This window comes from Gordoniibacillus kamchatkensis (assembly GCF_000829455.1).
Classification (GTDB): domain Bacteria; phylum Bacillota; class Bacilli; order Paenibacillales; family NBRC-103111; genus Gordoniibacillus; species Gordoniibacillus kamchatkensis.
This window is the reverse complement of record NZ_JXAK01000016.1, coordinates 1-110,555: the sequence shown is the minus strand read 5'-3', so window position 1 is coordinate 110,555 and position 110,555 is coordinate 1. Positions and strand designations below refer to the sequence as shown.

Genomic DNA, 110,555 nt, shown 5'->3' with positions numbered 1-110,555 from the left:
CTCCGGCGACAAAAACTCCCCGCACACTTTGTGGCGCGGGAACGTGTCGCGGTCGGCCGCGAGCACGCGCCACCCGCGCCGGCCAGCGCCGCCGCGAACGCCGCCCCGGGCGACGCCGGCGCCGAGCACGGCCGCGTCATAATCGCATTCCATCGCTATCCGCCCCTTCCTTACGACGCTGCAACGTCACCGCGTACCGGAACAAGGGCCGCCAAGCGTAGCGCAGCGTAACGCAGTCTTGCAGCTGCGCGGCGAGCATGTCCCAGTCGCCGCCGCGAAAGCCGCGCGCACGGACAGCGGACCGTCGTGGCGGATGTAACGGTTAGGCGAAAGCCTGGTGACGAGCCATACGGCAGCGTACGCCAGCCAGTGGCGATGAATGTCGGCCAGCACGACTCCGAGCCGCGAAGCCGCGGCCATTCGCCTCACAGCCGCGGGCAGCTCTTCCCCCATAAAATGATGCGCGAACTGCGAGGCGGTGACGATATCCGCGCTGTCCGCCGCCAGCTCGAACAAGCTCCCTTGCCGCACTTCCACCCGCGGTTCGTCTGCGAAGCTGGCCCGCGCAGCGGCGCATGCTTCGGCCGCTACATCGACCAGCACAAGCCGCAACCCGATTCCGTTCGCATCCGCCCACCGCAGCAAGCGCCGATTTATGCCGCCGGATCCCGCCCCGATGTCAAGCACGGTCAGCTCGCTCGGCCGGCCGCATTCCCTCCATAGCCGGTCGACCCCGTATACCGCCGGACCGGCGGCGGCGAACAGACGGTTAAGCAAATGCAGATGGCGGTGCGCCTGAAGCAGCTCCTCGCCTCCGCGCGCCAAGTCGTCCATCAGCTCCATCGTTTCGTCGCGCCGGCGCAAATCGCGTCGGTCCATCCGGCAACCTCCTCTTATATCGGCATCGCGGCGTCTTGCGCGATATAGCGAAACGCCAGCAGCTCGGCGGTCAAGCCGGGACCGAAGGCAAGGGCGACGCCGCAGCCGCTTGCTTCCCCGCCTCCGCCGCGGCCTTGTCCGCCGCGCTCGGCATCGCTTTCCGCTTCGGCTGCACGGCGCAGCTCGTCCAGCACGAACAAAATTGTCGCCGACGATACGTTGCCGACGTTGCGCAGCGCAGCCCGGCTTGGCGCGAGCTGCCGCTCCGACAAGCCGTAAAGCCGCTGCAGCGCATCCAATATGCCGCGCCCGCCCGGATGAATCGCCCACAGCTCCGGCTCTTGCAGCGGCAGGCCGGCCGTCAGCCTGGCCAATTCCTCCGGCACAAGCTTGACAAGAAGCTCCGGAATGCGGGGCGACAAAAACAGCTCATATCCGTGATCTCCAATATGCCATGTCATCTCCTCGGCCCCCTCCTCCAGCAGCACGGAGCGGTACCGCCCGAGCGCAAACAAGCCGCGTCCGACTCTCGGACCCGCGTACGCAGCCTCATGCGAACCCGCAGCCGCACTCTTCGGCGAACCCGCAGCCACTCCCGGCCTGCCGACGACGCAAGCCGCCGCGCCGTCGCCGAATATTGCCGCAGCCAACATTTCGTTGCGCCCGGTACCGGTCTGCACATGCAGCGTGCACAGCTCCACGCATACGACCAGCACTTTCGCTCCAAGCTCCTGTTCAGCTATACCGGAAGCGATGCCAACCGCTTTGAGCCCGGCGGCGCAGCCGGCGAAACTGAGCGGCAGCCGCTGCACGTCGCGCCGCAAGCCGAGATGGCGCACCAGCTCGGCGTCAAGTCCGGGCAAATATAAGCCTGTGCAGCTGACCGCGAACAAATGCGTAATGTGTTCCGCCTTGGCGCCGGCCTCTTGCAGCGCCCGACTGGCCGCCGCTAACGCCAGCGGCAAAGCATGCTCCCGGTATGCCGCTCCCCGCTCCCCGGTCGAAGGCGACGAGCGGGCGGAGCCGGCCAAATACCGGCTTCCCTCTGGCGCCGTTTCGAGCTCCGCTCGCACGTGTAGCGCGTCTCGACGCCGCACTGCCGGAACACGCGGCGCGCAGTTTGGCCGCTTCCGCCGTTGTCCGGACAAGGCGTGGGCAAAGCGCTCCGCCGCATCCTCTTGGCGGATACGATGAGGCGGGAGTGCCGTTCCGATACCTAGAATTGCGCTGCTGCCGCCATATCCGTACGTCATGCCGTTCCTCCTTCGTCCAAAGACGCTAATTGTGGCGTTGATGTTCCTTTCATATGTATGAGCAAAACAGACAAGCTAGTACGCGCATAACTGCCGGTTGGCTTTGCCGCCGGCGGCATTTGCCAAACGAAAAAAGATCGTCCGGCTACAGTTCCTGTTGCCGGACGATCCATTTTACCTAAAGCTACTCGTGCGCAAAAGCAAAATAGTACTTGAAGCCTGCCGCATCCGACCAATAAAATTCCAGGTTTCCGTATTTGTCAAATGTGGCCTCTCCGCCGTTCCAGGCTTCGAGCGCTCCCGTGAACATGATCGAGTTGCCCGAAATCGTGTAAGGGTAAGTTTCGCCCTTGTCTGTTGTATATGTGCCGTCCGCGTTGACCGTGAAGGAGCTCGCCACGTTCGTGCCGTACCACTTGCCGAGGAAACGCGAGTCCCCGCTTTTCGCCGGCTGCGAATCGGCGGGTTGCGGTTGCGGTTGCTGCTGCGACGGCTGAGCGCCTTGATCGGGTTGAGAACCGGTTGCGGACGAGCCCCCTTGCCCTTTTACCGTAATCGATCGCGTTGCGTTGTCATACGACACTTCCTGATTCAGGTTTTCGCTTACAAAGCGCACCGGGACAAGCGTATTTCCGTCAATAATCGTCGCGGGAACGAGCATCTGGACCGTCTGTCCGTTAACACTCGCCGTTACTTTATCGATCCACAAATAAACGACGCTGCCGTGCAGCGTTAACGATATTTTCCGCTCGCTGTTATTCCACTCCACGCTTGCCCCCAAAGCTTCCGCTATAAATCGCAGCGGCACCATCGTGCTCCCGTTCAACAAAGTGGGGGCCACTTCCAGGTTGCGGACTTGCCCGTTGACCTTGGCAGTCTTATTATCCAGCTGCATGACAATTTCCGCGGCAGGAGCGGCCGGCTGCGATGCGGGCTTCTGCTGTTGTTCCGGCTTTTGCTCCTGCGGCTGCGGCGATGGCGTCTGCTGCGACGGCGCCGGGGCAGTCGTTGTCCCCGTCGCTGTCCCTTTCGCTTTTCCATATTTCCAAATGAAGCTGTCCCAGATGATGATGTCGCCGTTTTCCGGTTTATCCGATTTGCCGACCTTAAACTCTTTTCCCGTTTGGCTGTCTTTCATGATGATCGGATAGTCGGTTGCCCCGGTTTTCTTCCAAATGCCCCTGCCTTCATCGATGCTTCCGGTATACTCGTAAGTCCCGTCCGCATTCAGCTTCAGCGTGCCGGCCGATGCGCCGGCAGAGGTGGTTATGGTTGTCGTATTGGCAGCCAAATTATCCGTCGTATAAGACGTGCCCGGAACGTACATGTCAAAAGTATTTATAAACAAACCGATCTCGGAGTCCGCTCTCGTTTGCTGAGCCGGCTGCGGCTGTACGGGCGTTTGCTGCTCTGGCGGCTGCTCTGGCGGCTGCTGTGTTGGCTGCTGCGTTGGCTGCTGTGTTGGCTGCTGCTGCACGGGCGTTTGCTGCTGCGGCGAGTTCGCATTTTCCAGCACGTAAGAGAAAAACACTTTGCTCGGCGTAAAACGGTCAATGCGGATTTTCGCAAATTTTCCGTCGTGCAGCACGATTAAATAAACGTTATTGTTCTTGATCTTCGCCTCTGTGTCGCTCCCCATCAAAGCGTCGGTATCCGTAGCGCTTTCCAGCGCTTCGTCCAGCTGATAAACCATCCTGGCCCCGAAATCGCCGTACTGCGTAATAACAAAATCGACATCGGGGTCCTTCTTCTTTGCACTCAGCTTCATGTCCGAAAGAATGAAGCCGCCTTGGCTCAATTCATTTTTGTACATAAGAATCTCGTCAAGCGGAGGATCGTAAACTCCGGTTTTCACTGCGCTCCAATTGACGATGCTGGCGGCATATGACGGCAAACTGACGATAGTGGACATGAGTCCGGCCAACAGGAACAAACTGATCGCTTTCTTTAACATAGTGGCATTCCTCCGCGTCTTTTTTTACTGCGTCAGGAGTGGACGGCGTAAGCCGTTTATCCTAACTTGATAACGCTCATGATCCGCACGAACGGCCCGCCATTGTCAGAACGGTACAAAAATCATCCCGCATCCCTCCGTACGCTGCATGATCCGACCATGCGGTTGACTACATTATAGTAAAGGCATCTTACAAACGACTTACAGTTCGCAGACAAAAAAAACAGACCTGACGAAATCGTTCGTTCAGGTCTGCAAGCTTTAAGATGAAGCCAGCGATTCGATGCGCTGCCGGATCGCGTATTCGTCCGGGTAAATCATCATGTACTCCGTCAGGCCTACCATCAGAAACAGCTTCTGGTAATGCGGCGTTAGCCCGTAGGCGAAAGTCTGGTAACCGGCCTTGGCCGTCGACCGGACAAGCCGGATCAGCAGCGCGATTCCGAGACTGTTGATATAAGGGACGTTCGTAAAATTGTAGATGAGGTAGCCTTTCCCCGGCTGCGGCGGTTCTTCCCACGAACGCAAACAGAACATCGGGTCCTGTGCTTCCTTGGATAAATCGCCGAACATATCGATCACGATTGCGTTGCCGGCATCCCGGACTTCAGCGCGAAACTGGCTTTCCATTAGCTTCGGCTCCCCTCTGCTTGCTAAATTCGATTTCGATATAAAACTTGCCTTCGCTCCGGCCGCACGCCCACCGGTCCGCCAAAGCGCCGATCAAAAACAGCCCCCAGCCCCTCGCGACTTCCCGGCCGGTTACCCGTTCCGCCGGCTGCAAATGACCGGGACATGCCGCAAATCCTTCCCCTTCATCGAAAATTTGAAACAAATATTTGCGCTCGTCAGCCGTCATGCGAACTTGAACGGTGAGGCTTTCTTCGAGCCGGTTTCCGTGTTCGAACGCATTCAGGCACGCTTCAGCCACCGCGGTCAGCATGTTGTCCGAGCGTTCGAAAGCCGGGTCTGCCCGCTTGACGTAGGCTTCGATTTCCGCCAAAACCTTCTTTTCGCATCCGTACTCGCTAGGCAGCACCCATTCGGCTGAGAACGGAAAACCGGCTTCCATGGCACAGTCCACCTTTTACCAAGTTTTTACATTATCCACATTATACCGATCCCCACTTACAGTTTCCTTACAAACCGCTTCCTCTCTGCCGTGAAAGCGAACACATACAACGGTTCGGTCATCGCCGGAAGAATCCGCATGCATCTCAGGCAGCCGGTCGGTCAATATCCGGAGCTGCCGCTCAAGCGGCACCGTCCCGTCCAGCCCGCGAAGCAGTTGTTCCCACCGTTCGAAACCAAACATCCGGTCTTGCTCGTCCCAGGCTTCGATGATGCCATCCGTGTACAGGACCCATGCATCTCCGGGCTGTAAAGCGTATGCCGTTCCGCGATACTGCCGGTCCGGATCCATACCGAGCGGCAGCGAAGATACCGGCAGCGCTTGAAGCTCCCCTTCCCTAAGCAAATACGGAGCCATATGTCCGGCGCTCGCATAGTCCACCGTACGCTCCTTCATGTCGAACACGGCCAGTCCCATCGTAACGAAGAGCTCGCCTTGCAGCGTCTCGTAGAGCGATCGGTTCACGCGCGTCATCACTTCTTCGCTGCTGCCGCCCTTCAGCATTTCCGTTCTCCATAAAACCATGACGGCGGACATGAGCAAGGCGGCCGGCATCCCCTTGCCGGTCACATCGCCGATCGCGATCGCGAGCCGGCTGCTTCCAAACGCCAGGCAATCGTAAAAATCGCCCCCGACCTCGCGGCATTGCCGGCACATGGAGGCGACTTCCAGCCCTTCGACCGCCGGCTCCTTTTGCGGCAATAGCTTTTGCTGAATGTTATACGCCAGTCTCATTCGCTTATCAAGCTCGTCATATTCGCGGTAAACGGACGCCTGCAGCTCGTTGAACGCCCCTGTCAGCTGCCCGAGCTCATCCCTCGACGTTACCGGAATCGTTTCATGCATCCGGCTGCGGTCAGCCTGCAGCAAGGAGCCGATGCTGCCGGTCAATACGTTCAGATCGCGCCGGAACTGCCATAGCGGCATACAAAAAATAACGATAACGAATGCGCAGTACGTTCCCGACAAACCGAGAAACGCGCCCGGAGCGAGCGGCCATTCCCGATCACCGAGCTTATGCCGTATTGCGTTATTTGCGCGGCGGCAATGAAGAAGCAGCTGACGAATGTAAGGATCAGTGCGGACAAGATGGACGACGTTCCGCCGGATTCTGGTTCCGCTATTTGCAGCTGGAGGCAGTACGGCCGGAGCACGCCGCGTATGGCGCTAAAGAGCATGATGGCGAGCGTCGCCGCGATTCCCATCTCGGACAGCAGCTGCCCCCCGACTGCAAGCAGCACGTCCAATTCCTTAATCGCTGTTTCGTCATGCCAGAGAGCAAGCGCATGATACAGGATCGATAACAGAAATGCGAGAACAAGCATGCCTCCGAATATTTCGAACGGAAATTTTTGCATTCGTGCAAACGCATCCCGGCTGGAGACGGCACGATCACCGCGAAAATAGCGGAGAGCAACGTTCATCCGCCGGTAAGTTACGCCAAGCAGCAGCAAGAGGAAGACCAGGTCGCCCGCCAAAACGGCCTTCAAATGGAATGCCCACAAACCGCCGAGATCCCATTGATACTGGACCAGATTGTTTATGGTCAGAAGCAAAGTGCCTATTAACAAAGCAAGGCTGTAAACGGCGGCAAAACGGAGCATGACGGTTCCGGGACGCTTATGCACTTCGCTCTTCCCTCCAGTGGGCCGACAAAAACGCCATGTCCGGGTTATCGCCGCCACGCCCGCCGACTTCCAAAGCGATGAGCCTCTGCCATTGATGGAACGGCCTGTCCGCATGTGCCGCCATCCTGGCGGCCAAATCCGGAACATGGCGATAATCCGGGGGGAGGGAGCAGAGCAGCAACCGGCAGCCTTTTGCCAATGGAGCGATACTTTCCGTGTACTCGGCGTCGGGAACTTCGGATAGCGGAGGACCGCCGGCCGAACGAAGGCTTTGCCGGAGCCCGCCATGCACAACAACCGCCTGGACTGCGCCTGCTGAGGCGAATGCCAGAGCGTTCTCCCGGGTATTGATGAGACCGATGCCCATGCACACTTTGGGATCGTCTTTGCCAAGCATTTCGGACAGCTTGCGGTTTAACGAAGTTAACAGCCGGGCCGGCTCGGCGCTCTCGCGGGCATGCGCCCGAAACAGCGTCAAAACGGCGGACATCACCAAAGCGGCCGGCATCCCGTTTCCGTTCACGGTTCCCGCCATCACCAGCAAGTTTCCTTGCTCCGTCCGGGCAATATCGAACAGCCCGCCTCCGACTTCCGCGCTCAAGGCGCGCGCCGCCGAAATTTGCCACGCCCCGTCCTCAAGCGTATCGGTGTTCAGCAGCTTTTGTTGCACGCTGAGGGCCAGCTTCAAATCTTTATTCCACTGCTCGTACTCTTTTTCATAGCGCCCTTGCAGCGCGTTGAATACGGAAACCAGCTCCCCGGTTTCGTACCTGGAGACGATCGGGATGCGGACGAACTCGGCGTTTCGTTTCCGGTTCGCCAGTGTGCGGAATCTCCCGATTATCCGCTGCAGGTCCAGCAAATAGAAGCGGGATAACAAAGTAAACACGGTCAACCCTGCAGCGAACGAAACGATAGCGATGGCAAAAACGACGGTCATGTGCAAAGAACGGCCGCCCAAAATGCTGTTCAGCACGTACCAGAGCGACCTTAACGCCGCGTATCCGAGCGTGATGACGAACGTAAGGGCCATCGGCTTGGCAATGGAAGTAAACCGGTATCCTTCGGCTCGGGTAATGCCGAGCTGCCGCACCGGTTTGCGCAGCAGCAGCGTATGACGCTGTAATGGATAAAAGCGATAGCCGCGAAGCTCGTTGTCGCGAATACGGTTCGTTTGACGTGCCCCAGCATTTGCAGGACGCTGAACGCAAACGGTTCGACCGTCGCGTACATAATGACGTAAAAAACTTGCGTCGCTGCCGTTCCGAAAATAAAAACGCACCAAAACACCACGGAAGGAAAATCCATCAGGCGCATCCACAGTTTCAACCGCAGCTCCGCCGACCTCTTCTGTTCATTCGCTGCCGGTTGCGCAAACCAATTGCGGGTAATCAGCTGCAAGACGGCAATCAGGATCGAGTAACCGGCCAGAACTCCCGCGAAGCTCCACCATACTTCGTTCCACGCATATCTGCTGATGAAAATGTTGGACAGCAGCATGCCGACAGACGTAAGAAGACCCAGACCAACATAGATGCCGAACAGCCGAAGCTTCAGACGGGATGGCAATCCCGATTCCAAGGCAATCACCCCGATAAAATCGTTCTTGTTTCTTCCGAAGGGACGGTGCCAAGCTCCTGCAGGCACAGCTCCGTCAGCTTGCCGTACCAGCGTTCCGCCTCCTTTTTCCGACCCGACCGCATCAGCAGCTTCATCATCGCCTGATAAGCCTCTTCCTGATAAGGTCTCAGCTCGATCCATTCGCGGTAATGCCGCTCCGCCTGATCGGTTGCCCCCGACATTTCTGCCGCTTTTCCCAATTTGCCGAGAAGGACCGTTTGTTTTTCAAGCAAAACTTCGCGCTGCTCCTCAAGCCAATCCAAGTAAGGCAGCTCCGGCAACAGTTCGCCGTACAAGCCGCCCGCTTGCGCATACAGTTCGACGGAGAGGTCCTGATCCTGCATCCACAGCTGTTCGGCAACCCGATTCAAGGCGACATATTGCTCCACATCGACGTATTCGATCATCGCATCGTTAAGCCGCACCTGATCGTCCTTGATCATGACGGCGTTTTCCGCATGCAGGGCGCTTTGCAGCGTTTTTTTCAGCTGATGCACGATGACATACAGATGATTGGCTGCCCGTTCCGGCTCATCGCCTGGCAGCATGAGCTCGATTATCCGTTCTTTGCTCGCGGCATAGTTAGGCTGCAAAAGCAAAAAGAGGAACAGCTCCTTCGCTTTCCTTCGTCCCCATGGAATCCCCTCCGCCTGCACGCCTTTGCCGACCAGCCGCAAGCCTCCAAAACAATGAACTCTCCATGGTCCGCGGGCATTCGCGGCCGGAGCGCCCAAATCTTGCGGCGCCGGGACCGCGGCTTCTGTCCGCTCGTTCCGCGCAGCAGGCTGCATGTAAGCGAATTGCAGCAGGCTGCCGATCGCCGCCGCTTCCTGCAATGCCTCTCTCTTTTCCGCTTCTTTCCCCTTTAACGAGGTGTACCCTTCGGATAACGCCATCCGTATGTCATACTGCAGCTCCCAATCGGAAGGAAACTGCTCCTGAAGCCGGTACAGGCGGTGTCTTTCCTCAAACTCCGGATCCACGGCGGAAAGACGCAAAGCCCGAACGAGCGCCAGCTCCGCTTCGGCGCGAAGCCGATAAGGCAGCTGAAGGGCAGGCAGCTCCAGCAGCAGCGAAGCGGCTTCCCCCCAGGCTTCCCTCTGCTCCAGCTTGAGCGCTTCAGCCAGCTGCACATAAGGGATAAGCTTGCGCTCGGCGGCGGACGTTTGCCGCAGATGCATCTCCACCATTAGCTTGAAAGCGGAATCGCTGTCCTTCTGCTTCCTTTCGTACAGGAGCAGCTCGATCGCCAAATCGGCGCTTTGTTCGAGCCGTCCGTCCCTGATATAAGCGTCGAACGCCGCTCGCAATAGCGCTTTCGCTTCGGCTGACCCGTGAAGAAGCCAAGCGGCTCTGCCCAATGCGTAAGGAACCTCTCCTTCCACCGGCTCTTGCTCGGTTCTGGCGTACTCCTCCCGGAGAAATCGGAGCAGCGTTTCCGCAGGCTGCAGCTCCCCCGTCCTGAGCAAAATATCGACCCACAACGCCATAGAGGAAAGCAAGGGGCGGCGAAACGTTTGTGCGGTAAATTGCTTGACCGCCTTCGCCAAGGCTGACTTTGCTTCAATGAGACGCCCTTGCCGGAAGCAGCGCTCTCCATAAGCGCGGAGCAGAAGCGGCGACTCCTGAAGCGACGGCATCACCAGGCCGAGAAGCTCCTCCTCCGGCGTACGTCCCTGCAGCATCTCGTTTTCAAGCCACATGACAGCCTGGTTCATCCGCCCCGTTCGAATCCATTCCTGGAGCTGCCCGTACAACCTTGCTCACCGTCCCCGAGCCGACATTTTTCATTACATTGTATTTCTCCATTAGTCATATATTCCCTCCACCTTAGGCCATAAGTTGCAGAAAAAATTGCACCTTGTCCCCACTCGCTCCGCGCAGCAAAAAAAAGCTGTCGCCCCGGCATGGGTGACAGCTTGTATTTGCTCAACCAGTGGCGATTAGCCGCCGCCAAACCGGCGCACATGCAGACCGGTCGGCAGCACCGCTAACGTTTCACATAACGAACACGAGCGGAGCGCAAGAAGCGATGCGCTCCGGCGGCATAGCCGGATTCGCGGCGCAAATGATGACGCAACCGGCGCCGGTGAGCCCCTGACTCAGGCCGTTCGTCACGTGGCTCCTTCCGCATTTTTGAACTGATTCATGAACATGCGCGCATATTTGCCTTCGCCGGCGATAAGCTCCTCGTGGCTGCCCCGCTCCGCGACCGTGCCGCGCTCGATGACCATAATCGTATCCGCGTCGCGGATCGTATTGAGCCGGTGGGCGATGACGAAGGTGGTGCGGCCTTGCATGATGAGCTTCAGCGCATCCTGAATGTGCAGCTCCGTGCGCGTGTCGATGCTGCTAGTCGCTTCGTCGAGAATGAGAATGGCCGGCTTCGCCAGAATGACTCTGGCGATGGCGAGCAGCTGGCGGTGGCCTTGGCTCAAATTGCCGCCGTTTTCCGCCAGCTCCGTGTCGTACTGCTGCGGCAAGCGGCGGATGAACGCGTCGGCGTTGGCCATTTTCGCCGCTTCGACCACTTCCTCGTCGCTGGCGTCCGGCTTGCCGTACTTGATATTGTCTTTAACCGTGCCGGAGAACAAATACGTATCCTGCAGCACGATGCCGAAGCAGCGTCGCAAGCTGTCCCGCGTATAGTCGCGGATGTCGCGGCCGTCGATCAGAATGCGGCCTTCGGTCACGTCGTAAAACCGCGTCAGCAAGTTCACGATCGTTGTCTTGCCCGCTCCGGTCGGGCCGACGAGAGCCGTGCTGCTGCCCGGTTCGGCGGCGAAGCTGAGCCTTTCACGATCGGCACGTCGGGCCTGTAGCCGAAGCTGACGTTTTCGAAGACGACGCGCCCTCGCGGCTCGCGCAGCGGTACGGCTTGCGGCGGATCGGCGGGCTCCTCCGCTTCGTCCAGCACTTCGAACACCCGCTCTGCGCCGGCAACCCCCGATTGGAATATGTTAAAAATGTTCGCCAGCTCGTTCAGCGGCCGCACGAACTGCCGCGAGTAGCTGAGAAAGCTGGCGATGACGCCGACGGTGATCGTTCCTTTGACCGCCAGCACGCCGCCGACGATCGCCACCGCAGCGAAGCCCACATTGTTAATGACGGCCAGCAGCGGCATCATGAAGCCTGACCAGATTTGCGCTTTCACCCCGACCTCGTACAGCTGCTCGTTCGCTTCCTCGAACTCGCTGGTCGCCTTGTCCTCGTGGTTGAACGCCTTCACGATCTCGATGCCGGAAATCGTCTCTTCGATGTGCCCGTTCAGCTTGCCGAGCTGGGCTTGCTGGTTTTTGAACAGGACGCTCGTCTTTCTCGTAATCGTGCGCGCCAGCCCGTAGACGAGCGGCACCGTAATGAGGCTGGCCAGCGTCAGCAGCGGGCTGAGGACGATCATCATGACGAGCGAGCCGGCGATGGCGACAAAGCCGGACATGAGCTGCGTCGTCGACTGCGAAATCGTGGTGCTGACATTATCGATGTCGTTCGAGAGGCGGCTCATAATTTCGCCGTGCCGGCGCGTATCGAAAAAGGCGACAGGCAGCTTCTGCAGCTTGGCGAACAAAGCTCTGCGCAGAACCAGCACGACGCGCTGCGCCACTCCGGCCATAAGCCATGCCTGCAAAAAAGTCAGGAAGCCATCCGATACGTAAGCGGCGAGCAGCGCGATCACGGACAGCCGCAGCGCTTGCCAATCGACGGAACCGCCCGCCCCGGACATGGCGTCTACGGCGACACCGATCAAATACGGACCGGCGAGCGTGATGCCGGCATCGAGCAAAATCAAGATGAAGATGATGGAGAGCAGGCGGCGCTCTTTGCCCAAGTACCGCCACAGCCGCAGCACCGTGCCCGCAAAATCGGCCGGCTTCACTACCGGCGCGCCGCGGCCGCGCATGCCGCCGAAGCCGCCGGGGCGCATCGCGTTCATCAGCGCAGCCGCTTCCTGCGGCGAACCCGCCGCTCCCGGCCGTTCAGACCGTTCTCGGGACGGAGACATGAGCCTGCACCTCCTTGCCGATTTGCGAGCGGTATATTTCCTGGTACACCCGGCAGCTGTGCAGCAGCGATTCATGCGTGCCGGAGCCGACGAGCTCCCCTTGGTCGAGTACGAGTATATGATCTGCATCCATAACCGACGTAATGCGCTGAGCGATGAGCAGGCAAGTGAGATGCTGTGCGTATGTGCGCAGCGACTCCTTGATGCGCGCTTCCGTGGCGACGTCCACGGCGCTGGTGCAGTCGTCGAGAATGAGAATTTGCGGTTTGCGGACCAGAGCCCTCGCAATCGACAGGCGCTGCTTCTGGCCGCCGGACAAATTGACCCCGCCTTGGCCGAGCTGCGTATCATAGCCTTCCGGGAGCGCCGATACGAAATCGTGCGCTGCTGCCAGCTTCGCCGCCCATTCGATCTCTTCCTGTGTCGCATCCTCCTTGCCCCAGCGAATGTTGTCTCCCACCGTGCCGGAAAACAATACGCTTCGCTGCGGCACATAGGCGATCAGCTCGCGCAGCTCCTTTACGTCGTAGCGGCCGACGTCGACTCCTCCAACCTTGATCGTGCCGCTGTCCGCCTCGTAAAAACGGGGGATGAGGCTGACGAGCGTGCTTTTCCCCGCGCCCGTCGAGCCGATGATGCCGACGGTTTGGCCGGGCGCGCAGCGGAAGCTGATGCCGCGCAGCACAGGCGGCCCGGCCGTCCCCGCATAAGCGAACGCGACACCTTCGAATTCGACGCTGCAGCCTTCCTGTCCGCGGCCGGCACCGTGGGCGGCGCCCGGCTCGGAGCCCCGGGCCGGCAACGCGGGCGCGTCCGACCCATTGCCGCTTGGCGCAGCTACCGGTACGCTCCCCGGGCTGACGAAGCTTCCGGAGCTTCCGGAGCTTGGCGCGGCGAACACTTCGCCGATGCGCGCCGCCGATGCGCGAGCCCGGATAAACATGTTGAACACCATCGAAATCGTCATAAACGCGAACAAAATTTGCGTCATGTAGTTGACGAAGGCGATGATGTGGCCGACCTGCATGGAGCCGCTGCCGACGCGCAGCCCGCCGAACCAGACGACCGCAACGACGCCGAGATTGACCGTCAGCATCATGCCGGGATTGAATACGGCGATCCTGCGCGCGGCAACCGTCGCTCTGTGGCGGTATTCCCGGTTCACGGCGTCGAATTTGTCCGCTTCGTAGTCGAACCGGTTGAACGCCTTCACGACCCGGACGCCGGACAAATATTCGCGGATAACCCCGTTCACCCGGTCGAGCGCCCGCTGCACCTTGGTGAAAAACGGGATGCCGATGCGAATGTTGAACGCGATCAGCAAGGCGACGACCGGCACGACGACGGTAAACACGACGGACAGCTGCGGATCGAGGCGGACCGCCATAATCAAGCTGCCGATTCACAGCAGCGGCGCCTTGACGAACACGCGCATCATGCCGTTGGCGAAGTTTTGCACCTGCGTCACGTCGTTGGTGATGCGAATGACGAGCGACGCTTTATCGAACCGGTCGAGCGTCGTAAAGTCGAACGACTGTATGTGGCGGAACAGATCGTTTCTGAGCTCGGTGCCGAACCGCTGCGACACGCGGCTTGCCACAATGTTTCTGCCTGCGGCGCCGATTGCCCCGAAGCCCGTAACGAGCAGCATGACGCCTCCCATGCGGAGCACATAATCGAGCTTTCCGGCAGCAACGCCGACGCGATGATTTTGGCCATTACCGCAGGCTGCGTCAAATCGGCGATCGCCTCCACCGTCAAAAAGGCGAGCGCGAGCAGGAACATTTTCCAATACGTTCGCACGTATTTGCGAAAATAGCGCATGGCGCTTCCCTCCGTTTCGCTATCGTACTGACCAATATGTTACTCCCGTGCGAAGCAAAAGTCACTCTATTTATTTAGCGAATCAAACTATTAGGCGCTTGAAGCCGGCCGGCATCATGAAATAGGCGTTAAGCAGGAGGTGTAACGGTGAGCGTTATGCCGGGTGTCTCACAGCCAGCTTAACGCCTAGGCATTCGCACAGGCAAAAGCCGCCCAGCCGAATACGATACTAACAAATCGCATAGGCAGGTGTCGATACAGTGAGCATTTCGAAAGACGACTTCGTCTCCGGGTTCGTGCCCGGCCATAATCACGGCTCCGTAGATTATACGTCCATCTCGCACGGTCATATTCACCAGTGCCTGGACATTACGTCCCCCCCGATCATGACCCCCGACGGCGGCCATATTCATTATACGGAAGGTTACGTCATGTTCGAGGACGGCCACCATCACCATTACAAAGCGTATTCGAGCCCGGCGATCCCGGTCGGCAACGGCATGCACGTCCATTATTACGATTTTGAAACGACGACGGACGCCGGGCACAGCCACCATGTCAAAGGCGTCGATATGCCGGCGCCGGGAACGAAATAACGCCATGCCCGCTGCCCGCTCCCGCTTCGGGGCGATTCGGCCGCAATCGCTGCCGGAAACCGTATCGTGTATAATAAAGGAAAAACGATTCGCGGAGGGATTCCGGCATGAAATACGATTTTGACGAGTACGTGGACCGCTCGGGCGGAGACGGCATCAAGTGGGAGCGTGCAGACGCCGTTTTTGGCGGCGACGATTTGATTCCGCTGTGGGTCGCGGACATGGACTTCCGCGGCCCGCAGCCGGTCGTCGACGCCTTGAAGCGGCGGGCGGAGCAAGGCATTTACGGCTACACGTGGCGGCCGGATTCGCTGTTCGAGGCGATATGCGGCTGGCTGGAGCGCCGCCACCGGTGGAAGATCGACAAAGAATGGATATGCTGGTCGCCCGGCGTCATACCGGCGTTGATCGCATGCGTCGAGACGTTTACGCAGCCGGGGGACCGGATCCTCATTCAGCCGCCGGTATATCCCCCGTTCTTCAAAGTCGTCAAGGAGCACGGGCGCGAGCTCGTGCAAAGCCCGCTGCGCTACGCAAACGGACGGTACGAAATCGATTTCGACGATTTTGCGGACAAGCTGAAACAGTCCGGCGCCAAACTGTTCATCCTGTGCAATCCGCACAACCCGGTCGGACGGGTGTGGACGCGCAGCGAGCTGGAGCGGCTGGAAGCGATATGCGCCGAGCACGGCACGATTATCGTCTCCGACGAAATTCACGCCGATCTCGTGTATGAGCCGAACCGGCATATCCCGTTCGCAGCGCTGTCGGAGCGGGCGGCAAGCCGGACCGTCGTCTGCCTGGCGCCGAGCAAGACGTTCAATATGGCCGGCTTGCAAGCAGCTTATATCGTCATTCCGGATAAAGCGCTGCGGGAAAGCTTCAACAAAGCGATTGTAGATGCCCATCATTCGTCCAGCAACGTGTTTGCCGTAACCGCCTCGCGCAGCGCTTACTCGGAAGGGGACGAATGGCTCGACCAGTGTTTGGCCTATATTCGCGCCAATATCGACTATGCAAGGAGCTTTTTGGCGGAGCATGTGCCGGAGATCATGCCCGCCGACCCGGAAGGCACGTACTTGCTATGGCTAGACTGCCGGGGGCTCGGCTTGGGTGCGGAGGAACTGAAGAAGTTCATGATTCGGGAGGCGAAGGTGGCTCTTAACGAGGGGATCAGCTTCGGCGAGGAAGGCACCGGATTCATGCGCATGAACACCGCGTGCCGGAGAGCGACACTGGAAGAGGCGCTGCGGCGCATTGCCGGCGCGGTTCGGGCGCGGCGGGCGTAGGCCGCCGCTTGTGAGGTGTCACGGCTGTGGCGGAGCAGCGTCCGCGTGGGCCACACCGCGCGTGATGGCGGACAGCGCGCGCTGCCCGCGGCTTCTGCGACGGGCTGCGGCGGCAACGTCCGCTGACGCCGCGTCGCACGCGAGGCGCCGCCCCGCATCCCGCGGCGACTGCAGCCCGCTTCATGGCGGCGGAACAAAACCGGACTGCATGTTTAATCGCTCGCCTGCCATGACTCATAACGGGTGAACGATGCCATTTTGGCAATAAGGCCCAAGTTTTCCCCGAATTCGTACCGCCATCCCGAACAAGCGTTGCCGACTGCTGTAATAAAGACCATATTCGCAAAATAGAGACTTCACGGGCGTTGATTTTGAGCCAAAATGGAAAAATCGGCCGTCAGCGACCCAAAGGTCGTTCCATGCGAATTTTCGTCGCAAATCATGGAACAACCGGTCTTTGTGGGTTCATTCCGTCAAATCGGCGGCTAATAGCGCCTCGAGTGACGTTGTATAGCGAACCGAATACTCAAAAACATGGGTACGTACTTCAAGTTGACAGGTTTCGTTCATTTCAGCGTTCCAGTTCTTTCAACAGAACAACTCTGTCTGTCGCAAGTAAAGTTTCTAACGGAACCAATTCGATGAGGAGCGACCCTCAAGTTTTGCGCTGCAGCAACACTCGCTTCGTAAGCCGGGAAGCTTTTCATGGCTGGTCAGAAAGCATTTTATCTCACTTTAGCGCTTTAACGAATTTAAACACTCGGAAGACGCAGTTTCATTTCGTTGCAGCTAGAGAGTCGCCTCCGATTCATCGCAGTTCAATGAAAGCACAGGCAAACCGGGGTTGGCTGCTTCATTATAATTGCTTGATTTGAGAGTAGCATCCGATTCATCGCAGTTTCAAGCAAAGCACAAGCAGACCAGTGGTGGCTGCATCGTTAAAATTGCTTGATAAGAGTGTCTCCTCCGATTCATCGCAGTGCAAGCAAAGCACAGGCTAACCGATGATGGCTGCACGGTAAAAATCCTGATTAGAGAGTCGCATCCGATTCATCGCAGTGCAAGCAAGGACGTAGGCTGACCGGTGATGGCTGCATCGTAATAACTGTTTTGGCGGTCGCAGCGGCATCTGTCCCATGGGAGCCTGCTCCAGTTGTACAGATCTTGACATCCGGCTTGTTACGCCGGACTGACATGCCAAGAAGCTCTCCCACCGACCGGAAGAGCTTGTTGCGAGAAATATAACGAACCGTAACTTGTTAGCCCCGTAAAGATTTTAATGCGGTAGACCAGCTAATCACTTGATTCAGCATATCGTTCACATGCGAAGTGTGTAATGTGGCAGGCTTAAAAGTCGTATAATTCTCAAAGTCTGTAAATATTCAACGTCCTTCGTCCAATCGTGTTGGGGAGCAACGACTGCAACATCAGTCGAATCACGATATAACCGCATCCCCTTCCTCCCGACCATGGCAACTTTCCTTGCCAGCAAGGGCATAAGGTCAAAAAACTTCAGGTTATTTAAGATAGGGCTCAGCGGCTGTATTAAAACGGCAAGTTTTCCAGCAATAGGGCATCCAAATTGGATGCCCTATGAACATGTTCTACCGCAATCAACCTCGTTGATGAGAAATCGACTCTTTCAAGACCTCTAACGGTTTGCCAAATATTCTTCGAGCTGATCGAAGGTTCCTCCAAAGCCCTCCTGCATTGATTCGAACATACCTTCAAAAAAGCTTCTCTCTTCCTCAGTTGCGTTGATCGGTCCGCTGCGCAATGTCATTGTGGTAATACCGTTATTTTCGCTAAAGGTTACCGCATTGCGTATTTCCAGCGGGATCAAATCGCTAAATGGAGCCCGGACAATGTTGCCCGCCTCATCTGAAAAGCTGTTGACCCAGACAATCTTTTCGAAAGCTTCGATTTCCAGATACACAAATTTACCCCACATTTGATTACCATCGGGAGATTGCATGTTGTAGTGGAAAAATCCGCCCGGACGGAAATCCAATTGCGCGACACTTATTTCAAATCCTTTCGGTCCCCACCATCGCTTCAGATGTTCGACCTCGGACCATGCTTTGAATACAAGCTCGCGCGACGCATGGAGTACACGTGTTATGACTAACTCCTTGCCTTCCGATTTCACTGTCAAATCCATCCCTCCATATCTCAATTTAAACCTCTGATTTAAATATACTTCAATTGGAATATTCCCGTCAAGGAATGTTATAGCGGAACGCAACGGTTATTTAAACCGCCTCTTCCGCATTGGCGGCGAAAATTGTTCACGTGAACATTTTATCGTTGTAATTGCCCCGGCTTCGGAGTAACATTAGAGCTGGAAGGTCAATGTTCACGTGAACAATTCTTCAAGCAAAGGTGGAATGCCCCGCATGAAGCGCTTTATGGACGACAATTTTTTGCTCAAGAACGATACGGCCGTCAAGCTGTACCACGATTACGCCAAGCAAATGCCGATCATCGATTACCACTGCCACTTGAGCCCGCAAGAAATTTACGACAACATCCGCTTTCCGAATTTGACTGCGGCGTGGCTGTACGGCGATCACTACAAATGGAGGGTGATGCGCGCTGCCGGCTGCAAGGAGGAGCTCGTTACCGGCGGTGAAAGCGTTACCGACTACGACCGCTTCCTGGCCTACGCGAAAACGGTGCCGCAAACGATCGGTAATCCGCTGTACCACTGGTCGCACCTCGAGCTGCAACGTTTTTTCGGCGTGGACCTCCTGATCAACGAGAAAAACGCTCCAGTTATCTGGGAGAACGTGAACGCGCAACTGAACGGGCCTGGCTTCGCCGCCCGCGACCTGATCACGAAATCGAACGTGCGCGTCGTGTGCACGACGGACGATCCGACGGACTCTTTGGAATATCATATCAAAATCAAGCAATTGCTGGACTTCGACTGCGACGTGCTGCCGTCGTTCCGCCCGGACAAAGGGCTCGAAATTAACCGCGCCACGTTCCTGCCGTGGATCGCGAAGCTGGGCGAAGTGTTCGGCCGGCCGATCGCTACATACGACGACCTGCTCGCTGCGCTCGAAACGCGCGTCGACTTTTTCCATTCCGTCGGCGGCCGCGTATCCGACCATGCGCTCGACTATGTCGCCTACGCCGATACGACGAAGGACGAGGCGGCGGCGATTTTCGCCAAGGCTTTGCAAGGCGGCGGCATCAGCCTGGAGGAAGAGAAGAAGTACAAAACGTACACGCTCGTCTTCCTCGGCAAGCTGTACGCCGCACGCGGCTGGGCGATGCAGTTCCATATCAACGCGCACCGCAACAACAACAGCCGCATGTTCGCGAAGATCGGCCCGGACACCGGCTTCGACTCGATGAACGACACCCTCGTCGCCCAGCCGCTCGTGCGCCTGCTGGACGCTCTGGACCGCGAAGACACGCTCGCCAAAACGATTTTGTACTCGCTCAACCCGCGCGACAACGACGTCATCGCCACGATCATCGGCAGCTTCCAGGGCGGAGGCGTACCGGGCAAAATCCAGTTCGGCTCGGCATGGTGGTTCAACGATACGAAAGACGGCATGATCGATCAGATGAAAAAACTGGCCAATATCGGCCTGCTCAGCCGCTTCGTCGGCATGCTGACGGACTCCCGCAGCTTCCTCTCCTACACGCGCCACGAATATTTCCGCCGCATTCTCTGCAACATGATCGGCGAATGGGTGGAGGACGGCGAAGCGCCGAACGATATGGAGCTGCTCGGCGGCATCGTGCAGGACATTTCGTTCAATAACGCGAACGTATACTTCGGCTTCGGAAAATGAACACTGCCGCTTGGCAAAAAGCGCAGCATATGAAGCCGCGAATGCATCAAAGAATAAAGGAACTCTGTTCCGCTATCCAGGCATACGAGGGCGAATTTTACACGTTAGAGGAACACAGTTCCGCTATCGGCGGCAATTTGTTTGCTCATACCCGATTTCACGCTGTTTTGCGGGCAAATAACGGAATCGCGTTCCGCTAAAATTGGGAAATAACGGGAAATGACGTGGTTAACGGAACATAGTTCCGTTAACCGTTTTTTGCAGCCATGCGCGCGGCTCAAATGCCGTGCCGAGCGGCTGCTGGGCGACTGCAGGGCGACTGCCATGCGCCTAATACACCGGCAGCCAGCCTGTTCTGCCATGCAGCCAATTGCCGCGCCGCGGTTCCAGCCGCCGCCAATAGAAACGGCTCCATCCGCAAGCAAATCTTGCGGATGGAGCCGTTTTGCTCCTTCATGAAAGTATCCGTTACGGTAGATGGCCGGCGTAAGCCGGTTATCCTTGGGCAAACGTTGGCGTCTGCAGCTTCAGCCACAGCGTCTTGTTGCGGAACTCCTCCTCCGCGCCGAGCTCGCGCCCGAACCAGGCAGGCGGCTGAAACGCCCGGGCCGCATCCTCGTCCGTAAATTCGACCTCGACGACGGCGAGCTGTACCTGCTTGTACTCGTCGATTTCGCAGCGCAGGCCGCCCGACTCAACCGTCGTCCGCACTTTTTCCAGCGGCACGGCGTTCAGGCGCCGCAGCAGCTGCTCGTAAATGTCTTCCGAAATCGCGTATTCGATCTCTTCGCGCGACATGCCGTGCCCGGCCTTGAACGTGTGCGTAAAACGCACAGCGCCGTCCGGGGCGACGATTTTGCGGATGCGCAGTTCCTGATCCCCGGCATAGGCGAGATAGGTTTGATACATATATTCGCGGCTGACGAACGTGACGTCCTGCCTCTTCAGCACGTCGTCCGCTGCGGCGGAAAGCAAATATTTGCGCTCGATTTCCCTGCTCACGACGGACCGTCCCTCCTTACTTGCGTATCGCACATTCAGCTTACCACGGATCGGACAAGGAGGCCAGCGGAAACGCCAGCGGCAACCCGGGCAAAATTCGCTATAGACCTCCGTCCGCCACCCGTTGTATGATGATCTCGGCATATAGCAAGTACGCGGAAAAGAGGCGCAACTTAGATGATATCGAAAGACATCAAACGGCTTCTGCTCATGAACGCTTCCTGCAACATCATATTCAACTATATCGGCATTTTCGTCAATTTGTACTTATGGGAAAAAAACAAAAGCATTTTCGATGTGACGCTGTTCAATCTCGTGCTGTTTCTTTCCTGGTCGTGCTGTTTTATCGCCGGGGCGCGCCTCATCTCCCTGTTTTCCAACCGGATGCTGATCCGGTCGGTAGCCGTATGCGGTGCGCTGACCTTCGCCCTGCTGTCGTTTTTGCAGCTCGACAACCGGGCGCTGTGGATCGCGATTATCGCGATACCGGTAGGAGCGATGTGGGGCTTCTATGCATCGACGCAAAATTTAACGCTGTGCCTGATCGGCAAAGGCCGCGATTTCGAAGGCTACTTCTCGTACTCGAGCATCATCGGCCAAGTCGTTTCGATCGTCAATCCGATCGTGTTCGCGCTCGTCATTCAATGGATCGGCTACGGCGGCTCGTTTCTGCTCATGTTCGTGTTCGTCGCCATTTTGCTGACCGTTTCGTTCTTCATCCCGCGCATTTCGTTCGAAGGGGTGCCGGAGCCGATGTTTGAGCGCATGTCGTTCCGCGAAGTGTTCGTTACCCCGGCGCTGCGCTGGATGGTGCCTTCTTGCCTGGCGGCCGGCGTTTTCTTGCAGTTTCAAGGCTTGTTCGCCCTGCTGTTCACGTTCTCCGTGTCGCAGGAGAAGCTTGTGATCGCCTTGCTGAACGTGCTGTACGCCTTGTCCTCCATCGCCGCGATGGCAATTTACCGCCGGCTTACGCTCCGTCCGGCGTCTGGCTCAGCCTCGGTATGGCTTCGATCGCGGTCGGCTTTCTGATCGCTTTGCTGCGCCTGGCACCGTTCCTCGTCTTGTCCAACATCTTGACGACCGTCGGCATGTTCTATTTCGGCACGGTATGGAACACGCGGCAATTCGCCATCATCAGCAGCTTCTCCGCCATCCGGCAAGCACGCATATTCGTCTGGCGGGAATGCCTCCTCAACGTATCCAGAATAACGCTACTCGTGCTCGTGCTGCCGCTGAAGGAACTGAGCGGAGGCTGGTTCGTGACGCTTCTCGTCCTCGCTCTCGCATGCTCAGCCACGATTCCGTATTTTTCGGCGCGAGGCACGGCATCGTTCGAACGAAACATATCGGCTTAAAAAAACGAGGAGTCCCGAGCGGCGGCGCGGGGCTCCTCGTTTTTGCGACATCAGGCGAAAACGCGGTACACGTTCTCGCACTCTTTTGCCGTCGGCTGATAGAAGCAATGCTTCTTGTAGCGTCCTACGTGCGGCTGGTTGTACCAGACGGGCGGACAGGCACCCGGCGGCCGGAAATACCACAGGCTGAATCGGGCCGGCCAATGCCACTCCCCGTTAATCGCGCGCCGGGCGAGCCGCCTCTCCTTTTCGCGCGCCTTTTGATAAAAGTAGCCGTGAATCAACGCCTCGAACGCATGCGGCTGATGCACCATTTGCGGGATTGTGCGGATGCCTTTAAAATCCGAGCAGTTCGCGCGGATGCGGTTAATGCCCACGTTGCCGACAAGCAGCATGCCGAGCTCCCCTTCTCCCTCCGCCTCCGCCCGCAGCAGCCTGGCCAGCAAATCGACGTCGGAACTCCTTGCCTTTACTACAGCCAATGCCGTCACCTCGCCTTCGTGATACATTAGCATATTGGCGATGCCGGCAAAAGATGAATGCCCGGATAAGCAGGCCAGCACAATTATGTATGCGGCAGTTCACACCCAGGCGAAGCCGGGCGGTTCGCCCTTTTGACGCAGCAGGCGTCAAGTTCCGGCGGTTTTGCACCGTCCTTTTTTTGCAAATCCTGAGCTGTAACGGACGTTTCGGTCACTACTGCTGCCGCGGCAAAACCCGATGCAGCTGCAATGACCACAGACCGTTCCCGCCAACCGAGGCGCTGACGCTTCTGCAGCTGCACCGAGCAAATTGCCGTCTAACGCTCATCCGATTTTCACGCCGGCGGCGTTCGGGCGCAGCAACTCGGCCAGACGGAGCAGGCTGTCCAGCGTGCGCTCCACCCGCTGCCGGACAGCGGCGTCCGCCGGCGAGCCGTCGGCGGCAAAATGCCGCGCGTCGCCGCCGAGCGACAGCCACTCGGGGCTATTGACGCCGTGCAAATTGCGCACGATCGCTTGCAAGTGGGTCAGCGAGCTGACCCCGACGGCGCCGCCGGACGAGCTGACGGACAGCACCGGCTTGCCGGAAAATTCGGCCGAGCCCATATAATCGAGCGCATTTTTGAGCACGCCGGATATCGAGCCGTGATATTCCGGCGTCGCCAGCACGATCGCATCCGCCTCGCCGACGGTGCGGACCATCGCCTCGGTATTCGCGTCCGTCTCCTCCGCATCTGGCGAATACAAAGGCACCGGCGTCTCGTACAAATCGATCAGCTTCACGTTCGCCCCCCGCTTGCGCAGCGCTTCTCCCATATAGCGCAGCAGCTTGGTGCTGGTGGCGTTGCGGCGGTTGCTTCCGGCGATTAAAACGATGTTCAGCTTCGTGTTCATTTTCGGGTCATCCTTTCAGGCGTTTCGTCGTGATCTCGTTTACAATTTCAGTTTACCTGTGATTAACCGTCTCCGCTTCGGTACAAGGGCGGCCCAGCGCCTCGGCAATTTGCCCCTGCCATGCCGGACCTGGAGTCGTACGACTTTGGTCGTAGACCGGAGCCGCGGCAGCTCAGGCAAACCCGTGCTTGACCGCGTACAGCGCCGCCTGCGTGCGGTCGGCCAAGCCGAGCTTGGCCAATACGCTGCTGACATGCGTCTTCACTGTCTTTTCCGTGATGCCGAGCGCAGCGGCGATTTCTTTATTGGAGCAGCCTTGCGCGATCAGTCCGAGCACTTCTTTCTCCCGCTCGGTCAGCCGCTCCGGCGCGCTGCTGTCCGGCTTGGCGGGCGCAGCCAAATGCGACATGAGCTGGCCGGCAACGGCCGGGTCAAGCTGCGGCAACCCTCTGTGCGCTTGCCGAATCGCCTCCGCGATGCGCTCCGGATCGGCATCCTTCAGCAAATAACCGGCAGCGCCGGCCTTAATGGCCGCCAGCACATAGTCTTTATCGGAGAACGTCGTCAAGACGAGCACCTTCATGTCCGGGAAAAGCTCCCTGAGCACGCCCGTCGCCTCGATGCCGTTCATATTCGGCATGATCAAATCCATCAGCACGACGTCGGGCTGCAGCTGCTTCGCCAGCTCAACCGCCTCTTGCCCGTTGGCAGCCTCGCCGACAACTTGCAAATCGGGCTGCGTATTCAAATAATAGCGCAATCCTTGCCTTACGATGGCGTGATCGTCCACCAGCAGCAGTGTCAGCTTGTTAAGCGGTTCCAACCGTTCCATTCCCCCACTCCTCCTCTCGCCTCGTCACAGCGGCAGGCGGACCGTCACCTGCGTCCCTTTTCCCGCCTTGCTTGTCACCGTCAGCGTGCCTCCCAGCGCCTCGGCCCGCTCCCGCATCGTGGTCATGCCGTAGCCTGCCGTTTTCGCCGCCTTGCGCTTTGGCAGTCCGACTCCGTCGTCGGATACCGTCATGCACGCTTCCCACTGCGTAAACGACAGCTTGATTTGCGCCATGTCGCTGTGCGCATGCTTGCGGACGTTGTTCAAAGCTTCCTGTCCGATACGCCACAGCGCATCTTCGAGCCTTTCCGGAAGCTGCCGCAAATCCGCCGCGGCATACGAGACGCGGAGGCCTATACCTTCGCCGTAGCGCTGCAGACCGGTCAGCAAACCTTCCTCGAGCCCGACCGGACGCAGCTGGCGAATCATCGCCCGCATCTCTCCAGCGGCCGTTTGCGACAGCCGCTGCACTTCGCACAGCGCCTGCTTCGCCGCTTCCGGCACGTCCGGCAGCGAATGGGCGAGTCCTTTCGCATGGAGGCTCATCGAGAACAGCATTTGCGAGACGGAATCGTGCAAATCGCGGGCAATCCGGTTGCGCTCTTCCCAGCGCGCGAGCTCGCGCTGCTTCTCGTGCAAGTAAACGTTGTCGTACGTAAGCGCGACGTGGGCGGCGAGCGCTTCCAGCACTTCGGCATCGATCGCGTCCAGCCCCGATGGCCCGGCGCCGCCGACCGCCAGCACGCCGAACGGCTCGCCCTGCAGCACGAGGGGCGCCGCGACCCCGCTCCACCATTTCCCGCCGGGCGCGCCGAGCTCCTGTTCGTGACCGTACCATTGCACCGTGCGTTCTTCCGCCAGCGCCGCCGCCAGCATGCCTCCGCGTTTTTCGGCAACAGGTACAATATGTTCGTCCAGCTGCCCGCGTTGATACAGCGCCCGTCGGGATAAGCCTTGCGCCTCCTTCACGAACAACGCGACGCCCGGCCAGCCCATCCGTTCCCCGGCGCTGCCGACGATGCCTGCCGCCAGGCTGCGGCTGTCCAGCAGCGTGCCGATATGCCGGGTCACCTGCCCGAGCCGTTCGAACAGGGTAGCCCGCTTCTGCTCGGTCTGATATAGCCGGATCCGATGCGCGGCAGTTCCGATCTGATACGCGATCGATTGCAGCACAGCCAGCTCTTCGCCGCTGAAATGCGTTTTCCCCGGAGACGCGACGTTGAGGATGCCGAACAGCTCGGTCCCGGCGCGCAGCGGTATGGAAGCGTGATGGCTGATTCCTTGCGTATCTCCCCACCGGTACTTGATAGCGTCCTCAATGCGCTTGCAATTCAAAATGTTCACGGCGTGGCGGAGCCGCCCGTCCCAGAACCGGTCCAGACACCAGCAGCTCCCTTCCCGCATCGGCCGTTTGCCGTCGATCTCAAGCGCCGGCGGCAGCCGGCAATCGGCCGCACAGCTGAAATTGCAAGAGCCCGGCTTGGTCAAAAACACCCAGCCGGCCTGCAGTCCCGTCAGCTGCAGCAGCTTTTGCAGCACGGCGTCCAGCATCGGTTCCATCTCATAAGCGCCGTTGATCGTTTCGGCGATTTCCCGCAGCAGCTCGAGCCGCCGGATCGGCGTAAGCGGCGATTGTTCCAGTTCCATGCGTCCGACCTCGTTTCCCTCATATCCCTGGTATTCCAAGCGTAACCCATTCTCCGCGGGCGTGCAAAATGTCGGCATTACCGCGCATAAGCTTCCGGATTGACGACATGCCGCGGCCGCTGCCCGGCCAGCGCCTGCAGCACGCCTTCCGCAGCCAGAAGCGCCATCTGCGTGCGCGTCCGCACGCTCGCACTGCCGATATGCGGCAGCGTGACGACGTTCGGCAGCGTCAGCAGCGGATGGCTGGCCGGCACGGGCTCCGTCTCGAACACGTCGAGCCCGGCAGCCCATAGCGAACCGCTCCGCAGCGCATCGTACAAATCCGCTTCGTCGACGATGCCGCCGCGGGCGATGTTGATCAGCACGGCGGTCGGCTTCATGAGCTGCAGCTGCTCTTTGCGGATGAGCCCCGCCGTCTGCGGCGTATACGGCGTCAGGACGACGACGAAATCCGATTCGGAAAGCAGCCGCGGCAGCTCCGCATACGTCAAGCCAAGCCGCTCTTCCGCTTCCGGCTTGCGGCTGCGGTTATGGTACAGAACGTTCATGCCGAACCCTTGCGCGCGCCGCGCCACCGCCTCGCCGATGCGCCCCATGCCGATAATGCCGAGCGTCGCCCCGAACACGTCCATGCCCGTGAGCTGCAGTGGAGACCATGTCGTCCACTGGCCCCGCCGCAAATAATCGGACGCTTCGACGAGCCGTCTCGCCGTAGCCATCAGCAGCGCAAAAGCCAAATCGGCGGTCGTCTCGGTCAGCACGTCCGGGGTGTTCGTGACGAGCACGCCCCGCTCCGTCGCCGCTTTCACATCGATATGGTTGTAGCCGACAGACATCGTCCCGACCGCCTTCAGGCGCGGCGCGCGGGCAAGCAGCGCTGCGTCGATGCGCTCGGTCAGCAGACAGACGACACCGTCCGCATCGCCGATGTGCTCCTCCAGAAACGAACGGCTCGCGGGCTGTTCCGCGTGCGGCCATTCGACCGTATCCGCATGCGCCCGCAGCAGCGCCATCGCTTCTTGGGGCAGCTGCCTGGTAATGACGATTTTCATCCGGATTGCCTCCCTCGCAATAAGTTTCTCTGCTTCCATGTTAGCCGTTTCCCGCACTTTTTGCATCCAAATTTGCAGCTACAGCGGACTATTGCTTTCTGCTCCATTTTGTTCTAAATTTTGTTTACAGCGCATAAAAAATAAAATAAAATAAAACCAATAAACTTACTAGGTTTTTGAAAGGGGGCCATTAGCGCATGGACCTCAGCCTCGGAATCGCCGCTATGGGCTTAGTCGTAGGTTTTTTGGTCGGCCTGACCGGAGTCGGCGCGGCCTCACTGCTTACTCCCTTGCTCGTCATGATCGGCATCAATCCGTCCGTTGCCGTCGGTACCGACCTTGTGTACAACTCCGTGACGAAGCTGTTCGGCGTCATTCAGCACTGGCGGCAAAAAACGATCGATTTTCGCCTGGTGCGGTATTTGGCGGCCGGCAGCTTGCCGGCGGTCGTCGTCTCCGTCGCCGTACTGCGGTATTTTGCCGAATCTTATCATAACGAAGAAGCCATCATTAAGCATGCCTTAGGAATCGTATTAATTCTCGCCGCAGCGGCGACGATCTTCCGACTGCTCTTCGACGGCAAGCTGAAACCGAACCGTTGGCAGGCGAAGCCGATTGAGCAAAAGAAAGCGGTGCTCATCACCGTTGGCGCCGTTCTCGGCTTTATCGTCGGACTGACCTCGATCGGCTCCGGCTCGCTGTACGCTATCGCCTTAATGTATTTGTGCAGCATGAGCGCAGCCAAATTGGTCGGCACCGATATCGCCCATGCCTTTTTGCTGGCGACGCTGGCGGGCCTCCTTCATGCCGGCCTCGGCAACGTCAACTACGGCATGGCCCTCAACTTGCTGCTCGGCTCGATTCCCGGCGTGCTGCTCGGGAGCAGGCTGTCGGCCAAAGCGCCGACGAAGGTGACGCGCTCCGTCATCGCCGGCCTGATTTTGATCAGCGGCTTGAAACTGATTTGAATGAATTGCCGCAAGGAAAAACGGGCGGGCGCCGGCAATGGCGCCTGCCCGTTTTGCGCCAGGTGGGGCTATTAAGCCATTGAGTCCCCGGCGGCATTACAGCGGCATTTTCAGTCGTGCGCACCTTTGACCGCTGCTGCAAATGCTTTCGCTGCAACTGCAGCTGACAGTGTGCTCAAAATGCCGCTGTAAGTGCGCTTTGCGCAACTGCAGCGGCGTTTTTCATAAGCGGGCGGCGCCCCGGAGCCGGGAACGCCGGTCGCAGGCGTCACAACCGGGACCGCTGCAAATCCCTCAAGTCAGACCAGCGGATCATGCGGATTTGCTCAGCAGCGATGACGTTTCGAATGTCGGGATCGCGGAAGATGTCAAACTCCATGCCCCGCTTCTTCCAGTGCGGATTAATGGCCTTCAGCTCGTCGGTAACCAGGGAAGGATGGATGATGATTTCGGAAACTCCCGGCTGCAGCGACCGCAGCAGCGCTGCCATGCTATTCTTGAACATGTCGTACGTTTCGCCTTCGCCGAGCTCGAAGGGCAGCGACAGGAGCGCATCGAGAATGACGACGCCTTTCGCGTCGGCCATCGCTGCCCGCTGCTCGGCCAGCCGGGCCAGTTCGGGGCGCAAGCCACCCCCCGGGCTTATGCGTCTCGGCAGCCGGAACGGCAGCCCGTATGCGGCGCAAAGGTCAAATACGATGTCCAGAAAGTCCCGGCCTGTCTGCAAGCCGTACAAGCTCCCCATATGGTTATCGAGATGGGTTGGCGATAAGCCCATCCGCAGCGCCAATTCGATTTGGCTGACGAGCTCTTTGCGGACTTGTTCCGGATCCGCGTTCCGCTCGACGGTCAAGCTGTCCGGCGGAAAATACCCTTCATCGGTCGTAAGCGTGGAGACGCCGCCGCTGCGGGTGACGGGCCCCCATTTGTAGAAACGCCATTCGCTTGTGAGCGTCAAATGAACGCCAACATTATACTCCGGGTGCGCTGCCGCCCAACTTACCGCCTCTTTCGCCCACGAGCAGGGCATCATCACCGTAGCCGAGGAAATCGCGCCTTCGGCGAGCAGCTGCCGAATCCCCTCGTTCGTGGCGTGACACATGCCGAAGTCGTCGCCGTTCACGATGAGCAGACGGTCGTTTGCGCCATATCCTAGCGCTTTGGCAAGACTCATCAACTATGCCTCCTTTACGATTTTTCAAGGCAACGTGGAAAAAAGTGCTGCGCTGCGGGTCGGAAATCAACCTCCGGCCTCCGTTAAAGCCGCGTTCCTTTCATCATCCTTAGCGGGTGGAACGCGGCTTTAAAAGTCGTCTCTACGGTTGCTTTCCACCCTCCGCTCCGCATTTTTCCTTTCAATTCATAATCAATAAAGTATACGCAGTCCTCTTCAGCAGCTTGCCTAATACCTCATCGCCGCAGGCTGATCATATTGCCCGACGCGTAGCGGCGAAGCCCGCTGTAGAACAGCCGGACACCGCCTAAGCAAAGCAGGACGGTCACCGCCACGGCTCCGAGCAGAAACGGAACGTCAACTTGGCGCAGCAGCCCGATCGGCAAATAGCTGATGAAGCCCGCCGGAATAACGGTAAACAGCACCAGCTTCCCCAAGCCGCGGAAAATGCCCGTCGGATACGTCGTGAACGTCAGCAGCGCATTGAACAGCTGAAAACTGAGTCCTTCCGTATTGCCCAGCCAAAAGGCAAGGCAGCCGGAAATGACGGTGAAGAAAATAAAGATGAGCGTCGAAAGCGCCATGGCGAGCGCAAACTTGACGATTCCCGCTACTGATTTGTCTCCGAACGCGGCATAAATCATCAGCGCGAACAAGACGTCCCCGATCGCGCTCACCGACATTCTGCTGATGAGCACGTGCAGCAGCACCGGCTTCGGCTGCGACAAATACACGTCCAGCTGTCCGGTGGCGACAAGATTGGCGATGCGGGGCGCATTGCCGAACAGCGTCGCCATCACTCCGAAGCCGCCGGCCGCCACTGCCCACAGCATCATGACATCCCGCAGCTCCCAGCCGTTCAGCACCGGGAAGCGGCGGAAGTACAACCCCCAGAACACGATCCATACGACATTGTTGATGACCATCATGCCCGCCGTGAGCAGGAAGCTGAGGCGAAACTCCATCGCACCCGCGAGGTTCAGCTTCCAGCACTGCCAGACGAAAAGAAGGAGGCGCCGCAGCTGTCCCGGCCGCCCGTATTCGCTGATAGATGCCAGTCTGCCTTTATCCGCCGTTAACATTGAGCCTCTTCACTCCTTTCCGGTACACGAACACGGCGATGAGACCGAATACGGCAATCCAAAATGCCTGGGTCGCCAGCATCGCCGGCAGCCGGGTCCAATCGAACGCCACCGCCGTTTTCGCCGGGATATAAACGATTGCCTGCAGCGGCAGCCAGTGCCCGATACGCTGCAGCGCTTCCGGGAACAGCTCGAGGGGCATCAGCATGCCGCCGATCGTAAACAGGAATTTGTGATAGACGAATTCGAGGCCGCGCGTCTCCTCCACCCAGAAAGCGCTCAGCGCCAGCGTCATGTTGACCGTAAAATTGACCGTGAAGCCACCGAAGGCGGCGACCGGCAGCCACAGCAGCCCTGCGCCGAATGCGGGCGGCCCGATGACGAGCAGACCGAGCGCCCCGCCGAGCACCGCATTGACGGCGAAACGGATGGCGGCTTCGCTCATGTACTCGACGTAATGAAAAGCGATGAAGCTGATCGGGCGCACGAGCTTGAACGCCACATCGCCGCTTTTCACCTCTTCCTCGATCCGGGTGCACAGACTCGGGCAAGCGAGCGTCATCGCCTCCGTAACGACCAAGTACCACATAATCTGCTTGAAGCTGTAGCCGGCGATCAGCTCCGTGCCTTCGCCCTGAAACGTCGTCCGCCACAGCTGCAGGAAAATGTACAAAATGAGCAGAAGAAAGAGCGAGCGAACGAGGAAATCGGCGACGTACGCGAGCTGATTGCGCAGCGTAATTTTGCCGATAAATACATATTTGACGGACTTGCCGAGAGCGGTCATGTTGCCAGCTCCTCCTTTCCGCTGTAGCCGTACATGTGCGTAATGATGCTCTCCATCGGCGGATCCTCGACCGTAACGTCGACGATCCGGTGCCGCGCCATAATGCGCGACAGCGCCGCCTCGATCGTCGTCAGCTCCGTATCGACGGAGAGCGCCAGCCGAACGCCGCTCTGCTCCAGCACGCTCACCCCGGCGAGCTCCACCCTTTCCGGCTCCTCCTCCAGCACAAGCCGAATCGTCTTATGCGTCAAAAACCGCCGCTTCATCAGCTCGACGCGGTCATCGAACACGATGCGTCCGTAATTGATCACGATCGCCCGCTCGCACAGCCGTTCGATATCGCCGGCATCATGCGATGTCAGGAAAATCGTCGTTCCCTCCTCGCGGTTCAGCTCGCGAATGAGCTCGCGGATGCGCTGCTTGACGACGACGTCGAGCCCGATCGTCGGCTCGTCGAGAAACAGCACTTGCGGGCGGTGCAGCAGCGCGGCGGCAATTTCGCAGCGCATCCGTTCGCCGAGCGACAGCTTGCGCACGGCCGTATGCAAGTAAGGCCCGAGCTCGAACCGTTCGATCAGCTGGTCGCGCCGCTGCAAGTAATCGCCGCGGCGCAGTTCGTAAATGCGGCTCATCAGCTCGAACGTGTCGATCGGCGGCAGATGGTACCACAGCTGCGATTTTTGCCCGAACACGGAACCGATCCCGTACGACAGCTTCGTCCGCTCTTTCCACGGGCAGCAGCCGAGCACCTCCGCGTAGCCCGCGGTCGGGTGAAGAATGCCCGTCAGCATTTTGATCGTCGTCGATTTGCCGGCGCCGTTCGGCCCGAGAAACGCCAACGTCTCCCCTTGCTCGACCTTGAATGAAATGCTCCCGACTGCGGTCTTGTCTTCATAATCGGGCCTAACGAGCGCCTTCAGGCTGCCCGCGAAGCCTTCCCGTTTTTTCTTGGTGCGAAACGATTTGCCCAGCTGCTGTACAACAATCGACGCCATCCCGGCCAGCCTCCTCCTTTGATTCGCTAAAGCAAAAAAGACCCCCGGTCCGTTTCGCCTTAGCAGGCGGAACTTTCCGAAGGTCTTTTATCCCTTACGGTGTAGCCCGGCCGCCAAGGCCGGGGCCGGCTTCGCTCGGTTCGCCTCCCTCGCGGGGTCGGATCCCTAGAAGCCCTTCCGTTTATTTCCCATATATTAACACACCATGTTACGTACAGACAACAACAAAATGGATGACCGGCCGCCGAGCTTCTTGCAGGCAACAGTGCCGCATCATGTCAGTCCTTTGACTATCAAATTGCCGATTAAGGTGACAAGCCCCAAACCAATATTGAACCATCCCAAAAAGCGGGCTGCCTTTTTTTCCTTATTCATGCCCGCCGCTTCGTATGCTTTGACATCGATACGCAATATGGCGGTTCCGGCCAACAGAAACAACATGACGGTGAAGTTCACGTAGCCGATCGTTAGCCCCGCTCCCACTGCCGCCGCCTCCTTTACGCCGCTTTCATGCCGACACGCCGGATATGCAGCTTCACGCTGACATCAACGGCAAGGTCTTTATACATCTGCTGCCAGTTTTCTTTCGTCTTGATCTCCCGGTCCCAATATATCGGCTGCAACGCTCTGACATGCTCGCCGAAACCGAAAATATCAGACTGCTTTTCCTGCGTTTTTTGAATCAAATCCCGATACGCTTTTTCACCCTGCTTGGACAACTGCTGCTCGATTTGCTTGATCACGTCCTCGGTAATCGTTACTTGTTCGCTCGATTTCTCCAGTAAATTGCCTTCAATATCGATCTTGACGCGAATTACCGGTTTGCCGTTTACGATTTCGGTCCTGGTCGACGTTTTGCGGTTTCTGCCGCCGAACAAGACGTAGTCCGACGTTCCCGGGACTTTGACGAAAACTTCTCCTCCCGCCGGATTAAACCGGTGACTCCCATATAGAGCGGAACCTCCAGCGGCTTGGTCGTTCCGACCATCCGGTCACCGACGAACATCGCCAGCCCGTTTATCTGCATCATTCCTTGCTGCTTCAGCACCACATAGGGAAGAAACCCCTCCCTTCCTTTGGCCGAAGCGGCGCTCCAAAACAAGCCGAGAAAATCGTTCGGAAATTTGCCCATCCGCACCGATTGGTCCATCGTATCCATCAAGTAAAACGTCGGCACACGCTCGAGCTGCGGCGAAGCCTCATCACCTCCGCCGCTTTCCCGCGGCTGACGACCATCCACGTCATTCTGCGGATTTCCGGATTGCGGCGCAAAAAGTCGTTCAAGTTTTGGATTCCTTTTTTCGCGACCGCCTCGGAGATGACGATGACGCGCAGATGGCCGTAAAACAACGGCAACGCTACGCTCTGCTGCATATTGTTCAGCGCATCGTTAATCGTTTGCCCGAATCCGTCCACGACCCATACCGTATTTTGCCCGCCGGCGCCGCCCCCGCCTCCGCCGCTGCCGCTCACGCCGGGGCCGAGCGGAATGCGCCCGGGCACGGCAATCTGCATCGTCACGCGAATATTTCCTGTTTCCGGCTCCGGAAAGGAGCCGCGCAAATGGGACACTTCCCCTTCGTTTTTGTTCACGGTTTGCTCGGAAGCCACATCGATGCCAACGCCAAGCACGACAGCGCGCTGCTCGATTTCCTGGCGGTCCCAGCATCCGGACAGCAGCGGCACGGCAAGGACGAAAACCAGGAGCAGCCTAGCTTGCGTTCTCCGCGTCCTTTCCATTGCCCGCGTCCCCCCTTTTTTTGCGAATGACCGCGACGAGGAGCACTATAAGCGGATAAACGATCGTAATCAGCAATCCGAGGCGCCCGGCTATCGCAATAATATCGTACATCTGCACCACGTTTTGCGGGACCATCGCAAGCGCGAACAGAAACGGCAAAATGAACGGCGCCAGCAGCTTGTGATCGCGCAGACGAAAAAATCGGCTCATCGCATGAATCGTAAAATAGTAAGTGGAAAACAGCGTGGTAAATACAGCCGTTACCCAGACGGCGAGAAACGCCGCGTCGAGCCGTTCCAGGATGTTGCCGGGAAGCGACGTCGCTTTGGCGAGCTCCAGCGTGGGCCACAGCAAGTTGTTCGTTTCCGCAGGCCCGAAGACGCCGACCGCTGCGATGACTGTGGAGACGTACAGCCCTCCAGCGATGAATACGCCCCAGAAGCCGGCGACCATAGCTCTGTCCGGCCTTCGCATGGCTGGAATCACCATCGTATAGACGAAGCTGCCTTGAAACAAAGCGGCAATCGTCAGAACGCCCCTCCACATATCGGTTGGCGAAGGTTCGTTTCCCCACACCGGCAGCAAATTGATGAACTGGGCGTTTTTTAACGACAGCGCCAAAATCAGGACGATCGGAAATACGATCAGCGGCAAATAAAAATGATGAATATAGGCAAACGTCGTCATATCGTTGCGGGACGACAGCGAAGCCATCAGCAGCATGACGATGACGGTCACTTCGAGCGGCGTCCTTTTCAATACCGACGTGATGACGACTTCCCCGAACTCCCTCGCTGCAAGAGCAGTAAGAAACGCGAAAAAGCCGATGATCAGCACGTTCCCTATCCAAGCAGTCCATTTGCCCAAAACGGCTTCACTGTAAAGAATGATCGACTGCCGCGGAAAACGGATGCCCAGCTTCGTGATGATCCATATGCCGATATATGCAATAATGCCTCCCAGCAGCGTCAGCAAAGGAGCGCCGGAGTTGCCGTCGCGGACGGCGAAAAGGGGCAGCGGCAGCACGCCTACCCCGATGATGGTGCTAATGAGAATCGCTGCCGCCTGTATCGCCGTTATTTGACGAGGATATTCCAATCTTCATCTCCTCCTTGTGGTTGCCGACCTTGAGCGGATCGAGCGTGTTGTGCGGCGGCTCTTTGAGCTCGTCCATCACGCTGCCGCCGACACGGTCGTCGTTAGGCGTATGCAGCATGGCCGGCCGCTTCTTCATAGACCATAGCGGCGCGCGCGCAACCGTGTCCTTCATGCTGTCGAAATTGCCCGGCACGACGGGGCTTAAATATGGGACGCCGAACGACCGCAGGGAAAGCAAATGATTGGCGATCAATATCAAACCGACCATCACCCCGTACAGCCCGAACATGGCCGCCAATATGACGAGCGGAAAGCGCAGCAGCCGCAGCGCCAAAGCCGCGTTGTACGCCGGCGTGGCAAATGAGCCGATCGTCGTTAAAGCGATCACGACGACGGTGATCGGACTGACGAAGCCGGCGGAAACCGCCGCCTGGCCGACGACAAGAACGCCGACGATCGACAGCGCTCCCCCGATTTGCTGCGGCAGCCGGAGCGTCGCTTCGCGCAGCACCTCCATCGACGCTTCCATCATGAGCACTTCGACGACGGACGGGAAAGGAATGCCCGCGCGTCCGCCGGATACGGCTACGGCGAACTTCGTCGGAATAAGCTCGGGGTTGAACGCGATGATCGCTACGTACAGCGATGGGGTGATGAGCGAGAATGCGAGAGCGAGCAGCCTGGCCAGACGGATGAAGCTGACCATGACGAACCGCTCCGAGTAGTCCTCGGTCGTCTGGTAGAACTGGTTGAACACCGTTGGCACGATAAGGGCGAACGGAGAACCGTCCACCAAAATGACGACTCTCCCTTCCAGCAAATTCGCCACCGCTTTATCCGTGCGCTCCGTGTTTTGCACTTGCGGAAAAGGCGAGAAATTGTTGTCTTCGATAAACTGCTCAAGATAACCGACGTCCAGTACGCCGTCAATGTCGATCACCGACAGCCGGTTCTCCACCTCTTGCACGAGAGCGTCGCTCACGATACCCTTCAAATAACAGACGGCGACTCGGGATTTGGTAACGCGGCCCAGCTTCATGGACTTGATTTTCAAATCGGTTGTCGGCAGCCTGTAGCGCAGAAGCGAAAGGTTCGTCCCGAGCTGCTCGATAAATCCTTCGCGCGGACCGCGGATGACCTGCTCGGTTTCCGGCTGGTCGATCGCACGCTTCTCTACCTTGGTCGTTTCGACCATGATCGCTTCGTCCATGCCGTCCACGACGATGACTGTCCCGCCGCGCAGCAGCGATTCGACGATCATGGCAAATCTATCGTCCGACGACGCTTTGCCATGATACAGCGTATCGCGCAAAATGACGTCCTTCAGTTCATGAACGTCGAACTGGATTCCCGTCAAATGAGCGGGCACGTGCATGAGCGGCTTCAAAATGTCTGTATTCACGAGAGCCGTATCGGACATATTCGAGAAAGAGAACATGACCGCCGGAAATGCGCCGAACACGTCGAACCGGCGCTGCATAAAGTCGCCGTTATCCCCGAGCAAGCCGTTCACGAACGCAATGGTTTGCTCCAGATCGCCCGTGATCCGCTTGTCGCCGTGCTGCTCCGTAAATTGATCGGGCACCCGATTGATCTCGATCTGAGGGGCTCTCTTCTTTTTGCCGCTGCGCAATTTACTCCATTCCCATTTCGTCATGGGGCACCTCTCGCTGAATCCGGGATTCGTTTTCCATATCTTTCATATCGTTGCCCGGAATTGAAAAATTATGTATATAAAAACGAACAGACCGCAGAGGGGACGGTCTGTTCGTTTTGATGTACGTTCGTATTCAGGTTACCGTGTACGCGCTTCGCACGGATTCGATGCCGCGCCTCGCAACGTCCAGGGCGGAGCTGCCATGGAAGTCCTGGATAAACAGCTCCAGAGACAAATAACCGCTATAGCCGGCTTCATGAAGCAGTTTGGCGAAGCGGCCTGAGGGAAAAATCCCTTCTCCCGGGAACACCCGGTCCCGGTCAGCGATCGTTTCGCGGGGCGGCGATGCGGGATAGTCGTTGACGTGCACGATTCCGATCCGTTCGCCGTTCACGTACGAAAGCGCCTCGATAGAGCTGCCGCCCGTGTACATGTGGAACGGGTCTAGCAGCAGTTTCGCGTCGGCCACGCCGCTTTCTATAGCGACATATACCGCCTCGCCAAGACGGGACAGGCGCCCCGCGCGCCCCCAAAATTCGAGCAACGGCTCCACGCCAAAGCCGCGCGCAAGTTCCGCCAGCTCGGCGAAGTGGCCGGCCATCTGCTCCAGCGGAACGTTCTCGACCCGGCCGAACGGCGGCGCGGCAGCGGCCGGGCAGCCGAGCTCGGCGAGCAGCTCCAGCTCTCGGCGCGCCAGCTCGAACCCCCGTGCGCGCTCCGCCGCGTCTTCATCGGACCACGCCCAGAAGGCGATGGCGTTCACAATCTGAATGCCGCAGCTTTCGGCCGAGCTGCGCAGCCCGCCGATCTTGCCGCCTCCGGCGGCATAAGCTTCCAGATCGCGGACCCATATTTCGATGCCCTCGTAGCCGGCTTCAGCCGCTACGCGGATCTGCTCCTCGATTCCGAGTTTGTAAGGAATCAGCGTGGATGTGTTAAGCGAAAGCTTGAACGGAAACATGGCGACGCTCCTTTTTAAGTACGAGATAGTTTGGGTTGCCCGAGAAAGTAGCTGCGCTGCGGACCTAAGAATGTGGGTCTCCGGCTTCGCCAACAATCGTGTTCGAATGAATTCGAAAATAGGGTTGCAACACGATTTCAAAGGCGCACGCTTCGCTCATAGCCTACATTCCCATCCTCCGCTCCGCCTTTCCCCGGCAGCCTTACTACGGCTCCACGAGCCCTAGTTTCAAGAGGTTGCCGTAGCTGATCTTGAGGCTTTCGAACGGATCGCGGCGGCACAAGTCCTGCTCGACGACGAGCCACTGCACGCCGATCTGCTCCGCTACGCCGGCCACCTCGGCAAAATCGATGATTCCTTCGCCGATTTCCGCAAAAAAACGTTCGTCTCCGGCTTCCATGTCTTTGACGTGCAGCAGCGGAGCGCGCCCCTTCAGCTTGCTTAAGTAGGCCGCCGGATCTTCGCCGCCTTTCTTGATCCAATACGTGTCGAGCTCGGTCTGCACAAGCTCGGGATCGGTCTCGCGCAGCAAAATGTCCAGAATATACTCGCCGTCAAACTTCGCGAATTCCCAATCGTGGTTATGATACAGAAACGTAATGCCGCGCCTCCTGAACTTCTCGCCGATGCCGTTCATTTTCCTCGCCTGCTCAATCACGTCTTGCCTGGAGCCGAAGCGGAGGGAAATCGTCACGAACTTGCCTCCGTCCGTCTCTTCCAAATAATCGGCAATTTCGTCGGGATCGAAGTCCAGCGTATCGAAACCGGCGTGCGTGCCGATGACCCGCAGACCAAGCCGGTCAAGCAGCGCCTTCTGCGCGGATACGGTCATCCCTTCCGGCGGGGGGCCTAATTCGATGCCTTTATAGCCGATGGCGGCGACCCGCTCCAGCGAGCCCGCATAGTCTTGCGCCAGCGCTTCGCGAATGGTGTACGGCTGAACGGCGACCGGAAATCGTTTCAATGCCCTCATCCTTTCGGTTCGGATCTGAACTGCCGGTTCTTTTACAGGTCGAGCCTGTTGTATTTCAGACCGAGCGGCAGCGACGCGGGGCGCTCGGCCGTCGTACGGAGATGGACGTGGCTCTCCGTTTGCGACGATTCGAAGATGGCGAGCGAAATGTCGAGTACGTGCCGGGCCAACTGACCGCTCGCGCGGTGCTGCCTGCCGGACCGAACGGCGTATGCCATGTCGGCGATTCCAATGCCGCGGCCCTCTTCCTTATACGGGTGCGTATGGGGAATTTCCTTCGTCTCCCCGTTCGGGAACTTGATATGTACGGCGCCGCCGAAAAAGTTCGGGTCCGGTACGGACAGGTTGCCCTCCGTGCCGAACACCTCCAGCCGCGGCGAATAGCCGAAGCTTTCTTTGGCCGCCTGCAGCGTAGCGATGGCGCCGTTATGGAAATCGAGAACGGCCGCTGCGTTCGTCGGCGCCTCCACCGGAACCGTCATCCCGTAAGCGGGCGATTTCGGATTCATGACCTTCACTTCGCGGTGCAGCTGCTGCGCCGAGCCGGTTACGCGCCGCACCGGGCCGAGCATGGCGATGAGCGCCGTCAAATAGTACGGGCCCATGTCCATAATCGGGTCGCCGCCAAGCTTCAGGAAATTTTGGAAGTTCGGATGCGTACCGGCGGCTGCGCTGCCCATCATGATCGTACCGCTCGCGGCGTAAGGCCAGCCGATCCAGCCGTCGTCGATGAGCTTGATGCACGTTTGCAGCCCCGCGCCGAGAAACGTATCGGGCGCGCAGCCGACGAGCAGCCTTTTCGCTTCCGCCAGCGCCAGCACTTCGTCGGCGTCATCGCGCGACAGGGCGAACGGCTTCTCCGTATACACGTGCTTGCCCGCCTGCAGCGCCCGCAAGTTGAGCGGAGCGTGGGCGGCAGGAGCCGTTAAATTGACAACGATTTCAATTTCGGGATCAGCCAGCAGCTGGTCGACCGAATAAACGTTCGCGATGCCGAACTCTTCCGCCCGTCGGCCGGCAAGCTCCGGCACCAGATCGGCGACTGCTTTCACCTCCACAATGTCGCTGAACATATCCGTGCAATTTTTCAAATAAATGCCGCTGATCATCCCGGCGCCGATGACGCCGATCTTCACTTTGCGCACCGCTCATCCCTCCTGTCCGTCATGGGCGTAGCTTGTTGAACTTATTATAGCAGTTTTCCGCACGCGTCCTTCCATATATTTACTGATAAAGTTCGGCAACTTTCGCAACCCGGCCCGAACAGGCAGTGCTGAATGGCGGAAATTAAGCCCATGTTCGCTAATCAGCGACTTCGTTGACGCCGATTATCAGCTAATATGGGAGAATCAGCGCCCGTTACTAGTTGCGAATCGGCCAAGTACAGGCACAGCTTATACTTTCCGACATAGCAAAAAGCCTGAATAAAGCGGCTTTCGCAGCTTTATTCAGGCTTTTGTTCAGGCTAAAGTTCGCCCCGTGTCCGATTTGGCCTACCGCTCAGGCCAGCGCTCTATTGATCGCTTCCAGCACCCTTTCGGCCTGGAAAGGCTTGACGACAAAATCTTTGGCCCCCGCTTGAATCGCCTGGACGACCATTCCTTGCTGTCCCATCGCCGAGCACATGATCACTTTCGCTTTCGGGTCTTCGCTCTTGATCCGTTTTAACGCCTCGATGCCTTCCATCTCCGGCATCGTAATGTCCAACGTCACCAGATCGGGCTTTAATTTCCCGTATTGATCGATCGCTTCCAGACCGTTGCCGGCCTCTCCGACGACCTGATGGCCCCTTTGATCAAATATCTTTCAGCATCATGCGCATGAACGCCGCATCATCGACTACCAAAATATTCGCCATCTGTTACCCCGCCTTGTCTGTATGTATTAATAAAACGATGTTGAGTTGTCCGATTTGCTCGATCCCGATCGGCACGGAGAAGCCCGCTACGAACGGGAACAGCTTCATATCCCCCATAAGAATGGTCGGAGGCGTAATATCGAGCTTTCGCTCTTTAAGCGACATATAGGTGCACAAGTTTCCCGCCATCATGTTGGCGATTTCGCCGACAAAGCTGTGCAGCATTTCCCCCTCCAGCGCCATGCCGAACATCGCCCCGCCGAGGCCGCTGAACGCCTGCGTGCCGCCGTCGATGATCAGCTGCCCTTCCATATCGCCGGTAAACCCTATCAATACGCACATTTCGCTATGCAGGGCGCTCTTCGTAAACGGCTCCGGCTCTCCCATCGCAATGGGGACGTGCAGCACCTGTTTGGCGGAGGCCATCGCACCTTCCAATAGATCGTTCGCTCTTTCGTTTAATGACAACAAAGAAGCTTCCTCCTCAGCTTGTGCACTATCAGCCCGGCTAGGTACGCTTGCCGCCGAGCTTGCTGATGATGCCCGATACTTCCAGGATCAAGGCGACTTTGCCGTCGCCCAATATCGTAGCGCCGGCGATGCAATCCACTTTGCCAATATAGGAGCCGAGCGATTTGATGACGATCTCCTGGTTCCCGATCAGCTCGTCCACCGCCAGCGCCAGCCGTTTCTCGGCCGAGCCCACGATAACGAGCGGAATGTGCCGTCTTCCTTTATCCGCCTTCGGAATGTGGAAATGTTCGTGGATCCAGGCGACCGGAATTACTTGATTGCGCAGCAAAATGACCGATTGCCCGCGAATGCTTTGAATATCGTCATAGGTTACGCGCACAATCTCGGCGATGTTGCTCATCGGAATAATGTACGTCTGATCGTGCAGCTTCACCAGCAGCCCGATAATGATGGCCAGCGTGAGCGGCAGCCTGATTTTGAAGCTCGTCCCTTGCCCTAATTTCGTATCGATATCGATGAGGCCGTTCAATTTCTCGATATGGCTTCTGACGATGTCCATGCCTACGCCGCGTCCGGAAATGTCGCTGACGGCGGCGGCCGTCGAGAAGCCCGGGCGGAAAATGAGCTCGATCGCTTCCCGGTCGCTTAGCCGCTCCGCTTCTTCCGCGGAAATAATGCCTTTGTTCAGAGCCGACCCCTTCATCTTCGCCGGATCGATGCCGGCGCCGTCGTCTTCCACATAGATAACGACCTGGTTGTCTTCGTGCGCAGCTCTGATCGTCAGCGTCCCTTTGCGGCTCTTGCCCGCGAGCTCCCGTTTCTCCGGCGATTCGATGCCGTGGTCGACGGCATTGCCGATCAAATGAATGAGCGGATCGGCGATTTCTTCGATCAAGGTCCGGTCCAGCTCCGTATCTTTCCCTTCGATCGCAAGCTCGATGTCTTTGCCCAAGTCGCGGGAAAGATCCCGGATCATGCGCGGGAACCGGTTGAACAGCTGCTCGATCGGCAGCATTCTCGCCTTCATGACGCTCTCCTGCAAGTCGCCGATAATGCGCGACAAATGGTCGGAAATTTGCCCCAGCTCAGCGACGGTCTCGTCGGAAAACCGCCTGCTTTGCGTCCGTTCCACTTGATGGATCCGGGTCTGGTCGATGACGAGCTCGCCGACGAGATTCATCAGGTGCTCCAGACGCTCTACGCTGACGCGAATCGTTTGCGATTTGGCTTTCCCAGGCGATGCTTGCTCGCCTTCGGCTTGTTTGTCCGGGACGAAGGTTGCCGGAGCGGCAGCGGCGGCAGTGTCGGCGACGGCCGCGCCCGGATTCAGCAGCTCGCTCTCTTGCGAGTCGATTTCTTCAACGGTAACTGCGGCGACGTCCGTCAAATTGGCGACTTGCGCTTTCAGCTCTTCGAAGCTTTGGCTGCCGGCATAGAGGAATACGGCATCCAGCGGAGCGCTGCCCTGCTCGTCAATCGCTTCGAGCTCCGGGGCGGTCAAGAGCACGTCTCCCCATTCGCTCATATTGGAATGAATGACGTACGCCCGCGCCCCTTTTATGACGCAATCGGCGGAAATTTGCACATGAATCCAGCACACCCGCAGTCCGCGCTCTTGCGCTTCCTGAACCTTGAGACGGGTATCCAGATTGAGAACCGGCTTGGAAACGGCAGGTGTCGCCGTGCTGAATGACACGACCGTATGCGCCCCGGAGAACGATTGCAGCTCGCGGATGCGGCCGGAGACGTCCACGGAGGGGGCATCGCCGCGCACGATATTTTCTTTCAACTGCTTGAGGCAGTCCATCGACTTGAACAGCAGATCGATCAGCGCCCCGGATACCGTTAATTCCTTGTTCCTCACCAGATCGAGCAGATGCTCCATTTCGTGAGTCACCTGCTTCATTTCTTCGAAGCCCATCGCTGCAGACGAGCCCTTCAATGTGTGAGCGGCGCGGAACAGGCTTTGGATGACCCGCTCGGATTCCCCGGCTTGCTCCAGCTTCAATATTTCATCGTCCATCAGCTGCAGCTGCTCGTCCAATTCTTCCAGAAACAGCTCTTTGTAATCGGACATCATCGCGCCGTCACTCCTATTCATGCAGCAGGACCGTGTCCAGCTTCAAAATGCCGACAAGTCCGCCGCCCGTCAGGCCGATGCCGACGAAGAAGTTGCCGTCGATCCCCCCGACTCGGTCCGGCGGAAGCTGAATATCGGAGAAAGTCGTTACTTTATTGACGCGGTCGACGATAATGCCGACGGTATCTTCCTGATGATTAACGACCACAATTCTCGTATTTTTGGAATCCGTCTCCTGGTCGAGGCCGAACAAATGGCGAAGACTGATGACCGGCACGATTTTTCCCCGCAAATTAATGACCCCTTTCACATAGGGCATAACGTTGGGGATGTGCGTAATATCCTGCATCTTGATGATTTCGTGGATATCCTGGATACGAATGGCGTATCGTTCGTTGCCGATGCCAAATTCGATATACTGCTCCTGCTCGGTCACCTGCATATTGCCTTCCTCCTCGGTTCGAATTGGCCCCCGCCGGCATTGTGACGGAGTAAGAAAAGCTTCTTTCGAAGCCTTCTCGACGATGAGCGGCCGCGTTTAGCGGAAGCTTTCCATGCCGTAAAGAATGTTCTTCTGTTCGCTTTATCGCTTCACAGAACTTAAACATTCTGTAACGGTAAAAAAACTGCCCCCGCTTGGCAGGGGCAGCTTCTTCTCATTCCCCCATGGTAACCCGGCTATCTTGGCATCCGCTTTAGACCCGTGGTTTTGCGTCCTTATCTTTCGATAAGTTTGCCTTTATCAATGGATTGCGACTTTCGATTCATTTTTTTCGACATTTTTTGATATTTCTCTACTCAATATTACATGACAAATTGTCGAACATCAAGCTATATTTGGTAATTTTCAGTCTTTTTTGATCATGCATCCCCTCACTTTCGCCACGACGCCCGCTTTAACCGCAACGCATTGGAAACGACCGAAACCGAACTGAACGCCATCGCCGTACCCGCAACCCAAGGCGCGAACCAGCCCATGAAAGCTAAAGGAATCGCCAGCACGTTATAGACAAGGGCAAAGGCCAGGTTTTGCCGAATATTTCGCATCGTTTTCCGGCTGATCACAATCGCATCTGCCACTCGATTCACATCGCTATGAAGCAAATTGATGTCCGCCGCGTCTTTGGCGATTTCCGTCCCCGTTCCGATGGCAATGCCAATGTCGGCCGCCGCCAAAGCGGGTGCATCGTTGATTCCGTCCCCGACCATGGCTACGCGCTCCCCTCTTTGCTGCAGCCTTCGAACCAGCTTTACCTTGTCGTCCGGCAGCATTTCGCTATGCACTTCAGCAATTCCGGCTTTCGACGCGATCACATCCGCTGTACGCCGGTTATCCCCTGTGACCATGATGACTCTGATCCCCATCCTCTTTAGCCTTCTTACGGCTTGGGGGGCTGCCGCTTTGACCGTATCCGCTAAGGCGACGATTCCGGCAAAATTCCCATCAACAGCTGTGAAGAGGACGGTCCTCCCCTCCGCTTCCAGCCGAAGCGCCTGCTCCACGTTCGCTTCGATCGGGACCCCGCACCGATTCAATAGCTTTTTGGAGCCGATGACAATCTCATGGCCGTCTGCCAAAGCCCTCACTCCTTGCCCGGATAACGGCTCGTACTCGTCCGGACTCGGGATTTGGATCCCTCTCTTTTGCGCTTCCTTGACGACTGCTTTCGCGTACGGGTGCTCCGACAAAGCTTCGGCTGCTGCCAATAAACGCAGAAGCTGGCGGTCGCTGCGCCCATGGCCGATCAACTCCGTGACCCGAGGGGTTCCGGTTGTCAATGTGCCTGTCTTATCGAAAAGCACGGCTCCTACCCGCTGAAGCTGTTCCATATGTTTCCCTTCTTTAAACAGGATTCCGGCTTCCGCAGCGCGGCCTGTGCCCACAAGGACGGACGTAGGAGTTGCCAGGCCGAGCGCACAGGGGCAAGCGATCACCAGTACCGCCATCGCCTTGAACAGAGCTCCGCCAACATGGCCCGGCTCCAGCCAGAACATCCATAGGCAAAATGTCGAAACGGCCAAAACAAGCACCACGGGAACAAAAACAGCCGCCATCCGATCCGCGAGCCGTTGAATGTCGGCCTTCGACAGCTGCGCTTCCTCCATCAGGCGTATCATTTTGCCAAGCGCTGTCTGATCGCCCACCGCCGTAGCTTTCACCACCAGCCTTCCGGTTACGTTGCGAATTCCTGCCGCCACCTTGTCGCCGGGGCTTTTCTCGGAAGGCACAGCCTCCCCCGTAAGCAGGGATTCGTCAAGCGCGGAACTTCCTGCGACGACTTGTCCGTCCACCGGAACGGAATCGCCGGGATCTATGACGATGTGATCGCCAATCCGGACGGCATCTGGCGGGACAGAAGTCTCTTTCCCTTCGCGGAGCACCTTGACCGTGCCAACCTGCATCGATCGCAGCCTGCTTATGGCTTGCAGCGTCCTTCGTTTGGCCGATGCCTCCAGCCATTTGCCCAGCAGCACGACCGTAATGATCATGGCGCTTGTCTCGAAATAAACCGCGTGAGGGTTAACAAAGGCGGAGCGAAGGGACCGGATGGCCACAAAATGGCTGTAAAAATAAGCGGCGGTAGTACTTATGGCGACGAGCACATCCATATTGGCCGTTCTGTTTTTCAGAGCTTGCCAGGCGCGAAAATAAAAGTCGCGGCCCAGCACAAATTGGACGGGAGTCGCCAAGAGCCATTGAAACCACGGCTTCAGAAATATTTCAGGCACCCATAGGCCTGAAGTAAACGAATAATGCCGGACCATTGCCCACAATAGGGGGAAGGTTAAAATTGCAGACCAAATGAGCTTCGTTGGCGTTGCCGTTCCGGCCTCAGCATCATTATTCCGTTCCTCCTTTAGTTTGGCGCCATATCCGAGCTGCTCGATCCTCCCGACGATATGCTCTTTCTGTATGGCCGACGGTTCAATAACGATAGCGGCGCTTCCCGTCGCCAAGTTAACGGAAATTTGTTTGACGCCGTGAAGTTTGCCGACGACTTTCTCAATCCGGGCCGAACAAGCGGCACAAGTCATTCCCGTAATATGCAAATTGAGCTGCTCCGTCTCCTCTCCCGAGCTCATCGCGATCACCTCCATACCATGTTTCCGCGTTACTTGAAACTATATGGGACATGGCCCGGGAACATGACCGATCCGCGCTGAAGGAGACGCAAATAGCTCTTTCGGGCCATAGGAGGGCAACGCAGCCAAAAAAACGCACGGGCAGCAACCGTTCGCTGCGCATGCGTTTTTTTGCTGACTCGCCTCAATATTTCGCGCCGCCGTCGGCCAGTCCGCCGATGACGAAGCTTTGCGCGCCGAGGTACAGGATTAAAGCCGGGATGGAGGCAATGACCGACGAGCTCATGAGCAGCCCCCAAATGAACGAATCGGAAAACTTGAAGCTGGCGATGCCGATCATCGCTGTTTGTTGGCTCGGGCTCGTCGTCACGACGAGCGCGTACAGAAACTCGTTCCACGACATCGTGAAGGCGAACGTCGCTACGACGGCGATGCCCGGCGCCGCAATGGGCAGAACGATTTTGCGCAGCGTTTGCAGCCGGGTGCAGCCGTCGATGAGCGCCGCTTCTTCCAGCGCCCGCGGGATCGCTTTGAAGTAGCTCAGCAGCATGTAGCAGCAATACGGCACGATAAAGGTCGGGTAGATGATGAGCAGGCCGAACTTGTTGTCGGCGAAGCCGAGCTTGCTGACGAGCACGTACATCGGGATGAACAGCACCGACGCCGGCATCAGGTAACAAACGATAATGCTTCTCGTCACGAACTTGCGCCCGTGAAACTTGAGCCGCGTCAAGCTGTAGGAACCGAAAATGCTGATCGTCAGCGACAGCAGCGTCGCCAGCGAAGATACCGTCAAGCTGTTTTTGATATTCGTCATAAATTTCGTTTGCGTAAACAGATCGCTGTAATGCTTCGTCGTCACTTGCGCCGGAATGAGGCTGGGCTTCGTATCGTACATTTTGTCGTTGGGGGTGAACGACGTTTTCACCATCCAGTAGAGGGGAACAGCGTCCAGATCAAGCCGACGACGACGATCGCGTAAATCAGCGCATGTTTGCGCACGGCGCGCAAGCGCCTGGCGGATGCCCTCATCTCGAGCCACCACCTCCCTCAGTCGTCTTTTGCCAGCTTGCGCGTCATGATATACATGAGCACGAGCAGGATCGGGATAATCGAGCCGGCGACGCTGAGCGATTTGCCCATATTGTTTTGGAGAAACGCCGTCTCGTACGTGTAGACGGAGATGACCGCCGAATTGTACAAAGGCCCTCCGCCGGTAATGAGAAAAATGTTTTCAAAATCGTTGAACGTCCATATCGACGACAGCATCGTCGTAATGACGATGACCGAGCTGATGGAAGGAATCGTGACCGAGAAAAACTGGCGGATCGGGCCCGCCCCGTCGATTTTCGCCGCTTCGTACAGCTGCCGGTCGATCGTCTGCAGGCCGCCGAGAATGCTGAACAGAAAAAACGGTATGCCGCGCCAAATGTTGACGATAATGACCGATACCAAGGCGATGTTTGGCCCGCTAAGCCAGGCGATCGGCGTCTGAATGAGGCCGATGTCGAGCAGCAGCTGATTGAAGATGCCGTACGTGTCGTTGTACATCCATTTCCATGTCAGCGCCGCGACCAGACCGGATATGGCCCACGGCACGAGGAACAGCACCCGCACGACGGACCTGCCGAAAAAAGGCTGGTTCAATGTCAAGGCGAAAATCATCCCGAAAATGAGCTTGAACACGACGTCAGTAATAAAATAAACGAACGTGTTTTTCAGCACTTTCCAGTAAATCGGATCGGAGAAAATTTCCTTATAGTTGGCGAACCCGATAAAATGGGCGTCGGCGCCTACCGTTTTGTCGGTCAGGCTCAAGTAGAGCGCGCTGACGAAAGGAATGCCGATCACCACGAAAATGACGATGATGATCGGCATGACCGACGCATACCCGAGCGCGAGTTCGCTTCTTCGATTGGATTGCAGCACGTTACCACCAGCCCCAGCGGAACATACGCCTGCTCCGGTTATTTTTTCTCGTACACCTTCTTATAGCCTTGTTCGATCGCGTCCAGCGCCTTTTGCGGATCTACCTTATTCACGACGATGCTTTGCACCGCTTTCGACAAAACGTTCTCACTCACAACCTGCGAAGCGCGCGCGTCCGGAGGGCCGGGGTCGCCGAGCGGAACGATGTTTTTCGACGCCTCGAACCAGCCTTTGTTTTCCGGCCGCTGCCAAAACTCCGTGTTCTCGTAGCCGTTCAGCACCGGCACGGCGAGGCCGTTCAGCTTCTCGATCAGCTTCCCGTAAAAATCTTTGTTGAAGAAATAATCGATATATTTTTTGGCGTTGTCGAGATTTTTGCCTTTGCTGAACATGACGAATACGGTGCCCCCGCCGGAGCCGAACTGCCGCTTCGGCCCGGCCGGCCAAGGAAGGATCAGCGTTTTTTGCAACAGGTCCGGCTTATCGTTGCGCATCGCCGCATAGATGCTGCTGGAGTTGAAGACGATGCCGACTGTGCCCGCCAAGTAAGCGGTGTTGTTCCAGGAATCGTCGCCGGTTACGGCGCTCGCCGGAACGAGCTTTTCCGTGAAAAAGCTGGCGTCCATCTTGATCGCTTCGAGCGCTTCCGGTGTGTTCACCGTCACTTTGCCGTCTTTATCGACGAGATCGGTGCCGTACGTGCGGATGAGGTCGCTGATCCGGCCTTCCGAATCGCCGCCGCCGCCGAGCTGGAAGCCGAGGCCATAGAAATTGTTTTTCGGGTCGTTGATCGCTTGCGCCACTTTTTTGATGTCGTCCCACGTTTTCGGCGGATCCAGCTTCTTCTCTTCCAGCTTGTCTTTGCGCACGTACATGACGTTCGGGTTGTGATAAACCGGAATCTCGTACCAGCCCTCCAAGGCGTAGGCGTACTTCTTGGAGTCTTCGCGGAAGTCGTATTTCTTCAAAATGTCCGATATTTCCACCAGCTGCTTGTTGCCGACGAACTGCTTGGCGACAAAATCGTCGGCGAGCAGCAAATCCGGCGGATTGCCCGCCTCGATGGCGGCGAGCAGCTTCGTCTTCAGGTCCGCCGGCGGGATCGCGACGTATTCCACGTCGACATTGAATTCCTTGGAAAACTGCGCGACTCTCTCCTTCTGCAGCTCGTTGTATTCCTTCACATACTCCGACTTATCCCAGAACACCAGCTTCGTCTTGGCCGCAGCGGCGCCCGAAGCGCCCGCTTTGCCGGCATCGGTCGATGCGGCGGGCGCGCTCGTGGTCGAGCCGGCCGAGCCCGAGGCAGGCGCGTTCGCAGTGCTGCCCCCGCCGGAGCTGCAGCCGGCGGCGGCGAGCGTTAGCGCTGCAATGACCGGAAGCGACAATGCTTTTTTGAACATGGTATCCCTCCATTCGGTTTCGGTTGAACCTGGGGATGTCAAGCTTGAAATGTGCGCAGCGCCTGCCGAATATAAGCCACGCTTGCGTCCAATTGCCCGGTCTCGTACGCCATGATCGACTCCGCCGGCTCGCCCCGCTCGTAAGGGGTGCGCCAGTCGCCGGGCGGCTTCGCATTCGTTTGCACGAACCGCCACAGGCGGGCGAATTGCGCCGCCGAGCGGGGCGGATAGTCCGGCCAATAGTCGTCTGCAAGCGCCCGCACGTGCCTCGCCTCCAGCGCCCCGATTTCCAGCGACATCGTGACGTCCGGACACCGCTCCGCAAACAGCGCTAACAGCGCCGGAATATCGACCGCTCCTTGCCCGAGCGGGCAGCGGACCAAGCGGTAGCCCTCTTCGCTGATATAGAGCGAGTAGTCCTTCAAATGAACGTGCTTGATATAGCCGGCGATTGCCCTGGCGTAATCGCCCGGCTCTTCGGCGGTGGCGAGCGCGCTGCCCGTGTCGAAAACGGCGCCGAAGTACGGAGAATCAATCGTTTCGCACAGCCAGGACAGTTCCTCGGAAGCGAGGTCCTGATGGTTTTCCACGGCGAGGTTGACCCTCATCTGCTCGGCGGCTGCCGCCGCTTCGCTCAGCCCGCGGAGAGCGCTTTCCAAAAACGGCTGCCACTTCCCGGCCAAAGACCGCCTGTCTCCGCCAAGCTTTGCGCCGCCTACGATCGTGCGCAGCGTCGGGACGCCCATTCGCGCCGCCAAATGCAGCGCCTCCGCCAAATGCCCGGGATCGAAGCCCGTCGTCTCCAGGCCGATAAACATGTCGCGCTCGCGCGCGTAACGGGCTACGCCCGCGGCGTCTTCGTCCCGAAGCAGGGAGATCGGGAACTCCACGCCTTCCAGACCGAGAGAGGCCGCCTGGTCGATCAGCTCCTTCGGCTTGATTGCGGAGCGTCCCGACGCCGGGTCGATGCCCATGCTGAAAGTCGTGCCATACACGGAAAGCCCGAGCCGCATCTTGGCATCTCCTTTCCCGCGAATCGCGAATTACTGGCTAGATTAAAGCGGCCGGTACGGGCGGCCGATGCGGGGAAACAGTTTTGTTCATGGCACATGCCCATTCCTCGTCATTCCGCATCCTGTATCGTGTCGTCGGCCATCTTCTCCTCTGCTTGTTTGCGCTGCTCAAGGTACGTTCGTCCGGCGTTCAGCACCTCGATGATCCGGTCCACATCGTAGACGCTGCCGCGCCACGTGCCGCCGCTCGCCGCTTGCAGCGCCGCCCATAACCGGGTATCGTCGGGCAGCTGCGGGTCCGGCGCGAGGTCCGGATGAGGCGCGCGCGAAGCGAGAATGTCCGCTCCCTCCTGCGGGCTGAACCGCTCTTCCCCTTGCCCGATAAAATGGACGCTTCCTTCCAGCCGGTTCAGGTCGATCGTCACCTCGAGCAGGTCGCCGCTGCGCAGCTTGCCGATCGGGCCGCCGGCGAGCGCTTCCGGTCCGACATGGCCGATGCACGCCCCCGTCGATACGCCGGAAAAGCGGGCGTCGGTAATCAGAGTGACGAATTTGCCGAACGGCAAATGCTTGAGTGCCGAAGTGAGCTGATACGTTTCCTCCATGCCCGTGCCGGACGGGCCTCTGCCGATCAGCACCATGATGTCGCCGGCGGCGATCCGTCCGTCTTTGATCGCCTGGATGGCCGATTTTTCCGTCGTGAACACTTTCGCCCGGCCGGTGTGGCGGTACACGCCGTCCGCCCCGACGACGTCCGGATCGATCGCCGTCGATTTGATGACCGAGCCTTCCGGGGCGATGTTGCCTGTCGGGAACGTAACCGTGGACGCTAGCCCCCGGCTCTTCGCCTTGGCCGGACTCATAATGACGTCGTCCGGATCGACGCCGTCCGCTTCCAGCAAATGTTTGCGGATCGCATGCCGGCGCTCCGACGACTCCCACCAGTCGAGAACGGCGGACAGCTTCTCGCCCGCGACCGTTCGCACCGACAAGTCGAGCAGCCCGAGCTTGCGCAGATGGAGCATCACCTCCGGCACGCCGCCGGCCATAAAGACGCGCACCGTCGGATGGTATTCCGGGCCGTTCGGCAGCACGCTGACGAGGCGGGGGACGCTTTTGTTGATTCTGATCCAATCGCCGACGTCGGGGATGCGGCACCCGGCCGCGTGCGCCATCGCCGGAATGTGAAGCAGCAAGTTGGTCGAGCCGCCGAACGCGGCGTGCACCGCCATCGCATTTTCAACGGCCGCGTCCGTCAAAATGTCTCCCATCCGGATGCCGCCGGCTATCATGGAATACATCGCGCGCGCCGACTGGCGGGCGATATTCCGCCACAGCGCCTGCCCTGACGGCGCCAGTGCGGCATGCGGCAGCGACATGCCGAGCGCCTCTGCCACAACCTGGGCAGTCGCCGCCGTGCCTAGAAACTGGCAGCCGCCGCCCGGCGTCGCGCAGGCGCGGCAGCCCAAATCGGCCGCTTCCTGCAGCGATATTTGCCCTTGCGCGTAGCGGGCTCCGATCGTCTGGATTTTGCCGGCATCCTCGCCGTGCGTCGGCGGCAGCGTCACGCCTCCGGGCACGACGATGCACGGCAAGTCGCGCATCGCCGCCAGCGCGATCATCGTCGCCGGCAGCCCCTTGTCGCACGTCGCGATGCCGATGACGCCGCTGCGCGTCGGCAAAGAGCGGATCAGCCGCCGATACACCATCGCCGCGTCGTTGCGGTACGGCAGCGAATCGAACATGCCCGTCGTTCCTTGCGACCGCCCGTCGCAAGGATCGCTCACGTAGCCGGCGAACGGGATGCCGCCCAGCTCGCTAATTTCCAGCGCCGCCTCTTTCGTCAGCAGCCCGACTTCCCAATGGCCGGTATGGTAGCCGAGGGCGACCGGCGTGCCGTCTTCGGCCCGCAGCCCGCCTTGCGTGCTGAGGATCAGCACCTGCTTCCCCGTCAGCCGCTCCGGCTTCCAGCCCATGCCGACGTTTTGGCTGAGGCCGAACAAATCGCCGCTCGGCGCGTGCAGCAGCATGTCGCTTGTGAGCGGGAGCGAACCTCCCGGACCCGCCGCATGTGTTTGCAGGCGATACGTCGCCGGATCTTCCCGCCCTAAAATATAGTTCAGCGCTTCGCTCATCGTTCACCTCGCGCAGTCATTTCCAGCAGACGATCGTCTCGCCGGACAGCGCGTCGGACTGCGGGCCGCACAGGAACAAGACGATGTTCGACATGTCTTCCGGCTGGGCGACTTTTTGCAGGCGCGACCGGTTGTCCTCGCCTTGCACCGTGCGCGTCGCCAGGAAGCGGGCGGTGTACGTCGGCGCCGGGGAAATGCAGTTGACGTTGACGTCGAACGGCCGCAGCTGCTCGGCCAGGCAGCGCGTGTAATGCGAAATGCCTGTTTTCGCCGCCGCGTAAATGATGCCTTCGCGCACCGGGACATGGCCGGCGACCGAGCCGACGTTGACGATTTTGCCGGAGCGGCGTTCGTGCATATGCAACCCGGCATATTTGCAGGCGTACATCGTCCCGAGCAAGTTGCGGTCCACGACGGCGCGAATGTCTTCCACGGCGATATCCAGCGCGTCGTTCGGATTCGGGCGCGGCGTCCGGAAGCCGATATCCCCGCCGGCGTTGTTCACAAGGATGTCGAGCGAACCGAACGTTTCGACCGCTCGTTCGATGAGCGCCTTTACCTGCTCCGGATCGGCCATATCGGCGGCGATAAAAGCCGACTTCACGCCCAGATCCGCGATTTGCGCCGCCACGGCGCTGCCCGACTCCGCTTCGCCGAACTGCGCCGCCGCCTCCTCGCTCACGTCGTGTATAATCACGTTTGCTCCGGCGCGGGCCAAATCCGTCGCATACTGCTTGCCGAGCCCCCGGCTGGAACCGGTCACAAGCGCGTTCTTCCCGCGCAAATCAATCGCTGTCATGCTCATCACCCCATCAAATTATTGGTACAGCTTCGTCAAATGCGACAAATACGCCAAACCGGCATGCAGCTCTTCCATTTCATAAGCGGCGATTTCGTCCGGGGGCGCGCCTTTTTCGAACGGCGTCCGCCAGTCGCCCTTCGTCCTGGCGTGATCGTCCACGAAGCGCAGCAAGCGGGTGAGCTGCCGCGCGGACCGCTGCGGATATTCCGTCCAGAAGTCTTCCTGCAGCACCCTCACATGTCTCGCTTCCAACGCGCCGTGCTCCACCGACATCGTGACGTCCGGATTCGCCTCGCGGAAAATGCGCAGCAGCTCCGGAAACGGAATGACCCCTTGCCCGAGCGGCTTGCGCACGAGCCGGTACCCTTCCTCCGACCAGTAGATCGCGTATTCTTTCAGATGGACGTTTTTCACGAACGGGGCAACCCGCCGGAAAAAATCGACAGGTTCCTCCGCCGTGGCGAGCGGATTGCCGGTGTCGAGCGTAATGCCGAACTTGGCCGAGCCGATGCTCTCGCACAGCCACAGCAGCTCTTCGGACGCCAAATCCTGATGGTTCTCCACGGCGAGATTCGGCCCGTTCGGATCAGCCGCCTCCATCACCTCCCGCAGTGACTCTAGTATCGATTGCAAAAACGGCTGCCAGCTGCCGGCCATATGCCGCCGGTCGCCGCCGAATTTGGCTCCGCCGACGACCGTCCGCACCGTCAGCGCCCCGACTTTGCCCGCCAGCCGCATCGCTTCTTTCAAGTTCGCCGGCTCGAAGCCGCCTGCGGCGATGTTGACGAACAGCCCTCTCTGCCGCGCAAACTCCGCCACTTCGCCCGGATCGGCGCTTTTGGCGATATCGTAAGGGATTTCCGCTCCTTGCAAACCGTACGACTCGGCCATAGCGAGCAGCCCCGTCGCCGTAATGCGCTCCCGGTTCGCCGCTGGATGGATGCCCATCGCATAGACGGTTCCGTACGCGGTAAGTCCGAATTTCATCGTGACGCACCTCCTGTAAAACGTCGTTTAATCCGCCGTCCAGCCGCCGTCGATAACGATGGCCGACCCGGTCATGAAGCTGGAAAGGTCGGACGCCAAATATACAATCAGGCCGGACAGTTCTTCCGGCTTGCCCCAGCGCCCCACTGGCAAATGGTCGAGGAAAAATCGATTCGCCTCCGGATTATTCATCACGACTTGATTCAGCTCGGTGGCGAACGGGCCCGGACATACGGCGTTGACCGTAATGCCCTGCTGCGCCCATTCGAGCGCCATCACCTTCGTCAGCTGAATGAGCCCGCCCTTGCTGGAGCAATACGCCGCCCGCTCCGGCAGCGCGATCGTGCCTAGCATCGAGGCGATGTTAATAATTCGGCCGAACTGCTGCTTGATCATGTGCGGCACGACCGCTTTGGCGCACAGGAACGGCGCTTTCAGGTTGGTTGTCTGCACCAGGTCCCAGCTCTCTTCATCGTAATCTAAAATCGGCTTGCGGATGTTGATGCCGGCGTTGTTGATCAGAATGTCCAGCCGCCCGAAAGTGCCGACGACGCTTTCCGCCATCGCCTGAATTTGCCCGTAGTCCGTCACGTCGGCGGCGACGCCGAGCGCGCCGCTCCCCGTTTCCGCACGGATCGTTTCCGCCGCCCTCTGCGCTTTGCCCTCGTCGCGGCTCGTTACCGCTACGGCGGCTCCCGCTTTGGCGAGCGCACGCGCGAATTCGAGCCCGAGCCCCTGGCAGCCGCCGGTAATTAACGCTGCTTTCCCGTCCAATCGAAAATCGCTCATAAGCCCAACCCTCCGTTAATGTGCAGCTCCGTACCCGTTACTTGACTCGCTTCGTCGGACAGCAAAACACGGTGCCGTAAGCCATATCCTCCGGCGTCTGCATGCGGCCGCTCGGAATGTGCGATTCGGCCAGCTCCTTCAATTTGTCGGGGCTGAGCCCCCTGCTCTGGTGCAGTTCGATCTCGCCCTCGGAAGCGACCCAGCCCACCGTCACCCAGTTGGAGCGGATATGGTCCCTGGCATAGTGGGCCGCGATATGCCGGTTCAGCGTCAGCATCGCCCCTTTCGAGCACGAGTAGGCAGCGAGATCCTTGCCGCCCTTGTAGCCGTTCGTCGAGCCCATATGTACGATGGAGCCGCCGCCGGTTTTCAGCATCGATTGAATGGCATACATCGCGCAGAAGAAAGCTCCTTTGATGTTCACCGCAAAAATCGAATCGAACAGCTCCTCCGACGTGTCCGTCATCGTCCCTCTCGGGAAAATGCCGGCATTGTTCACGAGGCCGTCAACCCTTCCGAACCGGTTCACGGTTTGTTCGATGAGCTGCTTGCAAGCCGCCTCCCGGCTAATATCTCCTTGCACAAACAGCGCTTCCGTGCCGTAAGCTTCCTCAATGTCCCGGACAACCATCAGGCCGTCCCGCTCGTTTCGCCCGCCGACGACGACGCTCGCCCCTTCGCTGGCGCACATCAGGGCGATCCCTTTGCCGATTCCTTTCGTAGCTCCCGTCACGACGACGACTTTTCCCGCCAGTCTGTTTCCCATGACTCGCACTGCCCTCCTGCAAAGGATTTCATAAATCTCCAAGTAAAGCATCATTACTGAAACAAGCCGTATCGCTTCATTTATATGAAACAATACTGCCCTCTCAGAATGAGAAGATCAGTTCTTTTGCTGTCAAAAAATGTTTCGGCGGCGTTCGCATTCGGCGAGCGAATGACGGCTTGTCTGCATTGAATCTGTTCGAGAAGTTGTAAGATAGCGGAAAGGTATTGGTGCCGGAATACTGAGGGTTGAACGGATGTGCGTTCTGAGAGGCGATCATGTAGAGGTTTGTTGCGGCGAAGATGTGTAATCGTTTTCACAACGATCGTAATTTCATTATAGGACAACGGCATGGCGATGAAAAGGACTCTTTTTGAGCCAGTCCCCGCTGCCGTTCTGCACCGACGGCAAAATGTTCCTCCGCAGTGCGAGGCGCACGCGAGAGGAATATTTTTTAAAGCAATAGTACGTCAGCTGCTTCTGATCCAGACCGTCATTTCGCCCGGCGTCCGGTTGCTCCGGCGAAATAGGGTATGACCTTGACCGCTTCAGTCTCCCGGGCCGGCGGCTGCGGGGCAACCGGCGCTCTGAGGGCTACTCTAATTGCCTTTCAGGCAACTACAACGGAGTTCTGCGCCAAACCGTCTTCGTAGTTGCACCAATAGCAACTAAAGTTGCATTTTTGCTATCTACCGGCCTCGGAGGCTGCTCCCATTGCTTTTCGGGCAACTACAACGTCGGTACATGGGAAAACCGACTCTCTAATTGCTCCAAAAGCAATTGCGCAACCATGTCTCGGCCCATATTTCGGGGCAGCGCATCACCCCCTCCACACTTAATGATTTGAAATTTCCGACCTCAATGCCGTCCATTATGACAAAGGCCCTTACTTGACGAATTCAGCTAATACAATATTTCAATGTACCCTTCTGTTCCATGCACGCGAATTCGTTGCCCGTCCTTGATCAGTTTGGTGGCATTTTCCACCCCGACAACTGCTGGTAAGCCATATTCACGTGCGATAACTGCTCCATGGGTCATCAGTCCACCGACTTCGGTGACCAGGCCTTTTATGGATACAAACAATGGTGTCCAGCTAGGGTCGGTATAGGAAGTGACTAATATATCTCCATCTTCCAGATCGGCATCTTCCATGTTTAAGATGACGCGCGCTCGCCCCTCTATAACTCCGGAAGAAACGGGCAGACCTACAATAGCTTCGGCCGGGAGATTTTCCCGTTTGTACTCACCTGAAATGATTTCACCATCAGACGTGATAACGCGTGGGGGAGTTAGTTTTTCATATAATTTGTACTCGACTATTCGTTTGCTGATGATCTGGTAATCCAGTTTATTTGTGCGTACGACTTCGTGAAGTTCTTCAAAAGTGAGATAGAATATATCTTCTATTTCATGAATTACGCCAGCTTTTACGAGTTGTTCGGCTTCTTTCAGCAAAGCCTGCTTATAAACGAAGTAGCGATTGACCATGCCGTATTTCGGATATTCCCGATAACCGATGAAATTCCGGAGCAGGCTGATCATTCGTTTTGTCTCGTTGGCTTTTTGTTCGCCGTCCGGTAATTGCTTCAATCGATCTAATAACTCTTGTTCTTTTTTCAAAGCCTCCTGTCGCCCTTGCTCAAATTTCCGACTGCTGGCGTTAGGCTCAAAGTTTTTGATGTTACCCAGAATCATGGGGACAAGAGTAATTGGTTTTTCGCTCCATCGAGTTCTAGTAATATCGATTTCTCCGGCACATCGCATTCCGTATTTGTTGAGATAAGCATAGATAGCGTCTTGGGTTTCCTGTCCACCATCAAACTTAACCAGGTCATCCAAAAAGTTATCATCTTTTACGTGTTGTAAATATTCAATTACTTCCGGATAAGGGCGAATCGCATCCGCGACATCCAATAGCGCTAGACCCATTTCCGAAGTAATATTGTTAGGTACTGATTGAGAAAGCGTATCGGCTACGTTCTTTTCACCTAACCACATCTCCATTTTTTCATTGATCCACGCTGAAGCGTTTATGGCAGCCATAAACACAGTTGAACTTTGCGGATCAAATAAAATCTTCTTTAGTTCCTGCAGATCTTCCAGAATAAAGTCAAATAAATCGGATCCTGATTTCGTTTGGATGTTTTGTTTTAACTCTTCTATCGATGTTTGACTACGCTGAATCAAATCGGAAACGATTGACGGGTCGTTGTCAATTTGTGCCGGCATATCCGTATTGCTTCTGCCGGGACTCGGTGCTTTTATATCATTTGGTAACGATTTTATAAAATCTCCTCGCTCTATGATGGTCATCAGTGCGTCTTTCATGAGCGGATCGTGTTGTCCCATGGCATTTAATAAAATTTCTCTGCTGTCAGGCGAAGCCAGACGATGGGTGACATCAACAAACAACCTTCCACCGGCTTTACGCATGGGTGCAGGAGTAATTAACAGAAAAAAAGACAATCCCAGCGGTTTCATGGGATCAGTCATCATTTGTTGATGACCGACAGATACATAGACGCGATTTTCTTGATCGTTCGCTTCAGGGATCGGGTATAAAGTAGTGATTGGCCGACTCTGGACAATATAAAAAGTATCGTCGGCCAAACACCATTCGATATCTTGTGGCTGGCCGAAATAAGCTTCGATCTGTCTTCCGATGCGCGCCAGTTGTAAAATTTTCTCGTCCGTAAGCGTTTGAGTCTTTTGCCGTTCAGGATCGATCAGCTGTGTCTCTGTTCCGCTTCCTTTTCGTCCATAGATAGCCAATTTTTTGGTTGCTATCCGCTTATCGACGATTTGCCCATCGCGAACTTTATAACAATCGGCAGATACCAAGCCGGAAACCAGTGCTTCGCCAAGTCCAAAACCGGCATCGATGGATAGCAACTTTCGGTTAGAGGTAATAGGATCGGCGGTAAATAAAATCCCCGAAGCCTGCGGGAAAACCATCCTTTGAACGATAACGGCTAAATAAACTTGTCTGTGGTCAAATCCATTTTGCATACGGTAGATTACCGCACGATCCGTAAATAGGGAAGCCCAACATTTGCTGATATGCTGCAAGATCGCTTCTTTACCGATGATATTTAAATAGGTGTCTTGTTGACCGGCAAAAGAGGCATGTGGTAAATCTTCGGCAGTAGCACTGGAACGCACTGCATAAGCATGTTCCTCGCCAAACCGGGAGAGATAGTGAGTTACTGCTTTCACGACATCGGAAGGAATTTCTACATCCATAATGGTTTTTCGAATCTTCCTGCTGATTTCACCAATTTGATCTCGATCTTCTACTTTTAGCATGGACAGTTGATCCAACAAAGCATGATACGATTCGTTATGTTCGATGGCTTTTTGATATCCCGCTGTTGTCACGCAAAATCCTTCCGGCACTTGTATTCCTTGAATTTTTGATAATTCCCCTAAATGTAACCCTTTTCCGCCAACGAGCAAAAGCTGCGTTTTTTCCATTTCCTGTAAATCGAGAACCAAAGAACTCATCAATATCTCTCCTCACCAATCAATTTAGAAAAAACATTTGACAAGAGCTTACCGGAATGGTACACTTAAAGTGTAAGATGAGATAACTATGACATTTCGACAATATGCAGTCGTAATCCGATTATATCATCGTGTCTGTTTATGTGCAATATTAAAGAACCTGGTAAAACTGTCCAGGTTCTTTTTTGATTTCCCGCTACCATTAGTCACATCAAAAAACATGGTTCGAGCCGACCCCGTCACTGCATAGCCACCTGGTTACCTGATCTTAAACTCCTTCGCGATCTCCGCTGGGTACGTTCTCCTTGTTAGTGATCCAGGTCGAAATGGCTGCGGATCAAAACAGGCGTGGTTATGGACTGAAATCAGCTTGCGTTTTTAAGCGAAGCTCATAAAAGCGATGGTCGCATGATTTTACCTTTACAAGCTCGCCAGTCGGTGCTCCGTCGATGCGTTGATAATAATTAAGATCTGCGTATCCTTCGCAAAACGGTGATACCCAGAGAGATGTTCCAGAACTGTAAAAGGAACACAAGTATCCCGAAGATCAAGAAACCAGGGATAAAATCGTCGATGAGATACTGTGCGATACATAAGACAAAAGTCAAAATACCTACAATCAAACCTGCCCAAGTCAGCCACCCGGGGTATTCATCATGCCTGATTGCCCACGCCAACAAAACAACCGAAAGAGCCCAAACCATGCTGATCGAGACAAGCGCAGGACCATGAAGGGCAATGAAAATGGTACCTGCGGAATGCTCTATCACAGACTGATCCGCAAAGGAGGCATGCTCCCAACTGTGGGCAAGTGTCTCACCGGCGTGACCGTCGATGGAGAATTCCACGATGTGCACGGCTGCCCCCAAAACGATAATAGCGACACTCAACCATCCAATGATTTTGGCGTTCCGATTCTGAAGCGTGCTTGAGAACGAGACGAAACCGATTACAGTAATCATGACGCCGACTACATCGCCCATGTGTACTCCTTTATAAAACGAATGTCCTGAAATGAACTGCATGGCGGCATGTGCATCTCCAGCCGGGAGGTCGCCGTGCAGGCCCCTAAAAATCAGGACAAACAGGCTTCCGAGCATTAAACAAAAAGCGGCCATGCGATGAAATTTCCAGTCTTGTCTTTGTTGATGAACGGAATTTTTCATTGGTATTCCTCCTTTAATTTGCTTTCGATCTTTATCATAAATCCCGCTTCTAAACCTTCTCTAAATCAAATCTAAAAAAAGAGTAAATTGTAATATCAAAAAAGAAAAACCCTGAAAAATCAAGATTATCTTGAATTTCAGGGTTTTACTGTTACGCATTAAGCCGGTATCCGACGCCCCGGATACTTTTGCACTCCGTTTATTACGATCATCACATCGGATTTCAATTCGATTTGCTTATAACTCATTTATAGCAAAGTTTGTGATAGCTTCTACTGCTTCCAGCTTGCACTGTGGCTTGAGAAGGCTCGTGCACCATAAACAAATTTCCGTTCCGATCGGTAAACCGGTAAAACCGAGATATTATTCTCTTCCCATTTGCTTTTTTCGTTATTTAACAAATCTGCCCGAAGCGGAACGGTCCTGCAGCAATGAAAATCAGCGATGGATCGGTTCCAGCGCCGCGCTATCGTCTTTCGATAGTTGAATTCCCGGTGCAAATCAAAGTGGCAATACGGTGATTAACTCGTCTCCAATGAATTCGCCGTTATCGCGGAATCCGAAGCTTTCATAAAGCTTTTTGGCGGGCAAGTTATCTGCTTTATAAGAAATCCAGCAGTAATGTGCAGGCCCGGCCGGAAAAGTGCGGATAAATTCCAAGATTTTTTTCATGGCTTCCCGACCGTAGCCCCGGTTCTGGTGGTGCTTGTCAATCATCAGCCGCACGATGCAATAGCTGTCGTGTGCGATTGACGGGAGGTCGTATCCGGTGATTCCATAAGTCAACATAACTAAACCGACCGGCTGCCCATCCGAGTAAATGGCAAACGGATAAGGATGTCCTCCATTGGTTGCAAGGACATAGCACGAAGCCACGCTTGACAGATTGGACGCAACGAAGCGCCGTTGTTCTTCCGATACTTCCAAGTTAAATATGGCGCGTCGGTTTTCCAGCGTTATTTTTTCTGAGCGTGATTATGCAGGTCATCTCCCTTCATCCCTTATCGATTTGCGCCGCGGTCGCATAAATAACATACAATTTATTCAAAAAAAGGAATAGACTTATGTTCAATTTTTTTATAGACTATTATGTATCCATGACTTTTTTAGGGGTATCATTTTTTTGCACCGGCACTTAATTGTGCCGGTTTTATATTTTCGTTAGCGTAATCAGCACTAAAGCATAACGCGGCTGTCGGTTTTTGCCGGCGGCCGCGTTTTAGTTGATTATCGAGCTAATCGTTATAAATCTTTAAAGACAGCATTCTCATCATCATCGGGGAGCGTTCGCGTAAGCCATTTTGAATTCGCTCGTGATCTCATTTCCGCCGGCATCCCGCCATGCGGCGACTTCTTTCTGAAAACCGGCCAAATCGACGCGTCCGAGCATATAGTTGTAAGTGGCGTTCGTAATGATCGGGGCCAGAGCGGCCCCTTTCGCATCGAAGGTGAGGGACGATAGCCCTACGGTCGGGTCGCGGATCAGCATCGTTTCGTTGTCCGCAATCAGCTTGTCGGCCAGCGTCACGATGCGGTCTTGCTCCTTGTCGCTCAGCTTCAGCAAATTCGGATTGCTCAGATTGGCGATAAGAAGCGAGTACAAAGGAAGAACGTCTTTGTTGCGCGAGTCGCTCACGCCGGATTCAGCACGACTTTGCCGTCCCGCAGCGTATAGTTTTTGTCCGGGACGCCGAACTTCAGAAAATTGCTCGCATCCGCCTCCAGCGTCCGATCGAAATATTGCAAAATGGTCCGCAAGTCGCACTCGGATTTGACCGCTTTTTTGGAAAACAGGAACACCGAGCTGTAGTCGGGAATCGACCATATGCCGTACCCTTTCGGCCCTCTTATCCGATTGGCGAGCGTCAGCTCGGCATTCGCGTTGATTTTCTTCATTTCATCCTGCAGCCGCGTCACGTCGTCCATCGCCCCGACCATCGCTGTATTTGTTTGCTGGTGAGGGGAAAGTCGGAATTGACAAGCCCTTCGTCCAACAGCTTTTTCATAAAATTCATCGTGTCGACGTATTCCGGCGTCATAAATTCGGGCGTCAGCTTGCCGTTTTCCAGGCGCCAATTGTTGGGCGTTCCGAAGTACGAGCTGAACGTTTTGAACGCGCCGAAAGTAAGGTCGTTGCGGTCGGCGAGTCCGATCGTATCGTGCTTGCCGTTGCCGTCCGGATCGTTTTTCGTGAGCTCGTCGTCATGCAGGAAACAGGCATTCCGCTCAGCCGCGTGCAGCCGGACGCGGCTCCCTGTACGAGGAACTGCACGCGATCCAGATCGCCGCCGAAATCGAGGAATGGTTCTGGAGCCGGCTGCTGCTGCCGCTCATCGGCATTTTCCGCGACCGCCACAATTCCCAGTACCGCAACATATCCGAGCAGGTCGTCGACATGATTCACAAATATTACGATACCGATCTGACGATCGAGGCTTGCGCGGCCGCGCTGCACTATAACTCCAATTATGTCAGCGGCGTGTTCCGAAAAGAAACGAATACGACGTTCAGCGACTACTTGCTCGCATACCGGCTTCATATCGCCAAAAAATGGTTGGCGGAAACCGATATGACGATCAAAGATATGTCCGAGCGGCTGCGGTATATGAATCCGCAAAATTTTATCCGCTCGTTCCGCAAGCAGGAAGGAATGACGCCCGGCCAATACCGGGAAGCCCGCCGCAAGTCGTTGAGAATTGCAGCTTCAAGGGCTTCCAGGTTGAGTTACATCAAGTATCTTCCCGTGATCGACTGCTCCGCATGGATGATCTGCGAAGGCAGGCCCTCGAACACCACCTGGCCGCCCTTGCTCCCTCCGTCCGGTCCCATATCGATGATCCAATCCGCCTGGCTGATCACGTCGAGGTTGTGTTCGATGACGATCACCGTATTGCCGGCATCCACAAGGCGGTTCATAATCCCCAGAAGGTGACCGATATCAGACATATGCAGGCCGGTTGTCGGCTCGTCCATCACGTAGATGCTGCCTTTCTTATGCAGCTCGCTTGCCAGCTTGATGCGCTGGCATTCCCCGCCCGAGAGCGTGCTGAGCGGCTGGCCGAGTGTAATATAGTTCAGCCCCACATCGCTCATCGCCTGGAGCTTGCGCACAACCTCTTTTAGCTCAAAAAAATCCAACGCCTGCTCCACAGTCATCTCCAGCACTTCAGCAATTGACTTGCCGTTCAGCTTGTACGCGAGCACCTCTTCCTTGAACCGTCTGCCTCCGCATACTTCGCATGGCAGCTTTACGCTGTCGAGGTATGCAAGGTCTGCATACACGACGCCCAGCCCTTGGCAGTTCTCGCAAGCTCCCTTGGAGTTGAAAGTGAACAAGCTTGGTTCACCTTGTTTGCGGAAGCAAACGCCTTGCGCACATCGTCCATAATGCCCGTGTAGGTCGCGGGATTCGAGCGTGTTGACGCGCCTACCGCCGATTGGTCGATGACGATCGCATCCGGATGCTGGCTGAGGAATACTTCGTTAATCAGCGTACTCTTGCCCGAGCCGGCGACACCAGTAACTACGGTCAGCACTCCGGTTGGAATATCTACATTCACGTTCCGCAGGTTATGCAATGTGGCATCCTTGATGGATAGCTTGCCGGACGGCTGCCTGCAATCGTGCTTCAGCCGGAGCGGCCGCTTCATATGGGTGCCTGTCAGCGTACCTGACTCCAGCAGGCCTTGGAAGCTTCCTTCATACACGATGGTACCGCCGCGGCTGCCGGCGTGAGGCCCGACGTCGACGATATGATCCGCCACCTTGATCACGTCGGGATCGTGCTCGACGACAATCACGGTATTGCCCTTGTCGCGCAGCTTCTGAAGCAGCCCGTTTAACCGGTGTACATCACGGGGATGCAGGCCGACGCTGGGCTCATCGAAGATGTAAGTGACATCCACCAAACTGCCGCTCAGGTGCTTCACCATCTTGACACGCTGCGACTCTCCGCCGGACAACGTATCCGTCTCACGGTCCAGCGTCAAGTAGTCAAGTCCGATATCCACCAGATGCTGCAAGCGCTCCGTCAGCGCCCCCACGACCGGCGCCGCGACAGGGTCGTCAATCTCCCGAATGACGCGGATGAGCTGTCCGACCTCCATGGAGGACATCTCCGCAATGTTGAGTCCATTGATCCTGCAGCTGAGCGCGGCCTGACTGAGTCTCGCGCCGTGGCAGCTGGAGCAGGGACCCTCGGAGATGTACGGCGCAACAGCTCGTTGTGTGCGCTCAGACATCGTTTTCAAATCCCGCTTGATGTACTTGCCCGTGAACTTCTCAATGACGCCTTCCACTGTAATATTCACTGCCTTGCCGGCGAAATTCATCTCCACTTTCCTCGCCTTGGCGTACAGCAGCTTCTCCAGCTCCTCATCCGAATAATCGCTCAGCTTCTTATCGAGATCGAAGGACCCCGACTGCACGATCATGTTCCATTCCCAGCCGTTCACCGCATAGTCCGGCAGCAGGATTGCCCCTTCATTCAACGACTTTGACATGTCCAGCGCTTTGCTCATGTCGACGCACAGACTGCGGCCGATCCCGTTGCACTCGGGACACATGCCCTTCGGATCGTTAAACGAGAACATGAACGCCGGTCCGACATAGGGCTGTCCCACTCTGGAAAAAAGAAGACGGAGAATGGGAGAAATATCGGTAATCGTGCCCATCGTGGAATGGGAACCGCCGCCCAGCCGCTTCTGATCCACAACAACCGCCATGCTGAGATTTTCGATCGCGTCCGCATCCGGCTGCGGAAAACGCGGCAGAAAGTTGCGGACGAACGTGCTGAAGTTTTCGTTCAGCAGACGCTGGGACTCGGTGGCAATCGTATCGAAAACGATCGACGATTTGCCGGATCCGGATACACCGGTGAAGATCGTGATCTTCCGCTTGGGAATGCGCAAGGATACGTTCTTGAGATTGTTTTCCCTCGCACCCGAGATTACGATATACTCCTGATTAGAGTCGCTCATGATTAACACCCTTCCAATTGTGTTCATTTCTGCTCATTTTCACATTGTACCATTCATCGTGCCTGAAAAGCCGGGCAGCCCGAACTTGCATATGTTATTGTTCTAACGAGGGAAGTGGTGCGATACATATTTTCGAATATTCAGGGTGTATCACATTGTCCGAATCAACATAAACCGGCTGCAAACTGCAAGCAGCCGGCTTATGTTGATTCGGGTCAAGCAGGGTTCAACTTCCGTACCCAATCATTTAGCGTCGGGGAAGGAGATATTTGTGTACCGAATGCGGTTATTGTTCCAACATCTTTCCAAGCTCGCCGCACATTGCACTCCAGCCATACTTGGCTCCACCCAGTGCTTGTTCATTGGAAATTCCGGTTTGTTCGAGATGAAGGTTAACCTTTCCGTCCCCTAAATCCTGCAGCGTCCAAGTGACCGTGTTCTCCTGCCCTGCGCTGACCCAAGTATAGGACAACCGTCTTGGTTCGTCCACGATAAGCACTTCGCCGTCAATAATTCCATTCCACCCTCCGACCGGCTGAGTGCGAAAATGAAAACGGTGTCCTACGACAGGCTTAAAATCATTTTCCATGGTCCACTTGGCAAGCTTGCTTGAATCGGTTAAGGCGGACCAAAGCTTCTCGATCGATGTCTTGTACTGAAAATCCAAGGTTAATGTTAAACTCATTCTTCTTCCTCCTCTAATAGCTGGTTCAAACGCAACATATTCGTACTCCAGAACTTGCTGTAGAAAGCCACCCAATCTTGAATTTCTCTGAGCGGAGAGGCGTTTAGCCTGAATCGCGTTTCTCTGCCGACTTTTCGGTCAAGTACCAGTCCGGCTTCTTTCAGGATTGCCAAATGCTTGGATACCGCTGTCCGGCCCATTTGAAAATGTGCCGTTAATTCATGAAGCGGTATCTCCCCTGCCTCCGCTATCAGACGAATCAGCCGGCGTCTAGTTGGATCTGCAATCGCGTCAAATACATCCCGCAACTGGTTGTTCTCGCTCACAACACCCTCTCCAAAATACTATTTGAAATCTATTGGCGGTACGAAGGGAAAGCCGTTAATTCGCCACCTCCTCATCATTGTTTCAAACTTTCCAAATGACTAACCCTAATTGGACACCGTTTAGTGACACTTTGATTATAGGACACCGTTTGGTGTCGTGTCAACAACATGAATATTCCGATTGAGCCCGCTCCGGATCCCCCGGATAATTGCCGGAGCCTGGCAACGTAAAAACCAGCGCTCGGGCTACACGCCGCCCGCAACGCCTCGGCAATAAAAATTCCAACCTGTATTGAAAGCGCTGCACAGTTGTAGTATGATTACAGCAAACGTTACCGGAAACGTTTCCGGTAACGTTTGTGGAAAAGATTCAGACGGAGGTGTGAAGTTGGCCAACATCAAGGATATCGCCAAACATCTCGGTGTTTCCGTTTCGACCGTTTCCCGCGCGATGAACGGTCATCCCGACGTATCGGAAGAAACGAAGAAACAAGTTTTGGAGGCGGTCCGGGCTTTGAACTACCGGCCCAACGCTATTGCCAAAGGGCTCATTCAGAAAAAAACGTTTACGATCGGGCTCATGATACCCGACATCTCGGATCCGTTCTTCTCCAGCATGGCGAACGGCGTCGAGGAGACGCTGTCCGAACGCGGGTACCAGGTCGTTTACGGCAATACGAACCGCAATCCGAACAAGGAAAAGCAATTTATCGCCAACGCGATCCAGCGGCAGTTCGACGGGCTGATTATTACGCCCGATTTTTGGGACGAGGAGTTCGCTGGCCTGCTCGCCGAGCTGGAAATGCCGGTCGTGCTGCTGCGGCGGAGAACGCCGCAAGGCTTGTCGATGCCTTACGTCGACGTCGATCACTACCGCGCCGCAACCGAGGCGGTCAATTACTTGATCGGCTTGGGGCACCGAAATATCGGGTTTATCGGCATGCCCGCGACTTCGTTTAGCGGCAGCGAAAGGCTGCGCGGTTATATGGACACGATGCGGGAGCACGGCCTGCTGCCGGCCGAGCCCGATGTCGTCGCCGGAGGCCGGACGATCGCATTCGGTCGCGAAGCGATGGAGATGCTGCATGAAGGCAATCCGCAGCTGACCGCCGTATTCGCCGCCAACGACTTGCTCGGAATCGGCGCTCTCGAATGGGCCGCCATCCGCGGCATACCGGTCCCCGACCAGCTCTCCGTCATCGGGTACGACAATTTGGAATATGCCGATCTGCATTGGATTCAATTGACGACGATGGCGCAGCCGCGCCGGGAAATGGGAAGCAAGGCGGCTCACATGCTGCTGCAAATGATTGCGGATAAAGAAACGCTGCCCGGCTCCGAGCTGCTGGAGGCGAACCTGATCATTCGACGTTCATGCAAAGAGAGGCCGACAACTTGAAGAAAACGTTGATCGTCACGGATATGGACGGAACTTTGCTGGACCGTTTCCAATCCGTCAGCTTGGAAAACTTGGCCGCCATCAGGCGTTTCAAGGCGGATGGAGGGCTGTTCACGCTGGCGACAGGCCGCATGGAAGCTGCGGTCCTGCCCTATATCAGCCAATTGGAAATCGATCTGCCGGTCATTTTGTACAACGGAGCCAAAATTTATTCGCCTGTTACGGGCACGGTCATTTACGAGAAACATGTGACCGTCCCGCAGCCGCTTTGGAAGCGTTTCACCGGCTGGCTATCCGGCGATACCGCTCTTCTTGTATACCGTCAAGGCGGCGTATACGCCCCGCTCCGCAACGGAGTGCTGGAGCTGCACGAACGGAAAGAAGGCGTGCGCTGCGGGCAAATGCGGGACGAGTGGATCGACGAGCCGATTACGAAAATTTTATTTATCGGCCCCCGGCAGCAGCTGGAGAGCGTCGAAGCGATCATTGCGGACAGCGGGCTCCGCTGCGAAACCGTGTATTCGGACGCCGACTACCTCGAGCTGCTGCCCGCAGGAGCGAGCAAAGGGGCCGCCCTTCGGGAGCTGCAGCGCCTGCTGCAAATAGACGGCTTGTACACCGTTGCGCTCGGCGATAACATGAATGACGTTTCGATGCTGCAGGAAGCGGACCTCGGCATCGCCGTGGAGAACGCCGCCGAGCGGCTCAAGGAAGTTGCCGACGCTGTTACGGTTCATCACGAGAAGCACGCCTTGGCCGCGGTTATCCGCGAAATCGCAGGGCGGCAATCGGCAGACGGACGATAAGCAATACGCACTATTTTTCTACATAAGGGAGGATTCGAACATGAAAAAAAGTTTCGCATTTTTTCGACTTGCACTTGTGCTGCTCCTGACTGTCGGCCTCGCCGCGTGCGGCGCCGGGAGCCCGGGCGGCGGCGCAGCCGAGCCGAAAGCCGGCGAAAGCGCCAAACCCGCCGAAGCCCCGAAAGCGGCAGGCAAAGAGTCGAAGCAGCTGACGATGTATACCGCTTATCCGGAAGAGGAAGTCGTCAATTACGCCGCCGAATTCGAAAAGGCGACCGGAATCAAAGTGAAGTATGTCCGTCTGTCGGCAGGCGAAGCGTTCGCCCGTTTGCAGGCGGAGAAAAACAACCCGCAAGCGAGCGTATGGTACGGCGGACCGTCCGATACGTTCGTCGCAGCGGCGAAAGAAGGACTTTTGGAGAAATATACGCCGCAAGGCGTCGATAAGCTGCCGAAGGAATATTTGGACAAAGACGGTTATTGGACGCCGCTCTACGTCGGCGCGCTCGCTTTTGCCGTCAATACCGACTGGCTCAAGAAAAACAACGTCAAAGCGCCCGAATCGTGGGAAGATTTGCTGAAGCCCGAATTCAAGAAAAACATTTCCATTGCGCATCCGGGCGCCTCGGGCACGGCGTATACCGTGCTGGCTTCGCTCGTGCAAATGAACGGCGAAGACAAAGCTTTCGACTACTTGAAAAAGCTGGACGCCAACGTGCTCCAGTATACGAAGGCCGGTGCGGCGCCGGCGAAGCAAGCGGGACTCGGGGAGGCGGCGGTCGGCATTTCGTTCGCCCACGACATTTTGAAGCCGAAGTCGGAGGGCTATCCGCTCACGGTCGTGTTCCCGAAAGAAGGAACCGGCTACGAAGTCGGAGCCGTCGCCTTAATTAAAGGCGCGCCGGCAGCGGAAGCGGACAACGCCAAGAAGTTCATCGACTGGGCGATCAGCAAAAATGCGCAGGAGCTGTACGACAAATATAAATCGTTCCGCCTTCCGGTCAATACCGAAGCGAAAGTGTCCGACGGCCTGACCAAAATCAGCGATCTCAAAACGATCAAGTACGACGCCGTCTGGGCCGGAGAGAAACGCAAAGAGCTCGTGAACAAATTCAACGAGAAGATCAAAGGGCAGGATGCGGCGAAATAACGGGGAGGCGCCATAGCCTCCCTGCATGAAAGGAGCAGAAGCATTTTGAGCAACCACGATACCGCCGCAAGCTTGAAACCGAATTCGCTGGCCTCGGCGCAGGGCTCGCAGCTGAAACGGCTGTGGAAGGAGCCTTGGCTGCTCGCACTTATCGCTGTCATTTTCATCTCATTGCTATTGTTTACCGTATATCCCATTTATCAGGTGTTGAAAGTGACTTTGCTCGGCGACGCGGGGCTCGATTTGTCCGCCATCGCCAGTACCGTAGGAAGCCGTTCGTTTCTTCACGCGTTCTGGAACAGCATTCGGTTAGGTGTCATCGCCGCGCTGTGCAGCACGCTGATCGGCTTCGTATTCGCTTACGCCAACACTCGCACGAGCATGAAAGGAAAATCGTGCTTTCATCTCGTTGCGCTGCTGCCGATCATCTCTCCCCCGTTCGTGATGGCGCTGTCCGTCATTCTCCTGTTCGGGCGCAACGGACTCATCACGCACGGCCTGTTCGGGTGGCAAGGTTCGAACGTTTACGGATTAACCAGTCTGGTCGTCATCCAGACGCTGTCGTTTTTCCCTATCGCTTACATGAATTTAAAAGGGGTCCTCGAGTCGATCGACACATCGGTGGAAAATGCCGCGCTCAACCTGGGGGCGTCCCGCTGGAAAGTGTTCAGCACGATTACGCTGCCTTTGGCCGTTCCCGGCATTTTCAGCTCGCTCCTCCTTGTATTCATTAAATCGATTGAGGATTTCGGCAACCCGACGGTCATCGCCGGCGATTACTCCACTTTGGCTGTAAACGCTTACTTGCAAATAACCGGCATGTACGATTTGCGCGGGGGCGCCATTATGGCGGTAGCCATCCTGTTCCCGGCGATGACGACGTATTTGCTGCAAAAATATTGGATCAGCAAAAAATCGTACGTCACCGTTACCGGCAAACCGTCCCAGCGCGAAATGCCGATTCGGGAACGGTACATCGTGGTGCCGCTGTTCGCTTTTTGCACGCTCGTAACCGGCGCGATCGTGCTGTTTTACGGAACCGTCGTCTGGGGCGCGTTCGTCAAAGTGTGGGGCGTCAATAACTCGCTGACCTTAAACAATTTTGCCTATATTGTCAGCCGGGGCTTCGATTCGATCGTCAATTCGCTGACGCTGTCGGTCATCTCGACGCCGATCACCGCTATGCTCGGCATGATTATCGCCTATCTGATCATCCGCAAAAAGTTTATCGGCAAAAAGTGGATGGAGCTCAGCTCCATGCTCACGTTCGCGGTGCCCGGCACGGTCGTCGGCATCGGCTACATTCTCGCCTTCAACGAGAAGCCGCTGCTGCTGACGGGAACCGCCGCCATCATCGTCATCTGCCTGACGTTCCGCAACATGCCGGTCGGCATTGATTGCGGCACGAACAGCTTGCGCCAAGTCGATCCGGCGATCGAAGAAGCGTCGGCCGTACTCGGAGCGAGCGGCTACACGACGTTCCGCAAAATTTCGCTGCCGCTCATGCGTCCGGCTCTATTTTCGGCGCTCGTCTATTCGTTCGTCAAATCGATGACGTCGATCAGCGCGATCATCTTCCTCGTCTCCGTCAATTGGAATTTGATGACGGTTACGATTCTTTCGCAGGTGGAAGGCAGCCGGCTCGGCGTGGCAGCGGCGTATTGCACGATCCTGATCGCGATCGTGCTGGCCGCTCTGGGTATTTTGCAGCTGCTGATGGGCGGACTCGCACGGAAAACAGGAGGACAGCTTAACTATGAGCGTAAACTTGGAAACGGCACAATCGTCGAAAGTCACATTCGCCGATATCGTCAAACAATTCCCGGGCCATTCCGGCGAGGAACCGGTATATGCCGTCAACCGTGTGACGCTGGACATCGAACCGGGCGAAATGGTGACGCTGCTCGGTCCGTCCGGCTGCGGCAAAACGACGACGCTCCGCATGCTGGCCGGGTTTGAAACGCCTACCTCGGGAGCGATTTACATCAATGGGCAAGACATCAACCATTTGCCGCCGAACAAACGCGATATCGGGATGGTGTTCCAAAGCTACGCCTTGTTCCCCCATATGACCGTGTACGAGAACGTCGCTTACGGCTTGCGCGTCAAAAACGTCCCCAAAGCCGAGCTCGCGCAGCGGGTCAACCGGGTGCTGGAGCTCATGCATCTGGACAAAATGAAAGACCGCCTCCCTTCCCTGCTCTCGGGCGGACAACAGCAGCGCGTGGCGCTGGCGCGGGCGGTCGTCACCGAGCCGAAGGTGCTGCTGTTCGACGAGCCCCTGTCCAACCTCGACGCCAAGCTGCGCGAATACATGCGCGACGAGCTGCACAAAATTCAGCGCCGGCTCGGCATTACGAGCCTGTACGTGACCCACGACCAGGCGGAAGCGATGGCGATTTCGGACAAAGTGGTCATTATGAACAAAGGGGAAATTCAGCAGATCGGCTCCCCCAGGCAAATTTATATGAGACCCCGCAATCAATTCGTCGCCAATTTCATGGGCAAAGCGAATTTCGTCGAGGCGGTCGTCGAGCGTGCGGATTCGGCTCACATCGCGCTCTGCCTGCTCGGGCAAAGCTTGGTTATTCCGCAAGACGCAGGCTTCGCCGTGAAGCCGCACGACCGGGTCGATTGCGTCATCCGCCCGGAGTTTTGGCGCATCGACGCCGAGGGCAAGTTCGAAGGCACTATTTCCAGAGCGATTTATCTCGGGTACTGTGTCGAATACGAAATCGATCTGGGCGGGCAAAAGGTCGTTGCCGTCGACTATCATCATCATTTGCACGAGCCGAAGCAAGCGGGAGACCGGGTACGGCTCGGGCTCGCGCGAGTCGATTACGATTTTGCAAGAGCCCGCACGTTGAATCAGCCATTCTTGCGTACCAGTTTGTTGAGTATGTCTGCCCAATAGCTTAATGGAGCTGCCGGTTTTGTTCACGCGGCAGCTCCTAGGTGTAAATGTATTGCAGCTCATTGTACCCGTTAGCCAACCATGCCCCGCTTCGCGGCACCACAGACAATGAAAATGGGTCCTCTCTTCTGCCGATATCATCGTTACGGCTGGCGGTCCCGCTCGCCGGTTATGCCGACAATAACGCAGCCCCCATCCGGTTCCGGATGGGGGCTGCGTTTTTGCTGCGGGTCAGTCGTTATCGTTGACGTTCATGACGCCGCCGGCGACATCCTGCGTCGCGTCCACAGCGTTCTGCATCGCATCGCCGGTCGCGTTCGTGGCGTTTTGTACGGCATCGCCGGTCGCATCCGCGGCGTTCTGCACGAAGTCGGTTGTCGCCTGCGCTGCGTTCGTTACGGCTTCCGCCGTTCTTTCAAGCCATGATTCCTGGGCCATAATGAGCACTCCTTCAACTGTTATTGGCAGAGCCAACACTTAAGGTTTCCAATATTTGTACAATTATGCATCGTAAAAACGAAACGTTTAAACAGCTCAATGCCGGAGCGCATCCGTCAATTGCCGGACATTGCGGCTAAGCCGTTCTTGCAAAGCTTCGGCCACTTCGTATTCGCCGTTTTCTTTGGCCGTTACATCGGTATCGACGGCATATACGCCGCTCACGATGTGGCGGGCGCCAAGCGCCGCAAGCACGGGCTTCAGCGCGTATTCGTTGACGAGCAGGTGCGCGAGCGTGCCGCCGATGGCGACGGGCAGCAGCACCTTGCCGGCAAGCGCGTTTTGCGGCAGCAGGTCCAAATAGCTTTTGAGCACCCCGGTGTAAGCCGCTTTATATACCGGCGTCGCGACGATGACGCCGTCCGCGCGCTCCACCTCCGCGTTCGCTTGCGCGATGCGCTCGCTTTCAAAGCGGGCATAGATCAAATCGTCGGGCGGCAAATCGCGGACCTGGATCCGGCTTGCCGTATGCCCCTCGCTCTCCAATTCGCGCTCGATGAAGCCGAGCAGTCCGTTCAGGCGCGTCTGCTGCGACGGACTGCCGGCGATAATCGCGATATGAGCCATATGGAATTCCCCTTCCTCTTACTTGTTTTCTTTAAGCTCCTTCAGCGCTTGCTCGACATACTTGCTGTCCAGCACTTTGGAGACGTCCAGCTTTTTATTGATAGCGTGCACCCCGTACAAGAAATCCGCCTGCTCTTGGTGGGCTTTGGCAAAATCCGGCGTAATCGGCGACAAAATAGGGGCCGATTTTTTCAGCACCTCGCTGACGATTTGGCGGTCGAGCTTTTGCGTCGCGACGAACTGGTCCGTCACTTCGTCCAGGTGGGAGGCGTAATACGCCCGGGCCTGTTCGTACGTTTTCAGGAAAAGCACGGTCAGGTCGGGATGCTCCTGCGTAAATTTGGTGCGGGCGACGAGAAAGCTGGGAGCGTTGATGTTCAAATCCGCTCCGGTCACCAGTATTTTCGCGCCGGTTTGGAATACCGCCGTCGTCGCGTAGGGCTCCCATATCGACCACGCGTCGATCGCCCCGGAATCGAGCGCCGGCCGCGCCTCGTCCGGCTGCAGCTGAATGACGTTTACGTCTTCGCCTTTCAGACCGGCCCGATTGATGGCCATGTAAAGAAAATTGTAGGCGCTGCTGCCTTTGGCGACACCGACTTTCTTCCCCTTCAAATCTTTCAAACTGGCGATCGGGCTGTTTTTCGGAACGACGATCATATTGCCTCGTTTTCCGTCGTCGGTGACCGCAATCGCTTTGAAATCAACGCCTCCCACCTGCCCCGAGATGACCGGCGTGCCGCCGACCGAGCCGAAGTCGATGCGGCCCGAGGCGATCGCCTCGAAATGCGGCGGACCGCTTTGGAACTCACTCCAGACGACGTCCGCACCCGCTTTGGCAAACGCCGTTTCGAACAGCTTTTTGTCTCTGGCATAGTTCAAAATGCCCGTCTTCCCTTGAATGCCGATAGTGACGACCGTCGCCGCCTTCCCCGCCGATTTCGCCGTCCCCTCTTGCCGCTGCTGCGGCGCGCCGGCCGCTTTGGCGCAAGCGGCCAGCACCGCTGCCGACAATACGGCGATGGCGACGGAGTACAATGCCCGTTTATTCATCATGCCACTCTCCCGTTAACAACCTGTTCCGCCTGTTTGTTTACAACTAGCCGCTGAAGCTTTCGCGCCATCTGAGCAGCTTCTTTTCCAAATGCCGCACGAGCGAATCGGTCGCCTTGCCGACGACGGCGAATATGGCGATGCCGACAAAGACGGTGGCGGTTTGCGCAAACTGCCTGGCATCCATAATCAAGTAGCCGATCCCCTCGCTTGACCCCATCAATTCCGCAACGACGAGGCCGAGCCAGGCGACCCCGAGCGACAGCCGCAGCCCCAGCAAAATGTGGGGAAGCGCCGCCGGCAGCACCAGCTTCGTCACCTGCTTGCTCCGGCTGAATTCCAGCACCCGCGCCACATCGAACAGCTTCGCGTCGACGCTGCGGATTCCTTGGAACGTCTGGATGTACAAGGGGAAAAACGCTCCGAGTGCAATCAGTAAAATTTTGGAAAATTCACCGAAGCCGAACCACAAAATAAACAGCGGCGTAATCGCCAGATGCGGCACCGTGCGCAGCATCTGAATAGAAGGATCGACGGTCTGCTCCAGCCTCCGGAACAGGCCGACGCCGAGGCCCATAAGCAGCCCGGCGGCCCCGCCCAAAACGAAGCCCAGCGCCGCGCGCCCCATGCTGACGCCCAAATGCCGGAACAGATCGCCGCTTATCAATAACTCATAGAAAGTTTTCGCGATATCCGCCGGCGTCGGCAGCAACGTTGCGGAAATGAGCCCGAACGAGCCGCACAGCTGCCAGACGGCCAAGAGGACGAGCGGGAACAGCGCGCCTCGTAGCGCGGCTTTCCCCTTCCCGTTTTCCCGCAGTTCCGAACGGTAAGCCTTCTTATGCGCTGCGGATGTGGCGGCGTCCTTCTTCGCTTCGCCAATCAGCGCATCGCCCGGCGCCTGAATGATGTCAGCCTGATTCATAACTTCTCCTCGCTTTCCTGCCGTAACGCTTCATATGCCGGAGCTGTCCACAAGCTCCAGCTCTTCGACCCGTTCGAATTCGCGCAGGACGATCGTTCTCAGCTCCTGGAACGAGGACGACGCTTTTTTGCGCGGATACGGCAGGTCGATGGGAATCGTTTTGCGGATCGTGCCGGGTCTCGCATCCATAATGACGACGCGGCCGGCCAAATAAATTGCCTCATCGATGTCATGCGTGACGAGGATCATCGTCGTGCGGTTGTTGTCCCATATATCGAGCGTAACTTCTTGCAGATGGGAGCGTGTGAAAGCGTCCAAAGCGCCGAACGGCTCGTCGAGCAGCAGCACCTTCGGGCTGCGCAGCAGCGCGCGGGCGATGGCGACGCGCTGCGACATCCCGCCGGACAGCTGGCGCGGATACGCTTTTTCGAAGCCTTGCAGCTTGACGAGCTCCACCAGCTCGCTCACCCTGCGGCGCACTTCGGGCTGCCGCAAAGACAGGTCGGCGGCGATGTTTTTCTCCACGCTCAGCCACGGAAACAGCCGATGCTCCTGGAAAACGAAGCCCAGATCGATGCCCGGCTTCGTTACCGGCTTCCCTTCCAGCAGCACTTCCCCGTCATGCTCCGTATCGAGGCCGGCCATAATTTTCAGCAAGGTGCTTTTGCCGCAACCGCTTGGCCCGATAAGCGTAATGAACTCGCCGCGCCGAACGCGCAGATCGATATTGTGCAAAGCTGTGACGGACTCCCCTTGCGGCGTCCGGAACGTTTTGTGCGGCAGACGCACGTTAAGCAGCTGTTCGCTCATAGCTGCGCTCCTTTCGCTCGGCCGCTTAGACGCTCGGCTCGAGGCTTCTCGCCGCCAGCTTTTCCTTCACGGCGGGCAGCAGCAATTCGCCGGTGTAGCGCGCTTCCTCCAGATTCGGATACCCGGACAGGATGAACGAGGAAATGCCCAGCTCGACGTATTCCAGCAGACGGTTTGCCACTTGCTCGGGCGTTCCGACGAGCAGCATCGCCCCGCCGCCGCGCACGATCGATAGTCCTGCCCACAAGTTCGGCGCCAGCACATAGTCGTTCTCCTTCGATTGTTCCCGCAGCTCGTTTTGCCGCTTCTGATTCGTGGCGTCCGTCTCGGCGAACCGTTTGGCCGAGCTATCCAGCGCATCGCGGTCCACTTTGCTGATAATGTCCCGCGCTTCGCGCCATGCCTCCTCTTCCGTTTCCCTGACGAGCACTTGCGCGCGCAGTCCGTAACGAATCGTCCGGTCGATGCCGCTTTCGGCCTTCAGCTCGGCGCGCAGCCGCTCCATCTCGTCGATTTGCTCCTTGATCATCGGCAGCGGCTCGGCCCACATCAAGTATACGTCCGCGGTTTGCACCGCCGTTTTCTTCCCGGCCGGCGAGCTCCCGCCGAAATAGAGCGGCGGATGGGGCTGCTGTACGGGAGCCGGAAAGCTCGCTCCGCCGTCGATAGTGTAATGCTTTCCTTGAAAATGGAGGCGTTCCGCGCTCTGGTAAGGCTGCTCGCCGGCCAGTCTGCCGTGCTTTTGCCCGGCCGAATTGACCCATACGCCTTTCACGATTTGCAAAAATTCGAGCGTGCGCTCATACCGTTCGTCGTGCGCATGCGCAAGCGGATCGCCTGTCGCCAGCAAATCGCCCGGACTGCCGCCGGTGACGACGTTGATCAAAGCGCGCCCGCCGGACACGTAATCGAGCGTTGCCGCCATGCGCGCGGCCAGCACCGGGGCGATAAGGCCCGGCCGCATCGCGACGAGCGGCTTGAGGACGCGGGTATGGGTGGCGATCGCCGCGCCGACGATCCAGGCATCGAGACAGCTTCCGCCCGTCGGGATGAGCGCAAACGTGAAGCCCGCCCGCTCCGCCGTCTGCGCCACCTCGATCATATAGTCCGCTGTCGATTCCCGTTCCGGCTCGGTCCCGACATACTTGCCGTCCCCCGTCGTCGGAATGAACCATCCGAATTCGACATCTTGCCCTTTGCTTTTGCCGCTCATGCTCAACACTCCTTTGGTTTGGAAAATGAAACGGAGACACGGCCTGTAGCGGCGTGTCTCCGTTTGTACGGTCAACAACTGTTCGATTTGCATCCCGTAATTCCAACTGGATCAGTCGGGATATTTCGTATGCTACCACCCGGATCAAATTCGTGTCAACCGTCCTGCCACTTTTTGCCGGGAAGATTTTATGTTTGCGGATCGCGGCGATAAGGGTTGCCGTTGAGGACGAGGAAATAGTGTTCAAAGCATGGGCTGTGCTGCTATAATTGGCAAGGAAAGGATCACCAATTTTGTTAATCGAAAGGAGACTTTAGCGATGACCGTTCAGCAACTGCCCCGCAGCACGCCCGAGCTGCAAGGAATGGCGTCCGGCGCGGTAGCGAGTTTTTTGAAAGCGGTTCAAGACCGCGGCCTGGAGCTCCACAGCTTTATGCTGGTGCGCCACGGCCACGTAGTCGCCGAAGGCTGGTGGCGTCCGTATGCGCCGGAGCGGCCGCACATGCTGTTTTCGTTGAGCAAAAGCTTCACTTCATCGGCTATCGGGCTGCTTGTGGAAGAGGGGAGGCTCTCTTTGGACGATCGGGTCGTCTCCTTTTTCCCCGAGGAAGCTCCAGCGGAGCCGCCGCCGCATTTGGCTGCGATGACGGTTCGCCATTTGCTTATGATGGGCACGGGCCATGCCGAAGATACGACGGCGCGGATGACGGAATCAGGCAACTGGGTGCATGGCTTCCTCCAGCTTCCCGTCGAGCATGAGCCCGGCACTCGCTTCGTCTACAACAGCGGCGCGACGTATATGCTTTCCGCCATTTTGCAAAAAGTGACGGGAACGACGCTGCTCGCTTACTTGCAGCCGCGGCTACTGGAGCCGCTCGGGATCGAAGGCGCGACGTGGGAAAGCTGTCCGCGCGGCATTCACGTCGGCGGCTGGGGCATGAAAATCAGGACGGAGGACATCGCCAAATTCGGTCAGCTCTATTTGCAAAAAGGGCTCTGGAACGGCCGCCGCCTGCTGAGCGAAGCCTGGGTGGAAGAAGCGACATCCAAGCACATTTCCAACGAGCCGAACAAAAACATCGACTGGGCGCAAGGGTACGGCTATCAATTTTGGCGCTGCCGGCACGGGGCTTACCGCGGAGACGGCGCGTTCGGCCAATACTGCGTCGTCATGCCGGAGCAGGACGCCGTCATCGCCATCACCTCCGGTCTCGGCGACATGCAGCCGGTCCTCGATGAAATTTGGGAGCGGCTGCTTCCGGGCATGAAATCCGAACCGCTGCCGCAGGATGAAGCTGCGTGCGCGGCGCTCGGCGAAGCGCTCGAGCGGCTCAGCCTGGAGCCGCCGCGCCACGAGCCGGCCGCGGAGCTGGAGCAGGCCGTTTCGGGCACGGTGTATGAGCTGGAGCAGCCGAATTCGGCGCAGCTGCTTACGATTGCCGTGCAGTTTCTGGAGGATCGGGCTGTTGTCCGATTCCGGAACGAACAGGGGGAGCATGCGGTCGATTTCGGCAGGAACGAATGGCTCGAAGGAACGTCCGCCTTATGGATGAGAGACGATCAGCCGCTTCACGCCTCCATGACTTGGCGCGATGCGACTACGCTTGTCCTGACGGTGAGATATGTGGAAACTCCGTTCTGCCTGACGGCGGAATGCGCGTTTGGCGACGGGAGCGTGCTGCTGACCGCCCGGCGGAACGTCGGAAACCGGGAAGCCGAGCCGATTCAAGGCAAGGCGCCCGGATGAATGTATTTCTCCATTCTGGATTGCAGCTCTGAGCCGGTGAACACGACGGAGCCCAAATCGACGCGCCGGTGGTTTCGGTAACGAAAAAACAGCTGGCCTTTTATTTTCTTCAAATCGGCGTCTACGTCCCGGACGGCCTTCTCCAAATCGGGGTTGTAAATCGCCAGAGCTGCGAGATTTTGGTGCACTTTGGACAGCAGCATGTATTCTTTGATCAGCTTGTGTTCATTCATCGCCGAGAACGGATGCTCCATCGCGCCAACCTTCTTTGTTAGAGATGTAACACATATATCGGAACCTGTATCCAAAATGTTGATATGCCTATGAAGACGGCGCCGGCTTGCGGCGCCGTTTTTGTCCTTGCATCCGCCTGACCGTGACACGAAACGACACCGGCTTTCGCGAGACTTTGCCATGTTCATCCGTTAACCTATGAAAAAAGCGATTTTCATAGGAGGATGAATGCCTGTGCAATCAAACTCGATTCCATATGCTGTCGTCGCTTCGCTGATCATCGGCACGATGCTTGCTCTGTTCATCAGCTCGGCAAGGAGAAATATAGCCATTAGCCGGATAGCAGCCAAGGAACCGCCGCCCGCCGCGGGTGGAGCTGAGCAGGCGGATGATGCTGTGCGCGGTGAGAATGACCCGGTTTACCCGTTCTATGTCGATTGCAGCCGCACTCTCGAACGTGCAGCTCCTCCACAGGCGCGGTGGTAATTCTGATGACGCATATCCATCCATATTTTGGATAATCTAATTCAAATGCAGGGCAATAGCAGCAAGAAAGGTTGGCGTCTTATGAATCGAATTCAGCTGCGCGGCACGATTATTTACGAACCGTCCGAAGATCGCTGGCGAGGATCGGGTACAGACTGGTGGATTGAACATACGATGGCTGCTACGGCAAAAATTACGTTCGAAGAGCCGATTACGTTCGATCCGTTCGACCCCATGCAAACGAAAAGCTACAGCCTCACGGTCAGCAACATTCAAGGAAACGGCGATGCAGTAACGTACAATGTCGACGAGACGGGCTTCGTTGTCACCTGGAAGCATTATAAGCCGTCCGTGTGCATGGCTTCTTTCGTCGTTTCGGGGGTTAGAGCTTCTTACGTTCCAAACGACCGCACGCTCAGCAATGAGGACAGCGTTGCGGACGTATACGCGGCGGGAATTTTATTCGATTATGAAGCCAAGTACGGCGTCATTACTGTGATGGGCTCAGCGAGCATTTCCTCGAAATCGGCCGTTAAGTCTAAGCGGCAAATCGTCGGCGAGCATGCGAGCGGATGTAAGCAGCGTATGGAAGGAGAAACGGATGCCTTCAGCAAACAGCTGCTGGAGAAGCGTCTGGCCAAAATCGAGCACCGGCTCGCCCGCCACCAAAACATTGAAGACAGAAGCACGGCTTATTGGAATTCCGCCAAAAAGTTCGGCGAGCTATGGGGTTATTACTCCGCACATGAGCAAAAGGAAGCGCTCGGCGGCTGCTACGTTCCTTTGTGCACCGGCGGCGGGCCTGGCATCATGCAGGCGGCGGCGGAAGGAGCGCGCAGCCAGCATGCCCATGTGATCGGGATCGATTGCCAATTCGGGCTTGACGATTTGTTCGACCTGCGGGACAGCTATTCCGTCTATTCCAATCAGCGTCTGCGGCTGAACAATTTCTCTATTCGCGAAGGGGTGCTCATCAACTATTCCCATGTCGTGTTGTTTTGGCCCGGAGGATACGGCACCGCTTGGGAAGTGTTCGAGCTGCTGTCGAAAATTTCCACCGGCCATTTGCGCAGGCGCCGGACGAAAGCGATTTTCGTGCATCGCGAATTTTGGCAGCCGCTGTTCGCCTTCGTCGACCATATGCGCCTGCACGGAACGGTGAACAGCTACGGGGACCGGATTAAAATACCCGGCGTCGACGATCAGTTCCCGGACGACGCTTATATTGCGGAAGTCGTGGATACGCCTGAAGAAGCATTTGCCGTAACGCGCGCCTTCGTCGAGGAGCTGTATCGCAAAAATCAGTTGACGCTTCGGGAATAATTGGGTCGCACTTCCGGCAACCTTTTTTCCGGCCGGGGTGTCTAAGAGAAAAGGAGGAATGCTTATGTTTCATTTACATCGAAAAGCATGTGCCCTGCTCTTGGCCGTGCTGCTCATTCCCGCAGGCTGTCAAAGCGCGGTGAGCAACGCAAAAACGGGAGAGGCCGGCAATGCATCTGCCCCCTCGGCCGCAGCGGGAACGCCGCCATCTTCATCGGATGGCTCGGCATCGCAGTCTGCCGCAGATTCCGCGGCAAGTTCCGGCGACGGCAAAACCGGCGGCACGGCCGCGACATCCGGCAGTGCAGCTCCGGCGGGCGGGAAGGCGGCATCCGGCGGTGCCGAGGCAGCCGGCGGCATCAGCGGCACGATCACGGCCGTCCGGATAGCGAGCGCGCAGGTCGGCTGGGTCGGCGGCAACGGATGGATCGCCCGCACCGACGACGGCGGCAAGCATTGGCACAATCAGTACGTTGGCGGCGGCACCATTCGCGAGCTGTTCGCCCTGAACGCCAAGGAGGCTTGGGCTGTTACCGAGAAGGCGGGCCTGCTCGCCACGACGGACGGCGGCAAGCATTGGACTGCAGCGGGGACGGCGCCGGTCGGGTTCCTGCATTTCGTATCGAAGAACGAGGCTTTCAGCGCGGGTGCCATAACGGTGGACGGAGGCAAAAGTTGGCGCGATTTGCCCGTTCCGGAACATATCGTCGGCGAAGCGTATTTCCACGACAAATCAGTGGGCTGGGCGGTCGTGCAAAATGGCGGCGAAGGCATCGTCGAGCGGACGACGGACGGCGGCAAATCGTGGCACCCCATCATGAGCCGCAAGCTCGTGTCGCATCTTAACGGCGCGGTCATTCGCTCGGCCGGCACGGACGACGCCTGGGTGGAATGGATCGGAGACTCCGGCATGACGCAAACGTCCTACTCGCTGTTTCACACATCCGACGGCGGCAAAAGCTGGCAGACGGTATTGGCCAAATCGACGGCCGGCGGCGGCCCGGCGCCCGGGTTCCCTCTCGGATACAGCGGCGGACCGAACAACGCTGGCTCCAAACCGGGACCGCTCTACGTCGTCGACCGCAAAACCGCGTATATGGGCGGAGAATGCCCGGCCTGCGACAAGCCGAACACGGTCGGCCATACGACGGACGGCGGCAAAACGTGGGTGAACGGCAAATCCGAGCTCCCCGGCAACGCCGGCGCCCTGCTGGCGATGGCCGACGCCACCCACGGCTGGTGGATTATCAACGACAACACGCAGCCGTCGGTGCTGTACACGACATCGGACGGCACCCATTGGAGCAAGACGTTCACGTTTCCCGCCAGCAAAAAGCCCGGCCGCTTAGTGCGGTCGGCTTTTTTTTGCGGAGCGGCTGCTCGTTTTTTTGAAATCAGCTGAACTCGAGCCATCAATCGGTGATATTGCTGGTGTAGTACTCAATGATGTCTTTGCGACGGATAATTCCGATAAAGATTTGCTTGTCTCTACGACGGGAACAAAGTTCTGGTCGGCCGCCAAGTGAAGCATATCGTCCAGATCGGCTTTTACCGAGACGCATTCGTTATGGATACGGCGTTTAATTTCATAAACTTTGACGGTGTCCAAGTTTTGGAAAGTCAATCCGGAAGTATGCTTCATTTTCCAAAATAAATCGCCTTCGGACAGCGTCCCGACGTATTTCCCCTCCTCGTCAATGACAGGTATTGCCGTATATTGGCTTTTCTCCAACATGTCCATGGCCTCCTGCATAGTAGCAGAAGAGACGATATAGGCCACTTTGTTTTTGGGGAACAAAAAATCGGATATTTGCATGTTCCGTCAAAACTCCCTTCTTCCGAATCTGAACAGGCGTTTTGTTTATTATGACATAAATTAGATGAAGTTACCCTATTTTTAAAATAATGGCTATATTAAAACTTATTGTTGATATTTGATGATGGCGAACAAATATTCTATAATGAGGGTAATATCATTGTTCGGAGATGATTTACCTAAGGTCGAAGACGATCACTTTTGATTGAGGGGGATAGTGAAGTATGTCAGAGGACAACATTCGATACGATCAAGTGAAAATTATTTGTGCAGAAGATTGTGGAAACGCGCCAAAAAAAGAATTACTTAGAGCGTTTAATGTTGCCTTTGTTTGCAACGATATCGGCTTTATTACGGAGACCATTATAGAAGATATCCAATGGAATTTTATCGGCAGCAACGTATTACAGGGTAAGGCTCAAGTTTTCAGAATGCTTGAAAAACTGATTGACAAAAAGCCAACGGAGTTAGTTATTAGCAATATAATAACGCACGGATATTCCGGTTCTTTAAACGGCATCCTAAAACTCGAAAGCAATATTAGCTACGCTTTCTGTAATATATATCGTTTCAATAGCAGTTTAAACAAAACAAAAATTAAGGAAATTACTTCTTTTATAATTGACATTTCAAAATAATAAACGATAACTGATAGCTAAATCAGCCGCCTTTCCATTAGGCGGTTTCTTTTTTATCGAAAATCAACAGATTGATTAACATAGCCAAAATAATAAGGGGCGTCCGCTACTGGGGCGCCCCTTATGTCAATTTTTCCTAGTCCGGCTAATGGCGATCCGCGTCTTCTCCAGAATCGGGATCACTTGCTCGTTTTGCCTGCTCGCATAAGCCGTATAGACGATATCGATGACGTTCAGCTGCGCGATCCGCGACGCCGTCGCCCCGCTGCGGATGTTTTGCTCGGCGGAATTCGTAAACAGGCGAATATCCGCCAGCTCGGCGACCGGCGACAAGCCGTATTTGGTCAAGGTGATGACGGTTGCTCCCTGTTTTTTCGCTTCGGTTAGCGCCTCGATGATTTCAATCGTTTTGCCGGAGTACGAAATGCCGAACGCGACATCGCCCGGCTGCATCGTGACGGCGGACGTGAGCTGGCCGTGAAAATCCGGATACGCTTCGCACCAGCGTCCGACCCGCACCAGTTTATGCTGCAAGTCCGCCGCGATCAGAAACGAGGCGCCGTGCCCCATAATGTTGATTCGCCTCGCGGCGGATAGCGCATCGACCGCCTTGTTCACTTCGTCGATCGACAGCACGGCGATCGTGTCGTCGATCGACTGCTTGTTGTTGTTGCTTACGGCTTGCACGATGTTGTCGACCGATTCCCCCATCCGGATTTCCTCATAGCCGCCGGACGACGTTTGCGCCGAAGAAAGATCGACGGCAATGCGCATCTTCAGCTCCTGAAAGCCTTTCATGTTCAGCTTCTGGCACAGCCGCGTGACGGTCGCCTCCGATACGCCGCTTAGCTCCGCCAGCCTTTGAATCGAACATTGCACCACATCGCGCGGATTGTCCAGGATGAACTCCGCCGTTTTTCGCTCAGAGGGATGGAGTTGATCCAGTATCGCCCTGATGCTGATGAGTCCTCCATTTAACACGCAATCACCTCTTGTCGACTAGATGGCACGAAACGTAATGCCCCTCCGCCTTCTCCTCCAGCCTGGGCGCCGCCATGCGGCACGCGTCGGTCGCATACGCGCAGCGCGGATGAAACGTGCAGCCGGCAGGGGGATTCGACGGGCTGGGCAAATCTCCCTTCAGCACGATCCGTTCTTTGCGCAGCTTCGGATTCGGCAATGGCACGGCGGACAGCAGCGCCTTCGTGTACGGATGCTGCGGCTCCCGGTACAGCGTCCCCTTGTCGGCGATCTCCACGATTTTGCCCAAATACATGACCGCGACCCGGTCGGAAATGTGTTTGACGACGCTTAAATCGTGGGAAATGAATATATACGTCAGCTTGAATTCCTGCTGAAGATCCTGGAGCAAATTCAAAATTTGCGCCTGTATCGACACGTCCAAAGCCGACACCGGTTCGTCCGCGACAATAAGCTTCGGCTGCAAAATCAAGGCGCGGGCGATGCCGATCCGCTGGCGCTGTCCGCCCGAAAACTCGTGCGGATAACGGTCCAAGTAATCGGCCGACAGCCCTACCTTCTCAATGACCCAGTTCACCCGGTCTTTCCGCTCTCCAGCGTTCCCGACGCGGTGCACGACGAGCGGATCGAGCAAAATTTGGCGAATCGTCTTGCGCGGATTGAGCGAAGCGAACGGATCCTGGAACACAAGCTGCATATCCCGCCGTTTGCGCCGCATCGCTTCAGCCGACAAGCCGGTCAAATCTTGCCCGTCGAACACGAGCTGGCCGGACGTCGGCTCGATCAGCCTAAGCATGCAGCGGCCGGTCGTCGACTTGCCGCAGCCCGATTCGCCGACGATGCTGAGCGTCTCCCCTTCATATACGGTAAGATCGATGCCGTCGACGGCTTTCAGCGAAGCTTTCTTCTTGCCGAATCCTGCCTGCAGGGGGAAATGCTTCGTCAGCCCCTTGACTTCGAGTAAGGCTTTCATTGCCGCTCCCCCTTATCCGCATATAACCAGCATTTGCACTCATGGCTTCCTGACGCGACCATCGGCGGCTCCTGCTTGCAGATGTCCATCGCCTTGCTGCAGCGGGGCGCGAAGCGGCAGCCCGCGGGCATGCTGCGAACCGAAGGGACGTTGCCCTGAATCGGATTCAACCGTTCCTGGTCGGCGGCCATATCGGGTATCGACTGCAGCAATCCGGCCGTGTAAGGATGGCGGGGGTCGGCGAATACCGATCTACTTCGCGATGCTCGACAATTTGTCCTGCATACATGACGATGACCCGGTCGCACATCTCCGCCACGACGCCGAGATCGTGCGTAATAAACAAGAAGGAAGTTTGCCGCTCGCGGCTAATTTTTCTCATCAGCTCGAGAATTTGCGCCTGAATGGTGACGTCCAAAGCAGTTGTAGGCTCGTCGGCGATAATGAGCTCCGGCTCGCACGCCAGAGCGATGGCGATCATGACCCGCTGCCGCATCCCGCCGGACAACTGATGCGGATAGTCGTAATAAATTTCCTCCGCACGAGGAATGCCTACCTCGTTCAGCAGCTCGATGACGCGGCGTTTGACTTCGGCATTGGGCAGCTTGTGGTGCCGCTTCAGCGGCTCGGCGATTTGCTTGCCAATCGTATGCAAAGGGTTCAGCGAAGTCATCGGCTCCTGGAAAATCATCGAGATCCCGTTGCCGCGCAGCTTGCGCATCTCCTTCTCGGAAGCGCGCAGCAGATCGGCTCCGCGAAACAGCACTTCGCCTTCCACCTTCGCGTTTTTGCCCAAGAGGCGCAGGATGGACATGCTGGTGACGCTTTTGCCGCAGCCGGACTCGCCGACGATGCCGACAATTTCCCCGGGACTTACGTGGAAGCTGATGTCGCGGACGACCGTCACCCTATCGTTCTTATCTCCAAACTGCACGTGCAAATTACGGATGTCCAATAACGGTTCCATGAACATGCCCCTTATACTAAGAAGTAAAGGAAGAAAGCAAGCTCTCCCTGAGTTGCCCGCGCCACTGCTGGATGCCAGTTCTGGCCGCGGGATGAACGCGATTCGTCAGCGCAATGCAAGTGAGCCGGTACTCCGTGTGATGCCATAGGGAGGTGCCGGTGAATCCGGTATGCCCGAATACGTGCTCCCCGTAGCACTCCCACCCGAGCCCGCGCGAGCTCGTATCGGACGACTCGCGCGGCCGGATTGCGGCGCTTCTCAGCTGTTCGGAGATGAACTCCCCGGAGCCGGAGCGCCATATATCCATATACCGGAACAAGTCGTCAATGTCGGAAAATAGCCCGGCATGGCCGCTTACCCCGTTCAGGCCGTAGAAGGCGTTGCAATCGTGAACGGTGCCGCAAATCGTTTCTTCGCGCCAGCCGAACGATTCGACGTCGGCTTTGCCGATAGCGAACGCCCCTGCGGGAAGCTCGCCGTTTTGCAGCTTTTCGATATAGTCGTAAGCCATATTTTTCTCGAAGGCGTTGCCCTTCTCGGTCGGAGCGATGTGCCGCCCCGCGCGGCCGGGCTTATAGCCGGTGCTGCTTAATCCGAGCGGCTTGATGATATGCGACGATATCACTTGCTCCAGCTCGGCGTCCCAAATGCGCTCCAATATAAATCCGAGCAGCATGAACCCGGGGTCGCTGTAAACGATTTGCGCACCGGGTGCGCCGATGAGCGGTTCGCGGCAAATGGCCGCTGCGTACTCGCCCCGTCCGTTCAATTTGACGAAGAAAGGCCGCCACGCCGGAAGCCCCGAAGTATGCGTCAGCAAATGGTACAACGTTACATGCTCACGCCGGGCATCGTCCCGGGAAGCGAATTCCGGCAGCCAGCGGATCACGGGATCGTGCAAACCGGCTTTGCCCGCTTGAATGGCGAGCAGAACGGCGGGCAGCGTGGCCACTACTTTGGTCAAAGAAGCCACGTCGAAAAGCGCAGATCGTTCCACACCCGCCGAGCATACGACCGGCTGCTCGTCGCCTATGCGAATGCCGGACACTCCGCTCGGAAACACGTCCAAGCGGGTTCCCTCAAGCAAACTGCGTTCCACATGCTGCGCCAGCTTCGTACGCAGGTCCATCGCTTCTCACCTCGTATGATTGAATGGCGATATGGCCGGCCGCTTTAACGCGACCGGTTTCTGGGATCGAGCAAATCGCGCAAAGCGTCGCCGAACAGGTTGAACGCAAGAATCGTCAGCGTCATGGCCAGACACGGCCATACGATCATGCCCGGCGCCAGCTCCATGTACCGTCTCGACTCGGAAATCATGCCGCCCCAGGACGGGTTCGGAGGCTGCACGCCAAGCCCAAGGAAGCTTAACGCCGACTCCGTCAAAATCGCGCCCGAGATCGCGATCGAAGCTTGCACCAGCAGCGGCGCCTGAATGTTCGGCAAAATTTCCTTGAACATAATGCGCCCCGTCGTCGCGCCGATCGCCCGCGCGCTCTCCACATACTCCAAATTTTTGACCGACAGCACCGCGCCGCGCACCGTGCGCGTAAACACCGGAATGTTCACGATGCCGATGGCGAGTATCGTTTTGGAAGTGCCGGGCCCGAGAGCGGCGACGATCGCCAGCGCCAACAAAATTTCCGGAAAGGCGAACAGCACGTCCATCACCCGCATGATGACGGTATCGACCCAGCGGCCGAAGTACCCGGCAAGCAGTCCGAGAACGGCGCCGCAAACGGTGCTGATGGCGACGGAAGCGATGCCTACCGTGAGCGATACTTTGGCGCCGTACACGACTCTGCTCCAGATGTCGCGCCCGAACTGGTCGGTGCCGAGCGCATAATGGGCGCTGCCTGTCGGCGCCAGGCGGCTCGCGTTGTCCATCGCCGTCGGGTCCTTCGTCGCGATGACCGGCGCCAGCGCCGCGCAAACGAAGATGAGCAAGAGAATCAGGCCGCATACGACGGCCGTTTTATTTTTCCAAAATCGTTGTCCGAACGTCATCGTGGTGGCTCCCCCTTCTAGTACTTAATCCTCGGATCAATGAGGGAATATACGATATCCACCGCCAAATTGATCAACACGAATACGAGTGCGACAAACAATACGCCGCCCTGGACGACCGGGTAATCGCGCTGATGGATGCCGTCCAGAATATATTGGCCGAGGCCGGGAATGGAAAACAGCTGTTCGACGATTACCGAACCGCCCAGCAAATAGCCGAACTGCATGCCGGCGATCGTGACGATCGGGATGGCCGAATTGCGGAACGCGTGGGCGAACAAAATTTTCCACTCGGAAGCGCCTTTCGCCCGCGCCGTGCGGATAAAATCTTTGCTGAGCGTTTCCAGAAACGTTGAGCGCGTCATCCGCATGACGCCCGCAGCCATCACGATGCCCATCGTCACCGCGGGCAAAATAAGCTTTTGCAACGCCGCCGCCGGATCGTCCCACACATTGACGAAATCCATCGGCGGAAACCAGCCGATATACAGCGAAAAGACGAGCAGGAGCAGCGTCCCTACGGCAAAATTCGGCACCGAGATGCCGAGCAAGGCCGCCACGCGCCCCGTTACGTCGGTGACAGATCCGGATTTGACCGCCGAGACCATCCCGACCGGGATGGCGACGATCCATCCGATCAGCGAAGCGAGCACGGTGAGCTGCAGCGTAACGCCGAAGCGCTGGACGATTTCCGGCAAAATGGCGTTGCCCGTATGGACGGAGGTGCCGAAATCGCCTTGCAGCAAATGGAAGATCCATTTTCCGTACTGCACCGCGAGCGGCTGGTTCAGCCCGAGCTGCTCCCGCAGCACCCGCACCGATTCGTCGGTGGCGTTCGTGCCGAGCATGATCAGGACCGGATCCCCGGGAACGAGATGAAGGATGAGGAAGACGAGGACGGAAATGCCGAACAAAATCGGCACTAATCCGGCGAGCCGTTTAAGTATGAAGCGAGTCATGATAGCACCCCCGGAAATCTAGGAAGGCGGTACTTGTACCGCCTTCCCATTTCAACCATTTACTTTTTAAGCGACGTTTTCATGATGGCGTACGCTTCGCTTGCCGCGTTCGGAGCGAAGCCGTCGACGCGGTCGCTCACGGCGTAAAAATATTTCGGCGACGCCAGGAACAAGTTCGGCGAATCGCTGAGCAGCATGTTTTGCGCATCGTTATACAGCTTTTTGCGCTGCTCGAGATCGTTCGTCTCCAGCGCCTTCTGCACAATGGCGTCGAAATCTTTGTTGGAATAGTTCCACACGTTCGCGCCGCCTGTCGTGGAGAAGAAGAAGCGGAGCGAGCGGTCCGGGTCCGTGCCGGCGGTGTTGCGCCCGACGAGCAGCGTAGCGTCCTTGGACTTCCACGTCTCGATGTATTTCGCCCATTCCAGCTGCTCGATCTTTGCGTTGATGCCGATCGCCTTCAGCTGCTGCTGAATCACTTGCGCCGACTCGATCATGTCCGGGTACGTCGAAGCCGTCTGGATGACGGTGTCGAAGCCGTTCTCGTAGCCCGCTTCTTTCAGCAGCTGCTTCGCTTTGTCGATATCTTTTTTGTACAGCGGCGAGTCGCCGACGTTTACGGCATAAGCCTTTTGCGCGGAAGAGATCGGTCCGGTAATTTGGCCTTGGCCTTTCCATACCGTGCTCACGATTTCGTTCCGGTCTACCGCATAGCTGAGCGCCTGGCGGACGCGTGCGTCGTCGAAAGGCTTTTTCTTCACGTTGATGCCGAGGTAGCCGTATTCCATCGACTGGTAGCTTTTCACGGAAACGCCCTTGGCGTTCTCGAGAAGCTTGGCGGAATCGGCGGACACGGTCGTCAGGTCGATCTTGCCGGTGCGGACGGCGGCGAGCCGCTCGGCTTCGTCTTTCATGATGCGGAACTTGATCGAATCGACCTTCGGCATATCTTTGACGAAATAGTCCGGGTTTTTTACCAGCGTCACCGACTGGCCCGCTTCGACGGAGCCCATTTTGAACGGGCCCGTGCCGACCATCTCTTTGTTCAGATCGGTCACTTCTTTCGGCACGATCGCCGTATATACGCTCGCCACGTTGGCAATCAAGGCGGAGTCGACGTTTTTCAGTTTAAACACGACCTGGTACGGGTCCGGCGTTTCGATCGACGCTACGCTCGTAAAGTACGACTTGGCGAGCGCCCCCGTATTCGGATCGAGAATGCGGTCGAAGCTGTATTTCACGTCGGCGGAAGTCATTTCGCGGCCGTTGTGGAATTTGACGCCTTTCTGCAAGTCGAACGTGACCGTTTTGCCGTCGGGAGCTACCGTCCACTTCGTCGCCAGGCTCGGAATAATGTTCAGATCGGCGTCCAGACGAGTCAATGTGTCATAGACGAGGCTATAGATTTTCACGCTGGATGCGGCGGGCACTTTGTGCGGATCGAAGCCGACCGGATCTTGATCGGTCGCGATCACAAGCTCGCTCGGTTGGGCGGATTTGGCGGGAGCCGTCTGGGCGGCGCCGGAAGCGTTATCCTTCGGCGCGGCTTTGGAACAGCCGGTAACGGCGAGACCGATAGTAATTAGACAAGCGAGCAGAAGACGTTTTGTTTTCAAGCTCAATTCCCCCTTGGATGGATCTGGATGATGGCGAAACGCTTGCTTTGCCCGGCAGCGATGAGGAAGCCCTTCAAAGCATGAGCCCAGCTTCGGCAAATCTTGCAGTCTGCCTCCATGTCGACTGCGTAGCATGCTTAAAACGTTCGCGAGAATCCGCTTACATAAAGCAATTGCGCGGAAAAGCAGCTCGCCGGCGGCCCGACTGCAGGCAACAGCCGAAGCAAAAACCGATGACGAAACTGCCTCCCCCCTTCTAGCAACTGTCGCTGTTAGGATCATCATAAGTAATAATATTTCCCTTGTCAATAACTGTCGACGAAATATTATTTCGCGATAAAGCTGTAAAAAAACGCGAATTGCCGCAGGCATCTTCCCGTTTGCCATCTAAGCTTATTGTGCCGATCCGCTGCCGTGCCGGCTTACTGCTTGTAATACTTAATAATCAGCTCGTCGATCAGACAGCTGACCCGCAGCACCTCCGGATGGAGAACTCCACCGTATTTCGTGGATAATTTTGTCAATTCATCCTTTAATCTTTCAATTGCGTCTTCCAATGACTCGGCGTAATTCACCATATCCTATGTCTTCCTTTCAAAAAATGACGCTAACCAGCCATAAGTATAATCGCAGCGGCGCAAATAATCTGTTGAAATATGTCATTCACAAAATTTTCACAAATGGGGATCATACGCCAACTTTCCGCACTCGGAGGGCTTAAGACGGTCAGCTTTAAAAAGAGCTGGGCGGGGCGGGACAGTATTCGGCAGCTCCTGCCGCTCCGCCGCAAAGATGCAAGTATGCCGGCGGGATACGGGCGAAAAGCCGGGTTTGTCCGCATATGGGCCGCGCCTGTCATTTTCGTCATTGTCCGCAATGAAATCCGCCTTTGCCGGGTGCCTTTACATAGCCAGCGTCCGGCTCGATACCAGCAGCTCCTGAATCTGGCGCAGCACGTTATCTGCATCCTCGCCATTGACGATTACCGCGACAGACTCTCCTTCCCGCAAAGTCAGCATGAAGGAGACGACGCCCAAAATCCCTTTTCCGCTTACTTGCTTCTCGCCTTTGCTCAGCATAATGTCACATTTGCTCGCATTGCACAGCTGCACAAATTGCATCATTTTCTCGAGGGTCAATGCCGGCAACGCAATAATTTGCTTGTCGCTCCCCATTGGCGACCATCCTCCTATCCAGCTTGAAACTAAAATTCAGTTCTTGCAGCCCATATGCAATGTCATGTATTAGTCATAATATATGACTTTATTTACGATAATTATACAGACGATTCGCCTTTTGTCAACATTTGTGTTATGTTATATGTCATTAATATGACATTTATCTGCTTAAAGGATTATTCGTCTGTTCGTTGAATAATTGATATACTATTGTGAAATTCCATTACAGGAGGAATGATATCGATGGCCGATGTGCCGAAATCGATTCCCCGCCCGCTCGTCAGAACGAATCAATGGTTTATTGTGCTTTCCGTAGTGCTCTCGTGGCTGACGGGCATGTACTGGCTGCTCTTGCTGCCGCTCGTCGCCGGCCTGATGGGCATACTGCTGAATTTCAACCCTGTCGTCCAACTGGCCAGACCGTTCCTCAAAAAAGATCCGTCCCTCTACGTTCCGGAAGACGCGGCCCAGCAAAAATTCAATCAAACGATCGCATGCACGCTTCTTTTCCTCGGTTTCATCAGCTTCATTCTGCATTGGACGGCAGCGGGCTACATCTTCACCGCGATGGTGGCTTTGGCGGCTTTCGTTGCCATTCTCGGCTTCTGTATCGGGTGTTTTATCCACTACCAATGGAGCCAATATAAATATCGCCGCTCGCAAAAAACGTAAGTTTTCGCGCAAGCAAAAAGCCGCCCGATCCTCGAGATCGGGCGGCTTTTTCACTGCGTTGCGTCGTTCCTTTTCCTTCGCATAAAACTCTGCCGCCTTTTGCCGGTTCCCGCATCGATCGATGCTGCACCAGCGCCTCCGCTCAGCGGCGACGTCATGCTTTCACTGCTCCGGCAGCAATATCGGAAATGAACTGCCGGCTGACGAACAAAAATACGACGATGAGCGGGAAGGTGGCAAAAAACGTACCCGCCATGACCATGGCATAGTCCGTATTGTAAATGCCGTTCAGCTGCGACAGCGCGATTTGCAGCGTATATTTTTTGGAGTCATTTATGATGATAAGCGGCCATAAATAATCGTTCCACGTGCCGATGAAGGTAAAGATGCCGAGAAACGCGAGCGCCGGCCGCAGCACGGGCAAAGCTACGTTCCAGTACAGGCGGAAATCGCCGCAGCCGTCGATTTTGCCGGCGTTCAGCAGCTCCTCGTGAATCGCCTCCTTGGCGTACTGCCTCATCCAAAAAATGCCGAAAGCGCTCGCCATCCCCGGTATGATCAAAGCCTTGAAGGAACCGATCCAGCCCAGCTTCTGCATAATAAGGAAAGACGGTATGAGCGAGAGCTGGCCGGGAACCATCATCGACACAAGCAGGATGTTAAAGAGCACTTTGTTGCCCGGGAATTGGTATTTGGCGAAAGCGAAGCCGGCCAGCGAACAGAAGAGCAGCACAAGCACTGTATGGCAAGAAGCGATAAACACCGTATTCAAAAAGGCGCCGAAAAAGTCCATATTTTGGAACACATGCTTCATATTCGTGAGCAGCTCGGTGCCGAATGTCACTTTGGGCGGAAACCGGAACACGTCGCTCGTTTTGCGGGTGGACATGACGATGATCCAGTAGAACGGAAACATGGATATAATGGCGCCGAGCAAGAGAGGAATTTGATACAACAAGCTTTTGGGGTGAAACCTGCCATTCATCGAGGCTCCTCCTCTCCTTTATTTTCTCTCCGTCAACTGCACGATTTTCCAGTTGATGAGCGAGAAGACGGCGATGATCACGAACATTCCCCACGCCACCGCGGAGCCGTAGCCGAACATATGGTTGAGGAACGATTGCTGGTACAAGTAGAGCACGATCGTCATGCCGCCGTGTTCGGGTCCGCCCGAATTGTTGGTCAGCACTTGCGGCTCGGTGAAAATTTGCATGCCGCCGATCGTCGACGTGATCAAAGTAAACAAAATGATCGGGCGAATTATCGGAATCGTAATCCGGAAAAACGTTTGCATCAAATTGGCCCCGTCGATGCGCGCGGCTTCGTAAAGCTCGTTCGAAATGCTTTGCAGTCCGGCCAAATAAATGATCGAATTGTACCCGGTCCAGCGCCAAATGACCATGACGGCGATCGCCACTTTAAGCATGACGGGCGAGCTGAGCCATTTGACGGGCTGCAGCCCCAACGTCTTCAGCAGGAAGTTCAAAAAGCCGTAGTTATCCCCGAAAATCGTGCCGAATACGATCGCAACGGCCACGATGGAAGTGACGTTCGGTAAAAAATAAATGACGCGGTACACGTTGCGGAAGCGCACAAATGTGGAATTGAGCAGGAAAGCGATCAGCAGGGCGAAAAACAGCATCGGGATCGTGGAAATAATCCAGATCTCCAGCGTGTTCAAGATCGATTTCCAGAAATCCGCGTCATGCAGCAAATAGTTATATTGCCCAAGCCCCAAATATTTCATTTCGCCGATGCCGTCCCATTTGTGCAGCGACAAATAGAGCGAAAACAGAATCGGGAACAGGCCGAACACCGCAAACAAAATAAAGAACGGCGAGATGAACAAATAGATGACTCTATGCTTGTAAATCTCGCGCCACAGCTGGCTTCCGCCGCGCTTTGAAGCCCCTGCCGCGAGACTGACGTTCGTATCGCTCATCGATAATCACCCCTTCGGAAACAGCTGCTCAGATGGAACCGGGATTCGCGGCATCCGAATCCCGGTTCGTTTGGTTAGTGGGTCGCTTGCTCCAGCTGCTTCTTCGCATTGGCGAGAGCATCCGCATAAGCTTTCTCCGGATCTTTATTTTGCTGCTCCACGTTCGTCAGCTCGTCGCCGAACGCTTTGCTCGGAATGTTGGCGTAAGCGCCGAAGTAGGCGGGTTTGACGTGATTGGCCGATTCCGCAAACGTTTCGTTGACCTTTTCTCCGCCGAAAAATTCGGCCGGCTGGTTCATCTTGGCGTCTTTCAGCACGGAAGGCGCCGACGGATACAGCGACATCGTAGTGAACGCCTGCAGTTGGTTTTCCGGGCTCTGCAGCCATTTGATCACTTCGAACGCTTCGTTCGGATGCTTGGATTGCTTCGGAATCGCCAGGAACGATCCGCCGTTGTTGCCGTCGCCGCCCGGAGCGCGGGCGATCCGCCATTTGCCTTTCGTGTCGGGCGCCGCCTCCGCGAGAATTTGCATCATCCACGCGGCGCCGATGAAGGAGGCGATTTTGCCGTTGTTCATGGCGGCGTTCCAGTCGTTCGTCCCGCCTCCGATTTTGGCCGAAAGCCCTTCCTTGCTTATGCTGACTGCTCGGTCCCAAGCCGCTTTGATGTGAGGCTGGTCGCCGATAAATTTATCGGTTGTATCGAAATACACTTTGTCGCCTTGGGCGAGAGACTGCATGTAGATCGTCGAGATGTTGTCGAACATGAACACTTGGCCGTTCGTCGCCGCTTTCATTTTTCTGGCGGCATCGATGTAGGCGTTCCAATCTTTCAGCTGTGCCGTCACTTGCGCCGGGTCGGACGGAAGCCCTGCCTTCTCGAACAGATCGGCGCGGTAAAACAGGGCGGTAGGGCCGGTATCCATCGGATAGCCGAGCATAAATTTGCCGTCGCCGGTAACGCCTTGCTTCCACTTCCACTCCAAATAATTGCCCGCTTCCTTCTGCGCCCCAAGGTCGAACAAATTGACAAATTTATCTTTGCTCGGGAAGTAGGTGGCGATATCGGAGTTCATTCCGGTAATATCGGGCGCCCCCGTCCCCGCTGTAATCGTCGTAATGAGCTTGGCGCGGAAATCTCCGCCGATCTTTTCCGCTTTCAGCTCGATGTTCGGAAACTGTTTGTTCACTTGCGCCAGCAAGTTGTCGTCGATCGAGCGGTTCCAGTACCACAGTGTGAGCTGCACCTTCTCCTTGGAGCCGGACGACGGTTTGGCCGTGTCGCCTCCGGCGTTTGTCGAGCTGCTGCAGCCGGCGGCGGCTGCGGCGAGCAGTGCGGCCAGACTGATGGTGAGCCCCTTTTTCATGTTCATACGTTCATCTCCCATTCTGTAGTTATGAAAACGAATGCAATGAATTACAATTAATTATAGGGAAATCCATAAAATATGAAATATGGATATTATCGGATTATATATAACAAAACTATGTAACGGCGAGCTGGTGCGCTTCACGGCTGCGGTATTTTTCAGGCGTCCATCCGGTGCTTTTGCGGAAGCTGGCTATGTAATGGCACACGTCCCGGAAGCCGACCATCGCCGCGATTTTTTTCACGGTATAGTCGGTGCAAAGCAGCAGCTCCTTCGATTTGTCGAGGCGCAGATGGAGCAAATAGGAATAAGGACTGACGCCCGTATACTTTTTAAACATCGCGTGCAGATGCTGCGGACTGACCCCCATCACCTTGGCCATCGTTTCGATGCCGAGCTCCGGATCGGCGTATTCGTTCTGCAAATGGCACAGCAGCTTCTCGAACTGCGGCGCCCGCTTCGCCGCGGCAACGGGACTGCGCCAGCCGGCGCACTGTTTGAGCAGCACGAGGAACGTGTAAAGCAAATTCGAGCCTTCCAGATCGGTGTAGTCCTTATTATCCAGCGACGCTTCCCACGAATTGCGCAAAAACGCGGACAGCACCGATTTTTCGTCCCAGCCGTACAAGCCGGGCGCCAATTGAAAAGAGGAAAGAAGAGACAGGGCCAGCGTTCCCCCGAACGTGACGGCCCTAAAAATAGCATCTCTGGAATGGATCCTCTGAACGCGATTGTCCGCGGCGTACAGCAAAACTCCTTCACCGCTCGCAAGCTGAATCCGCTCGTCTTCGATTTGCAAAGTTCCTTGCGGCGACAGCGGCTGAATCCAGACAAAAGAAGATTTGCTCCCGCCGCTGCCGCCCGGCACGTGCAGCTTGCCTGTCTGCACGCTTTTTAAATAAAGCGGAAGAGTAGAGGCAGGTTCATAGTGTTGCGTCAGCTCTTGCATCGGACGAATCCCTCCCCAGATATGATAGCGCTTTCATCACGTGCGACAACGATGAAGCGCAATTGCAAACAAATGGTCTCAAGGAATTGCACCGCCAGAGTATATAACATTCAGAATGTCCTACTTCCATATTTACCCGATTTGAACGTAAAATGAAATATAAGATTATCTACTTTCCATATAAAAAAATGAAAGCCGGTGAGTACATGCCTAGCAGCGAATACCGCAGACATTTCATGATTACGGAAGTAGACCAGCAGCTCCCCTTGCACATTGAGTCCGTCGGCTACCAGGCGCAACAGCCAAGCATCATGCGGGAATCCGGATACCCGTATTATCACTGGCTGCATACGATCGACGGCTGCGGCGAGATGATCGTAGGCGGCGGCGCCCCGTTCCGGCTGCCCCCCTGCCACGGCATTTTACTGAATCCGCATACGCCTCACAGCTACTGCCCCGTCTCGGGCCACTGGGGGGCATGGTATTTGACATTCGAAGGCTCGCTGGCGTTTTCGCTCGTAACCGCCATCGACGTTCCGCTGATGACCGTGATCAACTGGGATGCCGACAGCCCCTTGGCGAACATTCACAACGTGTTCGAGCAAAAGTGCCAGTACAGCTTCTACGTTACCGGGATCAACGGCTCGCTGGAAGTATACTCGTTTCTGGCGCTTCTCAAAACGTACGGCCGCTCCAGCGGCCAATCGTCCTTATCCAAAGACCACGAGAAGCTGAAGCCCCTCCTCGTCAAAATCGAAAAAGAGTTCGGCAATTCGGACATCGGCCTCGGCTGGATGGCGGACATTGCGAACATCAGCCCGCAGCATATCAACACGTTGTTCCGCAAAGTGTTCGGCATTAGCGCCTACCAGTATTTGCTGCAGTTCCGCATCCAAAAGGCGAAAGAATTTCTGCTTTCCGACCCCGGCCTTACGATCAAATATATCGCCCTTTCGACCGGCTTCAATGATTCCAGCCACTTCGTCTCCTATTTCCGCAAAAGCACCGGCTTCACCCCGGAGCAATTCCGCAAACGGAACCTGCATGCGTGAACGGACGCAGCCGAACGCAAAAAAGCCGCCCCCGCGGTCGGTGCAAATCACCGCGGGAACGGCTTTCGTTACGCCGTTGAATTCTTTTTACATTCCCGTTACGCCCGTCTCAGCTCGAGACGTCTGCTCACGATGGACAAGGCGAAATTGACGATCAGGTAAAGCATGGTTGCCAGCAGGAAGGCCGGCAGCGTGTAATTTACGTTCTGGCTCTTCACAATGCTCATATTGTGCACGAGCTCCGGCAGCGCGATGGCCGTCGCCAGCGACGTATCCTTCAGCAGCGAAATGAACTGGCTCACCGTCGGCGGCACCATGCTGCGGAGCGCTTGCGGCAGGACGATATGCCACAGCGTCTGCACATAGGTCAGCCCCGACGACCGCGCGGCTTCGATCTGGCCCTTCTCGATGGAACGGAGCCCGCCGCGGACGATCTCGGCAAGCATCGCCGATTCGAACACGGTCAATGCCACCACCGTCGAGACAAACGGATCGAGCTTGATCCCGATGTCCGGCAGCGCGATATACGTAAACATAATGAGCAGCAGGAGCGGCAAGTTTCGGATAATTTCCACCCATGTTGCTACAATATGCGACAGCACCGGAATTTTGGCGTATTGGACGATAGCGAGGATACAGCCGATAACGAAGCTCAGGACGATCGAAATGAGCGCAACTTCGAGCGTGACGAGCAGTCCTTTCAGTATAAATACGACGTTATCCCATGCAAACGCGCCTGCGAAATCCAAATTTCATCCCCCCTTTACCGAGCCTTGGAAAATTTGCGCTCCAAATATTTAACGCCGAAGCTGATCGGAATCGTCAATACGAGATAAAGCAGCGCGACGAATAAATAAGGACTAAAGTATTGGAACGTATCGCTCGAAATTTTGTCCGCATAGTACATCAGATCGAAGCCTGCGATGACCCCGAGGATGGCGGAGTTTTTCACGATGTTCAGGAACTGGTTGCCGATCGGCGGGATGACGATCCGAATCGCCTGCGGCAGCACGATGTAGCGCATCGTTTGGATATACGTCAGCCCGGACGCTCTGGCCGCTTCCGTCTGGCCTTTCGGCACCGCCAATATGCCGGCGCGCACCGCTTCCGCAATGTAGGACGCCGTATAGACGATCAGCCCGAGCGTCCCCGACTTGAAGCCGTCGACGGCCGACATGCCGAACACCGGCGGCAGCAAGTAAAAGCCGTACACGACCATCAGCAGCGGAATGTTGCGGATGACCTCCACGTACAACGCGCCTATTGCATTCAGCCACCGCATCGGGGCGATCCGGAACACGGCGATGATCGTACCGAGAACGAAGCTGCCCGCCATGGCGATCAAACACGCTTCAATGACGTTCCCGAGCCCCTTCATATAAAAATCGCTATATTTCGTCAAGATGGAAAAATCGATCACGGCACTTCCTCCTTCCCCTGAAAATGGAGCGGGACGAGCAGCCGCTTACGGCCGCTCATCCCTCGGCAGTCCATTACTTGCTCGGCTTTTCACCGATCCATTTTTCATACATTTTGTCGTAAGAGCCGTCTTGCTTCATTTCCTTCAGCAGATCGTTGATCGTCTTTTGCAGGTCCGTGTTGCCTTTCTTCACCGCGATGCCGTAAGGCTCATCCGTGAAGATGCCGCCGACGACTTGATAGTTCGGATCTTGCTTCGCCATGCCGTACAGGATCGCGTTGTCCGTCGTAAGCGCGTCGCCTTGACCCGCTTTGAGCGCCGCGAAAGCGTCCTGGTAGTTGTTGAACTCGAGAATCGTGGCGTCCGGAGCTTTCTGAGCGATGTTCTTCACCGAAGTGGAGCCTTTCGCGCCGAGCACCTTCACGCCTTTCTTGATGTCCGCAATCGACTTGATCGGGCTGCCCTTCTTCACCAGCAGCGCTTGGCCTGCTTTGAAATAAACGTCGGTGAAGTCAACTTGCTGCTTGCGCTCGTCGGTAATCGTCATCGTGGCGATGATCGCGTCGATGTCGCCTTTTTGCAGCATCGGAATGCGGGTGTTGGACGTTACTTCCTTCAGTTCAAGCTTGGACTCGTCGCCGAAAATTTTCTTCGCGATCGCTTTCGCCATATCGACGTCGAAGCCTTCCACTTGGCCGCTGCTCGGGTTTTTGAAGCCGAACAGGAACGTATCGTACTTGACGCCGACGACGAGCTTGCCGCGCTTCTTGATTTCGTCAAGGCCGCCTGCCGCTGCCGGCTGGGCCGCGTCCGTCTTCGGAGCTTCCGCTTTCGGAGCGCTCTTGTCGCCGCCCGCTGCCGGAGCGGGAGTCTGGCTGTTTCCGCACCCTGCCAAAGCGAGCACCACCATAAATACTGCGACCAGACTCAAAACCGACATCCGCTTGAAACTTTTCACCATCGATAAAACCCCTCTCATCTATAAATTAGTGGTTGAGCAAACGGCTTAAGAACAGCTGGGCCCGCTCTTCGCGCGGATTCGCGAAAAATTCCGCCGGCGTCCCTTCCTCGACGATCTGTCCCTGATCCATGAACACGACGCGGTCGGCCACTTCCTTGGCGAAGCCCATTTCGTGCGTGACGACGACCATCGTCATCCCTTCTTTTGCAAGCGTCTTCATAACGTCGAGCACTTCGCCGATCATTTCCGGATCGAGCGCGGAGGTCGGCTCATCGAACAGCATGATTTTCGGCTTCATCGCAAGCCCCCGGGCGATCGCCACGCGCTGCTGCTGTCCGCCGGACAGCTGCGAAGGGTACGATTCCGCTTTGTCCGGAATGCCTACCTTCTCCAAATAGTACATGGCGGTCTGTTTCGCTTCTTTCGGATCTACGCCGAGCACCTTGATCGGAGCGAGCGTAATGTTATCGATGACCTTCATGTGCGGGTACAGGTTGAAATGCTGGAACACCATGCCGATATCGCGGCGCAGCTTGTTGATGTCGGTTTTCCGGTCGTGCACTTTGACGCCGTTCACCGTAAGCTCTCCGCTGGAAATCGTCTCGAGACGGTTAATGCAGCGCAGCATCGTGCTTTTGCCGGAGCCCGAAGGACCGATCACCACGACGACTTCTCCCTGCTTGATTTCGAGATCGACATTTTTAAGAACATGAAACGACCCGTAATGCTTGTTTACTTTGTTGTATGCTATCAACGATATCCCTCCTTTCCCCGGGATGCTGAGTTCATCATATCGACACAACTACGCAATCCTACGCGAACCTACATAAATGCAAAAAAATAACTTCAAAAAAAATTAAAAAATCCCGCACCGCGGGATGTTAGGAATATTTCTGGCTGCCCAATAAAGCATGGCAGCGCTGCGGACCTAAAAATGTGGGGCTCCGGCTTTCTTGAACTCGTGTTCCAAAGAACAAGGAAATAAGGCTGGAACACGAGTTCAAAGACGCACGCTACGCTCATAGGCCTACTTTTCCATCCTCCGCTCCGCCTTTCCAGGGCAGCCTGAATATTTCGCTTTATTCGTGCAGCTTCTCGTTCACTTCCATGTAAAACACCTGCAAAAACTTTTTGATGTTCACTTTCCCTTTGCCGGTTTCCCCATCGTTGTCCATTTCTTTCATCATCATGCGCACGTCCTGAAAATCGAAATAAAGCGGCGCATAATGCTCGAACTTCGGGTTGCCGTAGTCCATCAGGCCGAGAGATGCCAAGTTGGCGAGCGCGCTCGCCACCGTGCGGCGAATTCTTTGCTCGATCGCCTTGCCCTCTTTGGCGACCTCGGCCGGGGTGCGGCCGTCCTTCGCGGCCACCGCTTCGTATAAATCTTTTAACGGCGGCAGCTCGTCCGCTCCGATCCGGACCAAATATTCCATAATCGCGGCGATATCTTTGCCTCCGCTTTCCGCGCCGATGCCCATATCCAGCAAGATGTGCTGGACGATTTCCCGGACGGTCCGCTCCCTGGCTGCCGGCCGCGGATCGGACGGGCCCGTCTCCAATGCCGCAAGCGACTTGCGGATTGCCGACAAAGACCGGTCCAGCTTCAGCTGTCCGCTCACTCGCTCCAGAACAGCTTCGACTTCGACTTTGTTAATCGGCTTATGGATGAAAAATTCGATTCCCATCTGGTACGCCTGGCCGACCATCTCTTTGTTGACCACTTGCGAAATCATGACGAATTTTCCTGTATAGCCTTGCGCTTTGAGCACGCCGATCGTCTCGATCCCGTCTTGGTCGGGCATCAGCAGATCGATCAGAACGACGTCCGGACGAACTTTCAGAATGAGCTCCGCTCCTTCGCTGCCGCTCTTTGCCGTCCCGATTACTTCGCCGAGTCCGGCGTTCTCCAGTATCGTCTGCAGCATCCGCCTGCTGGCCGCGTCGTCGTCCACAATGACGTATGACAGCATCGTTTACTCCTCCTTCTTTAACGCCGCTGTCGGCAAGCTGACTTTGAACTCCGTCGCCCCGTCCTGCACCTGCACGCCGATGTCCCCTTCGAACGTACGGACAATGTCGCGCACATGCGAGAGACCGATCCCGGTGGAAGCGACTCCCTCGGCGTTGAACTTAGTCGTAAAGCCCGGCTCGAAAATAAGCTCCCGGTCCGTTTCCGGTATGCCCGGTCCGTTATCGGTGACCGTGAACGTCGTGTTCTTCTCGTCCTGATGCACGTTGATGCGGACGTACCCTGTCCCCGGAATCGTTTCGATCGCATTCGCCGCCAAATTGTTGAGCAAAGTGAGCAGCGGAATGAAGTGGGGCGTCGAATAATCCGTTCGCAGCTCCGTGACGAACCATACTTCTTTCCCCAGCATTTCGGCATACTGCCGGTTCGCCCTTACCGCATGCTCGACCACTTCCGATAGGCGCATGTCCACGACGACCTGGCTGTCGAACAGCTTCAGAAGACCTGCCAATATGCGCTGCGAATCTTTTTTGACTTCGTGGAACTGCTGGGCGATTCGCAGCGCTTCCGCGCTTTCCCCGTTCCGCCCGCTTTCTTTGAGCCGCTGATACAGCTGAAACGTGCTGGCGGTTATTTGCTCGATGTCGTCCATCGATTTTTTCAAATAAAACGTCTCGCCGTACAGCCCGGAACCGAAATTCAGCATCTGCTCGATTCTTTTTTTCTGCTCTTTATGGAGCAGCCGCAGCTGGCTGACGGAAATGCTGCTGTACAGGCCGATGACGAAGTAGCTTCGGACGATGGCGAGCCCGAGCAAAAACAGCCATTGCCCTGCGGCGATCGGAGCCGGCTGAATCCAGGCTTGCCGGATGAGAAGCTCCGCCCCGTTGGCGATAAAATCGATGCCGGACACGATCGCCCCGACGCGAAGCGGGTTGAACTCGTCCAAATCTTTTTGAATGCGGCTCATCCCGATCGCGAACAGCAAATAGTAAATAACCGCCGGGAAATGCGACAAAAAGCTTTCCCGAAGCGATACATCCGCTCCGAACAGCAAGTCTTCGTCCATGCGGTACAGGAGAACGACAGCGCCAGTCAGCATTCCGGTCCGAATGTACGACAAATGATTCATGAGGCGAAGCAGCAGCAAGTACGCGACGCTGCCGAGCGCTACCCGGAAGCCGGTGCCGCCGAACGGTACGATTTTGAAATCCCCGGCGATGGCGGTCGTGATGGCGATAAAGATCATTTGCAGTTTTTCGCTTTGGAATTTTCGCAGCATGGCTTAAGGTCCTTCGAGTTCGTAGTTGAGCTTTATGACGTGATGCCGATTGCGGCTCTGAAGCAACGTATTCGGCGGAAGGGGGCCCATATCCTTTTTCTGCGCAGCGGCATTGGAATTGTCGGACAATATAAAAAAACAGGAGGAGAGCCCTCCTTGTCACCCTTTCATTTTAAAGAAAACAAAAGCTGCAAAGTTCGCCGAAAACTTGATCAGCTTGAAGTTGTCCGGAATGGCCGAGTGCACCTGTTCAACCAAGGTCACAGCGACCATGAAGTACACGACCGTTTCAATGCTCCGGATCATGCGGCGAACTAGCCGTAAAGTCGCTAAAGCCCCAATGCCGATAACAATGATGACCGCATCCAACATGACCACAAGCCGCAACCCCCGGAATCGTCCATGTGGCGTTTAGCCGGCTGCGGGATGCCCGGCACTTTGCTCGCCGTCATACCCCCGGCTTCACGCTGCCTACAAGTTTGCCCCAAGGCGAAAACGCTTATACCGCCAGAGGCGGCATAAGCGTTTCGTTTTCCGGCGCGCTTACTTTTCCAGAAGCTCCCCGAGAGGCTTGAACACGGCATCGATCAGTTGGGTAGGTCCGGGCATTTCCGGGTTTACGAGCAACAGAACAGCCAGAACAAAACCAACCGCCGTAAGGACGGCGAACGCAACCTTTTCTCTGGTTTCGTTCATTTTCGGCCATTGGAACATGACCATAAACATGACGACGAAGACGATCCCAAGCACGGAGCCCCATTTCACGGTTTCTCCACCTCATCTTGCGGGCGGTTGGCCCCTGTGGAAGTTGTCGAACCGGGCCGGCGTATTTTGACGCGCGTTGCCACGTTGATCTCGAGCGACGCAAATTTGTCTTCCCAGTGCGCCTTGACGCTGTTCCACTGCTTCGGATATTTCCTGTGAAAATCATCGGCGAAATCAAAAATATCCGTCCCCATCTCCTTCGCGTGGGAGCAGGCTTCCTCGACGCGATGGCGAATTTCTTCCTCCAGCTGGCGCTCCAAAGAATCGTTTACTTTCATTGACATGACGTCCAGCCTGGTTGCGTTCTGAATCAGGTTTTCATTCGTTTCGATGTTGATGGTGACGCTCCATTTGTTATCCCGTATTTCGGGAACGACATTCGTTGTGCTGCTTTCCAGATTGAACGAAACGTATCCTTCCGTGCCCTGCGGAGTAATCGTGATCACCGTCTCCTTCACAATCTCGTCCCGAACCCACAGCACGCCGCGCGTCATTATGTCGTCCAACTGCCCGACCAATCTGTCCTTCTTGAACACTCCAACGCCATAGACGTACGGAATCGATTGCTTGGTCATCTGCCCTTTCTCGGGCGGCAGCATTTCCACCCAAGGCAAAGCGGCTGCCCCGGCACCGCCGGACAACATTTGGGCAAGCTTCTTGAGATCTACATCCATGCTCAATCTCGATTTCGACATTTCCCGCAGCACCTCGGCGGAGGAACGTTCGAGAGGAGGATGGAAGCCAAGCGTTTTTTTCGCTTCTCCTTCGCTCACGAACATCGCCGCGCGTTCGCGAGTTTGCGGAAAACGCATCAAAAAGTCGACCTGATCGCGAATGCCTTGTTTGGCGAGCGACTCCCCAATAATGAACACGTCGGTATGGCCCCAAAACAGCTTGCGCGGAAATTTCTCCTGAAGCTTGGACATCGCCTCGGCTATCGTCGCTCCGCGTCCCGATCTGACCAGCGTTTGCGCACCGCCTCCCGCACCGCCTCCGCCGCCGCCTCCTCCGCCTCCCATCGCTTGCTGGCCTCCGCCAGTTCGCGGAATAAATACTTGAACGCTAAGCTCGATCATCTTCCCTTCGGCCAAATCGATCGCGGCCCCCGTCACCAAAGCCAAATCGTTGACTTCCGTCCGGTTCCAGCACCCTGCCAGCGGCAGCGAGGCTGCCGCTACAAAGCAAAGAAGAACGTATCTGAAACCTTGTCCGGCCAGTAACCCCTTCATCTCAACTATCCCCCGTTCTGCCGCCTAAGCTTTTGTTTCAGCAGGGCAATCAGCAAGAGGAGCAGCGGAATCACTACTTGCACCGCGCTCAAATAAAACGGGATTGTCGTCCCCAAATCGTGAAGCAGCTTCTCGCTATTCGGCGCCGCCCAAACGCCGAACGAAGCCAGGCATAGTCCGAGCGGCAATACGAGCGGCCGGAAATCGGACAGCTTAAGCCATTGGGCGGTGCCGAGCGCAAGAATGTAGTAGAACACGCTAATTTTGATAAACATGCCGGTTACCCATATCGCCATGACGATAGATTCGACATGCTCGAAAAAATCGGCCAGGCTAATGTAGCGCGCCGCAATCAATACGGGATAAGTCAATGTCCCCGTGATGTCGCCGAACAGCATGAGCGTTGTAATGTTGCCGATGACCAGAATGAACATGACGGACATGGCCGAAATGACGCCCCATTTGGGCGCTTTGGCGCGGTCGGCCACTAGCGGAAGCAGGAAAGTCATCACAAAATATTCGCTGAACCAGCCTTGCGGCACAAGGGCTCCCATAAAGGAAGACTTTATGCCTTTCTCCATGAATGGCAACATATTTTCGGGGTTCAGGTCCGGAAAAAGCAAAATGATGATGACGATAAAGAGAAGCACGACGACCGGAACCATGATCTGGGCGCATCTCCCCAGCACTTCCACCCCGCCGTACACCGCGAAAGCACTGACGGCAACGATGCTGGCAATCACAATCCCAAGCGGCGTTTTCGTCAAAAACGAACCGACTACGAACTCCCCGTATTCCCGTACAATAATGCCGTTGACGTGGAGATAAAAGAACAGGTAGACGAACCCGAGTAGCTTCCCGGCGGCGCGTCCCGCAATCCGAACGCTGATGTCGATTATCGACTCGGCCGGATACAGCTTGTTTAACCCCCATGCCAAATACACAGCCGCGATTCCGGCCAGGGATGCCCATACCGGGGACAGCCACATATCGTGTTCGGCAAGCTTCGCCGTGATGGCCGGAGCAGACAAAATGGCGGTAGCCAGTATGGTTGGATTCGTCAGCATCGCCATTTGCAGTGCGGAGATTTTTCCTTTCTCGATCAAGTTCGTCCACCTCTACTCGCTCCCTTTGTTCGAGTCCGGCTTGTTGCCGCGGGACTGCCTGTAGGGATTGTTATCGCCGATTAAATGCGGGCGTGTATTCAGCGACCACCAAGGGGCACGAAGCAGCACATCTTTCATATCCCGCGCTTTCATCGGCCCCATCGGCGACAAATAAGGAACGCCGAAGGAACGAATGGTGCAAAGATGGATAATGATCACGATGAGCCCCAGCATAATGCCGAGCAGCCCAAGCGTACCCGCCAGGAACATGACGGGAAAGCGGATCATCCGGATCGCGATGCCGGTGGCGTAGCGGGGAATCGTAAAGGAAGCGATCCCTGTCAAGGCGACGACCATCACCATCGGCGCAGAGACAAGCCCTGCCGAAGTCGCGGCTTCGCCAATGACCAAAGCTCCGACGATGCTGACCGCGGCGCCGACCTGTTTCGGCAGCCTGACCCCTGCCTCGCGCAGCGCTTCGAACGAAACTTCCATCAGAATGGCTTCCACTAGAGCCGGAAAAGGGATTTCTTCTCTCGACTTCGCAATGCTGAGCAAAAGAGTCGTCGGAATCATCTCTTGGTGAAACGTCAAGATCGCTACGTAGATGGACGGCATCAAAAGCGCGATAAGGAAAAACAAATAGCGCAGCCAGCGAATCGTGCTGCCGATCAGAAACCTTTGATAATAATCTTCCGCGGATTGCAGCATCGAATAGAGCGTTACCGGCGCAACGAGCGCAAACGGAGTGCCGTCCACCAAAATGACGACGCGGCCTTCGAGCAAGCCCGATGCGGCCACATCGGGACGTTCCGTGTTCAAAATTTGCGGGAACGGCGAAAACGGGTAATCCTCGATCATTTCCTCGATATAGCCGCTTTCCAAAACGCCGTCAATATCGATGCGTTCGAGACGATTCATCACTTCCTGCAAAACTGTATCGTCGGCAAGCCCTTCGATATAGGCGATCATGATACGCGTCTGCGTATAAGTTCCCACAGTCATCGATTGCATCTTCAGCTTCGGCGACCGGATCTTCCTTCGCAATAGCGACGTGTTTACTCCGATCGATTCCGTAAATCCTTCGCGCGGCCCGCGGATGACCGCTTCGGCGGTCGGTTCTTCTATCGATCTTTTCTCCCATTTCGACAAGCCCAGGGCAAGCCCGCGGTTTTGACCGTCGATGAGCAGGATCGGGTTGCCGACAGAGACGTGTTGAATCGTCTCCGTGAACGTCGTCACTTCCTTTATGTTGGAAACCGCCACTTTTTGCTGCAACAGCGTTTTGACGTCGCTGCTCACTAGCCCCTTTTCCATGAGCATAGCCAGCACGCTTTGATCGATCTCGACCGTGTTCGATAAACCTTCTATGTAGAGAAGAAGCGCTTTGGTGCTCCCGGCTATGGCGATGTCGCGAAAAACGACGTCGGCGCAATTCGCATACTGGGAGCGAAGCACTTGTTCGTTCGTTTGCAAGTCCGGGGCAAGGAAGTCTTGCCCGGAAGGAGCTTGCGCCCCTTGCTGCATTGTTTGCTTGCGGTTTGACCATTCCTTAAGCCCTAATATGATTCTCAAGAACCTCATGATCCAACCCCCTTACGCGTTGAGTTCTCATCGGTTGCTTTTGATTTGTGCGAGCAGGAGCAGCGATACAGGGATGACCAAATAAAACGCATTCTCGTATAGGGGCACGGTCGTTCGGCTGAATTCGCCCATCTCCTGTATGCTGGCAAACGACCATATGCTGAAAATAACGATCAGCATCCCGATCGGCAATATAACCGGCTTGTAATTGGACAAGTTCAGCAATTGCGCCGTACCTAGCACCGTCGCGTAATAAAATACGGACAGCTTCACAAATACGCTGGCGACCCAGACCGCCATAGTCAGCGATTCCAGATGCTCCAGAAAACCGGTGACGCGAACGTATCTCGCGGCAATCATTAAAGGGTACTCCAGATTGCCGGCAATGTCGCCGAACAGCAGCAGAGCGGCCATATTGAGCAGCGATAGCATGAGCATTACGCACAATACCGCAATCATCCCCCACTTCAAGCCTTTTTGCCGCTGCGTCAAAGCGGGAAACAGAAAGGTGGTCAGGAAGAACAGGCAAAACCATACTTCCGGCGTGATCGCCCCTTTGAGAGAAGGACCAATTCCGTTCTCCATGACCGGAAACATATTTTCGATCTTATAATCGGGGATAAGCAAAACGACAATCGCAATCCATACGATAACAACGACGGGCATAATGACTTGAGCCGCTCTGCCGAGCACCTCCACTCCGCCATGCACGGCAAAAGCGCATACCGCTACCATGCTTGCGAGCACAATCGTCATCGGCGTTTTACCGAAAAAAGAACCGATGAGAAAATCGGCGTATTCCCGTAAAATAAACCCAGTATCGTACAGCAGCACGAAGATGTATAGAAACCCGAACGCCATTCCCGGAATTCGGCCCAAAATATGTTGGCTGTATTGGATGAACGTCTCCTGCGGAAACAGCTTGTTCAGGCGGTAAGCGACAAACACGAGAAGAAAGCCGGCAAGAGAAGACCAAATAGGCGATAGCCACATATCGCGCTTTGCCGCTGTCGCCGTAATGGCCGGGACGATAAGATCGCCCGTTGCCGCGACAACCGGATACAGCAGGAAAGCCATCTGCAGAGGGGATATTTTTCCTCGATCCATCATGGAGAATACCTCGATAGGATGCGCATACATTCATGATTGGTTATTGTTCCCGTTCTTTACCAGGCTAAACCCACGATTTGCAGACGTTGCCGGCAGCCCCGAATATTAGCACAATCGGGTAGGAGGCTACCCATTAGTTGAGTAGCCGACCTCCCACACCACCGTACGTACCGTTCGGTATACGGCGGTTCCTTAGTTCACGCAGTTACTT

104 protein-coding genes, 7 pseudogenes and 1 riboswitch are annotated in these 110,555 nt (G+C 56.4%); of the genes and pseudogenes, 19 read left to right on the top strand and 92 right to left on the bottom strand.

Translation table 11 applies throughout. The features are described from left to right. Window positions 1-186 precede the first annotated feature (186 nt). From SD70_RS11425 to SD70_RS11370, 12 genes and pseudogenes are all read right to left on the bottom strand, one after another. Complete coding sequence (locus tag SD70_RS11425; RefSeq protein ID WP_331436768.1) at window positions 187-879, bottom strand: methyltransferase domain-containing protein; 693 nt, start codon at window positions 877-879, stop codon at window positions 187-189. A 14-nt stretch (window positions 880-893) separates the two neighbouring features. After that, window positions 894-2,132 carry a type III polyketide synthase gene (locus SD70_RS11420; protein WP_052487307.1) on the bottom strand — a complete coding sequence of 413 codons (1,239 nt, stop codon included), beginning with the start codon at window positions 2,130-2,132 and terminating at the stop codon, window positions 894-896. Between the two features lie 184 nt (window positions 2,133-2,316). Next, the gene (locus tag SD70_RS35965; RefSeq protein WP_052487306.1) at window positions 2,317-4,086 is read right to left on the bottom strand and encodes a copper amine oxidase N-terminal domain-containing protein; all 1,770 of its coding nucleotides are present in this window, start codon (window positions 4,084-4,086) and stop codon (window positions 2,317-2,319) included. A 261-nt stretch (window positions 4,087-4,347) separates the two neighbouring features. Then, on the bottom strand, window positions 4,348-4,716 hold the full coding sequence (locus tag SD70_RS11410; protein ID WP_041047680.1) for an STAS domain-containing protein: 369 nt from the start codon (window positions 4,714-4,716) through the stop codon (window positions 4,348-4,350). Then, window positions 4,694-5,158: an ATP-binding protein gene (locus SD70_RS33180; RefSeq protein WP_052487305.1), complete on the bottom strand. Its 465-nt coding sequence runs from the start codon at window positions 5,156-5,158 to the stop codon at window positions 4,694-4,696. The genes SD70_RS11410 and SD70_RS33180 overlap by 23 nt, the downstream gene beginning before the upstream one ends. Before the next feature lie 15 nt (window positions 5,159-5,173). Continuing rightward, window positions 5,174-6,187, bottom strand: coding sequence for a SpoIIE family protein phosphatase (locus tag SD70_RS11400; protein WP_156157984.1), 1,014 nt, complete (start codon window positions 6,185-6,187; stop codon window positions 5,174-5,176). Further along, window positions 6,115-6,846, bottom strand: a complete 732-nt coding sequence (locus SD70_RS11395) for a hypothetical protein (protein ID WP_041047678.1) — start codon at window positions 6,844-6,846, stop codon at window positions 6,115-6,117. The genes SD70_RS11400 and SD70_RS11395 overlap by 73 nt, the downstream gene beginning before the upstream one ends. Then, window positions 6,839-7,939, bottom strand: coding sequence for a PP2C family protein-serine/threonine phosphatase (locus tag SD70_RS11390; RefSeq protein ID WP_156157983.1), 1,101 nt, complete (start codon window positions 7,937-7,939; stop codon window positions 6,839-6,841). Before SD70_RS11390 ends, SD70_RS11395 begins: the two co-directional genes overlap by 8 nt. Further along, complete coding sequence (locus SD70_RS11385; RefSeq protein ID WP_156157982.1) at window positions 7,837-8,427, bottom strand: hypothetical protein; 591 nt, start codon at window positions 8,425-8,427, stop codon at window positions 7,837-7,839. The genes SD70_RS11390 and SD70_RS11385 overlap by 103 nt, the downstream gene beginning before the upstream one ends. A 5-nt stretch (window positions 8,428-8,432) precedes the next feature. Beyond that, complete coding sequence (locus tag SD70_RS11380) at window positions 8,433-10,223, bottom strand: AfsR/SARP family transcriptional regulator (protein WP_041047675.1); 1,791 nt, start codon at window positions 10,221-10,223, stop codon at window positions 8,433-8,435. Between the two features lie 357 nt (window positions 10,224-10,580). After that, window positions 10,581-12,400, bottom strand: a pseudogene (locus SD70_RS11375) (ABC transporter ATP-binding protein). Window positions 12,401-12,443: 43 nt separating this feature from the next. Further along, a pseudogene (locus tag SD70_RS11370) lies at window positions 12,444-14,293 on the bottom strand (ABC transporter ATP-binding protein). 260 nt (window positions 14,294-14,553) lie between these two features. On the opposite strand from SD70_RS11370, the gene SD70_RS11365 reads away from it, so the two are divergent. After that, window positions 14,554-14,889, top strand: coding sequence for a YmaF family protein (locus SD70_RS11365; protein ID WP_041047674.1), 336 nt, complete (start codon window positions 14,554-14,556; stop codon window positions 14,887-14,889). Between the two features lie 107 nt (window positions 14,890-14,996). Beyond that, on the top strand, window positions 14,997-16,178 hold the full coding sequence (locus SD70_RS11360) for a MalY/PatB family protein (protein ID WP_041047673.1): 1,182 nt from the start codon (window positions 14,997-14,999) through the stop codon (window positions 16,176-16,178). A gap of 1,259 nt (window positions 16,179-17,437) precedes the next feature. Here SD70_RS11360 and SD70_RS37920 read toward each other — a convergent pair. Beyond that, window positions 17,438-17,560: pseudogene (locus SD70_RS37920) on the bottom strand (NADPH-dependent oxidoreductase); the annotation flags it as partial. Between the two features lie 269 nt (window positions 17,561-17,829). Continuing rightward, complete coding sequence (locus tag SD70_RS11355) at window positions 17,830-18,333, bottom strand: SRPBCC family protein (RefSeq protein ID WP_041047705.1); 504 nt, start codon at window positions 18,331-18,333, stop codon at window positions 17,830-17,832. 241 nt (window positions 18,334-18,574) lie between these two features. On the opposite strand from SD70_RS11355, the gene uxaC reads away from it, so the two are divergent. Next, window positions 18,575-19,987 carry a glucuronate isomerase gene (gene uxaC / locus SD70_RS11350; protein WP_041047672.1) on the top strand — a complete coding sequence of 471 codons (1,413 nt, stop codon included), beginning with the start codon at window positions 18,575-18,577 and terminating at the stop codon, window positions 19,985-19,987. A gap of 104 nt (window positions 19,988-20,091) precedes the next feature. Here uxaC and SD70_RS35960 read toward each other — a convergent pair whose 3' ends face one another. Further along, window positions 20,092-20,313, bottom strand: coding sequence for a hypothetical protein (locus SD70_RS35960; protein WP_156157981.1), 222 nt, complete (start codon window positions 20,311-20,313; stop codon window positions 20,092-20,094). Window positions 20,314-20,482: 169 nt separating this feature from the next. After that, the gene (locus SD70_RS11340) at window positions 20,483-20,989 is read right to left on the bottom strand and encodes a CYTH domain-containing protein (RefSeq protein WP_041047670.1); all 507 of its coding nucleotides are present in this window, start codon (window positions 20,987-20,989) and stop codon (window positions 20,483-20,485) included. Between the two features lie 177 nt (window positions 20,990-21,166). Here SD70_RS11340 and SD70_RS11335 point away from each other — a divergent pair, with 177 nt between their 5' ends. Next, window positions 21,167-22,018 (top strand): hypothetical protein, encoded by an 852-nt coding sequence (locus SD70_RS11335; RefSeq protein WP_041047669.1) that lies wholly within the window; start codon window positions 21,167-21,169, stop codon window positions 22,016-22,018. Beyond that, on the top strand, window positions 21,991-22,344 hold the full coding sequence (locus SD70_RS11330) for a hypothetical protein (RefSeq protein ID WP_041047668.1): 354 nt from the start codon (window positions 21,991-21,993) through the stop codon (window positions 22,342-22,344). The genes SD70_RS11335 and SD70_RS11330 overlap by 28 nt, the downstream gene beginning before the upstream one ends. A 50-nt stretch (window positions 22,345-22,394) precedes the next feature. Here SD70_RS11330 and SD70_RS11325 read toward each other — a convergent pair whose 3' ends face one another. The 5 genes from SD70_RS11325 to SD70_RS11305 all read right to left on the bottom strand — a co-directional run bounded on the left by SD70_RS11325 (window position 22,395) and on the right by SD70_RS11305 (window position 27,251). Beyond that, window positions 22,395-22,826, bottom strand: a complete 432-nt coding sequence (locus tag SD70_RS11325; RefSeq protein WP_041047704.1) for a cell wall hydrolase — start codon at window positions 22,824-22,826, stop codon at window positions 22,395-22,397. Between the two features lie 324 nt (window positions 22,827-23,150). Further along, the gene (locus SD70_RS11320; RefSeq protein ID WP_331436767.1) at window positions 23,151-23,720 is read right to left on the bottom strand and encodes an NADPH-dependent FMN reductase; all 570 of its coding nucleotides are present in this window, start codon (window positions 23,718-23,720) and stop codon (window positions 23,151-23,153) included. 172 nt (window positions 23,721-23,892) lie between these two features. Beyond that, a complete protein-coding gene (locus tag SD70_RS11315) occupies window positions 23,893-24,552 on the bottom strand; it encodes a response regulator (protein ID WP_041047667.1) in 660 nt (219 codons plus the stop codon). 24 nt (window positions 24,553-24,576) lie between these two features. Further along, a complete protein-coding gene (locus SD70_RS11310; RefSeq protein WP_052487310.1) occupies window positions 24,577-26,199 on the bottom strand; it encodes a GAF domain-containing sensor histidine kinase in 1,623 nt (540 codons plus the stop codon). Window positions 26,200-26,276: 77 nt separating this feature from the next. Beyond that, entirely contained in the window at window positions 26,277-27,251 is a 975-nt protein-coding gene (locus SD70_RS11305) for a 2-hydroxyacid dehydrogenase (RefSeq protein ID WP_197081001.1), read from the bottom strand. Between the two features lie 197 nt (window positions 27,252-27,448). Here SD70_RS11305 and SD70_RS11300 point away from each other — a divergent pair, with 197 nt between their 5' ends. Beyond that, window positions 27,449-28,219 carry a sulfite exporter TauE/SafE family protein gene (locus SD70_RS11300; RefSeq protein ID WP_041047666.1) on the top strand — a complete coding sequence of 257 codons (771 nt, stop codon included), beginning with the start codon at window positions 27,449-27,451 and terminating at the stop codon, window positions 28,217-28,219. A gap of 268 nt (window positions 28,220-28,487) precedes the next feature. Here the strand turns inward: SD70_RS11300 and SD70_RS11295 are convergent, their stop codons facing one another. The 33 genes and pseudogenes from SD70_RS11295 to SD70_RS37900 all read right to left on the bottom strand — a co-directional run bounded on the left by SD70_RS11295 (window position 28,488) and on the right by SD70_RS37900 (window position 63,084). Then, entirely contained in the window at window positions 28,488-29,393 is a 906-nt protein-coding gene (locus tag SD70_RS11295) for a polysaccharide deacetylase family protein (protein ID WP_041047665.1), read from the bottom strand. A gap of 236 nt (window positions 29,394-29,629) precedes the next feature. Further along, window positions 29,630-30,475 carry an ABC transporter permease gene (locus tag SD70_RS11290; RefSeq protein WP_082053269.1) on the bottom strand — a complete coding sequence of 282 codons (846 nt, stop codon included), beginning with the start codon at window positions 30,473-30,475 and terminating at the stop codon, window positions 29,630-29,632. Then, window positions 30,459-31,262 (bottom strand): ABC transporter permease, encoded by an 804-nt coding sequence (locus SD70_RS11285; RefSeq protein ID WP_041047699.1) that lies wholly within the window; start codon window positions 31,260-31,262, stop codon window positions 30,459-30,461. Before SD70_RS11285 ends, SD70_RS11290 begins: the two co-directional genes overlap by 17 nt. After that, complete coding sequence (locus SD70_RS11280) at window positions 31,259-32,257, bottom strand: ABC transporter ATP-binding protein (protein WP_041047664.1); 999 nt, start codon at window positions 32,255-32,257, stop codon at window positions 31,259-31,261. Before SD70_RS11280 ends, SD70_RS11285 begins: the two co-directional genes overlap by 4 nt. A 273-nt stretch (window positions 32,258-32,530) precedes the next feature. Further along, on the bottom strand, window positions 32,531-32,740 hold the full coding sequence (locus tag SD70_RS11275; RefSeq protein WP_041047663.1) for a CLC_0170 family protein: 210 nt from the start codon (window positions 32,738-32,740) through the stop codon (window positions 32,531-32,533). 14 nt (window positions 32,741-32,754) lie between these two features. Continuing rightward, the gene (locus tag SD70_RS37915; protein WP_231571159.1) at window positions 32,755-33,135 is read right to left on the bottom strand and encodes a Ger(x)C family spore germination C-terminal domain-containing protein; all 381 of its coding nucleotides are present in this window, start codon (window positions 33,133-33,135) and stop codon (window positions 32,755-32,757) included. After that, window positions 33,087-33,434: a hypothetical protein gene (locus tag SD70_RS37910; RefSeq protein ID WP_231571158.1), complete on the bottom strand. Its 348-nt coding sequence runs from the start codon at window positions 33,432-33,434 to the stop codon at window positions 33,087-33,089. Before SD70_RS37910 ends, SD70_RS37915 begins: the two co-directional genes overlap by 49 nt. Next, window positions 33,416-33,997 (bottom strand): Ger(x)C family spore germination protein, encoded by a 582-nt coding sequence (locus tag SD70_RS37905; protein WP_231571157.1) that lies wholly within the window; start codon window positions 33,995-33,997, stop codon window positions 33,416-33,418. The genes SD70_RS37910 and SD70_RS37905 overlap by 19 nt, the downstream gene beginning before the upstream one ends. Beyond that, window positions 33,969-35,096 carry a GerAB/ArcD/ProY family transporter gene (locus tag SD70_RS11265; RefSeq protein WP_041047662.1) on the bottom strand — a complete coding sequence of 376 codons (1,128 nt, stop codon included), beginning with the start codon at window positions 35,094-35,096 and terminating at the stop codon, window positions 33,969-33,971. The genes SD70_RS37905 and SD70_RS11265 overlap by 29 nt, the downstream gene beginning before the upstream one ends. Further along, window positions 35,044-36,753, bottom strand: coding sequence for a spore germination protein (locus SD70_RS11260; RefSeq protein WP_041047661.1), 1,710 nt, complete (start codon window positions 36,751-36,753; stop codon window positions 35,044-35,046). Before SD70_RS11260 ends, SD70_RS11265 begins: the two co-directional genes overlap by 53 nt. Before the next feature lie 133 nt (window positions 36,754-36,886). After that, on the bottom strand, window positions 36,887-37,714 hold the full coding sequence (locus SD70_RS11255) for a sugar phosphate isomerase/epimerase family protein (RefSeq protein ID WP_052487304.1): 828 nt from the start codon (window positions 37,712-37,714) through the stop codon (window positions 36,887-36,889). Between the two features lie 205 nt (window positions 37,715-37,919). After that, window positions 37,920-38,678: a sugar phosphate isomerase/epimerase family protein gene (locus SD70_RS11250; RefSeq protein WP_052487303.1), complete on the bottom strand. Its 759-nt coding sequence runs from the start codon at window positions 38,676-38,678 to the stop codon at window positions 37,920-37,922. Window positions 38,679-38,719: 41 nt separating this feature from the next. Further along, a complete protein-coding gene (locus SD70_RS11245; RefSeq protein ID WP_041047659.1) occupies window positions 38,720-39,832 on the bottom strand; it encodes a Gfo/Idh/MocA family protein in 1,113 nt (370 codons plus the stop codon). A 355-nt stretch (window positions 39,833-40,187) separates the two neighbouring features. Next, window positions 40,188-40,545: pseudogene (locus tag SD70_RS11240) on the bottom strand (response regulator). A 3-nt stretch (window positions 40,546-40,548) separates the two neighbouring features. Further along, on the bottom strand, window positions 40,549-41,016 hold the full coding sequence (locus SD70_RS11235) for a chemotaxis protein CheX (protein WP_052487302.1): 468 nt from the start codon (window positions 41,014-41,016) through the stop codon (window positions 40,549-40,551). Window positions 41,017-41,053: 37 nt separating this feature from the next. Further along, window positions 41,054-43,099 (bottom strand): chemotaxis protein CheA, encoded by a 2,046-nt coding sequence (locus SD70_RS11230; protein ID WP_041047658.1) that lies wholly within the window; start codon window positions 43,097-43,099, stop codon window positions 41,054-41,056. Window positions 43,100-43,112: 13 nt separating this feature from the next. Then, window positions 43,113-43,541, bottom strand: coding sequence for a chemotaxis protein CheW (locus tag SD70_RS11225; protein WP_041047657.1), 429 nt, complete (start codon window positions 43,539-43,541; stop codon window positions 43,113-43,115). 223 nt (window positions 43,542-43,764) lie between these two features. Beyond that, window positions 43,765-43,847, bottom strand: a riboswitch (cyclic di-GMP riboswitch). 125 nt (window positions 43,848-43,972) lie between these two features. After that, window positions 43,973-46,183, bottom strand: a complete 2,211-nt coding sequence (locus tag SD70_RS11220; protein WP_052487301.1) for a heavy metal translocating P-type ATPase — start codon at window positions 46,181-46,183, stop codon at window positions 43,973-43,975. A gap of 184 nt (window positions 46,184-46,367) precedes the next feature. Beyond that, entirely contained in the window at window positions 46,368-47,225 is an 858-nt protein-coding gene (locus SD70_RS11215) for a carbohydrate ABC transporter permease (RefSeq protein WP_197081000.1), read from the bottom strand. A gap of 8 nt (window positions 47,226-47,233) precedes the next feature. Then, complete coding sequence (locus tag SD70_RS11210) at window positions 47,234-48,112, bottom strand: carbohydrate ABC transporter permease (protein ID WP_041047655.1); 879 nt, start codon at window positions 48,110-48,112, stop codon at window positions 47,234-47,236. Between the two features lie 38 nt (window positions 48,113-48,150). Then, entirely contained in the window at window positions 48,151-49,515 is a 1,365-nt protein-coding gene (locus SD70_RS11205; protein WP_052487300.1) for an ABC transporter substrate-binding protein, read from the bottom strand. Window positions 49,516-49,553: 38 nt separating this feature from the next. Beyond that, complete coding sequence (locus SD70_RS11200) at window positions 49,554-50,528, bottom strand: sugar phosphate isomerase/epimerase family protein (protein ID WP_041047654.1); 975 nt, start codon at window positions 50,526-50,528, stop codon at window positions 49,554-49,556. A gap of 110 nt (window positions 50,529-50,638) precedes the next feature. Further along, on the bottom strand, window positions 50,639-52,663 hold the full coding sequence (locus SD70_RS11195; RefSeq protein WP_052487299.1) for a YjhG/YagF family D-xylonate dehydratase: 2,025 nt from the start codon (window positions 52,661-52,663) through the stop codon (window positions 50,639-50,641). 16 nt (window positions 52,664-52,679) lie between these two features. Further along, complete coding sequence (locus SD70_RS11190; RefSeq protein ID WP_041047653.1) at window positions 52,680-53,462, bottom strand: SDR family NAD(P)-dependent oxidoreductase; 783 nt, start codon at window positions 53,460-53,462, stop codon at window positions 52,680-52,682. An 18-nt stretch (window positions 53,463-53,480) separates the two neighbouring features. Next, the gene (locus SD70_RS11185; protein WP_041047652.1) at window positions 53,481-54,452 is read right to left on the bottom strand and encodes a sugar phosphate isomerase/epimerase family protein; all 972 of its coding nucleotides are present in this window, start codon (window positions 54,450-54,452) and stop codon (window positions 53,481-53,483) included. 27 nt (window positions 54,453-54,479) lie between these two features. Further along, window positions 54,480-55,241, bottom strand: a complete 762-nt coding sequence (locus SD70_RS11180; protein WP_041047651.1) for an SDR family NAD(P)-dependent oxidoreductase — start codon at window positions 55,239-55,241, stop codon at window positions 54,480-54,482. A 37-nt stretch (window positions 55,242-55,278) separates the two neighbouring features. Further along, entirely contained in the window at window positions 55,279-56,007 is a 729-nt protein-coding gene (locus tag SD70_RS11175) for an SDR family NAD(P)-dependent oxidoreductase (protein ID WP_052487298.1), read from the bottom strand. A 903-nt stretch (window positions 56,008-56,910) separates the two neighbouring features. Beyond that, a complete protein-coding gene (ppsA, locus tag SD70_RS11170; RefSeq protein ID WP_041047650.1) occupies window positions 56,911-59,514 on the bottom strand; it encodes a phosphoenolpyruvate synthase in 2,604 nt (867 codons plus the stop codon). 464 nt (window positions 59,515-59,978) lie between these two features. Next, window positions 59,979-60,680 carry a hypothetical protein gene (locus SD70_RS11165; RefSeq protein WP_041047648.1) on the bottom strand — a complete coding sequence of 234 codons (702 nt, stop codon included), beginning with the start codon at window positions 60,678-60,680 and terminating at the stop codon, window positions 59,979-59,981. A 501-nt stretch (window positions 60,681-61,181) separates the two neighbouring features. Further along, window positions 61,182-61,607 carry a GNAT family N-acetyltransferase gene (locus tag SD70_RS11160; RefSeq protein ID WP_231571156.1) on the bottom strand — a complete coding sequence of 142 codons (426 nt, stop codon included), beginning with the start codon at window positions 61,605-61,607 and terminating at the stop codon, window positions 61,182-61,184. Between the two features lie 346 nt (window positions 61,608-61,953). Beyond that, window positions 61,954-62,316 carry a hypothetical protein gene (locus tag SD70_RS33175; protein ID WP_052487297.1) on the bottom strand — a complete coding sequence of 121 codons (363 nt, stop codon included), beginning with the start codon at window positions 62,314-62,316 and terminating at the stop codon, window positions 61,954-61,956. Beyond that, window positions 62,313-62,606: a hypothetical protein gene (locus SD70_RS33170; protein WP_156157980.1), complete on the bottom strand. Its 294-nt coding sequence runs from the start codon at window positions 62,604-62,606 to the stop codon at window positions 62,313-62,315. Before SD70_RS33170 ends, SD70_RS33175 begins: the two co-directional genes overlap by 4 nt. Window positions 62,607-62,730: 124 nt before the next feature. Further along, window positions 62,731-63,084, bottom strand: a complete 354-nt coding sequence (locus SD70_RS37900) for a hypothetical protein (protein WP_231571155.1) — start codon at window positions 63,082-63,084, stop codon at window positions 62,731-62,733. Here SD70_RS37900 and SD70_RS37895 point away from each other — a divergent pair. Then, window positions 63,076-63,303 (top strand): annotated as a pseudogene (locus SD70_RS37895) (helix-turn-helix transcriptional regulator); the annotation flags it as partial. The gene SD70_RS37900 and the pseudogene SD70_RS37895 overlap by 9 nt on opposite strands. Before the next feature lie 101 nt (window positions 63,304-63,404). Here SD70_RS37895 and SD70_RS11150 read toward each other — a convergent pair. From SD70_RS11150 to SD70_RS11140, 3 genes and pseudogenes are all read right to left on the bottom strand, one after another. Next, window positions 63,405-65,659, bottom strand: a pseudogene (locus SD70_RS11150) (ATP-binding cassette domain-containing protein). A gap of 286 nt (window positions 65,660-65,945) precedes the next feature. Next, the gene (locus tag SD70_RS11145) at window positions 65,946-66,344 is read right to left on the bottom strand and encodes an SRPBCC family protein (RefSeq protein WP_041047645.1); all 399 of its coding nucleotides are present in this window, start codon (window positions 66,342-66,344) and stop codon (window positions 65,946-65,948) included. Then, window positions 66,341-66,670, bottom strand: a complete 330-nt coding sequence (locus tag SD70_RS11140; protein ID WP_041047644.1) for an ArsR/SmtB family transcription factor — start codon at window positions 66,668-66,670, stop codon at window positions 66,341-66,343. The genes SD70_RS11145 and SD70_RS11140 overlap by 4 nt, the downstream gene beginning before the upstream one ends. Before the next feature lie 388 nt (window positions 66,671-67,058). Here SD70_RS11140 and SD70_RS11135 point away from each other — a divergent pair, with 388 nt between their 5' ends. The 5 genes from SD70_RS11135 to SD70_RS11115 are packed head-to-tail and all read left to right on the top strand — an operon-like array spanning window position 67,059 to window position 72,939. Next, window positions 67,059-68,069 carry a LacI family DNA-binding transcriptional regulator gene (locus SD70_RS11135; protein ID WP_041047643.1) on the top strand — a complete coding sequence of 337 codons (1,011 nt, stop codon included), beginning with the start codon at window positions 67,059-67,061 and terminating at the stop codon, window positions 68,067-68,069. Continuing rightward, a complete protein-coding gene (locus tag SD70_RS11130) occupies window positions 68,066-68,875 on the top strand; it encodes a Cof-type HAD-IIB family hydrolase (RefSeq protein ID WP_197080999.1) in 810 nt (269 codons plus the stop codon). The genes SD70_RS11135 and SD70_RS11130 overlap by 4 nt, the downstream gene beginning before the upstream one ends. 40 nt (window positions 68,876-68,915) lie before the next feature. Next, the gene (locus SD70_RS11125; protein ID WP_041047642.1) at window positions 68,916-70,025 is read left to right on the top strand and encodes an ABC transporter substrate-binding protein; all 1,110 of its coding nucleotides are present in this window, start codon (window positions 68,916-68,918) and stop codon (window positions 70,023-70,025) included. Between the two features lie 45 nt (window positions 70,026-70,070). Then, window positions 70,071-71,984: an ABC transporter permease gene (locus SD70_RS11120; protein WP_231571154.1), complete on the top strand. Its 1,914-nt coding sequence runs from the start codon at window positions 70,071-70,073 to the stop codon at window positions 71,982-71,984. Continuing rightward, complete coding sequence (locus tag SD70_RS11115; protein ID WP_197080998.1) at window positions 71,890-72,939, top strand: ABC transporter ATP-binding protein; 1,050 nt, start codon at window positions 71,890-71,892, stop codon at window positions 72,937-72,939. The genes SD70_RS11120 and SD70_RS11115 overlap by 95 nt, the downstream gene beginning before the upstream one ends. A 231-nt stretch (window positions 72,940-73,170) precedes the next feature. Here SD70_RS11115 and SD70_RS11110 read toward each other — a convergent pair whose 3' ends face one another. The 6 genes from SD70_RS11110 to SD70_RS11085 form a co-directional block, all read right to left on the bottom strand. Beyond that, window positions 73,171-73,377 (bottom strand): hypothetical protein, encoded by a 207-nt coding sequence (locus tag SD70_RS11110; protein ID WP_041047641.1) that lies wholly within the window; start codon window positions 73,375-73,377, stop codon window positions 73,171-73,173. Window positions 73,378-73,473: 96 nt separating this feature from the next. Continuing rightward, window positions 73,474-74,004 (bottom strand): NADPH-dependent FMN reductase, encoded by a 531-nt coding sequence (gene ssuE / locus SD70_RS11105; protein WP_041047640.1) that lies wholly within the window; start codon window positions 74,002-74,004, stop codon window positions 73,474-73,476. Between the two features lie 18 nt (window positions 74,005-74,022). Beyond that, window positions 74,023-75,060, bottom strand: a complete 1,038-nt coding sequence (locus tag SD70_RS11100; protein ID WP_082053265.1) for an aliphatic sulfonate ABC transporter substrate-binding protein — start codon at window positions 75,058-75,060, stop codon at window positions 74,023-74,025. A 43-nt stretch (window positions 75,061-75,103) separates the two neighbouring features. After that, window positions 75,104-75,982 carry an ABC transporter permease gene (locus SD70_RS11095; RefSeq protein WP_041047638.1) on the bottom strand — a complete coding sequence of 293 codons (879 nt, stop codon included), beginning with the start codon at window positions 75,980-75,982 and terminating at the stop codon, window positions 75,104-75,106. 30 nt (window positions 75,983-76,012) lie between these two features. Then, window positions 76,013-76,792 (bottom strand): ABC transporter ATP-binding protein, encoded by a 780-nt coding sequence (locus SD70_RS11090; protein WP_041047637.1) that lies wholly within the window; start codon window positions 76,790-76,792, stop codon window positions 76,013-76,015. 25 nt (window positions 76,793-76,817) lie between these two features. Then, the gene (locus tag SD70_RS11085) at window positions 76,818-78,005 is read right to left on the bottom strand and encodes an LLM class flavin-dependent oxidoreductase (protein ID WP_041047636.1); all 1,188 of its coding nucleotides are present in this window, start codon (window positions 78,003-78,005) and stop codon (window positions 76,818-76,820) included. Between the two features lie 319 nt (window positions 78,006-78,324). On the opposite strand from SD70_RS11085, the gene SD70_RS11080 reads away from it, so the two are divergent. Next, window positions 78,325-79,752, top strand: a complete 1,428-nt coding sequence (locus SD70_RS11080; protein WP_041047635.1) for a serine hydrolase domain-containing protein — start codon at window positions 78,325-78,327, stop codon at window positions 79,750-79,752. On the opposite strand, the gene SD70_RS11075 is transcribed toward SD70_RS11080, so the two are convergent. Then, on the bottom strand, window positions 79,731-80,006 hold the full coding sequence (locus SD70_RS11075; RefSeq protein ID WP_041047634.1) for a hypothetical protein: 276 nt from the start codon (window positions 80,004-80,006) through the stop codon (window positions 79,731-79,733). The two genes, SD70_RS11080 and SD70_RS11075, sit on opposite strands and share 22 nt — an antisense overlap. Window positions 80,007-80,214: 208 nt before the next feature. Here SD70_RS11075 and SD70_RS11070 point away from each other — a divergent pair, with 208 nt between their 5' ends. From SD70_RS11070 to SD70_RS11060, 3 genes are all read left to right on the top strand, one after another. Beyond that, window positions 80,215-80,472: a hypothetical protein gene (locus SD70_RS11070; protein WP_156157979.1), complete on the top strand. Its 258-nt coding sequence runs from the start codon at window positions 80,215-80,217 to the stop codon at window positions 80,470-80,472. 81 nt (window positions 80,473-80,553) lie between these two features. After that, a complete protein-coding gene (locus SD70_RS11065) occupies window positions 80,554-81,795 on the top strand; it encodes an LOG family protein (RefSeq protein ID WP_197080997.1) in 1,242 nt (413 codons plus the stop codon). A 64-nt stretch (window positions 81,796-81,859) separates the two neighbouring features. Continuing rightward, window positions 81,860-83,197: a WD40/YVTN/BNR-like repeat-containing protein gene (locus tag SD70_RS11060; protein WP_052487293.1), complete on the top strand. Its 1,338-nt coding sequence runs from the start codon at window positions 81,860-81,862 to the stop codon at window positions 83,195-83,197. Here SD70_RS11060 and SD70_RS34730 read toward each other — a convergent pair. After that, complete coding sequence (locus SD70_RS34730) at window positions 83,141-83,611, bottom strand: CBS domain-containing protein (protein ID WP_041047631.1); 471 nt, start codon at window positions 83,609-83,611, stop codon at window positions 83,141-83,143. The two genes, SD70_RS11060 and SD70_RS34730, sit on opposite strands and share 57 nt — an antisense overlap. 224 nt (window positions 83,612-83,835) lie before the next feature. Here SD70_RS34730 and SD70_RS11050 point away from each other — a divergent pair, with 224 nt between their 5' ends. Beyond that, window positions 83,836-84,249: a hypothetical protein gene (locus SD70_RS11050; protein ID WP_041047630.1), complete on the top strand. Its 414-nt coding sequence runs from the start codon at window positions 83,836-83,838 to the stop codon at window positions 84,247-84,249. A 126-nt stretch (window positions 84,250-84,375) separates the two neighbouring features. Here the strand turns inward: SD70_RS11050 and SD70_RS11045 are convergent, their stop codons facing one another. The 10 genes from SD70_RS11045 to SD70_RS11010 form a co-directional block, all read right to left on the bottom strand. Further along, window positions 84,376-85,230: a MurR/RpiR family transcriptional regulator gene (locus SD70_RS11045; protein WP_041047629.1), complete on the bottom strand. Its 855-nt coding sequence runs from the start codon at window positions 85,228-85,230 to the stop codon at window positions 84,376-84,378. A 4-nt stretch (window positions 85,231-85,234) separates the two neighbouring features. Next, window positions 85,235-86,203, bottom strand: a complete 969-nt coding sequence (locus tag SD70_RS11040) for an ABC transporter ATP-binding protein (protein ID WP_041047628.1) — start codon at window positions 86,201-86,203, stop codon at window positions 85,235-85,237. After that, window positions 86,200-86,415, bottom strand: a complete 216-nt coding sequence (locus SD70_RS39765) for an oligopeptide/dipeptide ABC transporter ATP-binding protein (protein WP_331436766.1) — start codon at window positions 86,413-86,415, stop codon at window positions 86,200-86,202. The genes SD70_RS11040 and SD70_RS39765 overlap by 4 nt, the downstream gene beginning before the upstream one ends. Further along, entirely contained in the window at window positions 86,370-87,170 is an 801-nt protein-coding gene (locus tag SD70_RS11035; protein ID WP_331436765.1) for an ABC transporter ATP-binding protein, read from the bottom strand. The genes SD70_RS39765 and SD70_RS11035 overlap by 46 nt, the downstream gene beginning before the upstream one ends. Before the next feature lie 16 nt (window positions 87,171-87,186). Further along, window positions 87,187-88,299: a serine hydrolase domain-containing protein gene (locus tag SD70_RS11030; protein ID WP_052487292.1), complete on the bottom strand. Its 1,113-nt coding sequence runs from the start codon at window positions 88,297-88,299 to the stop codon at window positions 87,187-87,189. A gap of 44 nt (window positions 88,300-88,343) precedes the next feature. Beyond that, window positions 88,344-89,177: an ABC transporter permease gene (locus SD70_RS11025; RefSeq protein ID WP_041047627.1), complete on the bottom strand. Its 834-nt coding sequence runs from the start codon at window positions 89,175-89,177 to the stop codon at window positions 88,344-88,346. Between the two features lie 17 nt (window positions 89,178-89,194). Next, window positions 89,195-90,136, bottom strand: a complete 942-nt coding sequence (locus SD70_RS11020) for an ABC transporter permease (RefSeq protein ID WP_041047626.1) — start codon at window positions 90,134-90,136, stop codon at window positions 89,195-89,197. Window positions 90,137-90,195: 59 nt separating this feature from the next. Further along, the gene (locus SD70_RS11015; RefSeq protein WP_041047625.1) at window positions 90,196-91,752 is read right to left on the bottom strand and encodes an ABC transporter substrate-binding protein; all 1,557 of its coding nucleotides are present in this window, start codon (window positions 91,750-91,752) and stop codon (window positions 90,196-90,198) included. Between the two features lie 422 nt (window positions 91,753-92,174). Further along, the gene (locus SD70_RS34725) at window positions 92,175-92,330 is read right to left on the bottom strand and encodes an aspartyl-phosphate phosphatase Spo0E family protein (RefSeq protein ID WP_082053264.1); all 156 of its coding nucleotides are present in this window, start codon (window positions 92,328-92,330) and stop codon (window positions 92,175-92,177) included. A 324-nt stretch (window positions 92,331-92,654) separates the two neighbouring features. Next, window positions 92,655-92,927, bottom strand: a complete 273-nt coding sequence (locus SD70_RS11010; RefSeq protein WP_041047624.1) for an HPr family phosphocarrier protein — start codon at window positions 92,925-92,927, stop codon at window positions 92,655-92,657. A gap of 246 nt (window positions 92,928-93,173) precedes the next feature. On the opposite strand from SD70_RS11010, the gene SD70_RS11005 reads away from it, so the two are divergent. Beyond that, complete coding sequence (locus tag SD70_RS11005) at window positions 93,174-93,602, top strand: DUF4395 domain-containing protein (RefSeq protein ID WP_156157978.1); 429 nt, start codon at window positions 93,174-93,176, stop codon at window positions 93,600-93,602. Between the two features lie 81 nt (window positions 93,603-93,683). On the opposite strand, the pseudogene SD70_RS40295 reads toward SD70_RS11005, so the two are convergent. From SD70_RS40295 to SD70_RS10985, 5 genes and pseudogenes are all read right to left on the bottom strand, one after another. Further along, window positions 93,684-93,740 (bottom strand): annotated as a pseudogene (locus tag SD70_RS40295) (CGNR zinc finger domain-containing protein); the annotation flags it as partial. 16 nt (window positions 93,741-93,756) lie between these two features. Beyond that, window positions 93,757-94,587 (bottom strand): carbohydrate ABC transporter permease, encoded by an 831-nt coding sequence (locus SD70_RS11000; RefSeq protein WP_041047622.1) that lies wholly within the window; start codon window positions 94,585-94,587, stop codon window positions 93,757-93,759. Between the two features lie 18 nt (window positions 94,588-94,605). After that, window positions 94,606-95,544 carry a carbohydrate ABC transporter permease gene (locus SD70_RS10995; protein WP_082053263.1) on the bottom strand — a complete coding sequence of 313 codons (939 nt, stop codon included), beginning with the start codon at window positions 95,542-95,544 and terminating at the stop codon, window positions 94,606-94,608. A gap of 74 nt (window positions 95,545-95,618) precedes the next feature. Continuing rightward, window positions 95,619-96,917, bottom strand: coding sequence for an extracellular solute-binding protein (locus tag SD70_RS10990; RefSeq protein WP_041047621.1), 1,299 nt, complete (start codon window positions 96,915-96,917; stop codon window positions 95,619-95,621). Window positions 96,918-97,029: 112 nt separating this feature from the next. Then, window positions 97,030-97,863 carry an AraC family transcriptional regulator gene (locus SD70_RS10985; protein ID WP_041047620.1) on the bottom strand — a complete coding sequence of 278 codons (834 nt, stop codon included), beginning with the start codon at window positions 97,861-97,863 and terminating at the stop codon, window positions 97,030-97,032. Window positions 97,864-98,069: 206 nt separating this feature from the next. Between SD70_RS10985 and SD70_RS10980 the strand changes: the two genes are divergently transcribed. Continuing rightward, on the top strand, window positions 98,070-98,915 hold the full coding sequence (locus SD70_RS10980; RefSeq protein WP_197080996.1) for an AraC family transcriptional regulator: 846 nt from the start codon (window positions 98,070-98,072) through the stop codon (window positions 98,913-98,915). A 98-nt stretch (window positions 98,916-99,013) separates the two neighbouring features. On the opposite strand, the gene SD70_RS10975 is transcribed toward SD70_RS10980, so the two are convergent. The 12 genes from SD70_RS10975 to SD70_RS10920 all read right to left on the bottom strand — a co-directional run bounded on the left by SD70_RS10975 (window position 99,014) and on the right by SD70_RS10920 (window position 110,344). Continuing rightward, complete coding sequence (locus tag SD70_RS10975) at window positions 99,014-99,664, bottom strand: amino acid ABC transporter permease (RefSeq protein WP_041047619.1); 651 nt, start codon at window positions 99,662-99,664, stop codon at window positions 99,014-99,016. A 14-nt stretch (window positions 99,665-99,678) separates the two neighbouring features. Continuing rightward, the gene (locus tag SD70_RS10970; RefSeq protein WP_041047618.1) at window positions 99,679-100,335 is read right to left on the bottom strand and encodes an amino acid ABC transporter permease; all 657 of its coding nucleotides are present in this window, start codon (window positions 100,333-100,335) and stop codon (window positions 99,679-99,681) included. Between the two features lie 73 nt (window positions 100,336-100,408). Beyond that, complete coding sequence (locus SD70_RS10965; RefSeq protein WP_052487290.1) at window positions 100,409-101,296, bottom strand: glutamate ABC transporter substrate-binding protein; 888 nt, start codon at window positions 101,294-101,296, stop codon at window positions 100,409-100,411. Window positions 101,297-101,321: 25 nt separating this feature from the next. Further along, window positions 101,322-102,050 (bottom strand): amino acid ABC transporter ATP-binding protein, encoded by a 729-nt coding sequence (locus tag SD70_RS10960; protein WP_041047617.1) that lies wholly within the window; start codon window positions 102,048-102,050, stop codon window positions 101,322-101,324. A gap of 325 nt (window positions 102,051-102,375) precedes the next feature. Beyond that, a complete protein-coding gene (locus SD70_RS10955) occupies window positions 102,376-103,269 on the bottom strand; it encodes a response regulator (RefSeq protein ID WP_197080995.1) in 894 nt (297 codons plus the stop codon). Between the two features lie 3 nt (window positions 103,270-103,272). Further along, the gene (locus tag SD70_RS39220) at window positions 103,273-104,550 is read right to left on the bottom strand and encodes an ATP-binding protein (protein WP_041047616.1); all 1,278 of its coding nucleotides are present in this window, start codon (window positions 104,548-104,550) and stop codon (window positions 103,273-103,275) included. A 159-nt stretch (window positions 104,551-104,709) separates the two neighbouring features. Next, entirely contained in the window at window positions 104,710-104,928 is a 219-nt protein-coding gene (locus tag SD70_RS10945; protein ID WP_041047615.1) for a hypothetical protein, read from the bottom strand. A 165-nt stretch (window positions 104,929-105,093) separates the two neighbouring features. Continuing rightward, window positions 105,094-105,315 carry a hypothetical protein gene (locus tag SD70_RS10940; protein WP_041047614.1) on the bottom strand — a complete coding sequence of 74 codons (222 nt, stop codon included), beginning with the start codon at window positions 105,313-105,315 and terminating at the stop codon, window positions 105,094-105,096. Next, the gene (locus SD70_RS10935) at window positions 105,312-106,544 is read right to left on the bottom strand and encodes a Ger(x)C family spore germination protein (RefSeq protein ID WP_052487289.1); all 1,233 of its coding nucleotides are present in this window, start codon (window positions 106,542-106,544) and stop codon (window positions 105,312-105,314) included. The genes SD70_RS10940 and SD70_RS10935 overlap by 4 nt, the downstream gene beginning before the upstream one ends. A gap of 5 nt (window positions 106,545-106,549) precedes the next feature. Next, window positions 106,550-107,650, bottom strand: a complete 1,101-nt coding sequence (locus SD70_RS10930; RefSeq protein ID WP_197080994.1) for a GerAB/ArcD/ProY family transporter — start codon at window positions 107,648-107,650, stop codon at window positions 106,550-106,552. A gap of 12 nt (window positions 107,651-107,662) precedes the next feature. Further along, a complete protein-coding gene (locus SD70_RS10925) occupies window positions 107,663-109,234 on the bottom strand; it encodes a spore germination protein (protein WP_394297953.1) in 1,572 nt (523 codons plus the stop codon). A gap of 27 nt (window positions 109,235-109,261) precedes the next feature. Further along, window positions 109,262-110,344: a GerAB/ArcD/ProY family transporter gene (locus SD70_RS10920; protein WP_052487288.1), complete on the bottom strand. Its 1,083-nt coding sequence runs from the start codon at window positions 110,342-110,344 to the stop codon at window positions 109,262-109,264. Window positions 110,345-110,555: the final 211 nt, after the last annotated feature.

Coding starts and splice junctions, on each gene's coding strand:
- SD70_RS10920 (WP_052487288.1), bottom strand. CDS start 110,344: ATGATGGATCGAGGAAAAATATCCCCTCTGCAGATGGCTTTCCTGCTG.
- SD70_RS11225 (WP_041047657.1), bottom strand. CDS start 43,541: ATGCAGGTGACCGAGCAGGAGCAGTATATCGAATTTGGCATCGGCAAC.
- SD70_RS11010 (WP_041047624.1), bottom strand. CDS start 92,927: ATGGGGAGCGACAAGCAAATTATTGCGTTGCCGGCATTGACCCTCGAG.
- SD70_RS11050 (WP_041047630.1), top strand. CDS start 83,836: ATGTCAGAGGACAACATTCGATACGATCAAGTGAAAATTATTTGTGCA.
- SD70_RS34730 (WP_041047631.1), bottom strand. CDS start 83,611: ATGCAAATATCCGATTTTTTGTTCCCCAAAAACAAAGTGGCCTATATC.
- SD70_RS11145 (WP_041047645.1), bottom strand. CDS start 66,344: ATGAGTTTAACATTAACCTTGGATTTTCAGTACAAGACATCGATCGAG.
- SD70_RS10925 (WP_394297953.1), bottom strand. CDS start 109,234: ATGAGGTTCTTGAGAATCATATTAGGGCTTAAGGAATGGTCAAACCGC.
- SD70_RS11190 (WP_041047653.1), bottom strand. CDS start 53,462: ATGACAGCGATTGATTTGCGCGGGAAGAACGCGCTTGTGACCGGTTCC.
- SD70_RS11180 (WP_041047651.1), bottom strand. CDS start 55,241: ATGAGCGATTTTCGATTGGACGGGAAAGCAGCGTTAATTACCGGCGGC.
- SD70_RS35960 (WP_156157981.1), bottom strand. CDS start 20,313: ATGGCAGTCGCCCTGCAGTCGCCCAGCAGCCGCTCGGCACGGCATTTG.
- SD70_RS11425 (WP_331436768.1), bottom strand. CDS start 879: ATGGACCGACGCGATTTGCGCCGGCGCGACGAAACGATGGAGCTGATG.
- SD70_RS10995 (WP_082053263.1), bottom strand. CDS start 95,544: ATGAGCGATACGAACGTCAGTCTCGCGGCAGGGGCTTCAAAGCGCGGC.
- SD70_RS11305 (WP_197081001.1), bottom strand. CDS start 27,251: ATGAAAATCGTCATTACCAGGCAGCTGCCCCAAGAAGCGATGGCGCTG.
- ssuE (WP_041047640.1), bottom strand. CDS start 74,004: ATGGCTCATATCGCGATTATCGCCGGCAGTCCGTCGCAGCAGACGCGC.
- SD70_RS11185 (WP_041047652.1), bottom strand. CDS start 54,452: ATGAAATTCGGACTTACCGCGTACGGAACCGTCTATGCGATGGGCATC.
- SD70_RS11285 (WP_041047699.1), bottom strand. CDS start 31,262: ATGACCGCTCTCGGCAAGTCCGTCAAATATGTATTTATCGGCAAAATT.
- ppsA (WP_041047650.1), bottom strand. CDS start 59,514: ATGAGTTCTTTGGTTCTCGATTTACAGGAAATGGAAAAAACGCAGCTT.
- SD70_RS11280 (WP_041047664.1), bottom strand. CDS start 32,257: ATGGCGTCGATTGTTGTACAGCAGCTGGGCAAATCGTTTCGCACCAAG.
- SD70_RS11300 (WP_041047666.1), top strand. CDS start 27,449: ATGGACCTCAGCCTCGGAATCGCCGCTATGGGCTTAGTCGTAGGTTTT.
- SD70_RS11315 (WP_041047667.1), bottom strand. CDS start 24,552: ATGGAACGGTTGGAACCGCTTAACAAGCTGACACTGCTGCTGGTGGAC.
- SD70_RS11000 (WP_041047622.1), bottom strand. CDS start 94,587: ATGAATGGCAGGTTTCACCCCAAAAGCTTGTTGTATCAAATTCCTCTC.
- SD70_RS10985 (WP_041047620.1), bottom strand. CDS start 97,863: ATGCAAGAGCTGACGCAACACTATGAACCTGCCTCTACTCTTCCGCTT.
- SD70_RS10955 (WP_197080995.1), bottom strand. CDS start 103,269: ATGCTGTCATACGTCATTGTGGACGACGACGCGGCCAGCAGGCGGATG.
- SD70_RS11360 (WP_041047673.1), top strand. CDS start 14,997: ATGAAATACGATTTTGACGAGTACGTGGACCGCTCGGGCGGAGACGGC.
- SD70_RS11335 (WP_041047669.1), top strand. CDS start 21,167: ATGATATCGAAAGACATCAAACGGCTTCTGCTCATGAACGCTTCCTGC.
- SD70_RS11260 (WP_041047661.1), bottom strand. CDS start 36,753: ATGACGAAATGGGAATGGAGTAAATTGCGCAGCGGCAAAAAGAAGAGA.
- uxaC (WP_041047672.1), top strand. CDS start 18,575: ATGAAGCGCTTTATGGACGACAATTTTTTGCTCAAGAACGATACGGCC.
- SD70_RS11410 (WP_041047680.1), bottom strand. CDS start 4,716: ATGGAAAGCCAGTTTCGCGCTGAAGTCCGGGATGCCGGCAACGCAATC.
- SD70_RS11065 (WP_197080997.1), top strand. CDS start 80,554: ATGAATCGAATTCAGCTGCGCGGCACGATTATTTACGAACCGTCCGAA.
- SD70_RS11080 (WP_041047635.1), top strand. CDS start 78,325: ATGACCGTTCAGCAACTGCCCCGCAGCACGCCCGAGCTGCAAGGAATG.
- SD70_RS11125 (WP_041047642.1), top strand. CDS start 68,916: ATGAAAAAAAGTTTCGCATTTTTTCGACTTGCACTTGTGCTGCTCCTG.
- SD70_RS11040 (WP_041047628.1), bottom strand. CDS start 86,203: ATGAAAGCCTTACTCGAAGTCAAGGGGCTGACGAAGCATTTCCCCCTG.
- SD70_RS10935 (WP_052487289.1), bottom strand. CDS start 106,544: ATGAAGGGGTTACTGGCCGGACAAGGTTTCAGATACGTTCTTCTTTGC.
- SD70_RS37905 (WP_231571157.1), bottom strand. CDS start 33,997: ATGGAAAGGACGCGGAGAACGCAAGCTAGGCTGCTCCTGGTTTTCGTC.
- SD70_RS11060 (WP_052487293.1), top strand. CDS start 81,860: ATGTTTCATTTACATCGAAAAGCATGTGCCCTGCTCTTGGCCGTGCTG.
- SD70_RS11165 (WP_041047648.1), bottom strand. CDS start 60,680: ATGAAAAATTCCGTTCATCAACAAAGACAAGACTGGAAATTTCATCGC.
- SD70_RS11330 (WP_041047668.1), top strand. CDS start 21,991: ATGGCTTCGATCGCGGTCGGCTTTCTGATCGCTTTGCTGCGCCTGGCA.
- SD70_RS10965 (WP_052487290.1), bottom strand. CDS start 101,296: ATGGTGAAAAGTTTCAAGCGGATGTCGGTTTTGAGTCTGGTCGCAGTA.
- SD70_RS11030 (WP_052487292.1), bottom strand. CDS start 88,299: ATGGACCTGCGTACGAAGCTGGCGCAGCATGTGGAACGCAGTTTGCTT.
- SD70_RS10980 (WP_197080996.1), top strand. CDS start 98,070: ATGCCTAGCAGCGAATACCGCAGACATTTCATGATTACGGAAGTAGAC.
- SD70_RS34725 (WP_082053264.1), bottom strand. CDS start 92,330: ATGGTGAATTACGCCGAGTCATTGGAAGACGCAATTGAAAGATTAAAG.
- SD70_RS11195 (WP_052487299.1), bottom strand. CDS start 52,663: ATGAGCGAAGCGCTGAACTATATTTTAGGGCGGGAAGATCCGGCGACG.
- SD70_RS11090 (WP_041047637.1), bottom strand. CDS start 76,792: ATGAGCGAACAGCTGCTTAACGTGCGTCTGCCGCACAAAACGTTCCGG.
- SD70_RS11075 (WP_041047634.1), bottom strand. CDS start 80,006: ATGGAGCATCCGTTCTCGGCGATGAATGAACACAAGCTGATCAAAGAA.
- SD70_RS11070 (WP_156157979.1), top strand. CDS start 80,215: ATGCCTGTGCAATCAAACTCGATTCCATATGCTGTCGTCGCTTCGCTG.
- SD70_RS33170 (WP_156157980.1), bottom strand. CDS start 62,606: ATGGACGACGTGACGCGGCTGCAGGATGAAATGAAGAAAATCAACGCG.
- SD70_RS11230 (WP_041047658.1), bottom strand. CDS start 43,099: ATGATGTCCGATTACAAAGAGCTGTTTCTGGAAGAATTGGACGAGCAG.
- SD70_RS11110 (WP_041047641.1), bottom strand. CDS start 73,377: ATGGCCCAGGAATCATGGCTTGAAAGAACGGCGGAAGCCGTAACGAAC.
- SD70_RS11255 (WP_052487304.1), bottom strand. CDS start 37,714: ATGTTTCCGTTCAAGCTTTCGCTTAACACATCCACGCTGATTCCTTAC.
- SD70_RS11310 (WP_052487310.1), bottom strand. CDS start 26,199: ATGGAACTGGAACAATCGCCGCTTACGCCGATCCGGCGGCTCGAGCTG.
- SD70_RS11095 (WP_041047638.1), bottom strand. CDS start 75,982: ATGAATCAGGCTGACATCATTCAGGCGCCGGGCGATGCGCTGATTGGC.
- SD70_RS11085 (WP_041047636.1), bottom strand. CDS start 78,005: ATGAGCGGCAAAAGCAAAGGGCAAGATGTCGAATTCGGATGGTTCATT.
- SD70_RS11100 (WP_082053265.1), bottom strand. CDS start 75,060: ATGATGAATAAACGGGCATTGTACTCCGTCGCCATCGCCGTATTGTCG.
- SD70_RS33180 (WP_052487305.1), bottom strand. CDS start 5,158: ATGGAAGCCGGTTTTCCGTTCTCAGCCGAATGGGTGCTGCCTAGCGAG.
- SD70_RS11200 (WP_041047654.1), bottom strand. CDS start 50,528: ATGCGGCTCGGGCTTTCCGTGTATGGCACGACTTTCAGCATGGGCATC.
- SD70_RS39220 (WP_041047616.1), bottom strand. CDS start 104,550: ATGCTGCGAAAATTCCAAAGCGAAAAACTGCAAATGATCTTTATCGCC.
- SD70_RS11035 (WP_331436765.1), bottom strand. CDS start 87,170: ATGGAACCGTTATTGGACATCCGTAATTTGCACGTGCAGTTTGGAGAT.
- SD70_RS11025 (WP_041047627.1), bottom strand. CDS start 89,177: ATGACGTTCGGACAACGATTTTGGAAAAATAAAACGGCCGTCGTATGC.
- SD70_RS10990 (WP_041047621.1), bottom strand. CDS start 96,917: ATGAACATGAAAAAGGGGCTCACCATCAGTCTGGCCGCACTGCTCGCC.
- SD70_RS11005 (WP_156157978.1), top strand. CDS start 93,174: ATGGCCGATGTGCCGAAATCGATTCCCCGCCCGCTCGTCAGAACGAAT.
- SD70_RS11020 (WP_041047626.1), bottom strand. CDS start 90,136: ATGACTCGCTTCATACTTAAACGGCTCGCCGGATTAGTGCCGATTTTG.
- SD70_RS11320 (WP_331436767.1), bottom strand. CDS start 23,720: ATGAACACGAAGCTGAACATCGTTTTAATCGCCGGAAGCAACCGCCGC.
- SD70_RS11420 (WP_052487307.1), bottom strand. CDS start 2,132: ATGACGTACGGATATGGCGGCAGCAGCGCAATTCTAGGTATCGGAACG.
- SD70_RS35965 (WP_052487306.1), bottom strand. CDS start 4,086: ATGTTAAAGAAAGCGATCAGTTTGTTCCTGTTGGCCGGACTCATGTCC.
- SD70_RS11220 (WP_052487301.1), bottom strand. CDS start 46,183: ATGAGCTCGGGAGAGGAGACGGAGCAGCTCAATTTGCATATTACGGGA.
- SD70_RS11290 (WP_082053269.1), bottom strand. CDS start 30,475: ATGTTAACGGCGGATAAAGGCAGACTGGCATCTATCAGCGAATACGGG.
- SD70_RS11295 (WP_041047665.1), bottom strand. CDS start 29,393: ATGAGTCTTGCCAAAGCGCTAGGATATGGCGCAAACGACCGTCTGCTC.
- SD70_RS11205 (WP_052487300.1), bottom strand. CDS start 49,515: ATGTTCAAAAAAGCATTGTCGCTTCCGGTCATTGCAGCGCTAACGCTC.
- SD70_RS11175 (WP_052487298.1), bottom strand. CDS start 56,007: ATGGGAAACAGACTGGCGGGAAAAGTCGTCGTCGTGACGGGAGCTACG.